The organism is Demequina sp. (assembly GCF_047975725.1).
Taxonomy (GTDB): Bacteria; Actinomycetota; Actinomycetes; order Actinomycetales; family Demequinaceae; genus Demequina.
In genome coordinates this window covers 113,570-226,389 of the sequence record NZ_JBKEED010000021.1, presented here as the reverse complement: position 1 = coordinate 226,389, position 112,820 = coordinate 113,570, and the positions used below count along the sequence as shown (strand labels likewise).

Annotated in this window: 106 protein-coding genes and 4 tRNA genes (2 of these 110 running past the window's edge); 40 read left to right on the top strand and 70 right to left on the bottom strand. The window is 67.6% G+C overall.

Translation table 11 applies throughout. The features are described from left to right. The 10 genes from ACK5NO_RS08410 to ACK5NO_RS08365 all read right to left on the bottom strand — a co-directional run. On the bottom strand, positions 1–1,480 hold the 5' portion of the coding sequence (locus ACK5NO_RS08410) for a hypothetical protein (protein WP_416812216.1). Its footprint begins 134 nt before the window's first position; only the first 1,480 of its 1,614 coding nucleotides appear in the window; the start codon lies at positions 1,478–1,480; its stop codon lies off the left edge, out of view. A gap of 117 nt (positions 1,481–1,597) precedes the next feature. Then, positions 1,598–1,981 carry a 50S ribosomal protein L7/L12 gene (gene rplL, locus ACK5NO_RS08405; RefSeq protein ID WP_416812215.1) on the bottom strand — a complete coding sequence of 128 codons (384 nt, stop codon included), beginning with the start codon at positions 1,979–1,981 and terminating at the stop codon, positions 1,598–1,600. Between the two features lie 60 nt (positions 1,982–2,041). Then, on the bottom strand, positions 2,042–2,563 hold the full coding sequence (gene rplJ, locus ACK5NO_RS08400; RefSeq protein ID WP_416812214.1) for a 50S ribosomal protein L10: 522 nt from the start codon (positions 2,561–2,563) through the stop codon (positions 2,042–2,044). Between the two features lie 307 nt (positions 2,564–2,870). Continuing rightward, a complete protein-coding gene (locus ACK5NO_RS08395) occupies positions 2,871–3,707 on the bottom strand; it encodes a glycosyltransferase (RefSeq protein ID WP_416812213.1) in 837 nt (278 codons plus the stop codon). 179 nt (positions 3,708–3,886) lie between these two features. After that, the gene (gene rplA / locus ACK5NO_RS08390; protein WP_416812212.1) at positions 3,887–4,585 is read right to left on the bottom strand and encodes a 50S ribosomal protein L1; all 699 of its coding nucleotides are present in this window, start codon (positions 4,583–4,585) and stop codon (positions 3,887–3,889) included. 61 nt (positions 4,586–4,646) lie between these two features. Further along, a complete protein-coding gene (gene rplK / locus ACK5NO_RS08385; protein WP_416812211.1) occupies positions 4,647–5,081 on the bottom strand; it encodes a 50S ribosomal protein L11 in 435 nt (144 codons plus the stop codon). A gap of 63 nt (positions 5,082–5,144) precedes the next feature. Beyond that, complete coding sequence (gene nusG, locus ACK5NO_RS08380) at positions 5,145–5,945, bottom strand: transcription termination/antitermination protein NusG (RefSeq protein WP_416812210.1); 801 nt, start codon at positions 5,943–5,945, stop codon at positions 5,145–5,147. Positions 5,946–5,971: 26 nt separating this feature from the next. After that, positions 5,972–6,232: a preprotein translocase subunit SecE gene (gene secE, locus ACK5NO_RS08375; protein ID WP_416812209.1), complete on the bottom strand. Its 261-nt coding sequence runs from the start codon at positions 6,230–6,232 to the stop codon at positions 5,972–5,974. A gap of 55 nt (positions 6,233–6,287) precedes the next feature. Continuing rightward, a tRNA-Trp gene (locus ACK5NO_RS08370) sits at positions 6,288–6,360 on the bottom strand. Positions 6,361–6,610: 250 nt separating this feature from the next. Beyond that, entirely contained in the window at positions 6,611–7,444 is an 834-nt protein-coding gene (locus ACK5NO_RS08365) for a hypothetical protein (protein WP_416812208.1), read from the bottom strand. Positions 7,445–7,697: 253 nt separating this feature from the next. Between ACK5NO_RS08365 and ACK5NO_RS08360 the strand changes: the two genes are divergently transcribed. The 10 genes from ACK5NO_RS08360 to ACK5NO_RS08315 all read left to right on the top strand — a co-directional run bounded on the left by ACK5NO_RS08360 (position 7,698) and on the right by ACK5NO_RS08315 (position 19,110). Next, positions 7,698–8,900, top strand: a complete 1,203-nt coding sequence (locus ACK5NO_RS08360; RefSeq protein WP_416812207.1) for a pyridoxal phosphate-dependent aminotransferase — start codon at positions 7,698–7,700, stop codon at positions 8,898–8,900. Positions 8,901–9,007: 107 nt separating this feature from the next. Next, entirely contained in the window at positions 9,008–9,859 is an 852-nt protein-coding gene (locus tag ACK5NO_RS08355) for an ABC transporter ATP-binding protein (protein WP_416812206.1), read from the top strand. Further along, positions 9,856–10,695 carry an ABC transporter permease gene (locus ACK5NO_RS08350; RefSeq protein ID WP_416812205.1) on the top strand — a complete coding sequence of 280 codons (840 nt, stop codon included), beginning with the start codon at positions 9,856–9,858 and terminating at the stop codon, positions 10,693–10,695. Before ACK5NO_RS08355 ends, ACK5NO_RS08350 begins: the two co-directional genes overlap by 4 nt. An 82-nt stretch (positions 10,696–10,777) precedes the next feature. Then, on the top strand, positions 10,778–11,515 hold the full coding sequence (locus ACK5NO_RS08345) for a hypothetical protein (RefSeq protein ID WP_416812204.1): 738 nt from the start codon (positions 10,778–10,780) through the stop codon (positions 11,513–11,515). A 62-nt stretch (positions 11,516–11,577) separates the two neighbouring features. Continuing rightward, positions 11,578–13,002 carry a sensor histidine kinase gene (locus tag ACK5NO_RS08340; protein WP_416812203.1) on the top strand — a complete coding sequence of 475 codons (1,425 nt, stop codon included), beginning with the start codon at positions 11,578–11,580 and terminating at the stop codon, positions 13,000–13,002. Beyond that, positions 12,999–13,661 (top strand): response regulator transcription factor, encoded by a 663-nt coding sequence (locus ACK5NO_RS08335; RefSeq protein ID WP_416812202.1) that lies wholly within the window; start codon positions 12,999–13,001, stop codon positions 13,659–13,661. The genes ACK5NO_RS08340 and ACK5NO_RS08335 overlap by 4 nt, the downstream gene beginning before the upstream one ends. Positions 13,662–13,718: 57 nt before the next feature. Further along, a complete protein-coding gene (locus tag ACK5NO_RS08330) occupies positions 13,719–14,993 on the top strand; it encodes a sensor histidine kinase (RefSeq protein ID WP_416812201.1) in 1,275 nt (424 codons plus the stop codon). Next, a complete protein-coding gene (locus tag ACK5NO_RS08325; protein WP_416812200.1) occupies positions 14,990–15,676 on the top strand; it encodes a response regulator in 687 nt (228 codons plus the stop codon). Before ACK5NO_RS08330 ends, ACK5NO_RS08325 begins: the two co-directional genes overlap by 4 nt. Positions 15,677–15,822: 146 nt before the next feature. Continuing rightward, on the top strand, positions 15,823–16,566 hold the full coding sequence (locus ACK5NO_RS08320) for an ABC transporter ATP-binding protein (RefSeq protein WP_416812199.1): 744 nt from the start codon (positions 15,823–15,825) through the stop codon (positions 16,564–16,566). A 6-nt stretch (positions 16,567–16,572) separates the two neighbouring features. After that, positions 16,573–19,110 (top strand): ABC transporter permease, encoded by a 2,538-nt coding sequence (locus tag ACK5NO_RS08315; protein ID WP_416812198.1) that lies wholly within the window; start codon positions 16,573–16,575, stop codon positions 19,108–19,110. Between the two features lie 164 nt (positions 19,111–19,274). Here the strand turns inward: ACK5NO_RS08315 and ACK5NO_RS08310 are convergent, their stop codons facing one another. Further along, entirely contained in the window at positions 19,275–20,348 is a 1,074-nt protein-coding gene (locus ACK5NO_RS08310; protein WP_416812197.1) for a UDP-N-acetylmuramate dehydrogenase, read from the bottom strand. 29 nt (positions 20,349–20,377) lie between these two features. Beyond that, positions 20,378–21,808 carry an MFS transporter gene (locus ACK5NO_RS08305; protein ID WP_416812196.1) on the bottom strand — a complete coding sequence of 477 codons (1,431 nt, stop codon included), beginning with the start codon at positions 21,806–21,808 and terminating at the stop codon, positions 20,378–20,380. Between the two features lie 183 nt (positions 21,809–21,991). Between ACK5NO_RS08305 and ACK5NO_RS08300 the strand changes: the two genes are divergently transcribed. Then, entirely contained in the window at positions 21,992–23,032 is a 1,041-nt protein-coding gene (locus ACK5NO_RS08300; protein ID WP_416812195.1) for a LacI family DNA-binding transcriptional regulator, read from the top strand. Positions 23,033–23,050: 18 nt separating this feature from the next. On the opposite strand, the gene ACK5NO_RS08295 is transcribed toward ACK5NO_RS08300, so the two are convergent. The 7 genes from ACK5NO_RS08295 to ACK5NO_RS08265 form a co-directional block, all read right to left on the bottom strand. Further along, complete coding sequence (locus ACK5NO_RS08295; RefSeq protein WP_416812194.1) at positions 23,051–23,482, bottom strand: MaoC family dehydratase; 432 nt, start codon at positions 23,480–23,482, stop codon at positions 23,051–23,053. Beyond that, complete coding sequence (locus ACK5NO_RS08290) at positions 23,479–23,925, bottom strand: FAS1-like dehydratase domain-containing protein (protein ID WP_416812193.1); 447 nt, start codon at positions 23,923–23,925, stop codon at positions 23,479–23,481. Before ACK5NO_RS08290 ends, ACK5NO_RS08295 begins: the two co-directional genes overlap by 4 nt. Positions 23,926–24,051: 126 nt before the next feature. Further along, the gene (locus tag ACK5NO_RS08285) at positions 24,052–25,506 is read right to left on the bottom strand and encodes an NCS2 family permease (RefSeq protein WP_416812192.1); all 1,455 of its coding nucleotides are present in this window, start codon (positions 25,504–25,506) and stop codon (positions 24,052–24,054) included. Positions 25,507–25,689: 183 nt separating this feature from the next. Beyond that, the gene (locus ACK5NO_RS08280; protein WP_416812191.1) at positions 25,690–26,715 is read right to left on the bottom strand and encodes an endonuclease/exonuclease/phosphatase family protein; all 1,026 of its coding nucleotides are present in this window, start codon (positions 26,713–26,715) and stop codon (positions 25,690–25,692) included. 70 nt (positions 26,716–26,785) lie between these two features. Then, complete coding sequence (gene rpmG / locus ACK5NO_RS08275) at positions 26,786–26,950, bottom strand: 50S ribosomal protein L33 (protein ID WP_416812190.1); 165 nt, start codon at positions 26,948–26,950, stop codon at positions 26,786–26,788. Positions 26,951–27,011: 61 nt separating this feature from the next. Continuing rightward, positions 27,012–27,085, bottom strand: a tRNA-Met gene (locus ACK5NO_RS08270). Between the two features lie 53 nt (positions 27,086–27,138). After that, positions 27,139–27,214 (bottom strand) — tRNA-Thr (locus ACK5NO_RS08265). 97 nt (positions 27,215–27,311) lie between these two features. Between ACK5NO_RS08265 and ACK5NO_RS08260 the strand changes: the two genes are divergently transcribed. Both ACK5NO_RS08260 and ACK5NO_RS08255 read left to right on the top strand, forming a co-directional pair. After that, entirely contained in the window at positions 27,312–28,664 is a 1,353-nt protein-coding gene (locus ACK5NO_RS08260; RefSeq protein WP_416812189.1) for a winged helix-turn-helix domain-containing protein, read from the top strand. A 145-nt stretch (positions 28,665–28,809) separates the two neighbouring features. Continuing rightward, complete coding sequence (locus ACK5NO_RS08255) at positions 28,810–30,294, top strand: sugar porter family MFS transporter (protein WP_416812188.1); 1,485 nt, start codon at positions 28,810–28,812, stop codon at positions 30,292–30,294. Between the two features lie 440 nt (positions 30,295–30,734). Here ACK5NO_RS08255 and ACK5NO_RS08250 read toward each other — a convergent pair. Further along, positions 30,735–30,816 (bottom strand) — tRNA-Tyr (locus ACK5NO_RS08250). A gap of 103 nt (positions 30,817–30,919) precedes the next feature. Here ACK5NO_RS08250 and ACK5NO_RS08245 point away from each other — a divergent pair. Together ACK5NO_RS08245 and ACK5NO_RS08240 are read left to right on the top strand one after the other, a co-directional pair. After that, positions 30,920–31,411 carry a YajQ family cyclic di-GMP-binding protein gene (locus tag ACK5NO_RS08245; RefSeq protein ID WP_416812187.1) on the top strand — a complete coding sequence of 164 codons (492 nt, stop codon included), beginning with the start codon at positions 30,920–30,922 and terminating at the stop codon, positions 31,409–31,411. Between the two features lie 2 nt (positions 31,412–31,413). Continuing rightward, positions 31,414–32,202, top strand: coding sequence for a YwiC-like family protein (locus ACK5NO_RS08240; protein WP_416812186.1), 789 nt, complete (start codon positions 31,414–31,416; stop codon positions 32,200–32,202). Between the two features lie 45 nt (positions 32,203–32,247). Here ACK5NO_RS08240 and htpX read toward each other — a convergent pair whose 3' ends face one another. Further along, positions 32,248–33,150 (bottom strand): zinc metalloprotease HtpX, encoded by a 903-nt coding sequence (gene htpX / locus ACK5NO_RS08235; RefSeq protein ID WP_416812185.1) that lies wholly within the window; start codon positions 33,148–33,150, stop codon positions 32,248–32,250. Positions 33,151–33,265: 115 nt separating this feature from the next. Between htpX and fucO the strand changes: the two genes are divergently transcribed. Then, the gene (gene fucO, locus ACK5NO_RS08230; RefSeq protein WP_416812184.1) at positions 33,266–34,417 is read left to right on the top strand and encodes a lactaldehyde reductase; all 1,152 of its coding nucleotides are present in this window, start codon (positions 33,266–33,268) and stop codon (positions 34,415–34,417) included. 110 nt (positions 34,418–34,527) lie between these two features. Here the strand turns inward: fucO and ACK5NO_RS08225 are convergent, their stop codons facing one another. The 3 genes from ACK5NO_RS08225 to ACK5NO_RS08215 form a co-directional block, all read right to left on the bottom strand. Beyond that, entirely contained in the window at positions 34,528–35,913 is a 1,386-nt protein-coding gene (locus tag ACK5NO_RS08225; protein WP_416812183.1) for an FAD-dependent oxidoreductase, read from the bottom strand. Between the two features lie 132 nt (positions 35,914–36,045). Then, positions 36,046–36,681, bottom strand: coding sequence for a DUF4125 family protein (locus ACK5NO_RS08220; protein WP_416812182.1), 636 nt, complete (start codon positions 36,679–36,681; stop codon positions 36,046–36,048). A gap of 19 nt (positions 36,682–36,700) precedes the next feature. Continuing rightward, positions 36,701–38,653 carry a DUF4037 domain-containing protein gene (locus tag ACK5NO_RS08215; RefSeq protein WP_416812181.1) on the bottom strand — a complete coding sequence of 651 codons (1,953 nt, stop codon included), beginning with the start codon at positions 38,651–38,653 and terminating at the stop codon, positions 36,701–36,703. Between the two features lie 255 nt (positions 38,654–38,908). Between ACK5NO_RS08215 and ACK5NO_RS08210 the strand changes: the two genes are divergently transcribed. The 6 genes from ACK5NO_RS08210 (at position 38,909) to rarD (ending at position 47,317) form a co-directional block, all read left to right on the top strand. Further along, positions 38,909–40,699, top strand: a complete 1,791-nt coding sequence (locus tag ACK5NO_RS08210) for a nitrite/sulfite reductase (RefSeq protein WP_416812180.1) — start codon at positions 38,909–38,911, stop codon at positions 40,697–40,699. Next, positions 40,696–41,442 (top strand): phosphoadenylyl-sulfate reductase, encoded by a 747-nt coding sequence (locus ACK5NO_RS08205; protein WP_416812179.1) that lies wholly within the window; start codon positions 40,696–40,698, stop codon positions 41,440–41,442. Before ACK5NO_RS08210 ends, ACK5NO_RS08205 begins: the two co-directional genes overlap by 4 nt. Positions 41,443–41,644: 202 nt before the next feature. Then, a complete protein-coding gene (locus ACK5NO_RS08200) occupies positions 41,645–43,549 on the top strand; it encodes a glycosyltransferase family 2 protein (RefSeq protein ID WP_416812178.1) in 1,905 nt (634 codons plus the stop codon). Then, positions 43,546–44,271 carry an HlyD family efflux transporter periplasmic adaptor subunit gene (locus ACK5NO_RS08195; RefSeq protein WP_416812177.1) on the top strand — a complete coding sequence of 242 codons (726 nt, stop codon included), beginning with the start codon at positions 43,546–43,548 and terminating at the stop codon, positions 44,269–44,271. The genes ACK5NO_RS08200 and ACK5NO_RS08195 overlap by 4 nt, the downstream gene beginning before the upstream one ends. A gap of 1 nt (position 44,272) precedes the next feature. Then, positions 44,273–46,243, top strand: coding sequence for a glycosyl hydrolase (locus tag ACK5NO_RS08190; protein WP_416812176.1), 1,971 nt, complete (start codon positions 44,273–44,275; stop codon positions 46,241–46,243). Positions 46,244–46,378: 135 nt separating this feature from the next. Further along, on the top strand, positions 46,379–47,317 hold the full coding sequence (rarD, locus tag ACK5NO_RS08185; RefSeq protein ID WP_416812175.1) for an EamA family transporter RarD: 939 nt from the start codon (positions 46,379–46,381) through the stop codon (positions 47,315–47,317). Positions 47,318–47,481: 164 nt separating this feature from the next. Here rarD and ACK5NO_RS08180 read toward each other — a convergent pair whose 3' ends face one another. The 17 genes from ACK5NO_RS08180 to ACK5NO_RS08100 all read right to left on the bottom strand — a co-directional run bounded on the left by ACK5NO_RS08180 (position 47,482) and on the right by ACK5NO_RS08100 (position 66,118). Further along, complete coding sequence (locus ACK5NO_RS08180) at positions 47,482–48,141, bottom strand: O-methyltransferase (RefSeq protein ID WP_416812174.1); 660 nt, start codon at positions 48,139–48,141, stop codon at positions 47,482–47,484. 116 nt (positions 48,142–48,257) lie between these two features. Beyond that, positions 48,258–49,265 (bottom strand): polyprenyl synthetase family protein, encoded by a 1,008-nt coding sequence (locus ACK5NO_RS08175; protein ID WP_416812223.1) that lies wholly within the window; start codon positions 49,263–49,265, stop codon positions 48,258–48,260. Further along, positions 49,262–50,836: an NADH-quinone oxidoreductase subunit NuoN gene (nuoN, locus tag ACK5NO_RS08170; RefSeq protein WP_416812173.1), complete on the bottom strand. Its 1,575-nt coding sequence runs from the start codon at positions 50,834–50,836 to the stop codon at positions 49,262–49,264. The genes ACK5NO_RS08175 and nuoN overlap by 4 nt, the downstream gene beginning before the upstream one ends. After that, on the bottom strand, positions 50,836–52,332 hold the full coding sequence (locus tag ACK5NO_RS08165) for an NADH-quinone oxidoreductase subunit M (RefSeq protein WP_416812172.1): 1,497 nt from the start codon (positions 52,330–52,332) through the stop codon (positions 50,836–50,838). Before ACK5NO_RS08165 ends, nuoN begins: the two co-directional genes overlap by 1 nt. A 3-nt stretch (positions 52,333–52,335) precedes the next feature. Beyond that, the gene (gene nuoL / locus ACK5NO_RS08160; protein WP_416812171.1) at positions 52,336–54,216 is read right to left on the bottom strand and encodes an NADH-quinone oxidoreductase subunit L; all 1,881 of its coding nucleotides are present in this window, start codon (positions 54,214–54,216) and stop codon (positions 52,336–52,338) included. Between the two features lie 7 nt (positions 54,217–54,223). Further along, a complete protein-coding gene (nuoK, locus tag ACK5NO_RS08155; RefSeq protein ID WP_416812170.1) occupies positions 54,224–54,523 on the bottom strand; it encodes an NADH-quinone oxidoreductase subunit NuoK in 300 nt (99 codons plus the stop codon). Further along, positions 54,520–55,290: an NADH-quinone oxidoreductase subunit J gene (locus ACK5NO_RS08150; RefSeq protein WP_416812169.1), complete on the bottom strand. Its 771-nt coding sequence runs from the start codon at positions 55,288–55,290 to the stop codon at positions 54,520–54,522. The genes nuoK and ACK5NO_RS08150 overlap by 4 nt, the downstream gene beginning before the upstream one ends. Next, the gene (nuoI, locus tag ACK5NO_RS08145; protein WP_416812168.1) at positions 55,283–55,978 is read right to left on the bottom strand and encodes an NADH-quinone oxidoreductase subunit NuoI; all 696 of its coding nucleotides are present in this window, start codon (positions 55,976–55,978) and stop codon (positions 55,283–55,285) included. The genes ACK5NO_RS08150 and nuoI overlap by 8 nt, the downstream gene beginning before the upstream one ends. Beyond that, positions 55,975–57,336 (bottom strand): NADH-quinone oxidoreductase subunit NuoH, encoded by a 1,362-nt coding sequence (gene nuoH / locus ACK5NO_RS08140; protein ID WP_416812167.1) that lies wholly within the window; start codon positions 57,334–57,336, stop codon positions 55,975–55,977. Before nuoH ends, nuoI begins: the two co-directional genes overlap by 4 nt. Further along, positions 57,336–59,849 (bottom strand): NADH-quinone oxidoreductase subunit G, encoded by a 2,514-nt coding sequence (locus ACK5NO_RS08135; protein ID WP_416812166.1) that lies wholly within the window; start codon positions 59,847–59,849, stop codon positions 57,336–57,338. Before ACK5NO_RS08135 ends, nuoH begins: the two co-directional genes overlap by 1 nt. Continuing rightward, positions 59,846–61,186, bottom strand: coding sequence for an NADH-quinone oxidoreductase subunit NuoF (gene nuoF, locus ACK5NO_RS08130; RefSeq protein WP_416812165.1), 1,341 nt, complete (start codon positions 61,184–61,186; stop codon positions 59,846–59,848). The genes ACK5NO_RS08135 and nuoF overlap by 4 nt, the downstream gene beginning before the upstream one ends. Next, positions 61,183–61,836, bottom strand: coding sequence for an NADH-quinone oxidoreductase subunit NuoE (gene nuoE / locus ACK5NO_RS08125; protein WP_416812164.1), 654 nt, complete (start codon positions 61,834–61,836; stop codon positions 61,183–61,185). The genes nuoF and nuoE overlap by 4 nt, the downstream gene beginning before the upstream one ends. Then, positions 61,833–63,176 (bottom strand): NADH-quinone oxidoreductase subunit D, encoded by a 1,344-nt coding sequence (locus ACK5NO_RS08120; protein ID WP_416812163.1) that lies wholly within the window; start codon positions 63,174–63,176, stop codon positions 61,833–61,835. Before ACK5NO_RS08120 ends, nuoE begins: the two co-directional genes overlap by 4 nt. Beyond that, positions 63,173–63,850 carry an NADH-quinone oxidoreductase subunit C gene (locus tag ACK5NO_RS08115; RefSeq protein WP_416812222.1) on the bottom strand — a complete coding sequence of 226 codons (678 nt, stop codon included), beginning with the start codon at positions 63,848–63,850 and terminating at the stop codon, positions 63,173–63,175. Before ACK5NO_RS08115 ends, ACK5NO_RS08120 begins: the two co-directional genes overlap by 4 nt. A gap of 14 nt (positions 63,851–63,864) precedes the next feature. Next, entirely contained in the window at positions 63,865–64,416 is a 552-nt protein-coding gene (locus tag ACK5NO_RS08110; RefSeq protein WP_416812162.1) for an NADH-quinone oxidoreductase subunit B, read from the bottom strand. A 6-nt stretch (positions 64,417–64,422) separates the two neighbouring features. Continuing rightward, positions 64,423–64,785: an NADH-quinone oxidoreductase subunit A gene (locus tag ACK5NO_RS08105; RefSeq protein ID WP_416812161.1), complete on the bottom strand. Its 363-nt coding sequence runs from the start codon at positions 64,783–64,785 to the stop codon at positions 64,423–64,425. A gap of 49 nt (positions 64,786–64,834) precedes the next feature. After that, positions 64,835–66,118 carry a geranylgeranyl reductase family protein gene (locus ACK5NO_RS08100; protein ID WP_416812160.1) on the bottom strand — a complete coding sequence of 428 codons (1,284 nt, stop codon included), beginning with the start codon at positions 66,116–66,118 and terminating at the stop codon, positions 64,835–64,837. 229 nt (positions 66,119–66,347) lie between these two features. On the opposite strand from ACK5NO_RS08100, the gene ACK5NO_RS08095 reads away from it, so the two are divergent. From ACK5NO_RS08095 to ACK5NO_RS08080, 4 genes are all read left to right on the top strand, one after another. Beyond that, on the top strand, positions 66,348–67,604 hold the full coding sequence (locus tag ACK5NO_RS08095) for an FAD-binding protein (protein ID WP_416812159.1): 1,257 nt from the start codon (positions 66,348–66,350) through the stop codon (positions 67,602–67,604). A 368-nt stretch (positions 67,605–67,972) separates the two neighbouring features. Next, positions 67,973–69,232: an isochorismate synthase gene (locus ACK5NO_RS08090; protein ID WP_416812158.1), complete on the top strand. Its 1,260-nt coding sequence runs from the start codon at positions 67,973–67,975 to the stop codon at positions 69,230–69,232. Positions 69,233–69,320: 88 nt separating this feature from the next. Beyond that, positions 69,321–70,004, top strand: coding sequence for a class I SAM-dependent methyltransferase (locus ACK5NO_RS08085; protein WP_416812157.1), 684 nt, complete (start codon positions 69,321–69,323; stop codon positions 70,002–70,004). 61 nt (positions 70,005–70,065) lie between these two features. Beyond that, a complete protein-coding gene (locus ACK5NO_RS08080; protein ID WP_416812156.1) occupies positions 70,066–71,025 on the top strand; it encodes a zinc-binding dehydrogenase in 960 nt (319 codons plus the stop codon). Positions 71,026–71,070: 45 nt separating this feature from the next. On the opposite strand, the gene menD is transcribed toward ACK5NO_RS08080, so the two are convergent. The 6 genes from menD to ACK5NO_RS08050 all read right to left on the bottom strand — a co-directional run bounded on the left by menD (position 71,071) and on the right by ACK5NO_RS08050 (position 77,071). Further along, positions 71,071–72,759 carry a 2-succinyl-5-enolpyruvyl-6-hydroxy-3-cyclohexene-1-carboxylic-acid synthase gene (gene menD, locus ACK5NO_RS08075; RefSeq protein ID WP_416812155.1) on the bottom strand — a complete coding sequence of 563 codons (1,689 nt, stop codon included), beginning with the start codon at positions 72,757–72,759 and terminating at the stop codon, positions 71,071–71,073. Further along, complete coding sequence (locus tag ACK5NO_RS08070) at positions 72,756–73,646, bottom strand: o-succinylbenzoate synthase (RefSeq protein WP_416812154.1); 891 nt, start codon at positions 73,644–73,646, stop codon at positions 72,756–72,758. The genes menD and ACK5NO_RS08070 overlap by 4 nt, the downstream gene beginning before the upstream one ends. Before the next feature lie 290 nt (positions 73,647–73,936). After that, the gene (locus ACK5NO_RS08065) at positions 73,937–74,557 is read right to left on the bottom strand and encodes a hypothetical protein (protein ID WP_416812153.1); all 621 of its coding nucleotides are present in this window, start codon (positions 74,555–74,557) and stop codon (positions 73,937–73,939) included. Continuing rightward, on the bottom strand, positions 74,554–75,816 hold the full coding sequence (locus ACK5NO_RS08060; RefSeq protein WP_416812152.1) for a hypothetical protein: 1,263 nt from the start codon (positions 75,814–75,816) through the stop codon (positions 74,554–74,556). The genes ACK5NO_RS08065 and ACK5NO_RS08060 overlap by 4 nt, the downstream gene beginning before the upstream one ends. Next, on the bottom strand, positions 75,813–76,460 hold the full coding sequence (locus ACK5NO_RS08055; protein ID WP_416812151.1) for an ABC transporter ATP-binding protein: 648 nt from the start codon (positions 76,458–76,460) through the stop codon (positions 75,813–75,815). Before ACK5NO_RS08055 ends, ACK5NO_RS08060 begins: the two co-directional genes overlap by 4 nt. 110 nt (positions 76,461–76,570) lie before the next feature. Then, on the bottom strand, positions 76,571–77,071 hold the full coding sequence (locus ACK5NO_RS08050; RefSeq protein ID WP_416812150.1) for a hypothetical protein: 501 nt from the start codon (positions 77,069–77,071) through the stop codon (positions 76,571–76,573). A 175-nt stretch (positions 77,072–77,246) separates the two neighbouring features. Here ACK5NO_RS08050 and ACK5NO_RS08045 point away from each other — a divergent pair, with 175 nt between their 5' ends. Next, positions 77,247–78,179, top strand: a complete 933-nt coding sequence (locus tag ACK5NO_RS08045) for a 1,4-dihydroxy-2-naphthoyl-CoA synthase (RefSeq protein WP_416812149.1) — start codon at positions 77,247–77,249, stop codon at positions 78,177–78,179. 108 nt (positions 78,180–78,287) lie between these two features. On the opposite strand, the gene ACK5NO_RS08040 is transcribed toward ACK5NO_RS08045, so the two are convergent. Then, positions 78,288–79,376 carry a DUF3048 domain-containing protein gene (locus tag ACK5NO_RS08040; RefSeq protein ID WP_416812148.1) on the bottom strand — a complete coding sequence of 363 codons (1,089 nt, stop codon included), beginning with the start codon at positions 79,374–79,376 and terminating at the stop codon, positions 78,288–78,290. 36 nt (positions 79,377–79,412) lie between these two features. Between ACK5NO_RS08040 and ACK5NO_RS08035 the strand changes: the two genes are divergently transcribed. The 3 genes from ACK5NO_RS08035 to ACK5NO_RS08025 are packed head-to-tail and all read left to right on the top strand — an operon-like array spanning position 79,413 to position 81,815. Beyond that, positions 79,413–80,444: an AMP-binding enzyme gene (locus ACK5NO_RS08035; RefSeq protein WP_416812147.1), complete on the top strand. Its 1,032-nt coding sequence runs from the start codon at positions 79,413–79,415 to the stop codon at positions 80,442–80,444. Next, entirely contained in the window at positions 80,441–81,340 is a 900-nt protein-coding gene (locus ACK5NO_RS08030; RefSeq protein ID WP_416812146.1) for a 1,4-dihydroxy-2-naphthoate polyprenyltransferase, read from the top strand. The genes ACK5NO_RS08035 and ACK5NO_RS08030 overlap by 4 nt, the downstream gene beginning before the upstream one ends. 52 nt (positions 81,341–81,392) lie before the next feature. Next, positions 81,393–81,815 carry a DUF2510 domain-containing protein gene (locus tag ACK5NO_RS08025; RefSeq protein ID WP_416812145.1) on the top strand — a complete coding sequence of 141 codons (423 nt, stop codon included), beginning with the start codon at positions 81,393–81,395 and terminating at the stop codon, positions 81,813–81,815. Here the strand turns inward: ACK5NO_RS08025 and ACK5NO_RS08020 are convergent. After that, positions 81,812–82,096 carry a hypothetical protein gene (locus ACK5NO_RS08020; protein ID WP_416812144.1) on the bottom strand — a complete coding sequence of 95 codons (285 nt, stop codon included), beginning with the start codon at positions 82,094–82,096 and terminating at the stop codon, positions 81,812–81,814. The two genes, ACK5NO_RS08025 and ACK5NO_RS08020, sit on opposite strands and share 4 nt — an antisense overlap. Before the next feature lie 32 nt (positions 82,097–82,128). Between ACK5NO_RS08020 and ACK5NO_RS08015 the strand changes: the two genes are divergently transcribed. Then, positions 82,129–82,428: a PLD nuclease N-terminal domain-containing protein gene (locus tag ACK5NO_RS08015; RefSeq protein ID WP_416812143.1), complete on the top strand. Its 300-nt coding sequence runs from the start codon at positions 82,129–82,131 to the stop codon at positions 82,426–82,428. A gap of 3 nt (positions 82,429–82,431) precedes the next feature. On the opposite strand, the gene ACK5NO_RS08010 is transcribed toward ACK5NO_RS08015, so the two are convergent. Genes ACK5NO_RS08010 through ACK5NO_RS07975 form a run of 8 tightly spaced genes read right to left on the bottom strand, consistent with a single transcriptional unit; the run spans position 82,432 to position 89,127 of the window. Next, positions 82,432–83,148, bottom strand: coding sequence for a sugar isomerase domain-containing protein (locus tag ACK5NO_RS08010; RefSeq protein ID WP_416812142.1), 717 nt, complete (start codon positions 83,146–83,148; stop codon positions 82,432–82,434). Between the two features lie 35 nt (positions 83,149–83,183). Then, complete coding sequence (locus ACK5NO_RS08005) at positions 83,184–84,320, bottom strand: glycosyltransferase family 4 protein (protein WP_416812141.1); 1,137 nt, start codon at positions 84,318–84,320, stop codon at positions 83,184–83,186. Further along, entirely contained in the window at positions 84,317–85,279 is a 963-nt protein-coding gene (gene ccsB / locus ACK5NO_RS08000) for a c-type cytochrome biogenesis protein CcsB (RefSeq protein ID WP_416812140.1), read from the bottom strand. Before ccsB ends, ACK5NO_RS08005 begins: the two co-directional genes overlap by 4 nt. Then, positions 85,276–86,928, bottom strand: a complete 1,653-nt coding sequence (gene resB / locus ACK5NO_RS07995; protein ID WP_416812139.1) for a cytochrome c biogenesis protein ResB — start codon at positions 86,926–86,928, stop codon at positions 85,276–85,278. The genes ccsB and resB overlap by 4 nt, the downstream gene beginning before the upstream one ends. Beyond that, a complete protein-coding gene (locus tag ACK5NO_RS07990; RefSeq protein ID WP_416812138.1) occupies positions 86,898–87,680 on the bottom strand; it encodes a cytochrome c biogenesis CcdA family protein in 783 nt (260 codons plus the stop codon). The genes resB and ACK5NO_RS07990 overlap by 31 nt, the downstream gene beginning before the upstream one ends. Then, a complete protein-coding gene (locus ACK5NO_RS07985; RefSeq protein WP_416812137.1) occupies positions 87,680–88,252 on the bottom strand; it encodes a redoxin domain-containing protein in 573 nt (190 codons plus the stop codon). The genes ACK5NO_RS07990 and ACK5NO_RS07985 overlap by 1 nt, the downstream gene beginning before the upstream one ends. Next, positions 88,249–88,869: a histidine phosphatase family protein gene (locus tag ACK5NO_RS07980; RefSeq protein WP_416812136.1), complete on the bottom strand. Its 621-nt coding sequence runs from the start codon at positions 88,867–88,869 to the stop codon at positions 88,249–88,251. Before ACK5NO_RS07980 ends, ACK5NO_RS07985 begins: the two co-directional genes overlap by 4 nt. 21 nt (positions 88,870–88,890) lie before the next feature. Next, a complete protein-coding gene (locus ACK5NO_RS07975; RefSeq protein WP_416812135.1) occupies positions 88,891–89,127 on the bottom strand; it encodes a glutaredoxin family protein in 237 nt (78 codons plus the stop codon). A gap of 65 nt (positions 89,128–89,192) precedes the next feature. On the opposite strand from ACK5NO_RS07975, the gene ACK5NO_RS07970 reads away from it, so the two are divergent. The 5 genes from ACK5NO_RS07970 (at position 89,193) to ACK5NO_RS07950 (ending at position 94,023) form a co-directional block, all read left to right on the top strand. Further along, positions 89,193–90,041, top strand: a complete 849-nt coding sequence (locus tag ACK5NO_RS07970) for an HAD family hydrolase (RefSeq protein WP_416812134.1) — start codon at positions 89,193–89,195, stop codon at positions 90,039–90,041. 539 nt (positions 90,042–90,580) lie between these two features. Then, positions 90,581–91,924, top strand: a complete 1,344-nt coding sequence (locus ACK5NO_RS07965; protein ID WP_416812133.1) for a site-specific integrase — start codon at positions 90,581–90,583, stop codon at positions 91,922–91,924. Positions 91,925–92,154: 230 nt separating this feature from the next. Then, positions 92,155–92,382 carry a helix-turn-helix domain-containing protein gene (locus ACK5NO_RS07960; RefSeq protein WP_416812132.1) on the top strand — a complete coding sequence of 76 codons (228 nt, stop codon included), beginning with the start codon at positions 92,155–92,157 and terminating at the stop codon, positions 92,380–92,382. 475 nt (positions 92,383–92,857) lie between these two features. Next, on the top strand, positions 92,858–93,847 hold the full coding sequence (locus tag ACK5NO_RS07955; protein WP_416812131.1) for a hypothetical protein: 990 nt from the start codon (positions 92,858–92,860) through the stop codon (positions 93,845–93,847). Then, positions 93,844–94,023 carry a hypothetical protein gene (locus tag ACK5NO_RS07950; protein ID WP_416812130.1) on the top strand — a complete coding sequence of 60 codons (180 nt, stop codon included), beginning with the start codon at positions 93,844–93,846 and terminating at the stop codon, positions 94,021–94,023. The genes ACK5NO_RS07955 and ACK5NO_RS07950 overlap by 4 nt, the downstream gene beginning before the upstream one ends. 1,256 nt (positions 94,024–95,279) lie before the next feature. Here the strand turns inward: ACK5NO_RS07950 and ACK5NO_RS07945 are convergent. From ACK5NO_RS07945 to ACK5NO_RS07890, 12 genes are all read right to left on the bottom strand, one after another. Then, positions 95,280–95,777 (bottom strand): hypothetical protein, encoded by a 498-nt coding sequence (locus ACK5NO_RS07945; RefSeq protein ID WP_416812129.1) that lies wholly within the window; start codon positions 95,775–95,777, stop codon positions 95,280–95,282. Further along, complete coding sequence (locus ACK5NO_RS07940) at positions 95,774–96,907, bottom strand: hypothetical protein (RefSeq protein WP_416812128.1); 1,134 nt, start codon at positions 96,905–96,907, stop codon at positions 95,774–95,776. Before ACK5NO_RS07940 ends, ACK5NO_RS07945 begins: the two co-directional genes overlap by 4 nt. A 475-nt stretch (positions 96,908–97,382) precedes the next feature. Continuing rightward, positions 97,383–97,964: a recombinase family protein gene (locus ACK5NO_RS07935; protein WP_416812127.1), complete on the bottom strand. Its 582-nt coding sequence runs from the start codon at positions 97,962–97,964 to the stop codon at positions 97,383–97,385. A gap of 77 nt (positions 97,965–98,041) precedes the next feature. Then, positions 98,042–98,440 carry a hypothetical protein gene (locus ACK5NO_RS07930; protein WP_416812126.1) on the bottom strand — a complete coding sequence of 133 codons (399 nt, stop codon included), beginning with the start codon at positions 98,438–98,440 and terminating at the stop codon, positions 98,042–98,044. Between the two features lie 566 nt (positions 98,441–99,006). After that, positions 99,007–100,155 carry an ATP/GTP-binding protein gene (locus ACK5NO_RS07925; RefSeq protein ID WP_416812125.1) on the bottom strand — a complete coding sequence of 383 codons (1,149 nt, stop codon included), beginning with the start codon at positions 100,153–100,155 and terminating at the stop codon, positions 99,007–99,009. A 420-nt stretch (positions 100,156–100,575) separates the two neighbouring features. Beyond that, positions 100,576–103,935, bottom strand: coding sequence for a DEAD/DEAH box helicase family protein (locus tag ACK5NO_RS07920; protein ID WP_416812124.1), 3,360 nt, complete (start codon positions 103,933–103,935; stop codon positions 100,576–100,578). 56 nt (positions 103,936–103,991) lie between these two features. Next, positions 103,992–105,077 (bottom strand): restriction endonuclease subunit S, encoded by a 1,086-nt coding sequence (locus tag ACK5NO_RS07915; RefSeq protein WP_416812123.1) that lies wholly within the window; start codon positions 105,075–105,077, stop codon positions 103,992–103,994. After that, positions 105,074–106,528 carry a type I restriction-modification system subunit M gene (locus tag ACK5NO_RS07910; protein WP_416812122.1) on the bottom strand — a complete coding sequence of 485 codons (1,455 nt, stop codon included), beginning with the start codon at positions 106,526–106,528 and terminating at the stop codon, positions 105,074–105,076. Before ACK5NO_RS07910 ends, ACK5NO_RS07915 begins: the two co-directional genes overlap by 4 nt. A 79-nt stretch (positions 106,529–106,607) precedes the next feature. Then, positions 106,608–107,657 (bottom strand): hypothetical protein, encoded by a 1,050-nt coding sequence (locus ACK5NO_RS07905; RefSeq protein ID WP_416812121.1) that lies wholly within the window; start codon positions 107,655–107,657, stop codon positions 106,608–106,610. A gap of 80 nt (positions 107,658–107,737) precedes the next feature. Continuing rightward, positions 107,738–108,238, bottom strand: a complete 501-nt coding sequence (locus ACK5NO_RS07900; protein ID WP_416812120.1) for a hypothetical protein — start codon at positions 108,236–108,238, stop codon at positions 107,738–107,740. 329 nt (positions 108,239–108,567) lie between these two features. Then, positions 108,568–108,666 carry a 30S ribosomal protein bS22 gene (locus ACK5NO_RS07895; RefSeq protein ID WP_005504750.1) on the bottom strand — a complete coding sequence of 33 codons (99 nt, stop codon included), beginning with the start codon at positions 108,664–108,666 and terminating at the stop codon, positions 108,568–108,570. 67 nt (positions 108,667–108,733) lie between these two features. Further along, on the bottom strand, positions 108,734–108,973 hold the full coding sequence (locus ACK5NO_RS07890; protein ID WP_416812119.1) for a helix-turn-helix domain-containing protein: 240 nt from the start codon (positions 108,971–108,973) through the stop codon (positions 108,734–108,736). 179 nt (positions 108,974–109,152) lie between these two features. Between ACK5NO_RS07890 and ACK5NO_RS07885 the strand changes: the two genes are divergently transcribed. The 4 genes from ACK5NO_RS07885 to ACK5NO_RS07870 all read left to right on the top strand — a co-directional run bounded on the left by ACK5NO_RS07885 (position 109,153) and on the right by ACK5NO_RS07870 (position 111,863). Next, the gene (locus tag ACK5NO_RS07885; RefSeq protein WP_416812118.1) at positions 109,153–110,526 is read left to right on the top strand and encodes a TrkH family potassium uptake protein; all 1,374 of its coding nucleotides are present in this window, start codon (positions 109,153–109,155) and stop codon (positions 110,524–110,526) included. Continuing rightward, complete coding sequence (locus ACK5NO_RS07880; RefSeq protein ID WP_416812117.1) at positions 110,519–111,178, top strand: potassium channel family protein; 660 nt, start codon at positions 110,519–110,521, stop codon at positions 111,176–111,178. The genes ACK5NO_RS07885 and ACK5NO_RS07880 overlap by 8 nt, the downstream gene beginning before the upstream one ends. A 113-nt stretch (positions 111,179–111,291) precedes the next feature. Continuing rightward, positions 111,292–111,495 (top strand): CopG family transcriptional regulator, encoded by a 204-nt coding sequence (locus tag ACK5NO_RS07875; protein WP_416812116.1) that lies wholly within the window; start codon positions 111,292–111,294, stop codon positions 111,493–111,495. After that, on the top strand, positions 111,492–111,863 hold the full coding sequence (locus ACK5NO_RS07870) for a type II toxin-antitoxin system death-on-curing family toxin (protein WP_416812115.1): 372 nt from the start codon (positions 111,492–111,494) through the stop codon (positions 111,861–111,863). The genes ACK5NO_RS07875 and ACK5NO_RS07870 overlap by 4 nt, the downstream gene beginning before the upstream one ends. Positions 111,864–111,935: 72 nt before the next feature. Here ACK5NO_RS07870 and gdhA read toward each other — a convergent pair whose 3' ends face one another. Then, a protein-coding gene (gene gdhA / locus ACK5NO_RS07865; RefSeq protein ID WP_416812114.1) for an NADP-specific glutamate dehydrogenase crosses the window boundary here: on the bottom strand, positions 111,936–112,820 show its 3' portion. The gene runs 465 nt beyond the window's last position; 885 of the gene's 1,350 nt are visible here — the last part of the coding sequence; its start codon lies beyond the right edge, outside the window; its stop codon occupies positions 111,936–111,938.

Sequence of the window (112,820 nt, the reverse complement as noted above, 5' to 3'; positions counted from 1 at the left end):
TGTGCAGGGACAAGCCGAGGTCGGAGGCCTCAGCGGCGAGCCGGGTGAGCGCGACCGACGGCACCTGTCCACCGGGCAGTTCCGCCCACGCGATCACGCTCGTCAAGGGCCGCAGCCACGGCCAGCGTCCCCGATCGCCCTCCACGTAGGCGACGCCCATGGGCGCGAGGCCTCCCGCGCCGCGGGAACTCGGCGACACGACCACTGCGTCCACCCCGTGCACGCCGGCGAAGAGCGTGGCTACCCAGCCCTCGCCCAGTTCCCTGTCGTGGGTTCGATAGGCCCAGCCCCGCGCATCGGCAATCTCGCGGATCTGTAAGGCGATGCCCTCCTGGCGCCGCTGCCACGCAGGCATCAGCCGAGACGCCAGCACGGCCATGACCACGAGTGCCGCGCCAAGCGTGGGTGCGAACCAGCCGTCGAGGGGCCCGGGCTGCGCGCCGGAGGAACCCATGCCGGGCAGGTACGAGGCGCCGACGATGACCAGTAGCACACTGGAGGAGACTCCGAGAAGCATCCGGAAGCGTCGCTGGAGGTCCCGACCAGCCGACCCCGACACCAGCACACCCCCGATGAGTTCCTCCCGCCGACGGGCTGCCCTGGAACCCGCTGGGGGCTGCCCCGCGAGAGCGTCGTAGAGCGCCTGAGCGGCGTCGCCGACGTGTTCGGGGTGCGGGGGTGCGCCCGCGCCGTCGGAACTCACCACGATCCCGGCCTCGACCACGGACACCACCAGTCCGGGCGCATAGTGGTCGTTCAGGACGGAGATGGCACGGCCGTCGAGCGCGGCGATCGCGCTCTCGTGCTCGTGCTCGGCCACGGTCCAAGGATCGATCAGGCCTGGCACCGCGACGGGAACAGTGGCGGGCAGCGTAGCCGCGGCCGGCGGCCTCCCGTACAGAGTGAAGGTGCCCGTGTGCGGCTCGATGCGACGGGCCTCGATGTGGCTCTGGCCGACCACCCGGTACTCGTTTGCGGCGCGCGCCACGATGGTCCGGTCGCCTGCACCACCGGCGCCGCCTGCTCGGTCATGCGACGTCGCATGGACCTCGGCCAGCACGGTGCCGTATCCGGTCGTCGCCCGAGAATAGGCACGCGTGGCCGCGCGGGTGCCCACCTCAGCGTCGGTGACCGCACCGCGCAGGAGCTCATCGGCGAGTGCCACGGCGCCCTCACGGGCGTCGTAGGACAGCCACGAGGGGTCGGTCACTGCGGACATGGGATCCGCGGGATCGACCGCACCGCCGCGGCGCGCGACCCTTCCCACCACGGTCAGTGCGGCTCCTCCGGCCGCGATCACCACGACCAACGCGACCGCGAGCGCGAGCCCCAAGGGTCCCTTGAGCCCCACGGCGAACACCGCGATGAACGCGACCGCACCTGCCCACGCGCCCAGGACCATGCCTGCACCGCTGAGCACCCTCAGCCCCAGTTGACGTGTACGGCCCCGCGACGGCGGCATCGTCTCCACAGCACTCATGGCTGCGAGCGTAGTGGGGCAGCCGGGTGCGGAAGCGCCGCCGCCCCCAGGAACGACGAAGGCCGGGCCCACCCGTGAGGGTGGACCCGGCCTTCAAGCCGAATGCGGCGAGCTAACTTACTTGAGCTCGACGGTGGCGCCGGCAGCCTCGAGCTGCTCCTTGGCCTTCTCAGCGTCTTCCTTCTTGGCGCCCTCGAGGACGACCTTGGGAGCCTCGTCGACCAGAGCCTTGGCCTCACCGAGGCCGAGCGACGTGAGCGCGCGCACCTCCTTGATGACCTGGATCTTCTTGTCGCCAACGGCGGCCAGAACGACGTCGAACGAGTCCTTCTCCTCGACCTCGGCGGCAGCCTCGGCGGCGGGAGCGGCGGCGGCAACGGCGACCGGAGCGGCGGCGGAGACCTCGAAGGTCTCCTCGAACGCCTTCACGAACTCCGACAGCTCGATGAGCGAGAGCTCCTTGAACTGCTCGATGAGCTCTTCGGTGGTGAGCTTAGCCATGATGTGTTTCCTTACTTTTCAGCTGCGTGGAAGCAGGTTGGTGCGATGGGGATCGCGGCCTCAGGCCGCTTCTTCCTGCTTGACACGCAGGGCGTCGACGGCACGCGCAGCCTGAGCGAGCGGTGCCTGGAACAGGTATGCCGCGCCGAACAGCGACGCCTTCATAGCGCCGGCTGCCTTGGCGAGCAGGACCTCACGGGACTCGAGGTCTGCGAGCTTGTTGATCTCCTCAGCGGAGAGAACGTTGCCCTCGAGAACGCCGCCCTTAATGACGAGCTTGTCGTTCTCCTTGGCAAAGCCCTTCAGACCCTTTGCAGCCTCCACCGGGTCACCGGTGACGAATGCAATGGCCGTGGGACCGACGAAGAGGTCATCGAGACCTTCCACACCGGCGTCCTTGGCCGCGAGCGCCGTCAGAGAGTTCTTCGCGACCGTGTAGGTCGCGGCGCCGCGAAGCTTGCCGCGCAGCTCAGCGAGCTGCGGAACCGACAGGCCGCGGTACTCGGTGATCACGACAGCGTTGGAGGCACGGAACTTGTCCGCGAGCTCCTTGACTGCAGCCACCTTGTCTGGCGTCGCCATAGTTGTCCTTCCTTTGGGTGACCGTCAGCGCCTCCTTGCGGAGACGGCCTGCCCCGGACAACGAAAAAGCCCCGCGCAGGCGGGGCTGGGCCGGACGCACTTTCGTGCGGTCCTTCTCAGTTCACCTGCGCTGGCCTCCGCTGTTGCGGGACTTCGGTCGCATCCGGTGAACCGGACCCGACGACCGGCGGTCTTGGGCCCTGCAAGCATACGGGAACGTAGCCACTGTCGCAAACCACCCGCCCCGGTCCCCTCCTTCGCAAGCCAAATGGATCCATTTGACGGGTTGGGGGGCGCCGACTCGCCGTCAAATGGATCCATTTGACGGGAGAGGGGGGCGGGGGCCGCGCACAAAGCGCAGCGCCCCACGCACCCCAATCGTACGAACGTGCCGCGCCGCGAACGCGGGCTTGAGCAGCCAAGCCCAGCCACCCACGGCGCGCGACAGCGCGGCCGATCTGGCGTCGATATCCGCATCGGTACCCCACCGCGAGCCCGAGCTCTCCGTGGGGTGCATGGCCACGATGGCGGGAACCGCATCGGCCCTTAGCCCGGCCCGCAGCATGTCGCCGATGAAGATGTACTCGTCGCCCAAGTACAGCGGCGCCCCCGCGCCAAAGCGCTCGTCGAACCACACGTCGGCGCGGCGGACCTGCTCGACGTCGGCGATCATCTCGTAGGTCGCTGCCTTGCCGCTATTGCGCAACGTGAGCGGCGTGACCTGCGTGGGATACGCCTTGCGTAGCGCGCCGGTCTCGTCGACCGCACGCCCCATCGCGAGCGCCGCGCCACTGTCGCGCAGGTGCGTCAGCGCCTGCCCCAGGCCCTCAAGGTTCACCGTGACGTCGTCATCACAAAACAGCAAGTACCGCCGTCCCGCCTGGCGCAGCGCCTCGTTGCGGCTCTTGGCCACGCCGCGCGAGTGGAGCACGGCCACGCGTGCACCGCCGGCTTCGAGTCGGGCAATCTCCCGGAGCGCCGATGCGCCCAGTTCGCCTTCCGTACCGGGCTCGCCCTCGTGACCCGTCTGAACGACCACGACCTGCTCGGCGCCACCGAGCGCATCGGCGGTGGGGATGCTGGAGAGGCGGTCGGCAAGGCTCGAGTAGCCGATGGTGAGATCGCTGAGGTCTGGCGTGGTCATGGTGGGACCATCATCCCGCACGCGGCTAGACGCGCGTGTCGCGCGGGTATGAAGAAGGCCCGGCCCCCTTGCGGGAGCCGGGCCGGGTGCCTCACGACGGCCGGGTTACGGCGCGTCGAGCGACACGTGCTCTCGGACGCTCAGCACCGGGGTCGCCGGGCCTTGCGCGAGTGCGTCTACTACTTCTCGACCTTGGCGAGCGCGTCCACCGGAATGCCGGGGCCCTGCGTCGCGGAGATCGAGGTCTTGATGATGTAGCGACCCTTCGAAGCCGAGGGCTTCACACGCTGAACCTCGTCGAGGACGGCCTGGAAGTTCTCGAGCAGCTTCTCGTCGCCGAACGACGCCTTGCCCAGCACCGTGTGCAGGTTGGCGTGCTTGTCGACGCGGAACTCGATCTTTCCACCCTTGATGTCGGACACGGCCTTGGCCACATCCATCGTCACGGTGCCCACCTTGGGGTTCGGCATGAGGCCGCGGGGACCGAGCACGCGGCCAAGACGGCCGACCTTGCCCATGAGGTCCGGGGTCGCCACCACTGCGTCGAAGTCCTGGCGGCCGCCGGCCACCTCTTCGATCAGCTCGTCGCCACCGACGATGTCAGCGCCAGCCTCGCGGGCGGCGTCTGCCTTGTCACCATTGGCGAAGACCAGGACCCGAGCGGTCTTGCCGGTGCCGTGAGGCAGGATGACGGTGGAACGAACCGACTGGTCCGCGTGGCGGGGGTCCACACCGAGCTTGAAGACCACATCGATGGTCGAGTCGGTTTTCTTGGAACCCGTCTTCTGCGCGAGGCGGACGGCCTCGAGCGGGGTGTACAGCTGGGTGCGGTCAACGAGCTGAGCCGCATCCTTGTAAGCCTTGGAGCGCTTAGACATCTGCGTATTTTCCTTTCGCAGTCGTGGTGCGGGGCAGCGCGCCCCCTCCCACTGGGTGGATCTAGTTAACGGTGATGCCCATCGAACGCGCGGTGCCGGCGATGATCTTCGCGGCGGCGTCGATGTCATTGGCGTTGAGGTCGGCCATCTTCTGCTCAGCGATCTCACGCACCTGAGCCTCGGTGAGCGAGCCCACCTTGGTGGTGTGAGGAACGCCGGAGCCCTTGGGCACGCCTGCGGCCTTCTTGATCAGCTCTGCGGCCGGCGGGGTCTTCGTGATGAAGGTGAAGGAACGGTCTTCGTAGACCGTGATCTCCACGGGGATCACGTTGCCGCGCTGCGACTCGGTAGCCGCGTTGTAGGCCTTGCAGAACTCCATGATGTTGACGCCGTGCTGACCGAGGGCGGGGCCCACGGGCGGCGCGGGGTTGGCGGCGCCGGCCTGGATCTGGAGCTTGATCAGACCAGCGACCTTCTTCTTCTTCGGTGCTGCCATGATGTGTTCGGGTCCTTGCTGTAGTTCGTGGCGGCGGGTGCCGCCGGAATTGCTGGGGGAAACCTAGATCTTGGTGACCTGGGTGAATCCCAGCTCGACCGGGGTCTCCCGGCCGAAGATGGAAACGAGGACGTGGAGCTTCTGCGATTCCACGCTGATCTCGGAGATGGTGCCGGGCAGAGTCGCGAACGGGCCGTCAACGACCGTGATGGACTCGCCGACCTCGAAGTCGACCTCGACGGTCTGCTTGGGCGCGTCCTTCTCGGGTGCAGCGTCAGCGACGGAGGGCTGCGACGGGGCCAGCATGCTGAACACCTCGTCGACGGTCAGCGGCACGGGCTGCTGGGCGTGGCCCACGAATCCCGTGACACCGGGGGTGTTGCGCACCGTGCCCCACGAGGCATCGGTGAGGTCCATGCGCACCAGCACGTATCCGGGCATCCGCACGCGGGTGACGATCTTGCGCTGGCCGTTCTTGACCTCGGTGACGTCCTCCATGGGGACCTCGACCTGGAAGATGAAGTCCTCCATGTGGAGCGACTCACGGCGGTGCTCGATGGCCTGCTTCACGCGCTTCTCGTGACCCGAGTAGCTGTGGATGACGTACCAGTCGCCTTCCTGCATGCGCAGCTCAAGGCGGAAGTCTTCGGCGGGGTCGCTCGGCGCGTCCTCGATCTCGATGGCCTCTTCCACGGCCGCCTCGAGGGCGTCCTCCGTGGGGTCACCGGGAACCGTGTCGTCGTCGCCCTCGATGAGCGTGTCCTCGGGGGCGTCGCTCAGAACAGCCTCGTCGACCGCGGGCGTGACCTCGTCCGAGAGCTCGTCCAGCTGGTCGCCGACGGCGTCGAGCTTGTCGTCACTCACTGCTCATCACATCCTTTTCGAGGCGGTTACCCGCCAACAAACACCTTGAGGGAGACCCAGTTGAACACCCAGTCGAGCGCGAACACGATGACCATCATCACCGCGACGAATCCCAGAACGATCCAGATGTAGCGGATCAGCTCCTCACGGGTGGGGGTCACCACTCGCTTGAGCTCAGAGATCACCTGACGCACGAACAGCGCGATACGACCGAAGATGTTGCGGCCCTCACGACTCTCGTGCCGCGGGTCCTTCTCTCCGGAGTCCGTCACGGCTGTTTCGCTCACCGGGAAGTCCTTCGCTCATGGGATGTGGGGTCAGGCGCGGATACACCGCGCCCAGCAGGGTAGGAGGGACTCGAACCCCCAACCGTCGGTTTTGGAGACCGATGCGCTACCAATTGCGCCACTACCCTCCGGGAGCGTTGGGACTCCCGTTGGCGACCTGACCGTCTGCACCGAGGCGCAGACCATCATGACGAATGTCAATCGCCGACTCGCAATAGTACGTGGTCGAGCCGCCAAAAGCGAACTCGCCCCCGCAAGGCCACCCGCGCATCGGCCCTGCGAACCATCTCGCAAGCCAACTTGAGGGTGTCATCGCCCCACATGCCGTCGATCCATGTCACACAAGCCGGATCGAGGGCACATCTTGCGAATCCACCCTCATTCTCGCAGGAGTTCGAGCACCGCATCTCCCACGTGAACCGGCTGGGGCCCGGTCAGCTCAGCGGACGCGAACCGCAGCACGGGCATGCCAGCCCGCACCACGAGCCTGTCCCGGCGCCGGTCGCGCTTGAACGACTCGGAGTCGTCATGGAACGCCCGCCCGTCTATCTCCACGACCACGCAGTTCTCGACCACAAGGTCCACGCGCCCCACCCGTGGGATGAACCTCTGCGGATGCACGGCCAGGTCGCGCTCCACACAATCCAGGCGCGCCAGCGTCTCCCCCACGGATTCGGCCCTGCCATCCATGTGCGCCAGCAGCCACTCGCGCCTGGCCTTGGGCGACACCGCAAAGCTGGCGACCTGGTCGGGGCGCACCAACCCCTGGTGGAGAGCGGAGTCGACCGCGACAAGGTGAGAGCGCTGGTCAAGGCACCGCCCCGCCACATCGAGCGCGCGAGGGACCGACTCGACGGGCACCACGCCGGAGGGGGCCTCCCACACGCTGAGGTGGTGCAGGTGCAGGCCGCGAGTGCGCCGCCCGTGGCTGGTGAAGTTGGCACGGACGGCGAGGTGTGGTGCACGCGTGCGGCTCAGGAGGTGCACCCCGTGGTGTGCCAAGGCTGTGACACACGTGAGCGTCGCGCCAAGGTTCACGGCATGAACCACGGCAGGGTCGGCACCTGGCACAGCGAGCACTCCAGCCCGCAGGCGCCGGACTTTGCCGTCCGCGATGGCTCGCTCCAAGGAGGTTCTCCTCACCCCCGCGGCGAGGACCGTCGCGGTTCGCGCCGCCCCGCCTCGCATCGTGATCGCGTCGGTGGGGTCCATGCACCTGACACTGCCCCAGGCTTGGCACCCGCGGGCGGCGAGGCCCGTATCTGTGGACAACCTGGGCTCGGCGACCGCGAGCGTGAGGGTCCATTCGGCCGATGCGCCCTCCCACACGCTCGAATCGCACGGTTCGAGGGTGGTTTCGCGGGATCCGCCCTCGAACGCGCCGCACGATCGTCAGCGAGGAAGGCACGCTCCCCGGGCCACAGTCCCATTCCGCACCTCACCCAAACGTGGAAGAATCGCGCCCGTGACCTCCAAGAACCGAGTCTCTGCCCGTCTGGGCGCCATCGCGCCCTCCGCCACCCTTGCCGTCGACGCCAAGGCCAAGGCCCTCAAGGCCGCCGGCCGCCCGGTGATCGGGTTCGGCGCGGGCGAGCCCGACTTCCCCACGCCGCAGTTCATCGTGGACGCCGCCGTGGAGGCCGCGAAGGACCCCAAGAACCACCGCTACACGCCCGCGGCTGGCCTTCCCGAGCTCAAGCAGGCGATTGCGGCCAAGACCCTGCGCGACTCTGGCTACGAGATCGACCCCGCGACGGTGCTTGTGACCAACGGCGGCAAGCAGGCCGTGTTCCAGGCCTTCGCGTCGATCCTTGACCCGGGCGACGAGGTCATCCTTCCCGCGCCGTACTGGACCACCTACCCCGAGGCCATCGCGCTGGCTGGTGCGAGCACCGTGGAGGTGTTCGCCGGTGCGGACCAGGGCTACCTGGTGACCATCGAGCAGCTCGAGGCCGCGCGCACGGACGCCACCAAGGCGCTGCTGTTCTGCAGCCCGTCGAACCCCACGGGCGCGGTGTACTCCCCCGAGCAGACCAAGGCCATCGGCGAGTGGGCGCTCGAGCACGGCATCTGGGTCATCACCGACGAGATCTACGAGCACCTGCTGTACGACGGCGCGCAGTTCACCCCGATTCTGTCCGTGGTGCCCGACCTCGCCGACACCTGCATTGTGCTCAACGGCGTCGCCAAGACCTACGCGATGACCGGATGGCGTGTGGGCTGGATGGTGGGCCCCCAGGACGTCATCAAGGCCGCCACCAACTTCCAGAGCCACCTCACGAGCAACGTCGCCAACGTCTCGCAGCGCGCGGCCATCGCGGCGCTCGAGGGCGGGCTCGAGGAGGTCGCCCAGATGCGCGAGGCCTTCGACCGCCGCCGCCGCACCATGGTCGACATGCTCACCGCGATCGACGGCTTCCAGGTCCCCGTTCCGCAGGGTGCGTTCTACGCCTACCCCTCGGTCGAGGGCGTGCTGGGTCGCGAGATCCGCGGCAAGGTCGCCGCAACGTCGGCCGATCTCGCGAGCATCATCCTCGACGAGGCCGAGGTCGCCGTGGTTCCCGGCGAAGCCTTTGGCCCCTCGGGCTTTGTGCGCCTGAGCTACGCCCTCGCCGACGACGACCTCGTCGAGGGTGTGGGCCGCATCCAGGCGCTGCTCGCCGAGTAGAGATTGCACAGGGCCGATGCGCGGGCCGGGCACCGTTTGCCCGCCCCGCTCGCGCATCGGCCATCTGGGTGATGCCGGGCGTGCCGCCCGGCGCTAGCCTCAACCCCATGAACCCACCCGCGATCGCCGTCACCGGCCTGCGCAAAACCTACGGCGACAATCACGCCGTCAATGGCCTTGACCTTGAGGTGCGCCGCGGCGAGGTTTTCGCGCTGCTGGGCCCCAACGGCGCCGGCAAGTCCACGACCGTCGAGATCCTCGAGGGATTCAGAAGGCGCACCGCGGGCGACGTCGAGGTTCTGGGCGTCGACCCCGCGCACGCGACCCGCGCGTGGCGCGAGCGGGTGGGGCTCATGCTGCAGAACACCTCGGGACAATCGTTCCTCACGGCACGCGAGACGCTGGTGCACGCGAGCAAGCTCTACCCGTCGCCGCGCGATGTCGACGAGACCCTTGCAGCCGTGGGCCTCACCGCAAAGGCGGACGAGAAGCCTCAGAAGCTGTCGGGAGGCCAGCGGCGCAGACTCGACGTCGCGGTCGCGGTGATCGGCCGGCCGGAGCTGGTGTTCCTCGACGAGCCGACCACGGGGTTCGACCCCGAGGCCAGGCGCCAGTTCTGGGACATGATCAGCGCACTCAAGGACGACGGCACCACCGTTGTCCTCACGACGCACTACCTCGACGAGGCGGAGCGCCTGGCAGACCGCATCGGCATCATCGCCGCAGGTGCACTCGTGGCGCTCGACACCCCGAGCGGCCTGCGCTCGCGCGCCACCACCACGCAGGTGTCATGGCTCGACCACGGCGAACACCGCACCGAAGACACCGCGACTCCCGGCGAGTTCCTGCGCACCCTGCTCGCCGCGCACGACGGCGAGGTGCCCGGGCTTGAGGTGCGCCGCGCCTCTCTCGAAGACGTGTACCTGGACCTCGTGGGGATCTCGGAGGTGGCGGCATGAGCACCCCAGCCCCCGCATCGGCCGTCCGGACGGCTGGACCCTCCTGGTGGAGCATGACGGTCGACCGGCTCAAGGTCGAACTCAAGGAGTTTGTCCGCTCACGTGAGCAGATGATCTTCATCTTCTTCTTCCCCATGATCTTCCTGGTCATGTTCGGGATGATCTTCAACACCGACGACCTGTATGGCACCGGGGTGTCGTTCGGCCAGTACTTCCTCGCGGGCATGATCGCCACGGGCATCATCAACACCGGGTTCCAGTCGCTGGCGATCTCGCTGTCGATCGACCGAGACGAGGACGTCCTCAAGCGCATCCACGCAACGCCGCTGCCGCCCACCGCCTACTTCGCCGGCAAGATCGCGCAGGTGCTCGTGGTGTCCGTGGTGCAGAACGCGTTGCTGATCGCCATGGGTGTGGGGCTGTACGGCGTGGAGATGCCCACCCAGGCGTCCCAGTGGTGGACCTTCACGTGGGTGTTCCTGCTGGGCAACGCTGCCTCGACGGTGCTGGGCATCGCGACCAGCTCGCTGCTGCGCAACGGCAAGGCCGCCTCGGCGATCCTCACTCCCGTGGTGCTCGTGCTGCAGTTCACCTCCGGCGTGTTCGTGGTGTTCACCCAACTGCCCGGCTGGATGCAGGACTTCGCGTCGATCTTCCCGCTCAAGTGGCTTGCGCAGGGCATGCGGTCGGTGTTCCTGCCGGAGCACTTCGAGGCCGCGGAGGCCTCGGGCTCGTGGCAGTTGCCGATGGGTGCGCTCATGCTGACGCTGTGGTTCGTCATTGGCCTGGTCGTGTCCGTGCGGACGTTCCGCTGGCTGCGCCCCGAGGACCGGTAGGAGCGGTGCCGTGCGGTGCCGCTCCCCGCGCGGCGACAGTGCCCTGAGAACGCCCTCAGACGCCGCGCGCCACACTGATGCCATGACCGCACCAAGCATTCGCACCGTCGCTCTTGCTGTCGGATTCCTCGGACTGTCCATGATCGTCGCGGGGGCCGCCACTGCCCTCACCGCCGATGCCCCGGACACCCCCGTCGCCACCGCCGTCACCCTGTCGACCCCCGAGCCGAGCCCGTCCGCGAGCGCCCTTGACGCCGCCGCTGCCGCCACGCCCGTCGAGGTGGACCCCAAGCCCATCGAGTGCTCGGACGAGGGCACGTGCGGCAAGGACAAGGACGCCCAGGCGGCGACCGCATCGACCACCACCGCGGTGGTCTCGGACCGCCCCGCGGCCGCCAAGCCCGCGCAGACCGCCGAGCCCGCGCAGTGCACGCTTCCGGAGCGCCCCGCCAAGCCTGCTGACGACGACTGGGACGCTTGGAAGGAACAACTCCACGCCTGGTATGACGAGGTGCGCGAGGCCGCAGAGGCCTGCGGCCTCGACCGCTCCGACTGGGCTGCCGCCCTAGGGGCCGATGCGTGGAAGGACTTCCGTACGTGCCTCACCGAACGCTCCAATGGCACCTGGGATCGACTCCAGCAGGAAGAGGACGACGACCGCGAGTCCTCGTGGGCTGATGAGCGCGACAACGATGACCCCAAGGTCGCCTCGCGCGAGGATGACGACCGCGACAACAGCAACAACCGTTGGGGTAACGACCACGGCGATGACCGCGGCGACCGCTGGGGTAGCGACAGCCGCGGTGAGCGCGACCGTTGATGGCACCTCGCCACGCGACTGCCGCGCGGTAGCGTGACCCCAGGAGGGTCCCCATCGCACACGTGCTCGCTCGCATCACGCGCCCGGCCCGACGTATGTCGGTCCGGGCGCGGGTTCTTGCGTACCTGGTAGGGCTGACAGGGCTCGCCCTCACGGTTGCCGGTGTCACTGCCTACGCCATCGAGCGCGGCCGGCTCGATGCGACCATCACCGAGGACCTCGCGCTGCGCACCCAGTCGTTTATCGAGCTCGCGTCGGAGCCCGACCCCACCACGGGCCAGGCGTTCGCGTCCTCCGATGACCTCATGCGCGAGGCCATGATCCGCGTGGTGGCTAGCCCCACCGAAAGTGCGGTGGCGCATACCGGCGAGATCGCGCGGTTCGTCCCCTCGAACCCGAATCGGCTGCGGCTTGAGGACGACTCGGCGTTTCTTGCAGAGGCCGCATCCCAAGCGGCCGACGTGGTCAGAGTCCGCTCGGTGCGCACCGACCAAGCCGACTACCGCTACGCGGCCGTGCCCATCGTCGAGCCCGATGGCGACACGGTGGGGGTATTCACCATCGCCACGGACCGCGGCACCCTCATCGACAACTTGCGCGAGACCTTCGAGGTCTACGCGCTGGTCGCCGCACTGTCGTTGCTCATGATCGGCGTGGTCGCATGGACCACCGTGGGACGCATGCTCCGTCCGATCACGGTGCTGCAAGAGAAGGCCCGCCACCTCAGCGAGCACGACCTCGCCGAACGTATCCCCGTCACCGGCCACGACGACCTCGCGCGGCTCACACGCACGGTCAACGGGATGCTCGACCGGCTCGAGCGCGCTTTCGCGGACCAGCGCCAGCTGCTCGACGACGCCTCCCATGAGTTGCGCACGCCGTTGGCCATCATGCGCACCAACCTCGAACTCATCGAGCCGCGCGATCCCGACGAGGTCATGCGCACCCAGCAGATCCTGCTCGACGAGGTGGAGATGATGTCGCGTCTGGTTGACGACCTCGTCACCCTCGCCAAGTCCGACCGCCCCGAGTTTGTGCTGCGCGAGAACGTCGAACTGCGCGACCTCACCGAGCAGACCTTCACCCGAGCAACGGCGCTGGGAGAACGCGACTGGCAGCTCGAATCCGTGGGAGAGGGCACCGTGTGGGTGGACTCGCAGCGCCTCACCCAGGCGTGGTTGCAGCTCGCCGCCAATGCCGTGAAGTTCTCCGAGCCGGGCTCCATGGTCGCGCTCGGCACGGCCCTCGTCGGCGATGACGTTCACCTGTGGGTGCGCGACGAAGGCATCGGCATCTCGGCAGAGGACCAGGGACACGTCCTCGAACGCTTCAACCGCGTCGACCCCGAGGCTGAAGGCGCGGGCCTTGGTCTTCCCATCGCCTCCGCGATCGCGGGAGCACATGGGGGTCGCCTGGCCATCGATTCCACGGTGGGCAAGGGCTCAGCCTTTGCCCTGATCGTCCCCCGGAACGGAGATGCCTCATGATTCGCTTGCTGTTAGTCGAGGATGAGGACCGGCTGGTCGAGTCACTCACCCAGGGACTGCGCACCACCGACATCGAGGTGGTGAGCGCTCGCACAGGCCGCGAGGGCCTGCGGATGGCGCTTGAGGACGACTTCGACATCATGGTCCTCGACATTGGCCTGCCCGACCAAGAGGGTTTCACCGTGCTGCGCAAACTGCGCGCCAACGGCTCGGACCTGCCGGTCATCATTCTGACCGCGAGGACCAGCGCCGAGGACACCGTGCGCGGTCTCGAACGCGGCGCCGACGACTACATGGCCAAGCCGTTTTCGTTCGCCGAGTTGGTCGCGCGCATCCGACTGCGCGCCCGCGCCCCGCAGGACGGCACGTCCGCGGAGGTCCCCACCATCGAGGTCGGTCGCTGCGAGCTCGACCCGCTCACGAGGACACTCACGTGCGGCGGACTCGACATCCCGCTCAGCCCGCGGGAGTTTCAGCTCGCTCAGCTGCTCATGCAACGCAGGGGCGACGTGGTCACTCGCGCAGAGGCGCTCCACGAGGTGTGGGGCGGCGCCGCTAAGGACAACGTGCTCGACGTCTACATCCGCTACCTGCGCACGCACCTGGGCTCCGACGCCATCGAGACTGTCAGGGGCGTCGGTTACCGGTTCGTCGGCTGAGCCATCGCCCGCATGGCCGATGCGGGGGTCAAGCGGGCGGGCATACGCTGTGGTCCCATGGACTTCAAGCCCCGCTGGAACGACCTGCTGATCGCTGCGGGCCTTGGCATGCTGGGGCTGCTGTGGGCGATCTCGCTCGAGGACACCGGCCTGCTCGCGCCGTCCCGCGACATGGACGGGTGGGGCTACCTACTACTCGTGGCGGGCGTCGTGCCGCTGATCTGGCGGCTGCGTTTTCCCCGGGCAGTCGTGTGGGCGACCACACTGATCTGGGTACTGTCGGTCGGAGTCGGCTACGAGGCCGGCCCCTCCATGCTCGCGGTCTTTGTCGCGATCTACGGCCTGGGCTCGTATCTGCCGCAGTGGACCGCGCTCCGACACCTCGCAGTACTGCTGGGCCTCATGATGGCGTGGACCGCTGCGGGTATCGCCACGCTCGATTCGGTGCCGTGGTCCGCGCTCATCGCGGTGCCCATCTGCGCCGTGCTTCCGTTCGCACTCGGCGTGGCAGACAAGCGCCGCCGCCAACGGGTCACCGAACTCGAAGTGGCGAGCGTGCGGCGCGAACAGGCGGGCTTCGAGGCGGCAGCCGACGCGGTCCGCGCCGAGCGCGCTCGGATCGCACGCGAACTCCACGACGTGGTCGCCCACGAGATCACCGTGATGACGTTGCAGGCGGAAGGCGCTCGGCGAGGCCTCGCCGGCCGCGAGCCCGAGCTCCAAGAGACCCTCGGCACCATCGCGCAGTCGGGACGCAAGGGTCTCGAAGAGATGCAGCGCATGATCGGGGTGTTGCGAGCCTCGGAAAAGGAGGCCGCGGAGCGGGCGGACGTCGATCGAGCCTTGGCTTCGGGCGCCTCCCCGGCCCTCGCATCGGCCCTCGATGGGCTGTCGCCCATGCCCTCGCTGGCGGCCCTGCCCTCGCTTGTGCGTCACGTCCAGGATTCCGGCCTGCCCGTGACGCTTGAGATTTCGGGCTCGTCGCACGTGCCCGCTGGCGTCGAGGTCAGCGCCTACCGGATCGTGCAAGAGGCGCTCACCAATGCCCTCAAGCATGCGGGCAACGGCGCGAGCGCCGAGGTGCTCGTCAAGCGCACGGCCGATGCGGTGCACATCACCGTCGTTGACGATGGGCGCGGTGCCTCCGAGTCCGCGCGTCTGCCTGGTGGGCACGGGCTCGCTGGCATGGCTGAACGTGTTCAGGCACTCGGCGGAGCGCTGTCGCATGGGCCGCGCAGAGGCGGGGGTTTCCAGGTCCACGCCGTGCTGCCTTCGAACGACGACCAGGTCACCGGCGCATCGGCGCCACAAGCTGAGGGAGTGAATTCGTGATCCGAGTAGGGCTGATCGATGATCAGGCGATGGTCAGGGTAGGTCTGAAGATGATTCTCGACGCCGAGCCGGATATCGAAATCGTCGCCGAAGCCTCCGATGGAGCCCACGCCGTTGAACTGGTGCGGGAGCACTCGCCCGACGTGGTCCTCATGGACATTCGCATGCCCGGCATGGACGGGCTCGCCGCAACAGCGCAGGTGCTTGAGTCCAGCCCCGACGCCCATGTGGTCATCCTCACGACGTTCGACGACGACGAGTACGTGTACGAGGCCCTGCGGGTGGGCGCGTCCGGGTTCCTCCTGAAGAGCGCCGACGGCGACACCCTTGTCAACGCCGTGCGGGTGGTGGCGTCGGGAGAGGCCCTGCTCGCACCCGAGGTCACGCGGCGCGTCATCGAGCGCTTCGCTTCCCATCCGGCCGAATCGCCCGGCACCCTGGACGAGAACGGCAAGCACGTACCGCCCCCCGAGGCGATCGGCGACCTGTCCGACCGCGAGGTCGAGGTGCTCCGCCTGCTCGCCCGCGGCATGTCCAACCAGGAAATCGCCAAGGAACTGTGGGTGTCCTCGACGACCGTCAAGACCCACGTGAGCCATATTCTCACCAAGCTCGGCGTGCGCGACCGTGTACAAGCGGTGGTGGAGGCGTACGAGTCGGGGATTGTGCGCCCCGGACACTGACGCAGCGCGCGGACGCTGAGGGACGACCCCCGGGGGTCATCCCTGAGAACGAGCCGTGCGAACCGTCCCGAGGAGGGATTCACGTGCCCTCCCGGCAATTGGCACACTAGACCCGACCCCGGCCACCCATGACGAAAGGGCCCGCCATGACCACCACCGCAGCTGCCGCGCTCGCCGCCACCATGCGAGACGGCTACAAGGACTACGGACACGGAGAGGCCGCGGTGCGCGCGCTCGACGGCATCAACGTCGACATCGCCCGCAGCGAGTTCACCGCAATCATGGGCCCGTCCGGTTCCGGAAAGTCCACGCTGTTGCACACCCTCGCGGGCCTCGACCGCCTCACGGCGGGATCGTCGACCATCGCCGAGACCACCATCACCACGCTGAGCGAGGCGCAGATCACCGACGTCCGTCGCCGTTACATCGGCTTCGTGTTCCAGTCGTTCAACCTGATCCCCTCACTCACCGCCCGAGAGAACATCACCCTGCCGCTCGACATCGCGGGCACCAAGGTGGACAAGGCGTGGTTCGACGAGATCATCGGGATTCTCGGGCTCGGCGACCGCCTCACCCACCTACCCGCCGAACTGTCGGGTGGCCAGCAGCAGCGTGTGGCCGTCGCCCGCGCGCTGGTGTCGCGACCCGAGATCATCTTTGCCGACGAGCCGTCCGGCAACCTCGACTCCCGCTCGGGCGCCGAGCTGCTGACGTTCATGCGCCGCGCGGTCAAGGAGTTCAAGCAGACCATCGTGATGGTCACCCACGACCCGACCGCAGCCTCCTACGCCGACCGCATTCTGTTCCTCGAGGACGGCAAGATTGTCGACGAGATGCGCGAGCCCACGGCGGACCGCGTGCTCGACCGCATGAAGAAGATGGGGCACTAGGCCGCCATGTTCCGGCTCGCACTCAAGTCCGTCAAGCACAGCCCCAAGCGGCTGATCCTTACCGCGATTGCGGTAGCCCTCGGCGTGTCACTCGTGGCCGCCTCACACACCTTCACCAACGCGCTGTCGTCCGGATTCTCGGGGCTGTTCTCCGAGATCTACTCGGGCACCGACGTGATCGTCGAAGAAGACCCAGCCGCCGCGGAACCCTCGGAGGACCCCTTCGAGGCCACGCAGGGCGTCTTCACCGCTGCCGATGTTGACGCCGTGGCGACGGTCGACGGGGTGCAGACCGCGCTCGGCGGGGTCCAGGCCAACGGAGCGGTCCTTGGACCGGACACCGGAGAAGAGACCACCGACCCATTCGGAGGCGGCGGAGCGCCCAGCCAGATCTTCAACTGGTCGGGCATCCCTGAGATCGACCAGTCGACACTCGTCGACGGGCGCGGCCCCGAATCCGACGGCGAGATCGTGCTCGACGTCGACTCTGTTCCTCGCCTCGGTTACGCGATGGGCGACACCGTGCGCATCGCGACCGATGCGGGCGTGAGCGAGTTCGAGCTCGTGGGCACCGTGAGGTTTGGCGAGTCCAACAGCCTGCAGGGCGCCACGCTCGCTTATCTCACGGATGCCGACGTCCACACCCTCGCGGACGACCCCAACTACCAGGGCATCGGCGTGCTGCTGAGCGACGGCGCGGACGCTGACGCAGTCGTGGCCGACATCCAGGACGTGCTCCCCGAGGGCACCCGTGCCATCACCGGTGAGGACAAGGCCGCGGAGGAAACCGAGGCTCTCGACGAGGTCCTGAACTACGTCGACATCTTCGCCATCACCTTTGCCCTGATCTCGCTGTTCGTGGGCGCGTACATCATCGTCAACACCTTCCGCATCATCGTCACCCAGCGCACCCGCGAGTTTGGGCTCATGCGTGCGATCGGCGTCACCGGTCGCCAGATCCGGTCGATGATCCTGCTCGAGGCCGTCGTGGTCGCGATTCTCGCTTCCACCCTGGGCATCGTCGGCGGGTACCTGCTTGCCCTCGCGGCGGCGGGACTGGTGGGGCTGTTCGTCGGCGACATCTTTGGCGCCATGACCCTGCCGCTGGACGCGATCTTGTGGTCCTACGGCCTGGGCACGCTCGTGACCCTCGTGTCCGCGCTGCTACCCGCTCTGCATGCCTCGCGCATCTCGCCCATGGAGGCGCTGCGCGAGTCCGCCACGGGCGGGAAGAAGCCCCTGACCCTGCGCAATATCGTCGGCGGCGTCCTCGCGATCCTGGGAGCGGGGCTCGTCACCTTCGGCCTCTACGGCGGCTTCGAGCGCCCCTACATCTGGGTGGGCGCGGGTGCCGCGATCCTCGTGATCGGCGTGACGCTGCTGGCTGCGCAGGTGCTCGTCCCCATGGCGTTCGGCCTGCGCGGGCTGCTGACCCGCATGTTCAAGGTGGATGGCAAGCTCGCCGCCAACAACATCCGACGTGAGCCTCGTCGCAGCGCCAACACCGCTGCCGCGCTCATGATCGGCGTGATGCTCCTTGCACTCGTCGCCACCTTCACCGAGTCCCTCAAGACCGTGGTCTCGGCGCAGTTCCAGGCGACCAGCGCCGACTTCTTTGTTCTGTCGAGCCAGGGAGAGCTCCCTGCCGGCGCGATCGCCACGATCGAGGGAGTCGACGGCGTGGAGCTCGTCACGAGCCTGGGCGTCGGTGAAGTGACCTATGACGGCGTTCGCCAGTCGCTCGCCGTGGTCGACGCGGACACCATCGGGCAGGCGTTCACCTTCGAGTCGACGCCGCCGGTTGACCAGTTGGGCGATGGCGTCTTCATCGCGCCTCCCATCCAGGACCTGGGTGTCGAGGTGGGAGATGACATCACGCTCGAGGGACCCGACGGCACCGTGACCGTCGAGGTCACGGGAACCCTCGCCAACGCTGACCAGTCGAACTTTGTGGTCGACTGGCCCACCGGCGAGGAGCTGCTCGGCGAGATTCCGGTATTCCAGTCGATGATCCTCCTGGAGGACGGCGTGGACGTCGACGAGGCACAGACGACCATCCAAGACGCGCTGTCGGAGGAGTATCCGCTGGTGTTCCTCCAGCAGCCGAGCGAACTCGAGCAGTTCGCCAACCAGTTCATTGACCTCTTGCTCGGCGTGATCTCGGCCTTGCTTGCGAGCGCCCTGGTGATCGCGATCCTTGGCGTAGCGAACACGTTGCTGCTGTCCGTCACAGAACGCACCCGGGAGATTGGCCTGCTGCGCGCCGTCGGCATGAAGCGCTCGTCGGTGTGGCGCATGATCACCGTCGAGTCGATGGTCATGGCCGTCTTTGGCACCATCCTGGGCATGATCCTTGGCGTCTCACTCGGGACGGCACTGGTACTCGCTCTGGCGGACTTCGGGTTCGACGGCGCGACGGTGCCGTGGGGCTGGCTGGTGGTCTACACCGTGTTGGCCGCGATCGCCGGCGTTATCGCGGCGGTATGGCCCGCGTGGCGCGCTTCGCGCCTGGACATCCTCAAGGCGATCGCCACGGACGGGTAACCCCCTTCCCGTCACCCGCACCTTCCCCGTTCTTTCCGTCAAATGGATCCATTTGACGGAAAGAACGGGGCTTCAGGCCCGTCAAATGGATCCATTTTCATCGTGAGAGGGCGGCAGCGCCGCCCCACACGAGAAAATGGATCCATTTGGTGTTTCGGAGGGGGCTAGAGAGTGAGGCCCACGAGCACGGGTTCGGGGACCAACTCCACGCCGAACGCGCTGTGGACCCCGTCGCGCACGGCACGCGCCAACTCGGCCACGTCAGCCGCCGCCGCGGTGCCGCGGTTCGTCAGGGCCAGGGTGTGCTTGGTCGACAGGCCGGCAGGCGCATCGGCGCTCACGGCGAAGCCGCGGGCAAAGCCCGCACGCTCGATGAGCCAGGCCGCCGAGGTCTTGACCTGGCCGTCCTCGGCGCCAAAGCGGGGGGCATCCTCGGGCAGAGTGGCCGCAGCCGATGCGCTCAGGATCGGGTTGGTGAAGAACGAGCCGGCGCTCCACGTGTCGTGGTCGGCGGCATCGAGCACCATGCCCTTGCTCGCACGCACGTCGATGACGGCCTGTCGCACGTCGCCCAACGGCAGCCGCGCGCCCTCCTCCACGTCAAGCGCCTTTGCAAGCTGCGCGTAGCGGATGGGCGCCGACAGGGTGCCGTGGCGCATCTGCAGCGTCACGTCGAGCACCACGTAGCGCGGGGTGGGCCGCCACTCACCAGCGTCGGGCGCCGCTGCGCGCATCGAACGCTTGAGCAGCGAGTCTCGGTAGCCAAAGCCGCAATCCACGCGCGCGAGCGAACGCACCCGACTCTCGAGCCGGTCCCACACCCGCACCAGCGCGAGCACGTCCGCGATCTCGGCGCCATAGGCCCCGACGTTCTGCACTGGCGTGGCGCCGGTCGAGCCGGGGATGCCGCTGAGGGCTTCGATGCCCACCCAGCCGTCCTCGCACGCACGCGCGACGACGTCGTCCCACGGGGTTCCCGCGGTGATCGTCACCGACACTCCCCCGCACGCACCGTCGTCCTGGACGTAGATGTCGCGGCGGCGGTCGCGCACCACCACCCCGTCGAACGGGTCGTCAGAGGCGAGCACGTTGGAGCCGCCACCGAGCACCAGCAGGGGGCTGCCTGCGGCGTCGGCATCCTTGATGGCGTCGATAAAGTCGCGTTCGCCAGAGGTGTCGACCAGGCTGCGGACCGGGCCGCCGACTCGCAGGGTGGTGAGATCGGACAGTCGGGTCATGGAACCAGGGTAGCCAGCCGCGGGGGGTGTCACCTGTCGCCCGAGGCGCCGTCGGGTACGTCGATGTCCTTGGGCACGTCGACGTCCTCGGGCGCTACCGGAGCCACGCCCGTGGCGACAGCGGCCGCATCGGCGACAGCGGCCGCATCGGCGACAGGCGCATCGGCCGTCGGGGCCTCTTTGCTCTCCAGCGACAGGCGTCCCGAGCCCACCAGGCGTTCGGCCGCCCGGCGGCTGCCTCGCAGGCGCCCGTCCTTGCGCACCGCGCGTGCCAACGCAAACGACGTGGTCGACGCCACCAGGATGACGAGGAAGGCGAACTGCAGCGAGATCACGTCGCCGAGATTGCCGATCAACGGCGGTACCACGAAGCCCGCCACCGTCGAGAAGGTCGCCACGGCAGCCACGCGCGCCGCGGCACCACGGGGCTCGTCCGCAGCCGCGGAGAAGGCGATGGGTACACCGAGTGCGGCGCCCATGCCCCACAGCGCGGCGGCCACGGGCACGAGCCAGAACACGGGGGTGAAGGCGAACGTCAGCAGGCCCAGCGCCGCGCACACCGCGCCAGCGCGCAGCGACACCACGCGACCGAGCCTCGCAAGGATGGGAGCGCCGAACCAGCGCACCGAGACCATGGCGACCACGAAGGTCCAGTACATCAGGGTGCCCATCGCCTCGGGCCGATCAAAGTCGTCGACCACGGCAATCGACATCCACTGCGCCGCGGTCATCTCCGTCATGGACGCGCAGAAGACGATCACGCCAATCAGCAGCACGCGCCGCTCCGAATAGGCCTCGCGTGCCGTGGCGAAGGGCCCGCCCAGCTGGGCCGATGCGGCGGCTGGGTCCGGCATACCGTCCAGCGCCGCGAAGGGCACCGCTACCAGCCGCACCACCGTCAGCACCAATCCCATGCCGAGGAAGTGCCACACGGGCGCGACGTCGAGGTAGGACATCAGCGCGCCGACGGCAAGCGAGATGGCCATGCCCACGGAGAACGTCGCGTGGAACTGCGGCATCACCGCGCGTCCCATCTGGCGCTCGACAATGGCGGCCTCGGCGTTCATCGCCACGTTGGTGAACGCGATCGAGAAGCTCATGAAGAACTGACCCACCGCGAACATGGGAATGCTGCCTGCGACGGTCGACCCGGCGACGAGCGCGAGGGCGGCCATGAAGCTGAGGTTGGACCACCACAGCAGCGCCCGAGTGCCGAACTTGGCGGCCGACCATCCGGTGACGAGCAGCCCCGCGAGGGCACCAAGGGAGCCGATCACCACGAGGTTGGCGAGCCCGGCGACGCTCACGTCGAGGGCATCGCGGATCGACGGATAGCGCGAGAAGACGGTGCCGAGCATCGCTCCCAGCAAGGCAAAGAGCCCGAGCACACCCCAGCGCGCAGAGCGGATCCGGGCTGGAGTGGGCGTTGCTGTGGGCGCAGGGCCAATTCTGAAAGGCATGATTCCGTTCCTGTCGCGCTGCGTGTGTGCGACGCGGCTCGGTGCGCGCCCCGGCCGTCGGCACGCTCCCACACCGGCAGGACGGCACAGGCGGGCTCATGCGCCCCCCATTGTGCGGCTACGCTGTGGCTAGCGTCAAAGGGACCCCAGAGGAGCACTGTGGCTGCGAAGCGACGACCAACCATGGCGGATGTTGCCGCGCGCGCAAGCGTCTCCTTGTCCACCGTGTCCCTGGCGTATTCGGGAGCGGGACCCATCTCTCCCGAGATGAAGGCCCGCGTGGAGAAGGCCGCGGCCGACCTCGGCTATGCCGGCCCCTCGGCCCAGGCCCGGGCACTGCGTTCGGGCCGCTCCCACGTGGTGGGGGTGCTCATCCACGACTCGTTCACGCTCGCCTTCCGCGCGCCCCACGTGCTCAACGTCATGGACGGTCTGATCTCGGCGCTGGGCGATATGGGTCTAGGCGCACTGCTCATCCCCACTCCGCGCGACGCGGACGACGACAGGTCCCTGCTCGCCACCGCGCCGATGGACGCCGCCGTGTTGCTGCGCGTGCGCGACCACGACGACCCGGCCATCGAGCTGCTCAACAAGAGGTCGCTGCCGTTCGTCGTCATGGACGCCGAGGCCCCCGCGGGAGCAGGCCAGGTATCGATCGACGACACCACCGCGACGGTCCAGCTCATCGAGCACCTGCGCGAGCTTGGCCACGAGCGGATCGGCACCATCACCCTCCCCCACGCCCCTGGCGGCGCGACGGGTCTGCGCCCGCGTGACTACATGCCCAAGTCGGCCTGGTCGCCCATGCACCACCGCCTGGAAGCCTTCCGCGTCGCTGGCGTCGAGCCGTGCGTCGTGGTCGAGGCGCGCGAGTCCATGCTGGCCGAGGGCATCGCGGCGGGCCACCTCGCGCTCGGTCACGAATCCCAGCCCACCGCCTTGGTGGCGCAGTCCGACGCTCTCGCGGCGGGTGCGGTGGTGGCGGCCCGTGAACTGGGCCTGTCCGTGCCACACGACGTTTCGATCACCGGCTTCGACGGCATCGACCTGCCGTGGCTCGCGCCACTTGAACTCACCACGGTGGTGCAGGACGGCGTCGCCAAGGGTGCCGCGCTCGCCTCAGAGGTGGGCGAACTGCTGCGCGGCGAGACCCCGTCGCAGATCTCGATGCCGCTCGAGGTGCGTGTCGGATCGTCGACGGCCCCGGTGCGAGCGAACGACTAAGTCACGCGCACCGCGACGTCAGTCGCAGTCGACGACGGCCTGGGCCTTGCCCAGCACCTTGGTCTCGCCGTGCGTGACGGTCAGGTCGACGCGTGCCGTGCGCTGTTCTTCATCCAAAGCGCCGATGCGCGCCGTCACCTTGACGACCGCCTCACCTGGGTTCGGCACGGGGATGGGCCGCGTGAAGCGCACCTGGTAGTCGGACACGTTGCCCGCGCCCGCCCACTCCTCCACGACGGACGCGGCGGCGCCCATGGTGAGCATGCCGTGAGCGATGACGCCCGGCAGGCCCACGGACTCGGCGACCACGTCGTTGTAGTGGATGGGGTTGAAGTCCCCCGAGGCACCCGCGTAGCGCACCAGGCTGTCGCGCGTGAAGGCAATGTCTCGCTCGGCCACGACCTGGCCCACGTCAAGCCCGGAAAAGCTGGGGCTCGTCGACTCGATCATGCTGCCTCCCTCACCGCAAGCGTGCTGGTGACCGTGCTGACGGGGGCGCCGTCCGCATCAGTCAGTTCTGCACGGGTGGTCACCATCGAAATCCCGGCGCGCTGCGTGATGGACTCGATGTGGACCGTGGTCGTGATGACGTCCCCGGCCACGAGGGGTCGCACATGCGTGAAGCGCTCCTCGGCGTGCACCACCATGGAGAAATCGACGCCCACCTCCGGGTCGGTGACCACGTGGAACTCGGCGCGCTGGGCGATCACCACGGCGAACGTCGTGGGGGCCACGAGGTCCTGGAAGCCCTCGGCCTGCGCGACCGCGACATCGCGGTGGGCGCCCGACCAGGCGTCGACGGCATCGGCGAATTCGCGGATCTTGACCCGCGTCACCTCGTAGGGCTCGAACGGGCCGTAACTGCGGCCTACTGCTTCAGGATTCACTGGCACGGAGCCAGCCTAGCGAAACGTGCATCGGCCATCGAGGCAGGGCCGATGCGCGAGCTGGGCCCCGTACGCAGCACTGCGCCCCCGGCCACAGGGGCCGGGGGCGCAGTGGAACGCTCAGGGCTAGGGTCAGCCCACGGCACCCAGGATGGGGCCGAGCACGAAGTACAGGACGAACGCACCTGCGGCGCCCCACATGAGCGGATGCACCTTGCGCGCGCCACCGGTGACGATCTGCAGCACGACGAACGAGATGAAGCCCGCGCCGATACCGACGGAGATCGAGTAGCCGAACGGCATGAGGATGAAGGTGAGGAACGCGGGGATCGCGATCCGGTAGTCCTTCCAGTCAATGCCTGCCACCTGCGACACCATGAGGAATCCGACCACCACGAGCACGGGCGTCGCGGCCTCGAAGGGCACGAGCTCGTACAGCGGCGTCAGGAAGGTGGACAGCAGGAACGCAATACCGGTCACCACCGGGGCGAGACCCGTGCGCGCGCCGTCGCCCACACCGGCGGCGGACTCGATGTAGGAGGTGTTCGAGGACACCGATCCCAGACCACCGGCGGCGGCACCGATCGAGTCGACCAGCAGGATCTGCTGCGAGCGAGGCGGGTTGCCTTCCTTGTCGTTGAGGCCGGCCTCGGCACCCACGGCGGTCATGGTGCCCATGGTGTCGAAGAAGTCGGTGATCAGCAGCGAGAAGATCAGCAGCAGTGCGGTGAGGACGCCGAGCGAGGAGAATCCACCGAACAGGTCGACCTGGCCGATCAGTGAGAAGTCAGGGGCCGACACGACGCTGTCGCCCACGGTGGGCACCATGTTCGCCCAGCCATTGGGGTTCTCTGCGCTCGCCTGGCCCAACGGTGCGACGGCCTCGATGATGACCGCGATCACCGTCGACACGGCAATCGAGATGAGCAGCGCGCCGCGCACCTTCTTGACCATGAGGATGATGGCGGTGAACAGGCCGATCACAAACACGACCATGGGCCACGTCGAAATGTAACCGCCGTGACCGAACTGCGTGATGGTGCCCGCACCGGTGGACACGATGCCCGCGTCCACCAGGCCGATGAAGGCGAGGAACAGTCCGATACCGACCGCGATGGCCTGCTTGAGGAACATCGGCACGGCGGCGAAGACTGCCTTGCGGAAGCCGCTGAGCACGAGGACGGTGATGATGATGCCCTCGATCACCACGAAGCCCATGGCCTCGGGCCAGGACATTCCGGCGCGCGACGCGATCGAGTAGGCGAGGAACGCGTTGATGCCCAGGCCCGCCGCCATGGCGAGCGGGAAGCGGGCCCACACACCCATCAGGATCGACAGCAGACCGGCGATCAGTGCGGTCGCGGCAGCGATCATCCCGATGTTCGGTTCGGTGCCACCGCCCAGGTAGTTGCCCTGGCCGTCGACGACATAGCCGAGGATCAGCGGGTTGAGGACGACGATGTACGCCATCGTGAAGAAGGTGGTGAGGCCACCACGAATCTCACGGCCAAACGTGGATCCGCGAGAAGTGATCTCGAAGTAGTTGTCGATCTTGGCAACAAGACCGGTGCGCGCGGGCGCGGACATGAGTGTCTCCTCAGTAACTTGATGGGTGCTGAGTTCCCAATGATGAAAAGGTGCGCGCGTCCGGGCGCGCGGCGTGTGAACGCGCGCCAAGCGTACCGCCCCGCGAGGAGGACTCCGGACACGGCCGTCCGCTTGGGGCACTCGTCCCTGGTAGGGCCGATGCGCTGGCTGGCTGCCGCTCGGTCAGCGGGTCGCGTAGGTGACGACGAGAGCGCGGTGGTCGGCGCCTGAGATGGCGTGCGTCTGGTAGCCCGTCGCGACCAGTGCGGTGTCCCGGACGAGTGCGTGGTCAATAGCCACGAGCGGGACCGGCGTGCGCCCCTGCGGGAACGTCATCGCGATGCCAGCGCCGGCCTGGTCGGCCGCATCTTCATAGCCCAGCGCCACGATGTCGCGGAAGGCGCGGTGATCCCTGGTGGTGTTGAAGTCACCTGCCACGAGCACGGCACCATCCAGGTCCGCGAGGTACCCGGTGAGGCTCGCCATGCTCGAGTCCCACGAGGAGTGGTCGACGGGACCAGGCGCGGCCGGGTGGACGGCGAGCACCGTCACCGACTGGCCCTCCACGTCGACACCCGCCTGGACGGCGCGCGACACGTACGGAGCCGCCGCAGGGTCGTCGGTGAAGCCCGCGAGGCTCCCGGCATCGGTGAGGGCCGTGCGCGACCACAGGCCCGTGCCCGTCACTCCCGGTTCGGGGGCCAGTTGCGCGTGAGGGAGAACGTCGTCGAGCCCCGCCTCCGCGAGCGCGGCGACCGCCTCAGGAGTCAGTTCCTGTGCCACCAAGACATCGACCTCGTGGGTGGCGATGAGGTCCACCACCTGGTCGGGATCGGCGCCGCCATAGGTCATGTTGACCGAGGCCACGGTCAGGACAGGCTCGCCGGCGGAGGGCGCCGCGACGAACAGCGGCGCGAGCCAGGCGATGCCGAGAGCAGCGAGCGCCGCGCTCGCCGCCGCCAGGCTCCACGACCGCACGAGTGCACCCACGAGCAACGGCACCACGCATGCGGCCGTCATCCATGGCATGAGCGCCACCAGGATGGCGAGCGGTCCGGCCTCCCAGCCTGTGACGCGAGCGAACGCGGGCACAGCGAGAGCCGCGAACGCCACCCAGCCGCACACGACGGCGGTGCGTTGCCAGGCCGAACGGCGCGACTGTGTCGTGGCGGCGGAAGGTGCGTGCGCATCGGCCCGACTGTTGCCCATGCCGAGAGTCTTGCATGCGAAAGGCCCGCCACCTCCATGCGGAGGGGCGGGCCTTGCGGATCAGGTCAGATCAGCGCGTCTCACGGTGCGCGGTGTGCTTGCCGCACTTCCGGCAGAACTTCGAGAGCTCGACGCGGTCAGGGTTGTTGCGACGGTTCTTGCGGGTGATGTAGTTGCGGTCCTTGCACTCGGTGCATGCCAGAGTGATCTTGGGACGAATGTCGTTCTTGGCCACGGTTGCTCCCAGCCTTGTGGTGACGCGCAAAGCGCGTATTCCAGGCGGATCGCCTGGAGCGTAGCGAGGGCGGGACTCGAACCCGCGACCCCACGATTATGAGTCGTGTGCTCTAACCACCTGAGCTACCCCGCCGCGAGAATGGAACCGCCGCCGACCTCTTGACGAGGACGACGGCGAGCCATCCTTGGAGCCCCGACAGGGACTCGAACCCTGGACCTTTTCCTTACCATGGAAACGCTCTGCCGACTGAGCTATCGGGGCCAGCCGGACAAGAGTACATGGACCGGGGCCTGGTTGTGAAATCGGCTCCTGACGACGCTGCGCGGCGGTGTCGGAGGCTGCCTCTAGTGTGAGGCGTGTGACCACTTCTTTGGGCACTTCGCTCAGTGCCGCGCAGGCCCGTCGCATCTTCCTGAACGCCCAGGGGCTTGCCCGCCGACGGCCGTCGCGCCGGGTGCGGGAGCGCGACTTCGCCTCCTATCTGGAGTTTCAGGGGGTGCTGCAGCTCGACACCGTCAACGTGCTGGCCCGCGCGCACTATCTGCCGATGTTCTCGCGGTTTGGGGCGTACGCGACCGCCGACCTCGACCAGTTCTTGTGGGGCGCGCCCGACGGACACTCGGCACACGCCTTCGAGCATTGGGGACACGAGGCGTCCGTGATGCCGCTCGACGTGCTGCCCCTCATGCACCACCGCATGGTCGCGCGGACCACCTGGCGCGACCACCGCGAGGCCTGGCTCGCGAGCGAGCGTCCTGGACTGGTGGACGAGGTGCGCGCGTGGGTCGAGCAGTCGGGCCCCGTGGTGGGCGCGGATGTCGAGCACCTCGCCCCACGGGAGGGACCCAAGGGTCCGTGGTGGGACCGCAGCCACACCAAGACCGCGCTCGAACTGCTGTTTCTGACCGGTACCGTGGGCGCCTCGCGAGGCAAGCACTTTGCGCGCACCTACGACTCGACCGTACGCGCGTGGCGGACGGTGGCGGCGGACTTTGGAGACGGCTCAGGTGAGCCACATCCGTGGGCGTTGCCCGCTGCCGCTGCGCGACAGGCGCTGTTCGATCGCGCGCTGTCGGCGTGCGGGATCAGCACGCCCAAGGACTTGTGCGATCACTTCCGCCTGCCCTACCAGGTGGGTTCCCGCGGCATGACCGAAGGTGGGGCTCGGGCGTGGGCCGAGTCGGCGGTCGAGCGCGGCCTGGCTCAGTGGGTGGAGGTCGAGGGCTGGACCGAACCGGCCTTGCTGGCGACCGCCGAGCCCTCCCCAGAGGCGCCCTGGCGGCGGGTGGCCGCCGATCCTGGCCGGGCCACCGCATCGGCCCTGCTGAGCCCATTCGACCCCGTGTGCTGGTTCCGCCCGCGACTCAAGCGCATGTTCGGGATGGACTACCGCATCGAGATCTACACGCCCCAGCCCAAGCGCGTGTACGGCTACTACTGCCTGCCGCTGCTGGTGGGGGACCAGATTCCTGCGCGCTTTGACCTCAAGGCGGACCGGAAGGCGGGCACGCTGCTGGTGCAGTCATCGTGGCGTGAGCCCACCACTGCGCCGGGTGCGCGGCGGCTGAGCGACGAGCGCATCGCCGCGACGGCCCTCACCGAGCTCGAGGCGATGGCCCAGTGGCTCGGCCTGCCGCGCATCCACGTGGCCCCCGTCGGCGACCTGGCGCCCGCTCTCACCGCTCTGGCCGGGCACACCCTCCCGCGTTAGCGTCACTCGGACCCAAATTCCCTGCTCGGGAAGCGAAACCGGTCGTGCGCCGTTACGGTGACCAGTATCCGTCCTTTGCGGCGTGTGGGCCGTTGCGCTGACGCAACGGGCACCCGTAGCGAGGCTCACGGCAGGGGAGGCCACCATGTCCACCGCACCATCCGACTCGGCACCGCAGGCGGGTTCTCGACTGAACGGGCGGGTCATCGCGATCAGCCTGGGAGCCGCCCTCGGTGGCTTCCTGTTCGGTTTTGACTCCTCGGTCATCAACGGCGCGGTCGACGCCATCCAAGGGGAGTGGGAACTCTCCGACGCCTTTACCGGTTTTGCCGTCGCCTCGGCGCTGCTGGGCTGCGCGCTCGGCGCATGGTTCGCCGGGTCGGTTGCCAACAAATACGGCCGCATTCGCGTGATGGTGCTCGCCTCTGGACTGTTCTTGGCTTCCGCAGTGGGATCCGGCCTCGCGTTCGGCATCTGGGACCTGGTCGCGTGGCGCTTCCTCGGCGGTCTGGCCGTCGGTGCGGCCTCCGTGATCGCCCCTGCGTACATCGCGGAGGTCTCGCCCTCAAAGTTCCGCGGGCGCCTGGGCTCGCTCCAGCAGCTCGCGATCGTGACGGGCATCTTCACCGCGATCCTGACGGGCCAACTGTTCGCAGGTGCCGCAGGCGGCGCGGACAACGAACTGTGGCTCGGGCTCGATGCCTGGCGCTGGATGTTCATGGCCGAGGCGATCCCCGCGGTCATCTACGGTTTCGCCGCCCTACGGCTACCCGAATCGCCGCGTTACCTGGTCTCCAAGCACCGCACCGACGAGGCCGCTGAAGTGCTCCGCCTGTTCACCGGCGTCCAGGACGTGGACGGCACCATTGACGAGATCCGCGAGAGCGTGGGCGAGGACGAGCGCCGCTCCCTTGGCGACCTGCGCGGGCACGCCTTTGGCCTCAAGCCGATCGTATGGACCGGCATCCTGCTGTCCGTGTTCCAGCAGTTCGTCGGCATCAACGTGATCTTCTATTACTCGACCACACTGTGGAAGTCGGTGGGCTTCGACGAGGACCAGGCCTTCCTGACCTCGACCATCACCTCGATCACCAACATCGTGGTGACCATCGTGGCGATCTTGCTTGTGGACCGCATTGGGCGCCGCCTGTTGCTGCTCATCGGTTCGGCAGGAATGACCCTGTCCCTGGGCATCATGGCCATCGCGTTCACTCAGGCGATCACGGACGCCAAGGGAGACGTCACGGACTTCGCGGGCAGCTGGGGCACCATCGCGGTCGTGGGCGCGAACGCGTTCGTCGTGTTCTTTGGCGCCACCTGGGGTCCCGTGGTGTGGGTGCTGCTCGGCGAGATGTTCCCCAACAAGATCCGCGCCTCTGCGCTCGCGGTGGCCGCCGCCGCTCAGTGGCTCGCCAACTGGCTGATCACCGTGTCGTTCCCGCAGTTCGCGTCCATTGGGCTGACCTTCGCGTACGGCTTCTACGCCTCGATGGCGCTGCTGTCGCTGATCTTCGTGTACTTCCGAGTGCCCGAGACCAAGGGCATGGAGCTCGAGGAGATGAGCGCTGACGTGTCCGTCAAGCGCGGCAAGTTCGTGCGCTCGACGGCCGGCGTGGCGGACGTCGGATAGAAGGCTCAGGCGGGAGCGGGGCCGACTCCCCCACCTCCCCCGTCCCGGACGCCACCTCCCCCGTCTTAGCGCGCTAGCAGGACGTGGTGGTCGGTTTCCGGCGGTCGCGTGCATCCTGCGAGGCACTGGCGTCCACTCGCGCTCAGCCCGGCCGATGCGCGGACTAAGTCACCAGCGGCCGCACCCCTCGGGCGCGGTGCCCCGGGGTGGGCTCGGATCGTGAGTCGCGTGACGACCACCGCTCGGGGTGAGGCGAGAACGCGGCTCAGCCGGCGCATCGGCCCGGTGCAGCCCGGTATGGACCTGAGTGCCTTCCAGGACGCACGGCACCCTCCATAACCGACCACCACGTCCTCGTGGGGCGCTAAGGCAGGGAGAGGCGGGCGGGTGGGGCGCGACCGCCGGGAACGACAAAGGCCCGACCGGAGTCGGGCCTTGCGTGGCAGGTGAGGGATTCGAACCCCCGAAGTCAGTGACGGCTGATTTACAGTCAGCTCCCTTTGGCCGCTCGGGCAACCTGCCAGTGCGCCTTGATCCGCGAAGAACTCGGCGCGCATGGAAGGATAGCAACAGAAACGGCCTCGACGCGAACCGGCGTCGCTCGCACCGATGAACAGGAGTACTCATGGCATCCGACAGCAGCTTTGATGTGGTCAGCAAGGTAGACCGTCAGGAAGTCGACAACGCGCTCAACCAGGCGTCCAAGGAGATCCAGCAGCGCTACGACTTTAAGGGCGTGGGCGCCTCGATCGAGTGGTCGGGCGAGTCGATCGTCATGAAGGCCAACTCCGAGGAGCGCGTGCTCGCAGTGCTCGACGTGTTCCAGACCAAGGTCATCAAGCGCGGCATCTCGCTCAAGGCGATCGACCAGGGCGAGCCGCAGCAGTCGGGCAAGGAGTTCCGCCTGGGCGCCTCGATCAAGGAGGGCATCGCGCAGGACGTCGCGAAGAAGCTCACCAAGTTGCTGCGCGACGAGGGCCCCAAGTCCGTCAAGGCCCAGATCCAGGGCGACGAGCTGCGGGTGTCCTCCAAGAGCCGTGACGACCTCCAGGAGGCCATCGCGCTACTCAAGGGCGCCGACGTCGACACCGCCCTCCAGTTCGTCAACTACCGCTGACCGTGGCCTCCGTCGCACCACGCGGCGGAGCCACCGCGGACCGACCCCGGACCGCCCGCGCCCGCTCACGCTCGCGCTCCCTCCGCTCATGGATCCCACCCCAGCACGGGGTGTGGGCCATGCTGCTGCTGCCCTACCTCGCCGGACTGAGGTACGGGCTCGACTGGCTGCAAGTGCCGCTACTCCTGGGCTGGCTCACCGGCTGGCTTATGTCGCACCACGCGCTGTTGTGGGTCAAGACGGGCCGCTGGGCACGCGTCAAGCACCAGGTGCTCACCTACGGGGCGATCAGCGCGGCATGCCTGCTGCCGGTGTTGGCCCTGCGCCCCACGCTCATCTGGTTCGCCCCTGCCTTCGCGGTGTTCATCGCCGTCAACGCGGCCTATAGCAAGTGGGGCAACGAGCGCTCGATGCTCAACGGCCTGGCCTCGGTCACGATGGCCTCGATGATGGCCATGATCGTCCCGGTGACGGCCCACGAGCCGTGGACCGAGGGCATCACGGTCGCAGCAGTGACGTGGCTGTACCTCGCGGGCACCGTCTTTCACGTGAAGGCCATGATCCGCGAGTACGGGTCGAGCCGCCAGCGCACGATCTCGACCGGGTATCACGTGGCGGCGCTGGCCGCGGCGACGCTCATGAGTGCGTGGCTCGCGATCCCGTTCGCGCTCATGCTCGTGCGCACCATCGTGTTGCCCCGCCGCGAGCGCATGAAGGCCCCGGTCATCGGCATGGTCGAGGTGGTACTCACCCTGCTCCTGCTCGGCTTCCTGCTGACGCTGCCCCTCTAGCCGGGCGCGCGGCGCGCGCCTCCCAGCGACCCGAGGTTCGTCGGCCTAGAAGTGCTGGCCGTTGCGACGGGCCATCTCCTCGAGACGGCCGATGCGCTCGTCCATAGGCGGGTGCGTCGCGAACAACTTGGCCATGCCAGCGCCGCTGAAGGGGTTGGCGATCATCATGTGGGAGACGGTCTCCAGCTTGGGATCCTGCGGCAAGGGGCGCGCGGCGGTGCCGCGCTCGAGCTTGCGCAGCGCGCTGGCCAGGGCGAGCGGATCGCCCGTGAGCGAGGCGCCGTCCTCGTCCGCGTCGTATTCGCGGGTGCGAGAGATGGCCATGCGGATGAGGCTCGCGGCGATGGGAGCGAGCAGCATCATGGCGAGCATCGCGAAGGGCCCGAACGGGTTATCGCGGTTGTTGCCCCCGCCGCCAAAGAAGAACAGCATCTGGGCAACCGCCGTGATCATTCCGGCGAAGGCCGCCGCGACGGAACCAATGAGGATGTCGCGGTTGTACACGTGCATGAGCTCGTGGCCGAGCACGCCGCGCAGTTCGCGCTCGTCGAGCAGGCGCAGGATCCCCTCGGTGCAGCACACGGCGGCATTTTGCGGGTTGCGGCCCGTCGCAAAGGCGTTGGGCGCCTCTGTGGGCGACACGTACAGCTGCGGCATGGGCTGGTTCGCCTCGGCGGACAACTGGCGGACGATCCGATACATCGCCGGCTGCTCGACCTCCGTCACGGGGCGCGCATGCATGGCACGGATCGCGAGCTTGTCCGAGTTCCAGTACCCATAGAAGGTGCCGAACAAGCCGAACGCGGCGAACATCCAGATGTACTGGCCGTTGCCCACGAACGATCCGATGCCCAAGAGCACCACCCACAGGATGATGAACAGACCACCGGTCTTCAGACCATTGAAATAGCGCTTTCCCACGAGACCTCCGGAGCCATTCTTGCGCATGGGAAACGGTCGGTCGCGCAGGTCAGTTCCCCAGCGGGACGTTGGGCACAGGCGGAGCGCTCGACACGGTGGTCGAATAGAAGTTGAAACGTCTCAACCACGCGAAGGAGCAATGATGACGTACCGCATGATCTGGAACCAGACCGCCCACTTCGGAGCCGGAAGCATCAGCGTGATCCCCGGTGAGATCACCAAGCGCGGCTTCACCAAGGCCCTCGTCGTGACCGACCCCGTGCTGCTCGAGACCGGCGTCGCCGCGCGTGTGACCGACCTGCTCGACAAGGCCGGCATCGCCTACGAGGTCTTCTCTGACGTGTTGCCCAACCCGCCCATCGAGAACGTCCAGGCTGGCGTCGCCGCCTTCAAGGCCTCGGGCGCCGATGTGCTGCTCGCCATCGGCGGCGGCTCACCCCAGGACACCTCCAAGGCCGTGGGCATCATCGTCGCCAACCCCGAGTTCGCCGACGTGCGCTCGCTCGAGGGCGCCGCCGACACCCCGAACCGCGCCGTGCCGATCATCGCGGTGCCCACCACGGCCGGCACCGCCTCCGAGACCACCATCAACTACGTCATCACCGACGTCGAGCGTCAGCGTAAGTTCGTGTGCGCCGACCCGCACGACATCCCGATCCTCGCGGTCGTGGACTCGGAGATGATGGCCACCGCCCCGCGCTCACTCAAGGTTGCCACCGGCCTGGACGCCCTCACGCACGCCATCGAGGGCTACACCACCGCAGGCGCATGGGAGCTGTCCGACCTGTTCCACCTCAAGGCCATCCAGGTGATCGCCTCTTCGCTCGCGGCAGCGGCCGACGGCGACGCCGAGGCGGCCGACCGCATGGCACTGGGCCAGTACGTGGCCGGCATGGGCTACTCCAACGTCGGGCTGGGCCTGGTCCACGGCATGGCCCATCCGCTGGGCGCCTTCTACTCCGCACCTCACGGCGTGGCCAACGGCGTGCTCCTCGCTCCGCTCATGGCGTTCAACGCCCAGAACTCGGGTGAGAAGTACCGCGACATCGCCGCCGCCTTCGGGGTGGCCGACGCCCACACCATGCCGCTCGACGAGGCCCGCACCGCGGCCGTGGAGGCCGTCGCTCAGCTCACCCGCGACCTGGGCAACCCCACGACCATCACCGCCATCGGCGCCAAGGAAGAGGACCTCCCGGCACTCGCGCAGGCCGCGTTCGACGACGTGTGCTCGGGCGGCAACCCGCGCAGCGCCACCGTCGAGGAGATCGAGGCGCTCTACCGCTCCCTTCTGTAACGGCCGGTAGGGCCGATGCGCACGCCAGCACGCGCATCGGCCCACCGTCCGTAGGACGCACGAAGGCCGGCGCCGGGAATGCTCCCGGCGCCGGCCTTCGTCGTGTCTGGTTAGGCCTGCTCGCGCACGCGACCCAATGCGATGTCGGTCATCTCCTCGCGGGGGACCACCTTGATGCGCTCGCGTCCGTCGGCCTCGCCCAGGGCGCGCTCGTGGGCGTCGAGCAGCTCCCAGTCGTGCCACTGCACCACGGGCACGTCGCGCGAACGCAGCAGACGCAGCAGGTTGTCGGGGCTGAGCTGCTCGGCACCGGCCGTCGTCTCGGCGTACAGGCGCGGGGCGTCCTCGACGATCTTCGCGATGGTCTCCTGAGCGTCGGACTTGGTGTGGCCGATGAGGCCCACGGGTCCGCGCTTGATCCAGCCGGTCGTGTAGAAGCCGGGGACGTGGTTGCCGCCGTCAACAACGCGGCCCGCCTCGTTGGCGATGGTGCCCTTCGAGTGGTCGAACGGCACACCCTCGATCTCGGTGCCGTAGTAGCCCACCGCGCGGTACACGGCCTGTACCGGGTAGTCGATGAACTCGCCCGTGCCCTTGACGGTGCCGTCGCCCTGAAGCGCGGTGCGCTCCATGCGCACACCCACGACCTTGCCGTCCTCGCCCAGCACCTCGTGGGGGCTCTGGAGGAAGTGCAGGTGGATGCGGCGCGAGGCGGTGCCGGGCTCCTTGAGCGCGTAGTCCGTCAGCGTCTTGACGACCTGCTTCTGCTGCTTGTTGTTCTCCGCGATCTCCATCGAGGCCTCGTCGAACTCGTAGTCGGTCTCGGGGTAGACGACGACGTCGACGTCGGGGACGTGGCCGAGCTCACGCAGTTCGAGCGGGGAGAACTTCACCTGCGCGGGGCCGCGACGGCCAAACACGTGAACGTCGGTGACGGGCGACTGCGAAAGGCCCTCGAGGACGTTGTCGGGAATCTCGGTGACAGCAATGTCCTTGGGGTGCTTGGCGAGCACTCGCGCGACGTCGAGCGCGACATTTCCCACGCCAAAGATCGCGATCTCCTTGGCGTTCAGCGGCCACGTGCGGGGCACGTCGGGGTGGCCGTCAAACCAGCTCACGAAGTCCGCGGCACCGTACGAACCCTCAAGTTCGATACCAGGGATGTTGAGGTCGGAGTCCTTGAAGGCGCCGGTCGCGAAGATGACCGCGTCGTAGTGCTCACGCAGGTCCTCAAGGGTGAGGTCGGTGCCAATGTTGACATTCGCCAGGAGGCGAATGTCGCCGCGGCCAAGAACATTGGCGAGCGCGACAATAATCTGCTTAATACGCGGGTGGTCAGGGGCCACGCCGTAACGCACCAGGCCGAACGGCGCAGGAAGACGCTCAATGATGTCGATCGACACATTCAGGTCGGTCTTGGACAGGATATCGGCAGCGTAAGTGCCGGCCGGCCCGGCGCCAATGATGGCGACGCGCAACGGTCGTTCGGTGGTCACAGAAGTCTCACTTCGTCGGTGGGAGGCGGCGCGCACGGCCCGCCCGAGCGCAACGGCACCAGAGTATAGACACACGATTCGGGCGAGAAAAAGACCCGCTTTCGGGGAGAGCGCCTCCCGCGGCCTCGTGGGTCAGCCCGCCTGGGCGGCCTCCGCATCGGCCAATCCGTCGAAGCCCGACAGTCTCACGGTGAGCGTGACAGTGAGCTCGGTGAGGTTCTCGCCGCGCGCGGCCACGTGGTCGATCAGGCGCGCATATCCGGCCATCGTGCGCTCCGAGTAGGTGGACAGTTCGCCGCGCAGGTACGTCTCGAACGAGGTGTCTGCGAGGGTGTCCTGGGACGTGCGCAGGGTGCGCATCCCCGCACCCAAAAGCGGATACCGCGCGTGGAAGTCGCCCGCCCACTGCACCTGCTGGGCAATCACCCGCTCCTGCAGCGCGGCCCGCTCAGCGGTGAGGGCTGGCAGATGAGGCTCGAGGTCGCGCGCAAAGCGCTCGGGCTCGGTCGAGGCCATCATCCGCGCGTACTTCTCGGTCAGCAGGTTGCGCCCCGTGGCGTCTGCGTCGTCGAGGTCGCGGGCGTACGACCCGAGCAGGTCCAGCGGCCAGGTGAGGAACTGGCTCAGGCGCTGGGCGCGGAAGGTGGGCCAGTTGTCCTGGCACGCGGCGCGGCCGCCCTCGTTGTCGACGCGGTCGAACTGGGCGAACTCGTGCTTGACGATCGCCTCTGCGGCGTCGAGCCGCGCGGCCAACTCTTGGGTGTCCATGGCGTGCCTCCTGGGTTCGCTACTGCTGCCTGAGCCACGCGTCGCCGATGCGCGCACTCAGCTCAGGCCGATGATGTTCGAGGAATCCCGAGCTCTGCTCCGACAGCCCTTGCGCGCGCAACTCGTCGGCCACCGCGCCACACACGGCCTCGATGCGGTCGGCAAGCGCCTGTGCGGCTGGCCCCGCACCCTTGCCACCTTCACCAAAGGGCTCGCCTCCCAGGCAGGCGGCCGATGCGACACGCATCACCGCGGTCAACTCGCCATGGACCTGGGGAAGGCGCGCTAGGGGCTTGGCGGCGAGCCGTCGCAGAGCCGCGAATTGCCACTTGTAGTAGGGAAGATAGCCCGCCACGGCGGGGCGATTGAGCAGGAAGACGGCCGAGGCCGCGGCGCGCACGAACTCCCCGACTGCGAGGAAAGCGGCTTCGCCGTCACCGCGCTCGAGCATGCGCGGCACGTTGTACTGGCCTGCCTGAGCCATCATGCCCAGCCGCCGGGACAGGTGAGTCAGACGCACGTCCTCGGGCATGCGCTGGAACGAACCCCGGGCACCACCGAAGGCCCCGAGCGGGTCCGCGAACACCTCGCCGTTGGTGGCGGCGGCGAGCGTGGGCTCGTCCAGTGCGAGCCACAGGTGAGGTTGATCGGCGCGAGGCGCACGCGGCATGCCGGTGATCGAGGTGAAGAACTCGCCCACCTCGAACACCCCGTGACGGCGCTGACCGTGGGCCGCGAGCGCAGGACGCGCGCCCGGTGCACCTGCGAGAAGTTGCTCGTAGTCGCGCTGGAGGGCCTCGCCGACCTCCGCATGGTCCTGGGCGGTCAGCCACAGGCACAGGCCTACGCCAAAGTCGTGATCCGCACTGAGCGCATCGTCAAAGCCGTAGGCCTCTGAGCCGTGCCCCACGAGCCCGGCCGCGATCCTGGCGACGTGTTCCGGATAGCGCTCGGCGAGCATCGGCCGTACCTGTTGCTCCCACAGGTGCCTCGCGAGCACCAGACCAGGGACGTGCGGCTCCCGCGCCACCCCCGCTACCCTCGCTCCTCCTCGAACTGCGAACCGCTCGGCACCGCGACGCGCCGGTGCATCGGCATCCGAGGCCGCCTGCGCCTGCGTGTCGGCCGCAGGCCGGTTCGCAGTTCGAGCGGCGGCGCGGGCCACCTCGAGGTTGTCGGCCGTGATGCGGTACGCCTCGGACCCCTCGCCGTAGGCGCGACCCACGACAGCGAGCGCTCCCTCGAGCGCGGCCACCGCATCGGCCACCCGCCCGCGTGCCAACAGCACCTCGGCATACGCGACCTGCGCCGCGGCCGCGTGCGGGTCGTCGTCGGATCCGGCGGCGGCAAAGATCGTGACGGCACGTTCGGCGTGCATTTCTTGCGCATCCGCGTCGCCGGCCATCGACGCCGTGGTCGCGAGGTTGACGTGAGTCATGGCGATGTCGATGTCGCGCTCGGGGTCCACGGACGCACGCTCGAGGACTGCGATCGCGGCACGTTGCTCAGCGAGCGCCGCGGCGTACTCGCCCGCGTCGGCCAGCGCGAGCGAGAGATTGTTGTGCAGCGCGGCCCGCCGACGGTCTGCGGGATCCCACAACGCCTCACCCACGGCGAGCGCACGAGCGTAAGTGGCCCGCGCATCGGCCGTGCGACCGGCTGCCCGCTGCGCGGTGGCGACGTTGATGAGCGTGGTGGCCTCGGCCTCGCTGCCCGCCAAGCCCAGTTGGGCGATCAGGGCGAGCGCCGCATCGGCCGATTCGAGGGCGTGGTCGTGCTCGGAGATGGAGCGGTGAAAGCCCGCCGCCTCGTTGTGAAGCGTCAGTAGAGCCGGCGCGTCGCCGGCGGCCTGAGCGCGAGCGATGGCGTCCGTCAGCACCGCCCGCACGGCATCCGGACCGGCGCCGTCGGCCTGCAAGCGATCCAGATGCGACAGCACCTGGGCGACGTCCACACGGGCATGCGCATCCATACAACCTCCTCGACCTGCTGACGCCAGCCTATGGACCCACTCTTCCCATGACGTGGGCCGTATGGCACACTTGCCGGGTGGCCCACCAGCAGATTTCGCGCGCATCCGTGATGTGCTGTGTCTGCTGTGCCATGTGTCTGTCGGCCTGACCGCCCGCGGATACGTCCCACGTAGCCCCTGGGCGCTCGGCCACCGAGCGCGAACCAGCAGCGCTTGACTGGCCGAGAGCCCTCCAGAAATGTCGAGGAGACCTCGGTGACCGACACCGATGCCACCACTGCGGCCGATGCGCGCACTCCCCAGGAGATCGCCGAGGCCGAGGAGCGCCGCCGCCACCGCGAAGAGGCGCGCCTGATCCGCACCCGCGAGGCAGCCCAGCGCAAGAACACCGCGTCCAAGGACGGCCAGTGGGCGGCGGGCGACCGCACGCCGCTGAACCCCAACGAGGAGATGAAGGCCGCAGGTGACCCGCTCGAGGTGCGCGGGCGCATCGAGAACCTCTACTCGAAGTGGGGCTTCTGGTCGATCCCTCCCGGCGACCTGCGCGGCCGCTTTCGTTGGTGGGGCTTGTACACGCAGCGCCGCCAGGGCATCGACGGCGGCAAGACCGCGATCCTCGAGCCGCACCAGCTCGACGACGAGTACTTCATGCTGCGCGTGCGCTCCGACGGCGGCCAGTTGTCCGTGGAGCAGGCGCGCACCATTGGCGAGATCTCCACGGAGTTCGCCCGCGAGACCGCCGACGTGTCCGACCGCCAGAACATTCAGCTCCACTGGATCCGCGTCGAGGACGTTCCCGAGATCTTCCGCCGCATCGAGGCCGTGGGCCTGCACTCCACCGAGGCCTGCGGCGACGTGCCGCGCGTGATCCTCGCCTCGCCGCTGGCGGGCGTGTCCGAGGACGAGCTCATTGACCCCACGCCCCAGATGCGCGACATCATCGAGCGCTACATTGGCGACCCCGAGTTCTCGAACCTGCCGCGCAAGTTCAAGACCGCCTTCACCGGGCAGCCCATCCCCGACATCCTGCACGAAGTCCAGGACGTCGCGTTCTGCGCCGTCGAGCACCCCGAACTCGGAGTCGGCTACGACCTGTGGGTGGGCGGCGGCCTGTCCGTCAACCCGATGCTGGGTGTCCGCCTGGGAGTGTTCGTCAAGCCGGAGATCGCGCACGAGGTATGGAAGGGCGTCATCAGCATCTTCCGCGACCACGGCTACCGCCGCCTGCGCACGCGTGCCCGCCTCAAGTTCGTGGTGAAGGCTTGGGGAGCCGAGAAGTTCCTCCAGGTGCTGCAGGACGACTACCTGGGATACGAGCTTCCCAAGGGCCCCGCGCCCAAGATTGGCAAGCCCGGCGACCGTGGCGACCACGTGGGCATCCACCGTCAAAAGGACGGCAACTTCTACGTGGGCGTCGCCCCCATCGCCGGCCGCGTCTCGGGGACCAAGATCCAGCAGATCGCGGACATCGCTGAGGCCGCGGGTTCTGACCGTATTCGCCTCACGCCACTGCAGAAGATCGTGATCCTGGACGTGCCTGAGGACAAGGTCAACGATGTGGTCAACGGCCTGCGCGCTCTTGAGCTCGAGAGCGAGCCCGGCGAGTTCCACCGCAACGTCATGGCCTGCACCGGCATCGAGTACTGCAAGCTCGCGATCGTGGAGACCAAGCAGACCGCCCGCGAGGTGGTCAAGGTGCTCGACGAGAAGTTCCCCACGCTGGACTCCCCCATCACGGTGCACGTCAACGGCTGCCCCAACTCGTGCGCCCGCGTGCAGGTGGCGGACATTGGCTTCAAGGGCCAGTTGGTGCTCGACGAGGACTCCGGCGAGCAGGTTCCCGGCTTCCAGGTGCACCTGGGTGGACGCCTGGGCCGCGGCGAGGACAACGACTTTGGTCGCAAGATCCGCGCCCACAAGGTCACGGAGAAGGGCATGCCCGAGTACGTCGCGCGCGTGACCACCAACTACCTCGAGGACCGCACCAGCCCCGACGAGACCTTCGCCGACTGGGCCTTCCGTGCGGAGGAGGCGCTGATCCGATGACGCTCCCTTCCTTGCCGGCGTTGCCAGGCAGTTTCGCGCTGACGGCGCTGAACCCGTCCGAGTGGAACGCCGAGACCTGCGCGCAGGTCAACGGCCTGCTCGAGTCGGCGTCGGCGGCTCACGTGGCGGACTGGGCCGTCGCGACCTTCGGCAAGCGACTGGGAGTCGCGTCGTCGATGCAGGACACGATCCTGCCGCACCTGTTCGGGACCCGTCTCGAGGGCGTCGACGTACTATTCCTCGAGACCGGCTACCACTTCCCGGAGACGGTCGCCACGCGGGACGAGGCCGCAGCGGCCTTCCCCATCACCATCGTCGACGTCACCCCGCGCCAGAGCGTCGCGGAGCAGGATGCCGAGTTTGGCGCGGAGCTGTTCGCTCGCGATCCCAACCTGTGCTGCTTTATGCGCAAGGTCGATCCGCTCGCCCGAGCCCTCCAGGGCTACGACGCGTGGGTGACCGGCGCACGCAGGGTGGACGCGGTGACGCGCTCCGAGATGCCGGTGGTCAGTTGGGACGCCAAGCACGGCCTGGTCAAGATCAACCCGCTGGCACTGTGGGACGACGACGATGTGGAGCGCTACCAGGTGCAACACGACCTCCCCCGCAACCCGCTGGTCGCCCAGGGCTACCCGAGCATCGGCTGTGCACCGTGCACGCGCAAGGTGCTGCCTGGCGAGGACGCACGTGCCGGTCGCTGGTCTGGCCAGGGCAAGACGGAGTGCGGCATCCACACCTCCTGAGCCCGGTCACAGGCTCGCTGGGCGTCATCTGACGTTCAGACGAGCCTCTCAGACAACTCTGGACAACTCAGACACTCGTTCGTACTCTGGCGCTTGAGAGCCCTCCGGGGCTCGACGCACGCAGGGCGCTCCCGCGCCACCGCCGACGCCGTCGATCCGTCATTGACCGACCAAGGATTTGTCAGCGTCCGGAGGTGCCCTCATGAGCACGCACGTCTCCCCTGATCGCGAACCGGCCGGCGGCCAGTCGCCGGTCATGATCCTGTTGGTGCTCGTCAGCACCATCGGCATCCTCGTGTACTCCGCGTTCCTGCTCAACCCCGACAACCGAGGCGACCTGCTGCCGTGGCTCATGGTCATCGCCGCGGAGTCGGTACTCGTGTTCCACGCGCTGCTGGCGATGTGGACCATCCTCAGTGGAGGCCAGAACCCCCGTGACTTCGCCTACTACCGCGCTCGCGACGCGCTATTTGGGCGGGCGCGCCAAGGCGAGCGCCACACCTGGCCCATGCAGATCGACGACCGCCGCGTGGAAGTCGACGTGTTCATTACCGTCTACGGCGAGGACGTGGACGTGATCCGCACCACCGCCACGGCCGCACTCGCAATGCACGGCCGCCACCGGGTGTGGATTCTCGACGACGGCAAGTCCGACGAGGTGCGGGACATGGCCGCCGAGCTTGGCGCGCGCTACGTGCGCAGGCTCAGCTCTGGCGGCGCGAAGGCTGGCAACGTCAACCACGCGCTCACGCTCGCCAAGGGCGACTACTTCGCGATCTTCGACGCCGACTTTGTCCCCGACCCCACCTTCTTGCTTGAAACCGTGCCGTTCATGGTGGACCCCAAGGTCGCGTTCGTGCAGACGCCCCAGACCTACTCGAACCTGCACACGACGGTCGCGCGCGGCGCGGCCTACATGCAGGCGGTGTTCTACCGCTTTATTCAGCCGGGACGCAACCGCTTCAACGCGGCGTTCTGCGTGGGCACCAACGTGTTGTTCCGCCGTGCCGCGGTCGACGATGTGGGCGGTATCAACACCGACTCCAAGTCCGAGGACGTGTGGACGTCGCTGCGGCTGCACGAACGCGGCTGGAAGTCCGTGTTCATCCCGACCGTGCTCGCAGTGGGCGAGGCACCCGAGACCATCGAGGCGTACTCCAAGCAGCAGCTCCGATGGGCAACCGGCGGCTTCGAGATCCTCATGACCGCCAACCCGCTGGTCAACCGCAAGCTCACCACCGACCAGCGCATCCAGTACTTCGTGACGGCGTCGTTCTACCTCACGGGCATCTGCCCGCTGCTCCTGCTGCTCGTCCCACCGCTCGAGATCTACTTCGACCTGCGGCCCATGAACCTGTCCATCACCGTGCTCACCTGGGTGATCTACTACGCGGGCTTCTATCTGATGCAGATTGTGCTGGCCTGGTACACACTCGGGTCCTTCCGGTGGGAGACGCTGACGCTCGCCTCCGTCAGTTTCCCCATCTACGCCAAGGCGTTCCTCAACGCCTTCACCGGCAAGGACGTGGGCTGGCAGTCAACGGGAACGGCCCGCGGCCGCTCCCCCTACAACTTCATCGTTCCCCAGATCTTGTTCTTCGAGTTCCTGCTGCTGACGAGCGCCGTGGCGATCTGGCGCGACGTCGACAACGGGGTGTTCACCCTCGCAACCGCGTGGAATGTCACCAACACGGTCATCATGGGCGCGTTCATCAACGCGGCCAGGCGAGAGGCGCGGGCGCTGCGCAAGGGACGGCCGCTATCGCCGCCGCCCGCTCCCCTTGCTGAGCCGCCGCTGGCACCACGCACCGTAGTCGCTCGGCCCGCGGCATCGAGCCCACCGGCGTCACCGGTGTCACCCGCCCTGCCCGCTGGCCCTGCGACCACCACTGACCCTGCGACCACGACCGACCCCTGGCTCACCCCGCCAGTACGGGAGCCAGCACTGGTAGGCACGGCAACCGGCGCATCGGCCCTTCCATGGGAGCCCGTGCTCGCCACCACCGATCCCCGGGGCGACGGCCCCGGCACCGTCACCAGGCGCTCGCTGCGCGGCGACGAACCCCACCGGCAAGAACCCACCGACCGAGACGAGGTGTCGTCATGACTTGGGGAAACCGATTCAAGCTGCTGCTCGGGATGCTCGTGGTCCTCCTGATCGTGGCCGGCTCCACGCTCATCTTCAATCAGCGCCAGACCCAGGTGCTCAGCACCTCCGCAACCATCGCATCCCAAGAGGCGGCGGTGGGCTCCGACTACGGCGGCATCATCACCGAGTCCTATGTCCAGGCGGGCGACCAGGTGGTCGAGGGCCAGCGCATGTACGTCATCGAGAGCCTTCAGTTGCTGCGGGACCTCGAGCTCGGTGCCGTGTCCGCCGACCTCGCCCAGGTACGCGAGGACGGCACCTACGTGGTGCGCGCCAACGCGAGTGGCACCGTCGCCGACGGGCCCGCAACGGACGGCACCTACGTGGGCACCGGAGACGTGCTGGCGACCATCAACCGTGAGGGTTCGCTGTTCGCCGAGGCCGAGTTCATCCTCACCGCCCGCGACTTTGGGCGCATCGAGGACGGCGCCACTGTCGAACTGCGCCTTCCCGACCAGACCACCCTCACCGGCAACGTGAGCGACATCACCGTCGAGACCATCGACGGCTCCGCGCACGTGACCGCGCGGGTCGACTCGGTCGAGTTGGTCGAGGGCGACTCCAACAACCTGGTCAAGCCGGGGACGCCGCTCGATGCCACGCTCGAACTGCGTGACGACGGCCCTCTCGCGGGGGTGAATGACGCCGTCACGGACTTCGCGACCAAGATTGGATTGTGACATGAAGGCCACCTTGACCGCCCTGTCCGGAGCCTTCGCGCTCGCCTTGATCGCCGGGTGCGACGACGACCCCGCGGCTCCCGCGGCCGCAGCGGGCTCGACGCCCACCGTCAGCACTGCACCCGCCGACGTGGGGCTGCTCCCCGAGCGCGGCGGGGAGGTGCCGACCATGCGCTTGGCCGAGGACGTGACCCCGCCCACCAACCGCTGGTACTCGTCGTTGGTCTTCGGCGAAGGCTCCCTGCCCGTGTTCCCCAAGCCGTTGTCCGTGCGGCCCATCGACGGCGGCTTCTCGATGGGCCTGACCGTGCCCACCGCATCGGCCGATGCGATTCTCGCCCCCGCGATGGATGACGTCACGGTCACGATCGCGGGAGCGAGCGGTCTGGGCGAGGTCGTGGCGGCCGATCCTGTGGGCGCGTCCCTGTCCTGGGGCGAGGCGTCGCTCGAGCTCGCACAAGGCTGGCCGGTCGCGGGCGTGAGCGCCGCGGGCGCGGTCGACGTGTCTCTGTCTGTGCCCTTCACGGAAGCGGAAGACGGCGTGTGGACCGCGAGCGTGGGCTCGTCCGTCTACGGCGCCGTGGTCCACTCAGGCACGTTCGACGGCTCCACTGCCGCGTTGGAGGCCGGCGGCTCGCTGCAACTGTTCGCCGTCCCCGAGGACGGCAACGCCGTGGACTTTGCCCAGGCGCTCGGCGAAGTCGCGTCCGCTCGCACCTGGGAGGGCACGGTCACGGCCGATGCGGCGGTCACCTCGGTGGGCTACGGCACCTCGACGGTCGTCACCATGCCCACAGCGCGCGCAGAGGCGGCGGGGCTCACCTGCGACCTGGGCACCTACGCCACGATCGATGGCGAGTTCGCCGTGTGCGCGAGCGACACGGTGCAGTGGAGCGTGCCACTCGTCTCGCCTGCGGGCACCCTCGACGTGTCAGCGCTCAGCGACAGCGAGACGGAAGCGGTGCGCGAGGCCTTGCTTCTCGAGGCCGCCTCGCTCGAGCCGCTGCCCGCGGACACCTACTTTGGCGGCAAGGCGCTGTACCGGATCGCCAATTTGCTGCTCGTGGCCGAGGCGCTCGGCGAGGACGCCACCGCAGCATCGCTTCAGGACACCCTTGCCACTGAACTGAAGATGTGGGGCGACCCGGAGCGTTGCGAGAACGAAGATGCGCGGTGTTTCACCTACGACCCCGTCATCAAGGGCGTCGCAGGCCACACCCCCTCGTTTGGTTCAGAAGAGTTCAACGACCACCACTTCCACTACGGCTACCTCCTGTACGCCGCGGCCATCGCGGGCGAGCGCGATCCGGCCCTCGCCGACGAGATCGGGCCGGTGTTCGACCTGGTCGCGCTCGACATCGCGGGGCGGGGAGACACTGCACTGCCGCCTATCCGGGTGTTCGACCCGGTCGCCGGGCACTCGTGGGCGTCGGGCTACGTGCCCTTCGCGGACGGCAACAACCAAGAGTCCAGCTCCGAGGCCGTTTCCGCATGGAACGGCGTGGCACTGTGGGCGGCGGTGCGGGCGGACGAGGCACTCGAGCAGCGCGCGACCTGGCTCCTGTCGGCCGAGGCCGATGCGGCCGCGCGGCTGTGGCTCGCGCCCGACCTCACCGACTTCCCCGAATACGAGCACTCGATCGTCGCCCTCGAGTGGGGCGCCAAGCGTGACTATGCAACCTGGTTCTCACCCGAGCCGGCCGCCATGCTCGGTATCGAGTTGATCCCCGTGCCCCCGATGGCCGCCGCCACCCTGGGCGCGGTGCCCGCCGATCAGATTGTGGGCTCTGTGGCCGAGGCAGCCCCCGACGGCTACGACGTGCAGTTTGGCGACTACCTGCTCATGTACCTGGCCCTCGCCGGCGACAACCAGCGCGCCCAGGCGTGGGAGGCCGCGCAGTCGCTGCCTGACGACGTCATCGACGACGGCAACTCGCGCGCCTACATGCTCGCGTGGATCGCGGGAGCGTGACCGCTGCTCACTCACCGTCGCCACGCCCGGGGGGGGCCACGCTCCAGGTGCCAGCCCATACGGAGCTGGCACCTGGATGCGAGGGCCACTGACGCATCGGCCCTGTGCTCGGGGCCCGTCTGACACACTGCGATGGTGAGCGAATCCCTGAGCCGATCGGGGCTCGCCTTTGGCGCCGGTGCGTACCTGATCTGGGGAACCTTCCCGCTGCTGATGGCCGCGCTCAAGCCCGCAGGCGCCCTCGAGATCACCGCGCATCGTGCCGTGTGGTCCGTGCTCGTGTGCCTGGTGCTGGTCGCAGTGGCGCGCTCGTGGAGCCGGCTGCGCTCAGCGCTGAGTTCGCCGCGCACGCTCGCTACCTTGGCGGTGGCCGCGGGGTTTGTCGCCGTCAACTGGCTCATCTACGTCTACGCGACCGTCACCGACCACGTGAACTCCGCGGCGCTGGGCTACTACATCAACCCGCTGTTCACCGTGGCCCTTGGCGTGATCTTCCTGGGAGAACGCCTGCGGCGGCTGCAGGTGGTCGCGATCGCCATCGCTCTGGCGGCCGTCGTGGTGATCGGGCTCGGGCTCGGGGAGTTCCCGTGGATTGCGGTGGCGCTCGCGACGACGTTCGGGATCTACGGGCTGCTCAAGAAGCGCGTGGGCGGCTCCGTCGATGCCCTCACCGGGCTCACGGTGGAGACCATCGTGCTCGCGCCGGTCGCGCTCGTGGGCCTGTGGTGGATTCACGACACCGGGCGGCAGACCTTTCTCTCACGCGGGTCTGAAGGGCTCGGGGTCGGGCACGACCTGCTGCTGATGTCCACCGGCATCTTCACGGCCGGCGCCTTGCTGCTGTTCGCGGCCGGCGCGCGCCGCCTGCCGCTGTACGTCACTGGCCTGCTGCAGTACATCGCGCCCACGCTCATGTTCATCCTTGCCGTGTGGCACTTTGGAGAGCCGATGCCGTGGTCGCGTTGGGTGGGCTTCGCTCTGGTGTGGGTGGCTCTTGTGGTGCTGACGGCGGACGGTTGGCGCTCACGAGTGCGCCGCGGCGAGGCCAGGGTCCAGCCGGCGGAGCCGGTCTAGTCCGCCGCTCCCCCTCCCCCTCCCCCTCCCCCGTGCCCTCCCGTCAAATGGATCCATTTGCTGCAGAAACACGGCCAACCTCACGCGCAAATGGATCCATTTGGTGCAGGAACACGGCCAACCTCGCGCGCAAATGGATCCATTTGACTTGTGAAGCGGCGGGGTCAGTCGAGGACGGTCGCGATGAGCATCCCGTCGTAGCCCTTGGAGCCCACGGTCTGGATGACGGTAGCCTCCACGCGCGGGTCACGACCCACCCGCTCAAGCACGGCGCGCGAGCCGCGCACGCGGTCGTCTGAGGAGTCGGCGTCCGCGAGGGCGCCACCACGCACCACGTTGTCCACGATCACGAGGCCTCCGGGGCGCATCCGGGTCATCGCGGCCTCGTAGTACGCAGAGTTGCTGGGCTTGTCCGCATCGATGAAGGCGAGGTCGAACTCGTCGTCGTCGGCCAACGTGTGCAGCAGATCGCGGGCGAGTCCCACCCGGATAGCCACCTGGTGGCCCACGCCCGCGGCATCGAGGTTCGCGCGAGCAACCTGCGCGTGGTGATCCGATAATTCGAAGGTCACGACCTGGCCGTCGTCCGGAAGCGCGCGGGCGAGGCACAGCGTCGAGTACCCGCCGAGCGTGCCGAACTCCACCACACGGCGCGCGCGCACCGAGCGGGCGAGGACGCTCAGCAAGCGCCCCTGGGCCCGGCTGACCGCGATGTCGGGCAGGCCACCCTCGCGTTGTGCGGCGAGCGTGCGCTCCCCATCGGGATCCTCGCCGAGCACCGCGCGCTCGATGTAGTCGTCGACCTCATGCCAGCGGGAGCCCATGGGTGACACCCTAGCCGGACGCGCATCGGCCCTCCTCACAAGCCAAATGGATCCATTTGGCGGAAGGAGGGAGCCCGTTCACGAACCAAATGGATCCATTTGATGGGAAGCGGGGGTTAGGCGGCGCGGGCCACCAGGGCGTCAGCGAAGGTCATCAGCGCGTCGCGCACCTGGCCCTCGGGCAGGCCGTCGACCGCGTCCTTGGCGCGCAGCGCCCAGTCCTGGGCCAACCGGCTGGTCTCGTCGACCACCTCGTGGGCGGACAGCCGCGCCACGACATCGGCGAGCACCGCATCGTCGCTGAGGTCGCCGTCGATGTCGGTCAGCAGACTCACATCGGCGTCAGTGCCCACGCCGTCGGCAATGCGCTTGCGCAACAACAGCACAGGCATGGTGGGAACGCCCTCACGCAGGTCGGTGCCGGGCGTCTTGCCGGTGGTCGCGGCGTCCGAGCGCACGTCGATGACGTCGTCAGCCAGTTGGAAGGCCACGCCCGCCAGTTCGCCGTACTCGGTCACCATGCGCACGTCGCGCGGGTGGCAGCCCGCGAACATCGCGCCAAAGCGCGCCGACGTCGCAATGAGTGACCCGGTCTTATCAGCGAGCACCTGAAGGTAGTGCTCGATGTGGTCGTCGCCCTCGGCAGGGCCCACGGTCTCGTGAAGTTGACCAAGGCACAGCCGCTCGAAGGTCTGCGCCTGGATGCGCACGGCCTCGGGACCAAGTCCCGCCACCACGCGCGACGCACGCGCGAACAGCAAGTCACCCGTGAGGATCGCGACGGAGTTGCCCCACACCTCGTGCGCGGACGGCGCCCCACGACGGGTGGGAGCGGAGTCCATGACGTCGTCGTGGTAGAGCGTCGCGAGGTGGGTGAGCTCGGCGACGACCGCCGCCTCGACTACCTCGGGCCGTGCCCCGTCCCCCAGCTGCGCGGTCAGCAGCGTGAGCATGGGCCGCAGCCGCTTGCCACCAGCATCGACCAGGTGCCGCGAGGACTCTTGCGCGAGCGTGTCCGACTGCGCCACGGCATCGCGAAGCCGCTCCTCAACTATCGCGAGGCGAGGAGTGATCGCGGCGTCCAGGGCGTCGGACCCGAGCGGGAACTGGGGCACAGAGATCAGCCTGCGGAGACCAAGAACTGCGCGGCGTCGGTGAAGACGTCGAGCGCGCCCGCAGGCAGGATTCCGAGGACGAGCACCGCAGCAGCACAGATCATGATGACCAGCCTAGCGAGCGGGCCGTCCTCGACCTCAACGGCATTCTCGACGCCCTCAGGAACATCCGTGAGGAACATCAGCACGACCAGGCGCACGTAGAAGAACGCGGCCACTGCCGAGGCGATCACCGCGATCACGACCAGCACCCAGCCCCCACCGGCGACGGCAGCGGCGAACACCGTGAACTTGCCGATGAAGCCCGCGGTCAGCGGGATACCCGCGAAGGACAGCAGAAACAGGCTCATCGCGCCCGCGAGCAGGGGCGAACGCTTGCCCAGCCCCGCCCACTGGCCCAGGCGCACGGCTTCGGCACCCACGGCGCCGTCCTCGGTGCGCTCACGCACCTGGGACACCACGGCGAAGGCACCGATGGTCGCCAGGCCGTAGGCGAGCAGGTAGAACGGCAGCGCGGCCAGGGCCTCGCCGGTGAAGCCGGCGAAGGCCACCAGGATGAAGCCCGCGTGGGCGACCGACGAGTAGGCCAGCATGCGCTTGACGTTGGTCTGCACGAGTGCGAGCACCGTGCCCAGCGCCATCGAGGCGATGGCGACGGCCCAGAACAGCCAGCTGATCTGCCACTCGAGCGGGTCGAGAGACGTGTAGACGATGCGCACGAGCGCGGCCGTGGCCGCTGCCTTGGTCGCGGCGCCCATGAAGGCCGTCACGGGGGTGGGGGCGCCCTGGTAGGCGTCCGGCACCCACGAGTGGAACGGCACAGCGCCGATCTTGAACAGCAGACCGACGAGCAACAGGACCACACCGACCAGCAGGATGCCGTCGTAGCGGCCCGAGGCAACAATCCCGTCGCGTACACCGTCGAAGGACGTGGAGCCCGTGGCGCCGTAGACCAGCGCCACACCGAAGATGTACAGCGCGGACGAGAATGCTCCCAGCAGGAAGTACTTGAGGGCGCCCTCGTGCGACATGAGCCTGCGACGACGGGCCAGCGCGACCATGATGTACAGCGCGAGCGAGAACACCTCGAGGGCCACGAACAAGAACACATAGTCGGTCACGGCCGTGAACAGCATCATGCCGCCCACCGCGAACAGCAGCAGCGGGAAGACCTCGGTGACCTCGAGCCCGCGGCGGCGCGCGAGGGTCTCCTCGATCGACCCGGGCGAGGTCGAGCCCAGCGGGGTGAAGGCCCCCTCGCCTGCGCGGGTGCGCGAGGCGAAGAGGATCAGGCCCAGCAGGCCGAACACGAGCAGCATTGCCTGCCATGCGAGCGACTGGCGGTCCACCGTGAGCATGCCCTCGGCGACGATCGTGCCGGCACCCTCCAGGGCTACCCACTGCACGACCGCGGTGCCGAGCGCCACGGCCAGCGTGACCAGTCCGAACACCAGTTGGACGCTGCGACGCGTCGACGGGCGACGCACAAACGCCTCGATGAGCACGCCGACAGCGCCGGCGCCGAGCACGATCAGGATGGGCGCGAGCGGCGCCCAGGCGATCTCGGGGGTCTCGAACATCAGGCGCCGGCCTCCTCGATGGCGACGGTCGCGACCACGTCAGCGGCCGGGTCGCTCAGGTACTCGATGGCGATGCCGGGGGCGAAGCCCAGCAGCAGCATCAGGGCGATCAGGGGTCCCACCACCAGGCGCTCGCGCAGCGTGAGCTCGCGCATCTGGGCGCGGTCCTCGCGCACCGGTCCGGTGAAGACCCGCTTGTAGGTGAGCAGAATGTACAGGGCGGCGAGCACCCCAGAGACGGCGGAGATGATCACGGCGACGGCGGCCACGGGGAACGCGCCCACGAAGACCATGATCTCCGACACGAACGGTGACAGTCCGGGCAGCGACAGCGAGGACAGGCCCACCACGAGGAACACTCCCGCGAACACGGGCACCACCCGCTGGAGGCCTCCGTAGGCCTCGACGTCTGCGGTGCCGGTCCGTGCCACGAGGAAGCCCACGAGCAGGAACAGCGCGCCCGTCGACAGTCCGTGGTTGAACATGTACAGCGCCGCGCCCTCGACCGAGGTCTGCTGGAAGGCGAAGATGCCCAGGATCATCACACCGAAGTGGCTCACCGAGGTGAAGGCCACCAGACGCATCATGTCGCGCTGGCCAATGGCGAGCAGCGCACCGTAGATGACGGAGATGACGGCGAAGACGATGATGCCAGGAGCGGCCCACCGTGCGGCGTCGGGGAACAGCACCAGGCACAGCGTGAGCATGCCGAACGTGCCGATCTTGTCGAGCACCGCCACGAGCAGCGCGGTGGTGCCGGGACGGGCAGTCTCCGCGACATCGGGCAGCCACGTGTGCACGGGCACCATGGGCGCCTTGATGGCGAAGGCCAAGAAGAAGGCCACGAACATCAGACGCTCCTGCGTGACCGTAAGGTCGAGCGCACCGGCGAGGTTGTCCGTGAGGAAGGCCTGCTCGCCACCGGGGCCTGCGAAGTACAGCGCCACGACGGCCACGAGCATGATCAGTCCGCCCGCAAGCGAGAACAGCAGGAACTTCACCGCGGCGTAGCGGCGCTGCACGCCACCAAAGCGACCGATGAGGAAGTACAGCGGGATCAGCATCGCCTCGAACATGACGTAGAACAGGAACACGTCGCGGGCGGCGAAGATCCCGACCATGAAGCTCAGGCTCACGAGGATCAGCGCGAGGTAGTCGCGCCGCGCCTTGTCGTCCTTGTCTTCACGCCACCCGGCGAGGATCGCCAGCGGGGTGAGGATGACGGACAGGGCGATGAGCAGCAGGCCGATGCCGTTGATGCCAAGCGCCCAGCTCGCCCCGATCTGGGGAATCCAGGCATACGTCTCAGAGAACTGGAAGGCTCCAGCGTCGCCCTTGTCGAACTGAAGCGCCATCACGACGAACAGCACGAACTCGACGACGGTGACGCCCAGGGCGATCTCCCTGGCCCGCGAGCGAGCGGAGGCGGGCAGCGCCCACAGCACTGCCGCACCCACTGCCGGGAGAGCGACCAGAATGGTCAGGAACGGGAACACGGCTTACAGACCCCCCACCACGATGACGACGGCAAGAATGACAAGACCCACGAGCATGGTTGCGGCGTAGGAGCGGACCTGGCCGCTTTGCAGGCGCCTGGACGCCTCGCCGAGACCCGCCCATCCACGTGCCTGAGCGTTGACGGCACCGTCGACGACGGCGGCGTCCACGTACACGAGCGTGCGGGTGAGGTGCTGTCCGGGCCGCTGGAACACTGCCCGGTTGACGGAGTCCTGGAAGAAGTCGTTGCGCGCCGTGATGGTCGCAAGCGACCCGGTCGGGGCGGGAACGGGAACCTCGGCGCGACCGTACTTGAGCCACGCGAACCCTGCACCGAGCGCAACCAGAATCAGGGTGGTCGCGATGATCACCGGGATGGGCAACACGGGGTCGTGGTGCTCGGCGTGGCCGGTGACCGGCTCAAGCCAGTGAGCGAACCGGTCGCCGGTGGCGAGGAACAGACCCAGGAAGGCCGATCCCACCGCGAGGATGATCATGGGCACCGTCATCAGAGCGGGGCTCTCATGCGGGTGGACGTCGTCCTCCCACCGCGCCTTGCCGTGGAAGGTCATGAAGAACAGGCGCGACATGTAGAAGGCCGTGAGGCCCGCACCGATGAGCGCGGCGCCGCCGAAGACCCAGGGCTGCCAGCCTTCGCCCACGAACGCGGCCTCGATGATCTTGTCCTTGGAGAAGTAGCCCGAGAACGGCGGCACACCGAGGATCGCGAGCCAGCCAAGGCCGAACGTGATCCAGGTGACCACCATCGCGCCCTTGAGCGCGCCGTAGCGGCGCATGTCGACCCTGTCGTTCATGGCGTGCATGACGGAGCCGGCGCCCAGGAACATGCCGGCCTTGAAGAAGCCGTGCGTGACCAGGTGGAAGATCGCGAAGGCGTAGCCGATGGGGCCCAGCCCGGCGGCCAGCATCATGTAGCCAATCTGCGACATCGTCGAGGCGGCAAGCGCCTTCTTGATGTCGTCCTTGGCCATACCGATGAACGCACCGAGCAGGAGCGTGAACGCACCGACGGCGGCGACCACCACCTGAGCGTCAGGCGCCCCCTCGAAGATGGGCGCGGAACGCACGATCAGGTAGACACCCGCAGTCACCATGGTGGCCGCGTGGATCAGCGCGGACACGGGGGTCGGGCCCGCCATCGCGTCCCCCAGCCAGGACTGCAGCGGGAACTGCGCGGACTTTCCACACGCCGCGAGCAGCAAGGCGAGGGCGGCAGCCGTAAGCGTCGCGGTCGAGGCCGTCGAGGCCTGCTCGGAAATGGTCGCGAAGTCGAGCGCCCCGAAGGCGGAGAACATCAGACCCATCGCCACGATCAGGCCAATATCGCCGATGCGGTTGACCACGAACGCTTTGTTCGCGGCGGTCGCGTACTCGGGCTTGTGGTTCCAGAAACCGATCAGCAGGTACGAGGCAAGACCCACACCCTCCCAGCCCACGAACAGCAAGAGGTAGGAGTCGGCGAGCACGAGCAGCAGCATCGCGGCGATAAACAGGTTGAGGTAGGCGAAGAACCGGCGACGGTTCTCGTCGTGCTCCATGTAGGCCACGGAGTACACATGGATCAGCGTGCCCACGAACGTGATGAGCAACACGAAAGTGATTGACAGCGGGTCGGCAAGCAGGCCCACGTTCACGTCGAGTTCCCCACCCGGGATGAAGGTCCACAGGGTCTGAGAGAAGGCGCGCTCCTCGGCCGGCAGGCCAAGCATCGTCACCATGGTGGCGAATCCCACCAGGAAGGCACCACCAGAGGCGGCGACGCCTACCCAGTGGCCCCACGCATCGGCCCTGCGTCCCAAGAGCAAGAGCGCAGCGGCACTCACCAATGGCAGGGCGATGGCGAGCCAGATCAATGACTGCATGGGTGGGCTATCCCTTCAGCTCGGCGGGCTCGTCGAGCGAAATGGTCTGGCGGGCACGGAACACCGCGATGATGATCGCGAGACCCACCACCACCTCGGCAGCAGCGACCACCATGACGAAGAACGCCATGACCTGGCCGTCAAGCTGACCGTGCAGACGTGAGAAGGCGACAAGCGTGAGGTTGGCGGCGTTGAGCATGAGCTCGACGCCCATGAAGGCGACGATCGCGTTGCGCCGCAGCAGCACCGCGGCGGCGCCAATGGCGAACAGCAGCGCGGCCAGGATCACGAAGTTGATGGGGTTCACTTGCCCTCCTCCTCGCGGCCGGCCTGCGGGTTCTGACGGTCCTCGGGGTTCGAGGTGTTCTCGAGCCTGGCCCGGAACTCGGTGCCGTCCGAGGTTTGCTCGCGTGCCTCCAGCACACGCGACACCGAGTGACCGATGGGCTGGCCGTCGGGGTCGAGCGCAGGGATGTCCAGGCCGTTGTGACGGGCGTAGACACCGGGCATGGGCTTGTTGACGGGGTCCGCCCCGGCGAGCACGCGCGCGGCGTGAACCTCGGCCTGAGTGCGGCGCGGCAACAGGCGCGGCGAGTGCGTCATCACAAGGGCGCCCACGGCGGCGGTGATGAGCAGCGCGCCCAGCACCTCCATCACGAGCACGTACTTGGAGAACAGCACCAAGGCGATGGGCTCGGGGTCTCCGATGGGTAGCTCGACGGGCGGCTCGATCGTGACGCGACCGATGACCGACACCAACAGGAACCCGAGACCGCCAGCGGTGAACAACGCAATCCAGCGCTGACCCTTGATGGTCTCCTTGAGGTCCTCGCGCTGGTCGACGCCCACGAGCATGAGCACGAACAGGAAGAGCATCATGACCGCGCCGGTGTAGACGACGATCTGCACGACACCGAGGAACGGTGCACCCAGTCCCACGTAGGCGGCGGCGAGTCCCACCATGACGCACACGATCGACATCGCGATGTGGACGGCCTTGCGGGCGAACAGCAACGACAGCGCGGGGATGACCGTCAGGACTGCGACCGTCCAAAACAGCACGGGGCTAACCACGAGCGGCCTCCTGCTTGCTGGGCTCGGCGTTCTCCGGCAGCGTCGGGTCGTCGGGCCGATGCGCACGCACCCAGTCCGTCTGTTCCTGCACCACTTGGGTCACGTCGCCCTTGTAGTAGTCGTCGTCCACGGTGCCGGGCACCATGGGGTGCGGCGCGGCCAGCATTCCGTCCGCCATGGGGGCGAGCAGATCCTGCTTTTCGTAGATGAGGCCCTCGCGGGTGGGGCCAGCGAGTTCGTACTCGTTGGTCATCGTGAGGGCACGCGTGGGGCACGCCTCGATGCACAGTCCGCAGAAGATGCACCGCAGATAGTTGATCTGGTAGACGCGGCCGTAGCGTTCACCGGGCGAGAACTGCGCGTCCTCGGTGTTCGAGTCGGCCTCGACGTAGATCGCGTCCGCGGGGCAGGCCCAGGCACACAGTTCACAGCCAATGCACTTTTCGAGCCCGTCCGCGTAGCGATTGAGCTGGTGACGGCCGTGGTAGCGCGGCATGGCCGGGGTCTTCTTGCTCGGGTACTGCTCGGTGACGGTGGGACGGAAGAAGTTCCGCATCGTCACGCCAAAGCCAGCAACCGGCGCGAGGGCCTTGGCCACGGGACCGTATTCGGGGAAGTTGGACACAAAGCGCTCGGTCTCGCCGTCGCGCTCGCGGTTCACCTTCCAGACGTCGTCGCGCTCGCTCATGCGGGCTCTCCTTCCGGATCGGCGGCGCCGGAGCGTGCCTCGACGGTCCTACCGGACCGGGGCGACGCGGGCAGTGTCTGGTGGGGCAGCGGCGGCACGGGGTAGCCGCCGGCAAAGGCATCGAGCTCTTCTGGCTCCGGTTCCTTCTCGGGCTCGGGTTCGCCCTTAATGAAGCTGATGACGGAGATGGTCAGCAGGATCGCGACCAGACCGGCAACGGCGTCGTAGACGTCGAGGTCACGGCCCCACGCGTCGAACGCCTGGCGACCGACCGAGTAGAACACGAGCCAGCCAAGGCCCACGGGGATGAGGACCTTCCAGCCGAACTTCATGAACTGGTCGTAGCGGAAGCGCAGCAGCGAGCCGCGAATCCACACGAACACGAACATGAGCAGCCAGATCTTCGCGATCAGCCAGATGGGCGGGAAGATGCCCGAGTTGAGGAACTCGGCTCCCGGCCACGATGCGGGCCACGGCGCATGCCACCCGCCCATGAACAGGGTGGCCGCCACGGCGGACACGTTGATCATGTTCATGTACTCGGCGAGGAAGAACCACGCGAACTTCATGGACGAGTACTCCGTCATGAAGCCTGCGACCAGCTCACCTTCTGCCTCGGGCAGGTCGAAGGGCAGGCGGTTCGTTTCGCCCACCATCGAGATCACGTACAGCACGAACGCGGGGAACAGCGGCCAGATCCACCACCGGTCGGTCTGGGCCTCGACGATTCCCGAGGTCGACATGGTGCCCGACAGCAGGAACACGGTCACGAGCGACAGGCCCATGGCGAGCTCGTACGAGATCACCTGTGCCGTCGAACGGATCGCACCCATGAGGGGGTAGGTCGAGCCGGAGGCCCAACCGCCGAGCACGATGCCGTACACACCCAGCGCCGCGCAGGCGAGGATGAACAGCACGGCCACGGGGAAGTCCGTGAGCTGCAACGGGGTGTAGATGTCCGTGCCCGGGATGTGCGTCACCGGGCCAAAGGGGATCACGGAGAAGATCAGGAAGGCGCAGAACACCGAAATCGCGGGCGCGATGATGTACAGCACCTTGTCAGCGGCCCGGACGGTGATGTCCTCCTTGAACAGGAGCTTCATCGCGTCCATGACGGACTGCAACAGACCGAAGGGGCCGTGGCGGTTGGGGCCGGGACGCTCCTGCAGTCGGCCGATCACGCGGCGCTCGAACCACACCGCGAACAGCACGGACAGCAGCAGGAACACCAGGATCAGCAGCGCCTTGACGATGACGAGCCACAGCGGGTCGTTGGCGAGCGCCTCGGTGACCGTGAGGTCCGCCGGGTCGACCGCGACGTCCGTGACGTCGCCGCGCAGCAGGGACAAGGCCACCATCAGATGCCACCCTTCACAGCAACACGCGAGCCCGGCTCGACGCCCAGTTCATGCGCCACCCACGAGCCAGGAGACTTGGCGGGGACCCACACCACGTCGTCCACCATGTCCGCCGTCTCGACGACGGGCAGCTCGATGGTGCCGCCGCGGGTACCCATGACCGTCAGCACGCCATCCTTGACGCCGATGCGCTCGGCAGTCGCAGGGGACACGCGGGCCACCGCCGTACGGCCGGTGCCTGCGAGGTACGGCTCGCCGTCCTGCAGCGCACCCTCGTCCACGAGGAGGTGCCACGAGGCCAGCAGCAACTGCGAGCCCTCGGACTTGGCGGCCTTCGAGGCCTTGACCGAGGGGGCCTTGACGCGCTGAGCCTTGGGCGCGGCGCCCAGGCCGGCCAGCTGCTCGTTGACGTCAGCCACGGTGCCGACCTTGAGGTCGACGCCCAGCTCGCGGGCCAAGAAGTCGAGCGCACGGTGGTCGCTGATCGCGTCCGAACGGATCGCGGTGGCGAAGCCGCGCAGGCGACCCTCCCAGTTCACGAACGTGCCAGGCTTCTCCGACACCGGCGCGACGGGCAGCACCACGTCCGCCAGTTCCGAGATCTCGGTGCGGCGCACCTCGAGCGAGAGCACAAAGTCCACGCCCGCCACGGCGGCGCGCACATCAGCGGTGAGGTCCGATGCGGTCACACCGCCGATCACGAGCGCCGACAGTTCTCCTGCCGCGCCAGCGGCGATGATCTGTTCGGCGTTGCGACCAGCCTGATCGGGCAAGGAGTCAACGCCCCACGCCTGAGCGAGCGCGTCCCGTGCGGCCTCGGAGCCAGCGTCGCGTCCACCGGGCAGCAGGCCAGGCAGCGCGCCGGCCTCCACCGCGCCGCGCTCACCCGCACGACGCGGGATCCACGCGAGCCGAGCACCCGTGCGCTTGGCCAGGCGCAGCGCCTCAGCGTACGCACCCGGGGTGGTGGCGAGTCGCTCGCCCAGGACAACGACAGCGCCCTCCTGTGCCAGCGCATCGGCCGTGTCCGTGCCCGCCTTGATGGCGGCCATCGCCGCTGCCTCGCCGCCGGGAGCGGTAGCGATCAGGCGAGCGTCGAGCTTTTCGACTCCGCGCGAGCGGAAGGGAGCCACGGTGATGACCTGCTGACGACCCACCGACTTGCGCAGGCGCAGGAAGACCACGCCGCCCTCGTCCTCGGGCTCAAAGCCCACGAGGAGCACCGTCGGCGCCTTCTCGAGGTCGGCGAAGGTCACACCCAGACCGGTGCCAGCCACGGCCGCGCCAAGGAAGGACTGCTCCTCATCCGAGGCGGCCCGGGTACGGACGTCAACGTCGTTGGTGCCCAGCGCCACGCGAGCGAACTTCTGGTACGCGTAGGCGTCCTCGAGCGTCACGCGACCGCCAGGCAGCACACCCACGCCCTTGGCCTTCTTGTCCGCGGCAGTGCCGGTGCGCCCAGCGGCAGCCCGCAGGCCCTGCGCGGCGCGAGCCAGCGCATCGGGCCACGAGGCCTCGTGCAGCACGCCGTCCTCGCCACGCACGAGCGGGCGGGTCAGGCGGTCGGAGAGGTTCTGCCACGAGAACGCGAAGCGGTCCTTGTCGGTGATCCACTCTTCGTTGACCACCGGGTCGTTGTCCGCGAGGCGACGCAGGATCTTGCCGCGACGGTGATCCGTGCGGATCGCCGCGCCGGAGGAGTCGTGCTCCGAGATTCCGGGGCTCGACACCAGATCAAACGGGCGCGAACGGAAGCGGTAGGCGGCACTCGTCAAGGCGCCCACGGGGCAAATCTGCACCGTGTTGCCCGAGAAGTACGAGGAGAAGGCCTTGCCCGACTCGTCCTCGGCGGCGACGCCGATGGGCTCGTAGCCGTCGAAGTTCAGCACGTCCTCATCGAAGGTGCCGATCTGCTGCATGGCGCCACGGTTCTGCAGGTCAATGAACGCGTCGCCCGCGATCTCCTTGGAGAAGCGGGTGCAGCGCTGGCACAGCACGCAACGCTCACGGTCCAGCAGAATCTCGGAGCTCAGCGCGAGGGGCTTCTCGAAGACCCGCTTGACGTCGATGAAGCGCGACTCGGGACGGCCGTGGCTCATCGCCTGGTTCTGCAGGGGGCACTCGCCACCCTTGTCGCACACAGGGCAGTCCAGCGGGTGATTGATCAGCAGCAGCTCCATCACACCCTCTTGCGCCTTCTTGGCGGTGTCGGAGGTGTGCTGGGTGTTGACGATCATCCCGTCGGTGGCCTCGATGGAGCACGAGGCCTGCGGCTTGGGGAACGGACGGACATTGCCCTCACGGTCCGGCGCGGCGACGTCCACGAGGCACTGGCGGCAAGCGCCGGCAGGCTTCAGCAGCGGGTGGTCGCAGAAGCGGGGGATGTCGATGCCCACCTCTTCGGCGGCGCGAATGATCAGCGTGCCCTTGGGAACCGTGACCTCGTTGCCGTCGATGGTGACGGTGATGGTCGCGACGGCCTCGGTCGTGGCCTTATCCGCGGTCGAGGTCATGCGTGCGCCTCCTCGGTCGCGTGGGTGCGGGCGTGCTCGGCGTCCTCGTAGTCGAACAGCGCCGACGCGGAGTGATCGAACGGGCAACGGCCCTCGCTCACGTGCTGCTCGTACTCCTCGCGGAAGAGCTTCACGGAACTGGTGATACAGCTGGTGGCGCCATCGCCGAGCGCGCAGAATGCGCGGCCGAGGATGGACTCACAGGTGTCGAGCAGCTGCTGGATGTCGGCGTCGACGCCGTGGCCCTCCTCGATGCGATCAAGGATCTGGGCCAGCCAGAAGGTGCCCTCACGGCACGGCGTGCACTTGCCGCACGACTCGTGCTTGTAGAACTCGGTCCAGCGGGCGACGGCGCGCACCACGCAGGTGGTCTCGTCGAAAATCTGCAGGGCACGCGTGCCCAGCATCGAGCCCGCCGCGCCCACCGACTCGTAGTCGAGCGGGGTGTCCAAGTGGTCCTGCGTGAACAGCGGAGTCGAGGAGCCACCGGGGGTCCAGAACTTCAGTTCCTTGCCGCCACGCATGCCGCCGGCCATGTCGATCAGTTCGCGCAAGGTGATGCCCAGCGGAGCCTCGTACTGGCCGGGGCGCTCGACGTGGCCGGACAGCGAGAAGATGCCCATGCCCTTCGAGCGCTCGGTGCCCATGGACGTGAACCACTCGACGCCGCGGTCAATAATCGACGGCACCGACGAGATGGACTCGACGTTGTTGACCACGGTGGGGCGGGCGTACAGGCCCTCGACGGCGGGGAACGGGGGCTTGAGTCGCGGTTGACCGCGACGGCCCTCGAGCGAGTCCAGCAGCGCGGTCTCTTCACCACAGATGTAGGCGCCCGCTCCCGCGTGCACCGTCACATCCAGGTCGTAGCCAGAGCCGTGGATGTTCTTGCCCAGGTGGCCGGCCTCGTAGGCCTCGCGCACGGCCTGCAGCAGGCGGCGGTACACGTGGACCACCTCTCCGCGCAGGTAGATGAAGGCGTGGTTGCAACCGATGGCGTAGGACGTGATCGCCACGCCCTCGACCAGCAGGTGCGGTGCCGACAGCATGGTCGGGATGTCCTTGCAGGTGCCCGGCTCGGACTCATCGGCGTTCACCACCAGGTAGCGGGGCTTGCCGTCGTCCGGGGGCAAGAAGCCCCACTTCATGCCGGTGGGGAAGCCAGCGCCACCACGGCCGCGCAGACCGGAGTCCTTGACTGCCTGGATGATGTCCGTGGGCGCCATGCCAAGGGCCTTCTTGAGCGCGCCATAGCCACCGGCGTTCTCGTAGGTGCCCAACTTCCACGACTGCTCAGCGTCCCAGGTGGCCGTCAGCACGGGGGTCAGCTCAGTCACTTCGACTCCTCCCAACCCTGCTCGCGCGCGACCTTGAGGCCAGCGACGGATGCCTCTCCGATCCCCTGGTCCTCGTCGGCACGTCCGTCCTCGAAGCCCGCGAGCACGCGCGAGACCTCCTTGAAGGAGGCGACCGTGCTGGGCCCACGGGTGGGCTTGACGTCGCGTCCCTCGAGAATGTCGTCGATCACGCGCAGCGCGCGGTCCGGCGTCATGTTGTCGAAGAACTCCCAGTTGACCATCATCACGGGCGCGTAGTCGCAGCCCGCGTTGCACTCGAGACGCTCGAGGGTGATCTTGCCGTCAGCGGTGGTCTCGTCGTGGCCCACGCCGCAGCGCTCGGACACCTGTCGCCAGATCTCGTCGCCACCCATGACTGCGCACAGGGTGTTGGTACACACGCCCACCTGGTACTCGCCGTTGGGACGGCGCTTGTACTGGGTGTAGAACGTCGCGACAGCGCTGACCTCGGCGCTCGTCAGGCCCACCTGCTGCGCGCAGAACGCGATGCCGTCGGGGCTGACGAAGCCATCCACCGACTGCACCAAGTGCAGCAGCGGCAGCAGGGCGGAACGCTTGACCGGGTACCGGCCCAGCACATCGGCCGCATCCTGCTCGAGCTGAGCGAGGGTGTCTGCGTCGTAAGTCATCGGTCCACGCCTCCGAGCACCATGTCGATCGACGCGATGGCGACCACGACATCGGCGACCTGGCCGCCTTCGCACATGATCCCCAGCGCCTGCAAGTTGTTGAATCCGGGGTCGCGGAAGTGCGCGCGCCACGGCTTAGTGCCGCCGTCGGACACCAAGTGCACGCCGAGCAGACCCTTGGGGCCCTCGATGGCCTGGTACACCTGTCCGGCGGGCACCGAGAAGCCCTCGGTCACCAGCTTGAAGTGGTGGATCAGGGCCTCCATGGACTCGCCCATGATGTGGCGAATGTGGTCCAGCGAGTTGCCCTGACCGTCGGGGCCCAGCGCGAGCTGCGCGGGCCACGCGATCTTCTTGTCGGCGACCATGACGGGGCCGTCACCGAGCTTCTCGAGACGGTCGGCGCACTGCTCGACAATCTTGAGCGACTCGTAGCACTCCTCCATACGCAGCACCATGCGGTCCCACGCGTCCTGGCCCATCGAGGTGGGCACCTGGAAGTCATAGGTCTCGTAGCCGCAGTACGGCTCGGCCTTGCGCAGGTCGTAGGGCAGACCGGTCGCGCGCAGGATCGGTCCCGTGATGCCCAGCGCCATGCACGCGGAGATGTTGAGCTGCGCGACGCCCTTGAGGCGCAACTGCAGGATGGGGTTCTTCATCTGCAGAGCCACCAGCTCATCGAGCTTGGCCTTGACCTTGGGGATCATCGCGCGGATCATCTCGACGCCGCCCTCAGGCAGGCCCTGCGAGACGCCGCCAGGGCGAATGTAGGCGTTGTTGGTGCGCAGTCCGGAGATCGCCTCGATGACGCGGAAGGTCTCTTCACGCGCCACGAAGGCGGTCGTCATGATGGTCGTGGCACCCAGCTCGTTACCGCCGGTGCCCACCGCCACCAGGTGCGAGCCAATACGGGTGAGTTCCGCCATGAGCACGCGCAACGCCGAGGCGCGCTCGGGGATGTCGTCGGTGATGCCCAGCAACTTCTCGATGCCCAAGCAGTAGACGAGCTCCTGGCTCATCGACGCGACGTAGTCCATGCGGGTACAGAACGTGACGCCCTGCGTCCACGTCCGGTACTCCATGTTCTTCTCGATACCGGTGTGCAGATAGCCGATGCCCGCACGGGTCTCCGTGACGGTCTCACCTTCGATTTCGAGCATCACGCGCAGCACGCCGTGGGTAGACGGGTGCTGGGGGCCCATGTTGACGACGATGCGCTGCTGGCCAAGGCGCTTGGCCTCTTCGACCACCTCGGACCAGTCGCCGCCGTAGACGGTGTACTCGGGTGCGTCGGGGTCCTCGACGAAGGCGCCCGTCGCGTGCGCGGCCTGCGTGCTCATCGGTACTGCCTCCGCTCATCGGGCGAGGGAATCTCTGCGCCCTTGTACTCGACGGGGATGCCGCCGAGCGGGTAATCCTTGCGCTGCGGGTGGCCTACCCAGTCGTCGGGCATCTCGATGCGCGCGAGCGACGGGTGACCCTCAAACACGATCCCGAAGAAGTCCCAGGTCTCGCGCTCGTGCCAGTTGTTCATCGGGTACACCGAGGTGACCGACGGGATGCGGGCGTCGCCATCGGCGACCGCGACCTCAACGCGCAGACGTCGGTTGTGCGTGATCGACTGCAGCGGATACACCGCGTGCAGCTCGCGGCCGGTGTCGGCCGGGTAGTGCACGCCGGAGACTCCCAGGCACATCTCGAACCGCAGGTCCTGGTCGTCGCGCAGGTGACGCACCACAGCGAGCAGGTGGTCGCGGTGAATGTTGAGGGTCAACTCGCCTCGGTCAACCACCACGGACTCGATGGCCTCGGCAGCATCGTCCCCGAGCAACTCGGTGAGGATGTCCACCACGCCGTCGAACCACTCGCCGTACGGGCGCTCGGAAGCGCCGGGCATCTGGACGCGGTTGACGAACCGGTCAAAGCCAGAGGTGTCACCCTTGGCACCGAACAGGCCTTCGCGCACGTTGATGAGCGTGAGCGGCTCGCGTCCCTGAGGAGCAGCCGCCTGCATCTGAGTGTCGTCGCTCAACGCAGCAGGCCCTTCTGGTCGGAGGTCGGGGTGGCCTCAAGCGCGGCGCGCTCGGCGGCCGCAGCGATCTCGCGGCGGTTGTTGCCCATGGGGCGGCTACGCACCTGGTCCTGGAGCTCAAGCAACGCGTTGATGAGCATCTCGGGGCGAGGCGGGCAGCCCGGCAGGTAGATGTCCACGGGGACCACGTGGTCCACACCCTGGACAATCGCGTAGTTGTTGAACATGCCGCCCGAGGAGGCGCACACGCCCATCGCGAGCACCCACTTGGGCTCAGCCATCTGGTCGTAGACCTGGCGGACGATCGGCGCCATCTTGTTGGACACACGTCCGGCCACGATCATCATGTCGGCCTGGCGCGGCGAGCCACGGAAGACCTCGGAGCCAAAGCGAGCGATGTCGAAGCGCGGGGTACCCGTCGCCATCATCTCGATCGCACAGCACGCGAGGCCGAACGTTGCCGGCCACAGTGAACCCGCGCGGGCCCAGCCCACGAAGCTCTCCACCGAGCCGAGCATGAACGGAGGTGCACTCTCTTCAATACCCATGTCTGATCAGTCCCACTCGAATCCGCCGCGGCGCCACTCGTACACGAAAGGAATCGTGATGAGGGCGAGGAAGGTCATGGTCGCGATAAGCCCGAACCAGCCCAGCGCATCGTGCGCGACGGCCCAGGGGTACAGGAACACAACCTCAATGTCGAAGATGATGAAGGTCATCGCCACCAGGTAGTACTTGATGGGGATGCGGCCGCCGCCGACGGCGCCAGGAGTCGGCTGCAGGCCGGACTCGTACTTGTCCACCTTCGCGGAGTTGTCACGCTTCGGTCCGCCCACAAGGGAACTGACCACTAGGCCGGCGATGGCCATGCCCGCGGCGATGACCACCATCACCACGATCGGCACGTACGGATTCACTCGCTTGCTCCCCTGCTGTCCTTCTGGTTGATCGCCACCGATGTGCGCGTCATGCCGCTGGGGCAATCCGGGTCAGGGCGGCCATGAGCTTGTCGGCCCAATCACCGCCGCGCGGTTCGTAGACGTCTGCCAAGAGTTTATGCGTGAATTGCATGACCAATGGCCTAGGCAGTCCATAGCGGGTGCATGCCTTCATGACCGCGGGACGCGAAATCAGGTGGGCGAACACGCGACCCAGGGAGTAATACCCGCCAAGGTCTTCCTTCATGCGCGTCGCATAGGCCGCGAGCGCGGCCTCCTTGGCCTCGTCGGTGCTCGCCTCACGCCACGCCACGGCCTGCTCGGTCGCGCGACGTGCAGCCTGCATCGCATATGCGATGCCCTCGCCGTTGAACGGGTTCACCATGCCGCCCGAGTCGCCAATGAGCATCATGCCTGGCACATAGTGGGGCTGGCGGTTGAAAGCCATGGGAATAGCTGCGCCTTGAACCTTGGACACGGGCGCATCGGCGTCAAAACCCCAGCCCTCGGTGCCGTTGCGTACCCAACCATCGAACAGCGCGCGGTGGTCGAGCTTGGACGGGCTGCCGTTGGGGCTGAGCGTGCCGAGGCCCACGTTCGCGGTGCCGTCACCCAGCGGGAAGATCCAGCCGTAGCCGGGCAGCAAATCGGACTTCTCCGCCTCGCCGCTCCAGATCGTGAGGTGGCCCTCCATCCACTCTTCGTCGTGGCGGGGGGTTGCGAAGTAGGTGCGCACGGCCACGCCCATGGGGCGGTTCTCCATGCGCTCAAGACCAAGGCCGAGCGCGATGCGGGCACTCACGCCGTCCGCAGAAATGACGAGCGGCGCCGTGTAGGTGATCTCGTCACCCACCTTGCGGCCCTTCTCATCGGTCTGGCGGGCGGTCACGCCGGTGACGCGGCCGGTGCGCTCGTCACGCACGGCGCCTGTCACGAACCAACCCTCGCGCACGTCCGCGCCAGCGGCACGCGCGTGCTGCGCGAGCGCGTGGTCGAAGCTCGCGCGGGGCAGCGATAGACCGTAGTTGGGGAAGGAGTCCTGCTCGTTCCACGGGAACTCAATGCGGTGGCCGCCGCCGACCATGCGTAGACCCCAGTTGGGAATCCAGCCCTCGTCCCGGGGAGTAGGCAGACCGATCATCTGCAACTCCCGCACCGCGCGAGGCGTCAAGCCGTCGCCGCACACTTTTTCACGTGGGAAGTAGGACTTCTCCAACGCGATGACGTCGAAGCCCTCGGCAGCAAGGTAGCGAGCGGCCGCGGAGCCGCCCGGGCCAGCGCCCACGACGATCACATCCGCTGTGTTTTTCACGCCAATAGCCTACGTGCTGTGAGGGGGTGCACTGGACCGAAAAACCACCTCTCCCCGCACAATAAAGGCAAGCATTGCGTTGCGTATTTCGGAATCGGCGGGGCCGCGGGCAATTTGCCTCGGCCTGCTCGGCTGAGGTGACCCTCACGTGCCTCGTCGGGCCTGGTGCGGCCCGGATGTGGACATGACTTGCCTCCGGTGCAGGGCTGTGCGGCTCTAGGCTCGACCCATGAGCATCGGATCCACCTGGGCAGGCACGCACGACTTCACCGCCTCCGCCCTCATCGAAGCCACGTCCATCTCGCAGGTGCAAGACGCCGTCGCGCACACTCGTGGACAGGTGCGTGCGCTCGGGACCCGGCACAGCTTCAACGACATCGCGGACAGCCCCGGCACCCTCATCACCGTGACGGGTATCGACGCCAATCCCGTGCTCGACGAGGAGTCGGCCACGGTGACCGTCGGCGCAGGCATCCGCTACGGCGAACTCGCCACGTGGCTCGAGGCGCGCGGCTGGGCACTGCACAACATGGGATCGCTGCCGCACATCTCTGTGGGCGGCGCTGTCGCGACCGGCACTCACGGTTCTGGCGTGACCAACGGCTGTCTGTCGGCGGCCGTTGCAGCGCTCGAATATGTCGATGCCCAGGGCGAACTGCGCTCGGTGAGCCGAGGTGACGAGGGCTGGGAAGGACTGGTCGTGGGGCTCGGCGCCTACGGGATCGTGGTGCGGCTGTCCCTCGACATTCAGCCCAGTTACCTGGTGCGTCAGGACGTCTACCGTGGTCTGCCCTGGCAGGCACTGCTCGACGATCTCACCGGGATCATGGCGTCCGCCTACTCAGTGAGCGCGTTCACCACCTGGGCAGAGGACGCCGTGCAACAGGTGTGGCGTAAGTCGCGCATCGGTGCGGGCCCGGAGCCCATGCCCGACTGGCTGGGCGCACGCGTCGAGCGCCCCGACGAGTCCGGCCTGGTGGGCGTCGACCCGTCGAACCTCACCGCGAAGGCCGGCGTGCGAGGCGCGTGGCTCGACCGCTTGCCTCACTTCCGCCTGGATTCCAAGCCGTCCAACGGCGAGGAGATCCAGACCGAGTACTTCGTGGACCTCGCCGACGGCCCCGACGCCTTGCGCGCCGTGCGCGAGCTCGCCGCCGACATCGCGCCCCACCTGTTCATCACCGAACTGCGCACCGTCGCCAGCGACAATCTGTGGCTCTCGGGCGCGTATGAGCGCGACACCCTTGCCATTCACTTCACGTGGCGCAAGCGGCCCGCCGCTGTCGCCGACCTCACGCCGCGCATCGAGGCCGCCCTCGCACCGTTCGGCGCGCGCCCGCACTGGGGAAAGGTGCACTCGATGACGGCGGATGCTGTCGCCGCAGCTGTCCCCCGCCTCGCAGACGCGCGGGCGCAGTTCGAGGCGCTCGACCCTGAGGGCCGGTTCGCGAACGACCACCTGCGCACGTTGGCCCTCCGCGCCTAACCCCCCTCCCCCTTCGAGGCAACTCATGTCCTCAAATCGGCCCCCTACGCGCAAACGAGGCAACTGATGCTCACTGCGCGCCACCCACAGGGCGCGAGCGCCGCGTCGCACCACCTGGCTCCGGCGCTGCGTCGCAGCACCTGGCTCCGGCCCAGCGCGCAACCGAGCCGCTCAGCAGGGCTCCGTGAACATCAGTTGCCTCGTTGAGGCTCGAGGCGCGGCTCCGTGAGCACCACTTGCCTCGTTGAGGCTCGCAGCGCGGATCCGTGAGCACCACTTGCCTCGAACGAGGGAGGGGACAGGCGGGGAGGTAGGGGAGTGCGAGGGATCGGCACCGCGCGTGTCCACGCCCGACGTAGGCTTGCCCGGTGAGCGTGCAAGCTGCGACCCCGGGGCCGCTGACCGTCCGAACCGTGTCCATCGACCCCCCAGAGGACCTGCTGGCACTGCTGCCTCAACCAGGCATCTCGTGGGTGCGACGGGGCGAGGGCATGATCGCCTGGGGCGAAGTCGCTCGCTTCGACGGCAGCGGCGCCGGCCGCATCGACCAGGCCGACGCCTGGTGGCGCATGGTGTCCCGTCACGCCGTGGTGCGCGACGACGTCCAGCGCGCGGGCACGGGCCTCATAGCATTCGGCAGTTTCGCGTTTGCGGACTCCTCGCCTTCGGGCGGCGCCCTGATCGTCCCCCGCTACGTGGTGGGCGTGCGCGGCCCCGAGGCCTGGCTCACTGTCATCTCGGAGGACGGCCGCACTGGTCTGCCGAGCCTCGCGGACCTGACCGCGAGCGCCACCGCTGTGCCGCCCTTGCCGCCCGTGACCATCGCCCCGGGCGATGAGCACGCGTGGAGCGCGGCGGTCGCCGCCGCCGTCGCCCGCATCAGCGCCGGCGAACTCGACAAGGTCGTCGTCGCCCGAGCGGTCGAGGCTACGGCCGATGCGCCAGTCGACGTCCGCTCGATCCTCGCCCCCCTCGCTCGGGACTACCCCAGTTGCTGGACTTTTCATGTCGACGGCCTGGTGGGTGCGACGCCCGAGTTGCTCGCCAGGGTGGACCACGGCCTGGTCACGTCCCGCGTGCTCGCGGGCACCATTCGCCCCACGGGCGACGAGGTCGCTGATCTCGCGCACGCCGCCGCGCTCGCGCGATCGTCCAAGGATCGTGAGGAACACGAGTACGCGGTGCGCTCGGTGACCCAGGTGCTGGAGACGCACTGCGGCTCGGTGAACGTTCCCGAGGAACCCTCAGTGCTGCACCTGCCCAACGTGATGCACCTGGCGACCGACGTCACGGGCGTGCTGAGCCACAACGCGAGCGCACTCGAACTCATCCGCGAACTCCACCCGAGCGCCGCCGTGTGTGGTACGCCCACGCTGACCGCCGCCCGAGTCATCGACGAGCTCGAGGGCCTGGACCGTGCGCGTTACGCCGGCCCGGTGGGCTGGATCAACGCTGCGGGTGACGGCGAGTGGTGCATCGGGTTGCGCTCGGCGGAGCTCTCCTCGGAGGACCCCACCCGGCTCAGACTCTTTGCTGGCTGCGGGATTGTCGCAGCCAGTGAGCCGTCCGCCGAGTGGGCCGAGTCTGAGGCCAAACTCGAGCCGATGCGCCGGGCGCTGACGCTCTAGCCTCGCCCACACCTCCCACCCGCGCCGCATTCCTGGCAAAGTGGGCCTGACAGCCTCCGCATGAAGGCTGCCACCCCGGGAGGCGATCATGATGCACGCACACACTCACGATCACGACACGGCCCACGGGCACGCGCACAGCTCCGCCGAGCCGATGCGCGACTTCAGCCGCTCCTCGTGGGAGGAGCGCTATCAGTCTCGCCCTGCGGTGTGGTCGGGCCAGCCGAATCAGCCGCTGGTGGACGAGATCGAACACATCACCGAGCCGGGCACCGCTCTTGAGGTGGGCTGTGGGGAGGGGGCCGATGCGGTGTGGCTCGCCGGGCAAGGGTGGCTGGTCACCGCGGTGGATCTGTCTCGCACGGCGCTCGCACGCGCGACGGCCCACGCCGACGAGGCGGGCGTGGCCCAGCACATCACCTTCACCGACACCGACCTCACCGCACTGCTCACCGCAGGCGAGACGTGGAACCTCGTGACGTCGCTGTACACCCACCCTGAGCAGGGTGGGCGCTGGTTGGTCGAGACTCTTGCCCCCGCTGTCGCCCCCGGCGGCATGTTGCTCGTCGTGGGCCATCACCCCACCGATCCTCACGCGGCGGACCACCCGGACCTGCGCGACGCAGCCTTCGACGCCGCGGACGTTGCCGATGCACTTTCGCGTGACGAGTGGGAGGTCTCCGCGACCGTCCGCGAGCGCACGACCCGCACGGCCGATGGGCACGAGCGCCTGTGGCGCGATGCCGTGCTCGCGGCCAGGCGCCACAGCTGAGAGGTACGTGGGGCCCAAAGGTCCCATGCGCATCGGCCATGCCGCCGCTACCGTCCGGAACATGAGCGAGACCACCTGGGCCTACCGCCTGAGCGCCCCCTACCGATTCGAGCGTGTGGAGATTCCCGTGCCCTCGACCGTCGCCGAGGGTGAACTGGTCGTGGACCTCACGGCCGGGGCAGTGTGTGGCTCCGACCTGCCGTTCGCGAAGGGTGCGCTCATTCCTGCCGGCGGTCCCGGCCAGCCGGGCCGGCCCATGCACGAGGTCGTGGGCGTGGTGCGCGCCAGCGCCCACCCCGACTTTGTCGCGGGCGACCGGGTCGTGGGCTGGGCGTCCAACTGGGACGCGCTGTGCGGAGTGTTCGTCACCCACGGCGACCAGGTGTCGAAGGTGCGCATGGACACCTCGGACGCGCTCGCGACCGTCGCGCAGTCCGTCGCCTGCCTGTTCACGGTATTCGACCGCTTGGGACCGCTCGACGGCCGCTCGGTGGGCATCATCGGCGTGGGGCCGTTTGGGCTCATGACCGCGATCCTCGCCAAGCACCTGGGTGCGGGCCGGATCGTGGGCGTGGACCCCCTGGACCGTGTCGCGGACGCCGAGGGGCTGCCGTTCGACGACCTGATCGCCAAGAACTCGCGCATCTGGGCACAGGACATCGCCGACGAGGACCGGCCTGACATCGTCATCGAGATGGTCGGCCACCAGGCCTCCACCGTGGCCGATGCGATGAACGCCGTGGCCAAGCACGGCACCGTGGTGGCCTTCGGGGTTCCGGACGACGATTGGTACGCACTACCTATGCGTAGCTTCTTCCGCCGCAACGGCACGCTCGTCACCGGTGTGACGTGCCATCACCGCGCGATGCTCGAGAAGGCTCAGGATTACCTGATCGACAACCCGTGGTTTGCCGAGCGGATCGTCACTGATGTGGTCCCGATCGACCAGGTTGAGGCGGCCTTCGCGGCGGCCTGCCAGCCCAAGCCTGGCCAGCGCAAGGTCGTGCTCTCTGTCCCGTAGGCTCTCCCCACCCCACCCCCGATGAGCCAAATGGATCCATTTGGCTCATGAGCGGAGTTTGGCCTCGACCACCTCAAGCGCTGTGACGGGGGCCGCGAGCGCCTTGGCGAGCGCATCGGCGTTGGTGACGCGGGTGTGGCGCACGCCGTAGCCGGCGCACAGCGCACCGAGGTCCGCTCCGTGGGGCGTCGTGAAGACGCGCTCGACGTTGCGGGCGTCGCCCCCCGCATGCTCGAGTGAGGCGAAGATGGTTCCGCCGCCGTCGTTGACCACGACGATCCGCAAGCGCGGTCGCGCCTCACGGGGCCCAATCAGCAGCCCGCCCACGTCGTGCAAGAAGGTCACGTCGCCCATGACTGCGAGCACGGGGCGCGCACACGCGAGCGCGACTCCCACCGCCGTCGACACGGTGCCGTCGATCCCCGCAAGACCGCGGTTGGCGATGAGCACCGGCTCCGCACCGGGCTGCCACGCGGGTGCCACCGCGTCGAGGGCACGAATGGGTCCGGACGAACCGATCACCGCCACCGCGCCCGGCGTCAACGACGCGACCAGTGCCCGCGCCACCGCCCGCGGACCCCATGACTCGCCATCTGGCTCCACCAGCGCGGCGGCCTGGTGCCACCGCGCGAGCCACGCGGAGTCCCCCAGGTCCAATTGTCCGTCCGATCGATTGACCCAACTGCCAGGCACGTCGCGCACAATCCGATCCGCGTGGCGGGGCGCCTCGCGCCAGCGTGCGCCATGGCCGGCCACGAAGAGCGCCGGCGCCCGGGCGATCAACTGCTGCACGGGCCTGCTCAGCGTGGGCCGCCCAATCACGACCACCTGATGGATCTGGTCGGCGAGCGCGCGGCCTTCATCGATGCGCAGCAGGTCAAGATAGCCGGGCACGCAGGCCGGCCCCGAACGTGCCCCCGACGTGGGCTCCGCAAGCAGCGGCCAGCCGTGGGCCTCGGCCACCTCACGCGCCACATCCGTCGCACCGTCGCCCGCGATCACGATGCCGCGCTCGACGGCCGGCAGAGGCGCCTGAGCGGGAGTCGCCGCTCCGATCAGCCCAGGCGTCACCGCAGCCATCCCCGCCGAGGGAGTCAGCTCGAGATGCGGCGGGTCGAGCCACAGCCCCCCGTCGGCGCCCAGCGGATCGCGGAACTCCAAGTCCAGATGCACCGGACCAGGGGTCCCCGTCATGTCGTCGCGCGCGGGATCACCCAGCGAGATCGCGACCGCGCGGTACGCCAGGGCCGCCGCCCGCCCGGGCGCCTCGCCCTCGGAAGGAGCAGCCGCATCGGCGCTCCACCGCACAAAGGTGCCGAAGATACCCACCTGGTCCGTGGTCTGGTTGGCGCCTACGCCTCGCAGTTCGCCGGGCCGGTCAGCGGTGAGCAGCAGCAGCGGCACGCCCGCGTGGTGCGCCTCCATCACCGCGGGGAGCAGGTTGCCCACGGCCGTGCCGGACGTGGTGATCACGGCGACCGGCCGAGGTGCTCCCGTGACCGCACGACCCCGTGCGAGCCCCAGCGCGAGGAAGGCTGCGGCGCGTTCGTCGATGCGCACGTGCAGGTTCACTCGCGGCGCGCCTAGCGGCGGGCTGTCGCCACCCGCGTCCGCGAGCGCGTGGGCGAGCGGGCCCGACCGCGAGCCCGGGCACAGCACAAAGTCCTCGACTCCCCTGGCCACCAGCGCCACGATCATCTCGCGCGCAAACACCGCGGACGGGTGGGCGGTCACGCCATCACCTCCAGCACAGCAGGGCCGATGCGCCCCTCAGCGGGCACCAGCGTGTGGGCGACCGTATCGGTCGCCAGCAGCGCGCCGGTGCCCAGTCCGCACGCGAGCGGCTCGACGGGCAGGCCACACGCGAGCGCGACTCCCGCCGCGAGCCCGACCGACGACTCGAGCGCGCTCGAGACCACGATGGGGCGCGGGTACACCTGGTCGGCGATCTCAAGGCAGCGGCGCACGCCCCCGAGCGGCTGGGTCTTGAGGATGATGATGTCGGCGGCCTCTGCCTCGAGCACAGCGCGGGGGTCGCCGGGGATGCGAATGGCCTCGTCCGCGGCGATCGGGGTGTCGATCCGGTGGCGCAGCTGCGCGAGCTCGTCGACGGTTTCGCACGGCTGCTCGACGTACTGCAGGCCGGTCAAGCCGCCGCTGCGGGCGGCGCGCTCCAAGGCGTCGATCGCGCGCACCGCCTGGTCCACGTCCCAGCCGCCATTGACGTCGATCCGTAGCGTGCCTTGTGGGCCCAGAGCGTCGGCCACGGCCTCGACGCGCGCGATGTCGTCTGCAAGCTCGGCCCCGCCTGCGACCTTGACCTTGGCGGTGGTCGCACCCCCCGCCGTCGCATAGGCGCGCGCCCGCTCTGGCCCCACTTGAGGGACGATGCTGTTGACGGCCACGCTGTCGCGCACCGGCTGGGGCCACTGCCCTCGGGCGGCCTCCATGGCGGCGGCCCACCAGCGGCTCGCGCGCGGGGCGTCGTAATCCGCGAAGGGGCTGTACTCACCCCAGTGCTCGACACCGTGCTCGTCGGTGGTGCGCATCAGCACACCGGTGCGTCGCGTGAGGCCCCTAAAGACGGTGCGGAGCTCGACGGTGAAGGGCCTGAACTCCATGGTCACAGCCTAGTTCGGGTGGGATGGCGCTGTGGGCCAGCCGGCGCATCGGCTCCGCCCCGCTCCGCCCGGCAACGCCCCGCTCCGCTCCGCCCGACTGGTTGAACCAACTCGGGCCGCGAAACCCCGCAGGGGCCTACCGCATCGGCCCTCCCACCCGCGTGTCGGAGACCACAGTGGTTCACACTGTCGGGGAAAAAAGGCGAGCGCAACGGCCCCGGGAGCACCCGAACGCGCCCCCAACTCACCATCACGCTCCGGGTGCCACCGCTTCCACGAGGGCGTGGCCGTCACGCAGTGGTCAGCCCACGCCGCCGCGCCACGTACCACGCACCCGCCAAAGCAACCGCGAAGCCCACGACGTACAGTTGCCAGGTCACGTGATCGTTCTCGCGCACCATGGCCCACCATGCGGGAGTCTGCTCCGAGCCTCCGAGTTGTAGGCTCGCAACGAGGTACGCGAGCGGCACAGTCCAGGACAACGCGGGGCCCCACGCTAAAGCCGATGCGGTCGCGAGCGCGAAGAACAGCCCCGCGTTGCGAATCATGGCAACGACGTTGACGGGATCCGTCAACATCACGACATTCTGCGGACGCAACGAAGCTCCAACGAGCCCGGAAGCGGCGACGACGCAAGCAAGACCCATGACGAGCGCCAACGCCCACGCGGCTCGCGCGACCGCCAGACGCAGCCGCTCCGCCACAGGGACATGGGGGCCGACGAGCCCGATCGACGCCCCGAAGCCAGCGAGCGCCGCTGCCAGGAGAGGCGAAGGAATGGGCAGGATCGATACAGTGATGCGCTCCACAGCGCCGCCGTGATCGAGAATCGCCCACGCCATTGACACCCCGACGATCAGGCTTGCCGCACCGATGCGGTGCACCCGAGTCCACACCAGCAAAGCCCTCAACGGACTCCATCCAGATCGCACCGCGAGTGAGCGTCAATGATCGCGGACACATCGGCAGGCTCAAGTACCTCATCCACATCAAAGAAACGCTGCTGCAACTCGGCTTCATCGACACCCGCGATGGAAGCCCACGTGTAGGCCAGTGCCTCAAGTTCAATCCAGAAGGCATCAGGCGGAGGAACGCTGCCTGACAGGGCGTTGCACCACGTCGGCGTCAGGATGTCCAGAATGACGTCGACATCGTGCACTTGGTCGCTGTCAACTCCGAGCGGGCCGAAAGACCGAATGGTCGTACCGTTGGCAAGGTCCACGCGCCGACTGCGCTCGACCGCGCTGTCCGGCACCAAGTCGTCATACCCAGATTCCTTCGCGGCACGGGCGAGTCGCGACAGACTCGCCTCCGTGGCGTCGACGAACTCCCGATGCTCGGGGAAGTAGCAGACAACCACAGTCGAGTATCGACACTCGTCAGCGCGTGCATCGCTGGCGATGAGCGGTGGGCCCGGAACGAATGCTGGCGACGCGATGCCCACCGCGGCGACCACGGCGATCGCACCAACTGAACGCACTGAAGGAGCGACGAGCCCTGACCTCACCTGCGGTCGCTGGATGACGAGTAGCGCCGTAGCGCCACCCACGAGCGCGATTTGCCACCAGAGGTGGACAGGGTTCCATACGACGCCGACCTGGGTGACGGAGGCCCCTGTATCGCCCAGGAAGGTGAACCCCGGGGACCCGGAACGAACGTTGGTGAGAAGCCCGCCCGCCAGGAGCATCGCCGCACCCGCCACGGCTCCGGCGAGGAGGACGGGGACGTGGCGGCCGATCCACGAGCCCAAAGCAGTGGCGAACATGATCGTCACCGCTTGCGCACTGAGCGCCAGAAGAAGCGGTTGCCACCCCTCCCGGGGTTGCAGGACCCCGCCCGCGACAAGCGCTCCCATCACCACGATGACATGCGCCGCCATGGCCGGTCCCGCTGTCCACGCCGCGCGCCACAAATAGTCTCGCGAGCCGACCTCAGGTGGGAGGGCCAGATGTCGGTTGCCTGCAGCAGTGGCGCGCGCCGCATCGGTGGCAGCGCCTGCCGCGACAAGCGGCCACAGGATCCACAGGCCGAGCGCCATCCATCTCACGGTCCATACGTCTTCGCCAAGGTACTCAGCGCCTCGAGAGGCAGCAACGGCACCATCGAGCCCGAGTACTACGAGCGAAATCCACGGGCCGGTCAGTGTCGAGAGCGCGTACCGGAACCTCATGACTGCGCGCCCTGCATCAGCGCAGAGAACGAGCGCTCAAGGGGGCTCGCTCCCGGTGCACTCGGGCGATCGAGAGCCTCAAGCTCGGGAACTGTACCGTCGAATACCACCGCGCCGTCCGACAAGACCACGACTCGATCCGCCAGTCCGCGGACATCCTCGACGAGGTGCGTCGAGACGAGGACCGAGGCTCGAACCGCCATCCTCGCGAGCACATCCCTCAGCGACGCCCGCTGCAACGGATCCAGCCCGGCCGTTGGCTCATCGAGAAGTACCACATCGGGCCGATGGACGATCGCCTGAGCAATGCCGAGTCGTCGTTGCATGCCCCCTGAAAGGGTCCGCACGCGGTCGCGCGATCGCTCGGCCAACCCGACCTCCTCAAGCGCGACTCTCACGGCAACAGGTCGTGCGGCGCGAGGAACGCCATGGACCCAAGCCGCGTGCTCGACGTAGTCCGCACACCTCGCGTGCATAGGCAACGCCAATTGTTGCGGCAGTTGGCCAACGCGCGTTCCACGTCGGCGAACCACAACTCCTTCCGGCGGTCGCTGCATCCCGCCGAGGATTCCTAGCAACGTCGATTTCCCGGCCCCGTTTGGGCCCACCAGGCAGGTGACACCAGCGGTGAGCGCCAGATCCATCGGACCCAGGGTGAAGCCCGATCGGTAACGGACTGCTACACGGTGGAGGCCGAGTGGGGAGGCATCGTCGATGCCTCCCCACTCGGTCGACTCATAGGTCTTTGTCACCGCTAGTACTTGTTACCGTCGGTGTACGCCCAGCCGCCGTGCTGGTCGGTTCGCCACGGAATGTCAAGCGACACACGTACTGCGGCCCGCGCGTAGTCGGCTGCGGCGGTGAGGCCCGTCGTCGCCTTCTTGTTCACGTAGGCGCTGCTGTTCGTGTGGGACGTGGTGGTGGAGGCGTAGTAGTAATACGCCTGTGTGCAGTCGAGAAGGTCGCCGCTCACGCAAGCACCAGCATTCACCCAGGTCTCAAGGCCCATGTAGACCTTGTGGTTGTCGGAATCGTTGAGCCTCTGGTAGCCCGAGAGTCGGGATCTCGTCCCATCACTTCCGGTGGAGACCTTCCAGTCCCCGTAGCCGTATCCGGTGCTACCGTAGCCGACCACCGTGAGCGGCTTGGATTTACTGTTGATGTACTCGGTGGCCTGTGCAATGCCGGCTCCGAAACCGGCCAGTCCGATCGCCATTGCAGCGACCGCCACTCCTCGGAGAAGCGTGTTCTTCACGCCCCCCCTTTCTCGTGTCGAGTGCGGCCATCTCGCACGGATGAACCGGGCACCCTCGCCCGTGTCGCGAACCTAGCGTGTCAAGAACAACGCCGTCAAGAATAGGAAGGCCGATGTGGCGCGAGCCTGACACGGGGTTTCCCGCGCGCCGCCGCGTCGGCCTACCCTGGCACCCATGAGCGAGATCCCCGCCCCGGTGTCCGACACGTTCGACCCTCAGCAGTGGCGTGCCATCGACGGCTTCCCCGACGGCGACATCACGTACCACCGTTGGGTCACCCGCGATGGCGACGGCGAACGCGACTTGCCCGCCGTGCGGATCGCCTTCAACCGCCCAGAGGTGCGCAACGCCTTCCGGCCCCAAACCGTCGACGAGTTGTACCGCGCCCTCGACCACGCCCGCATGACCGCTGACGTCGCGGCCGTGATCCTCACCGGCAACGGCCCGGCACCCAAGGACGGCGTGTGGGCGTTCTGCTCGGGCGGCGACCAGCGCATCCGCGGGCGCGACGGCTACCTCTACGAGGGCACCGCGTCCGATGCACCTGCCCACGGTGGTCGCCTGCACATCCTCGAGGTGCAGCGTCTGATGCGCACCATGCCCAAGGTGACCATCGCCGCGGTCAACGGCTGGGCAGCGGGTGGCGGGCACAGCCTCCATGTGGTCGCCGACCTGTCGATCGCCTCGCTCGAGCATGCACGTTTCAAGCAGACCGATGCGAATGTGGGCTCGTTCGACGCGGGCTATGGCTCGGCGCTGCTGGCCCGCCAGGTGGGCGACAAGCGTGCGCGCGAGATCTTCTTCCTGGCGCGCGAATACTCGGCGGCCGATGCGGAGCGCTGGGGCGCCGTCAACGAGGCCGTTCCGCATGAGCGGCTCGAGGAGACCGCCCTGGACTACGCGCGCACTATCGCGACCAAGTCGCCGCAGGCGATCCGCATGCTCAAGTACGCGTTCAACCTCGCTGACGACGGGCTGGCCGGCCAGCAGGTGTTCGCCGGCGAGGCCACCCGGATGGCCTACATGACCGACGAGGCCCAGGAGGGTCGCGACGCGTTCCTGGAGCGCCGCGACCCGGACTGGACTAAGTACCCGTACGCCTTCTAAGGCGCCGATGCGGGGGGTCAGCGGACCTGAGTGCCTGCCAAGATGCACCGCACCCCCGAAAACCGACCACCACGTCCTGCTGCCGCGCTCAGGCGGGGAGGGGTGGGTTTACGAGATCTCGACCGAGCCCTTGCCCGCGCCGCCGGACTCGGGGACCAACTCAACCCAGGTCTTGCCGGGCATGAAGGTCACGGGCTCACCGTCGGTCGTGGTGAACACGAACGGGTCGAACTGTCCGGCCTTGGACCAGTTGATCGGGATGTAGCGGTTGCCGGAGACCGCCCAGCCAGTGCCCGAATCGCGCACCACGATGGTCTCGGGCACCGAGCCGCCGCCAGCGCCGCGGCCCGTCTCCTGGAGCTTGGTCCACAGAATCACAATGTTGGTGGTCGACAGCTGAGTGCCGTCGTCAGTCACATGCGGCGAACCGCCCTCGTAGCGCATCCACTCGCTCGCGTCGGAGTCCCAGCGCCATTCCGGCTGCATCTGGGGCGAGATGTTCATGTCGACCGTCGTGGCGGTCTCGCCGTCGGCGACGATGGTCGAGTCCTGTGCGGGGTACGCGTACTCCCACTGCTGATCGGGAGCGTCGGCGTCGGTCTGGGCAAAGAAGTCGGCGGTGCGTCCGTGCAGGTTGTGCGGCGCGGCCTTGTCGGACGTGCGGTAGAAGCCGTAGTCGCCGGTGTCCTGCGCGATCACTTCCTGGCCCGTCGACGTGGTGCCGGAGATGAAGCGGCTCTGCGCGCCGGAGAAGATCAGCGGACCGCCGAACGAGCCCATGATGTTCTTGTCCATGGGACGCATCGAGCGGATGGGCCCCACGGTCTCAGGAACGTCCGAATGGAAGATCGCCACGAAGCGCGAGATCCCGTACTCGACCTGCTCTTCGAACACCACGTCCGCGTGCTGCAAGTTGGACTGCGGCCGTGCGGCAGACGAGTTCTCGATCTTGATCGACAGCGCGGGGCGCGCCAGGTCCGCCTCGTTCGCGCCGGTCGCGTCTTCACCGGTCAGCGGCCACACCACCTCGGGCCGCGGGTCCTCCGGCGCTGCGGGAGCGCTGGTGCGCTCGGCCGACGGGGCGATCGACAGCGTGGTGGCGGGGTCGGACTCGACAGCGGTGCTCGCACAGGCGCTGAGCGCAAGGGCGGCGGCGACGGCGAGTGCTGACCAAGGCGCAAGGCGCTGGGTTCTCATGCCGGTCATTGTAGGCCGCGCTCTACGCTGGTGGTCATGCACTTTGCCCGACTTGTCGACGGCGGCGCCACAGCAGTGGAGGCCGCTCTCAGCGGCCGCGCCGCCGGCATCGCCGCACCGACGTCTGGCTCCACGGGCACACCGAGGGAGGTGCTGCTCGACACGGACGCTATGACTGCCTCCGCCGACGCCACGCTGGCCCGCCTTGGCGGCCCTGGTCACTGGCTGCTCGCCATGCCCACGCAGCGCATCGCGGGCGCGATGGTCCTCGCGAGGGCTCGGCGGGCCGATGCGTCCGTCACCCCTATCGGCAACGGCACCTTCACGCCTGGCTCCTTCGCCGAGGCGGTCGCCCGCATGCCTGCGGGGCGCCGCTACGTCTCGCTCGTGCCCACGCAGGTGCGCCGCCTGCTCGCCGATTCGCAGGGGTCCGATGCGCTTGCCACCTTTGACTCCGTGCTCGTCGGCGGCGCCCCTCCCGGCATGACCTTGCCGGGCAACGCCGTCGAGACCTATGGCATGACGGAGACCTGTGGCGGCTGCGTGTACGACGGGGTGCCGCTTGAGGGCGTGAGCCTGTCCACCGCCAACGAAGCGGGGCGCATCATGGTCGCGGGCCCCACGCTCGCACGCGGCTATGCGGACGGGGACAACTCCGCCTTCGTGAGCGTCGACGGGACACGCTGGCTACGCACCAACGACCTGGGCCGCTGGGATGGTGCTCGGCTGGCGGTCCACGGGCGCGCGGACGACGTCATTATCTCCGGCGGCGTCAACATCCATCCCGCCGCCGTCGAGCGCGCCGTGCTCGCGCTGCCCGGCATCGCCGATGCGGTGGTCGTCGGGGTGCCCGACGCACAGTGGGGTGAGGCGGTCACCGCGCTCGTCGTCACGACCGCCAACGCCGATGACGCCCAAGCCGCCGTGCGCGGTGCTGACGGCCTCGAGCGTTACCAACGCCCGCGCATCGTCCATGTGGTGGATGCCGTTCCCCGCACCGAGGCTGGCAAAATCGATCGCAGCGCCGCGCGGGCGATCGCCGTCCACGCCGCACAGGAGGCCCCATGACACCCACGACCGCGTCCGACTGGGTCGCAGGCGCGCGTCCGCGCACCCTGTGGACCGCCATCACTCCGGTGGCGGTGGGATCCGCGAGCGCCGAGGCGCTCGACGCTTTCGACATCCGCGCGGCGTTGCTGGCCGCGCTGGTCGCAGTCGCGCTGCAGGTGGGCTCCAACTACGCCAACGACTATTCGGACGGCGTGCGTGGCACGGATGTGGACAGGATTGGCCCGGACCGGCTGGTGGCGACCGGCAAGGCGGCACCCTCTGCAGTGAAGACCGCGGCCGTGCTGAGTTTTGCGCTGGGCGCCCTTGCGGGGGTGTTCCTCGTGGTCATGACGAGCACCTACTGGCTGCTCGCGATCGGCGCGCTTGCGATCGCGGCGGCGTGGACCTACACGGGTTCGAGCCGGCCGTACGGGTATGACGGCTGGGGTGAGGTCTCGGTCTTCGTGTTCTTTGGGCTGTTCGCGACGCTCGGCACCATGTACGTGCAGGCGGCCACCATCACCTGGTGGGCCGTCGTGGCGGCCACCGGCGTGGGCCTGTACGCCGTCGCGATGCTCATGGTCAACAACATCCGCGACCTCGACACGGACCTCTTGGCAGGTAAGCGCACGCTCGCCGTGAAGCTCGGCTCCGCGCAGGTGCGCAAGCTGTTCGCCGCCGTCGTGACGCTGCCCGTGCTGTGCTCGCTCGTGGTGTCGTTTGCTTACCCGTGGGCGCTGCTGTCAACCGTGGTCGCGCTGCCGAGCCTGTACTTTGCCATCGCGGTGCGCCTTGACGGCGCCGTGCGCGAGAAGGCCGGGGTTGCGGCGGGCACGCTCAAGACCGTCTTCGCGGGCCTGTCCGCCACGGGATTGGTCTACGGGCTCCTGCTCGCCTTCGGCATCGCGATCTGACACCCGTGCTCGACACCTCGCCCCCGTGGGGATGCCTGGCTACGATGCCCGCATGAGCGCGACGCCCGGTGTCCCCGCCCCTGCCACCCCGCCTCCGGCCGGGTGGTACCCCCAGCCCGACGGCTCCCAGCGCTATTGGGATGGGCAGGCGTGGACGGACCACGTGGCGCCCGGCAGCGCTCCGGTGGCTCCTCCCGCCCGCCCGCGCTACGAGGGCATCAGGTGGTGCGGCGTCACGTGGGGTCGCAGCGGCCGGCCCACCCCACCGCGGATCGCGGGCGGGATCTTCGCGGTCGTCGCAGCGATCCACATCTTTGCCGCAACAGTGACCTTGTGGGCGACCACGACGTCGATCATCAGTTGGATGCTCGCGATCAACGCGGTGGTCTTCACGCTGGGGACCCTCGCGTGGTTTATCGAGGCCCATTTCGCCGCGCGGGTCGCTCGCGAGCAGGAGCCCCTCAACACTCGCTAGGAACGCGGGTGGTCCTCACGCTGCGGGTCGGTGGCGGACTCGACCTCTAGGTCCTCTTCGGCGTCCGCCTCACGCATCGAACGCTGCGAACGGTCCATCAGGCCAGCCATCTGCTCCTGCGCAGCTGCACGGAGTCCCGGCAGCGCCAGGTACGAGATGAGCCACGCGAGCAGCAGCGAGGCGAGGATCGAGATGATGTCGAACCAGCCCACCGCCGCGAGCGCCAGCATCACCGCCACAAAGATGCCGGTACGCGCGGCCCAGTAGGCGAAAACCTTCATGGCTCAAGCGTACGTGCGGCTAGAGTGGCTCCATGCCCAGAGCACTGCTGTTCGTGGCCTATCTCGCGGTGACGGTCTACTGCATTGCGGATGCCGTCCAGCACCCCCAAGAGCAGCCCTACGGATTGCCCCGCTGGGCGTGGGTGTTGATCATCCTGCTGTTCCCCTACCTGGGCGCAGGAGTGTGGCTGTTCCTCAAGTTCGGCGGCGCGGGCCAGGGCAACCGTCGTGAACAGCCCGGCCCGATCGCACCGGACGACGACCCCGAGTACCTCACGTGGTTGCGGGAGCAGGAGCGCAGGCGCCGCCAAGAGGGCGGCAACTACCCCTAGGCCCTAGGAGCCGTTGGCTGCGTCTCCCACCGCGAGAGCGCTCGAGACCCACAGGTCGGGCGCCCACCCGCGGATGGCGGCGAGCTCGATCGCCTGCGCCACGACCGCGTTGAGCAGCGCCGCTCCCACCACCGTCGACGTGGGCCCCAGGCGGGTGCCCGCCGCCTGCACCTCCACCGCGGCATCGCCGGGGACCCCGTGGTTGTCGAGCACGATGTCCGCGACCTCGTGCAGGCTCGGGTTGCCGGTCTTGCGGGCCAGCGGCGATGTCGCGTGTCCCACGGAGGTCACCGCAATCACCGTGAGCCCGCGCGAGCGCGCCTCTTGAGCAATCTCCACCGATACCGCGTTGCCACCCGAGTTGGAGGCCACGATCAGCACGTCCCCGGCCTCCACCCCGTGGTCGTCGAGCAGCGCCGCCGCAAGCCCCGACATGCGCTCCAGTTGGGTGGCCAGCGTCGACGAGCCGTGCAGCATGAGCCCCTCGAACAGCAGCGGGCGCACGCTCTTGAGACCCCCCGCCCGGTAGAACAACTCCTCGGCGAGCATGTGCGAGTGCCCCGAGCCAAAGGTGTGAACCGTGCGGCCGGCCACCAGCGCATCGGCAATGACGCCCGCCGCCCGGTCCATGGCTCCGGCCTCCGCCGTGGCGGCCTGCGCGAGCATGGCCTGGACAGTGTCGAGGTAGCGCGAACCGGCAGTGGCAGAGGCATCAGGCATGCGACTCAGCCTAGCGAGATCGCAGCCGTGACCCTTCAGGCTCCGTACAGCTCCATGATCTGCTCGCCCACGACCGTGACGTCGAACTGGCGCACCCGCTGCGTCTGGTGTTCATGCAGCTCGGCACGCAGGGCCGGGTCTCGGATAAGCCGGTCGAGTGAGGCGGTGAAGGCCGCGATGTCGATCGCGTCCACGCTGACCTCGGGGCGGTCGCCCAGCACGGCAAGGTAGCCGGGGTTCGCGCCGCCCAGCACCACGCCCGCGCCCGAGGCCATCGCCTCGATGAGCACGATGCCAAAGCTCTCGCCGCCGGTCGCGGGAAACACCGCGATGTCGGCCGCGGAAAGGTAGCCGGGCTTGTCTTCCTCGGATACGAAGCCATCGAACGTGACGATCTCGGCGAGCCCGGCCTGAGCAACCTGCTGTTCGAGCCGTTCGCGCAGGGGACCCTTGCCCGCGAGCCGCACGTCGAGACGCGCGCGCACCTCGGGTGCAAGCCCCGCGATCGCCTGCACGAGTTCGACGGCGCCCTTGCGCTCCACCAGTCGGCCAAGGACCACCAGTCGCAGCCGGTCGTCGGCGCGTGGCGCGGGGGTGGCCGCCGCGTAGGCCTCGAGGTCCACCGCGCCAGGGATGAAGGGTGCTTCAATCCCCAGCGCCTCACCCGCGAACTCACCCGCGGCAGGTGACAGCCCGCAGAAGGCGTCGAACTTGGCCAGGTTGCGCCGCTGCACGCGACCCAACACGCGGGTGCCGATCTCGCTCACGCGGCCGTTCGGCAGAATCAGGAAGGTGCCGACAATGCGAACCGTGCGGGCCTGCACGCGGCGGGCCTCGTCCACGATTCGCCCCGCGAACAGCGGCGAATGGGGCATCTGCACGTGGATCACGTCGTAGCGTTCGCGGTCGAGGAAGTCGCGCAGCGCGGCCCGCGAGGTGGGCAGCGGGATCCGAAGCGTGTTGCCGTTGAACGCGACGGCGGTGTTACGCGCGAGCGAGTGGACCGTCACGTCGGTGCGGGTCGCGTCAGAGCACACGTAGTGCACCTCGTGCCCCTGGCGCGTGAAGTGCGCACCGAGAGTGAGCACGTACTGCTGCACCCCGTCGGGCCGGTCGATGCTGTCATCCAGCACGAACGCAATCTTCATCGGGGCGCGGGAGGGCTCGCTCATGCGTAGGTGTGCATCCCCTGGAAGTACACGTTCACGACGGTGAAGTTCATGATGAGCGCCACGAAGCCGATCAGCGCGAGCACGGCGCTGCGCCGGCCGGCCCAACCCTGGGTGGTACGGGCGTGGAGGTAGGCCGCGTAGATCACCCAGATGACGAAGGACCACACCTCCTTGGGGTCCCAACCCCAGTAGCGGCCCCACGAGTGCTCGGCCCACACGGCGCCGGCCATCACGGTGAAGGTCCACAACACAAAGCCCACGGCGTGCAGGCGGAACGCGAGCGCCTCAAGCTTGGCGGGGCTCGGCGTGGCCTCAAGCCAGCGCAAGCGCTGGAGCCAGTCGGTGCCCCCGTCGCGGTAGTCGCGCATGAGTTGCAGCACGGTCGCGACGGCGCCCACGATCAGCACGCCCGTGGCGATGATCGCGATCGACACGTGCACCACGAGCCAGAAGCTCTGCAGGGCGGGACGCAGCCCAGTCGAGGCCTCGTACAGCACCGTCATGGCGATGCCGAGTGCGATGGTCGAGAAGCCGGTCACGCCCGGCACAAGGTAGGCAACGTCGCGCTTGCGCTGCACGAGCAGTAGCACCACGGTCGCCACAAACGTGCCGGTAATCGTGTACTCGTACATGGTCGACCACGGCGCGTGCCCGGCCTCGACGCCGCGGGCCACGACGCCCACGCCGTTGAGCACCGCACCCACGAGAGTCGTCGACGCCGCGATGCCCGCGGCGCGGGAACGCACGCGCACCTGGGGCTCTTGCCCGGCCGATGCGCGCGCAGGCTTGGCGTCGCCCGTCGCTTGGGTGCCGGCCGCCACGGCAGCACGCGCCTTGGCGCGGGCGGCCACCTTCGCATCGGCCACTTGGGCGACGTGAATCGACGAGGCAACCATGGCGATCGCGTACAGCGCGACCGCGCCCCACAGCGCAAGCCAGCTCAAATACTGGGCCGTCATGCGTCCTCCCTACGTGTGACCGTCCCCGTGGCGGCCTCAAGGGCGAGATCGCGCTGCTCGGTGGCATCCACCTCGTGCGCGCTGGCCCAGGCCGCCGCGGTGACCACTGTAGTCGCGCCGTCCGACTGAGGACTGCTCGTGGCGGTCAGCCACACGCGCCTGCGGGGCGCGAACAGGCTCATGGCCAGTCCGGTGAGGGCCGTGATGGCTGCGGCGAGTAGCCACGGCAGCGACGGGTCGCGGCGCAGGTCGAAGGCGGCGAAGCGGGGCAACTCCTCGAAGGTGATGGCGCCCAGCCCATCGGGCAGCTCGACAGTGTCGCCGATCTCGAGCATCATCACGAGCGGCAGGTCGTCGTCACCGCGCACGGGGCTCAACTGCGACTGGTCGAGCTCGTAGACGTTCTGCGGCACGCCCGCATCGAGACCAAGGTCGCCGGTGTAGGCCTGGAGTACCACCAGCGGATTGGTGGGCGCCGGATGTAGCGACACGGCCGTGTCGCCGTCGATGTACGCGGTCGGCAGCAGCGTGCCGGTGAAGCCCAGCTGCTCACCCTCGGTGACGTCGGGCACCTTGATGACGCCCGTCGAGGTGTACACGGAATCCTGGGGCAAGAAGGGCACCGCGCCTTGGAACGCGATCTGTCCCGCCGAGTCCGTGACCGTGAACACGGGCGCGTACCCGTTGCCTTGCAGGTAGATCTTGGCGCCGGCCACCTGTATGGGGCGGTTCACCTGTGCCTGGACCTCACGCGGCTCTTGGCCGGGCTCGGTGAGTGTCGCAAACGCGGTGAACTCGGTGGGCAGACCGCTCAGGTCAAACTGCGCGTCGAAGCTGTTGAGGGTCAGCGTCCACGGCTCCAACTGCTCCTCACTGAACAGGGGGCCCGATTCGTACGAGTCGTAGCCAGCGACGGCGTTGACGAACGTGTCGCCCTCAACGATCAGCGCCTGGCCGCGATACGTCAGCAGCGAGCCAGCCGCGACGGCCAGCAGGATCGCCACCAGCGAGACGTGGAACAGCAGGTTGCCTGCCTCGCGCACGTGCCCGCGGTGCGCGGACAACGCGAGCACGGGCTCGCCGCCATCGGCCGCTGGCCGCTCGTCGATGCGCACGCGGTAGCCCGTGAGCCAGCGCCACGCAGCCGGGCCGCTGCCGGCGAGCGTCGAGCGAGCGTCCTCGAGCGCATCGGCCGGGCTGCGATCGGTGCTCGCGGTGACGGGCTCGTAGCGGTCGAGCCGCGACGGCGCGGCCGGGACCTCTTCGCGCAGCTCGCGCCAGTACACCAGGCAACGCGGAACGATGCAGCCAATGAGCGAGGCGAACAGCAGCAGGTAGATCGCGGTGAACCACGCCGAGCCAAAGACGTCCAGGAAGCCAAGCCGGTCCAGCAACGGACCCCAGAACGGGTACTCGTCAATGAAGCCCTGGGTGTTGGAGGCGTCTTGAGGCCACTGCGGCAGCACCGAGCCGGGAACGGACGCGAGCGCGAGCAACAGCAGCAGGATCAGCGCCACGCGCATGGACGTGACCTGGCGCCACATCCACCGCAGCCAACCCTTGAGGCCCAGCCGCGGCACCTGCGCGTAGGCGTAGTTGTCGATCTTCATGCGGGCCATCACACGGCCACCCAGAACGAGTCGATCCACCCTTGGAGCTCGTTGGTCAGCGCGGTCCACAGGCCGGTCACCAGGAGCATGCCGAGCACCACGAGCATGACGCCGCCAGCGATCTGCAGCGTGCGGCGGTGGCGGCGCAGCCAGGCGAGTACGGGCTTGGAGCGCTCGAACCACAGCGCGAACCCGAGGAACGGTAGGCCCAGTCCCAGGCAATAGGCGACAGCGAGCACCACGCCGCGCCCCACGGTGCCTTCGTTAAGACCCAGCGTCAGCACGGCGGCCAGCGTGGGGCCCATGCAGGGGGCCCAGCCCAGCCCGAACGTGACACCGAGCAGCGGCGCACCGGCCAGGCCGGCCTTGGGGCTCAGGTGCAGCCTGCGCTCGTTCTGCAGGAACGGCATCGCACCCATGAACGCAAGTCCCAGCAGGATGATCAGCACGCCGAGCACCCTGGTGACGATGTCGAGTTGCTCGCGGTACTGCGCGCTCGCGGTGGTCAGCACGATGCTCATCGTGATGAACACGGCGGAAAATCCCAGGACGAACAGCAGCACGCCCAGCACCAGGCGCGGGCGCGTGGCCGTCTTGCCCGTGCCCGATGCGCCGGTACCGGCCATGCCGGACACGTAGCCCAGGTAGCCGGGCACCAGGGGCACCACGCACGGGGACACGAAGCTCACGAGCCCTGCCAGCAGCGCGACAGGGATCGCCGCAAGCATCGAGCCGGACAGCACCTGCGAGGCGAAGTCGGAGCCCAGCCCCGACGCGAGCGCGCCAGACATCAGTCGCTGGCCTTGCCTGCTGCGACATCCACCAACGCGGTGAGCGTCGACGGCTCCACACGCCCCACGACGCGAGCAGCCACCCGGCCCTCGGTGTCGAGAATCAGCGAGGTGGGCACCGCGTTGATCGACACCAGGCCCTGGAGCTGAGCGGTGGCCTTGCCATCCGCATCGTCGATGCTGGGGTAACCCACGTCGAAGGTGCGTTCAAAAGCCTGCGCGGTCGCCGCATCGTCCCTGCTGTTGACGCCCAGCAGCTGGACATCGTCGCGCGCGTCGAGGGCGACCAGGTCGGGGGCCTCCGCGCGGCACGGCGGGCACGAGGCGTACCAGGTATTGATCACGACGGCCTGGCCGCGGAAGTCCGCCACGTCCACGGGGTCGCCGCCAAAGTCGACTCCGGTGAGGTCCACCGGCTCGTCACGCTCGTCCGGCGCCCACTCCGTCACGGTCCCGTCGCCGCTGACATAGCCGGGAGACTGAGCCGCCTGGCCAGGGGCGCAGCCCGCGAGCCACAGCACCACCGCGATCAGCACCGCGGCCAGCACCACCAGCCGCGCGCTGCGTTTCATCGGGGAGCCTCGATATGCGCCGCGGGCTCGCGGTAGGACATCGACACGGGCTCGCCGTCCTTGAACTCGAAGCTCGTGAGCGAGGCCAGGCCGCATTCGCGCGAGCGCGGGTCGTGCAGGAACCTGCGGTTCTCGTAGGACCGCCGTGCCACCCAGATGGGCAGCTGGTGGCTCACCATCACGGTGTCCGAGTCAGGGTTGGCCTGGGCGGCGTCGCGAATCGCGGCCCACATGCGCTCGCGCTGCTCCGTGTAGGGCTCTCCCCACGACGGGCGGAACGGGTTGCGCAGCATCCACCAGTTGCGGGGGTGAATGAAGTCCTTCGCGCCCGACTGCAGCACTGTGCCCTCGTAGGCGTTCTCCGCCTCGATGATCCGCTCCTCGGTCACGATGTCCAGGCCATACGCCTGCGCGATCGGCGCGGCGGTCTGCTGCGCGCGCAGCAGCGGCGACGCGATCACCCGGCCCACCGGGACCTCCCTGGCGACCAGATCGTCGGCGACGGCCTGCGCCATGGCCTGACCCGCATCGGACAGGCGAAACTCCGGCAGGCGACCGTAGAGGACCTTGTTCGGGTTGTGAACATGGCCGTGGCGAAGCAAGTGGACCGAGGACATGGCGTCTATTGTCGCCCAGGCTCACGCGAGGGCGGAACGGAGCCTGTCAGGGTCAATGCGCCAGAAGCCGACCACCTGGTCGTCGACGATCACGACGGGCACCTCTTCGGCAAAGCGCTCTACGAGTCGCGGATGCGAATCGACGTCGACCTCACGCCAGTCGACCCCCTGCTGGGAGCACACGTCCGCGACCACGACCCGCGCATCGACGCACAGATCGCACCCCTGGCGGGTGATGAGGCTGACGCGGGCTGGCACGGCTCACAGCCTACGTTCATCTGAGAGGTTTACAGGGCGCGTCGCGTGGTCGGTAGGCTTGAAGGGTGACTGACGCCGGCCCCGGCGGTGACGCTGTGCGTCTCGCGGCCTTTTTCGACGTGGATAACACGATCGTGCGCGGAGCCTCGGCGTATCACATTGCCCGCGGCCTGCATCAGCGTGGTTACCTGCGCAAACGCGACATCATGCGGTTTGGTTGGGAACAGGCAAAGTACACGCTGTTTGGCGAGTCCAAGGAACAGATCGACGACCTGCGCCGCGAGGGCCTTGGCATCATCAAGGGCTGGTCGGCCGCCGAGATGAACGCGGTGGGCGAAGAGGTCTACGACGAGGTCCTCGGTATGCGCATCTTCCCCGGCACCAAGGCGATCATCGACGAGCACCGCGCCCAAGGCCACGAAGTGTGGCTCGTGACGGCCTCCCCCATCGAGGTGGGCCGCGTCATCGCCCGCCGGCTCGGGGTGACCGGTGCGCTCGGCACTGTCGCTGAGCAGGAGGGCGGGTACTACACGGGACGCCTCGTGGGCGACATGCTTCACCGCGAGGCCAAGGCGGCCGCGGTGCGGCGGTTGGCGACCGAGCGCGGACTCGACCTGTCGCGGTCCTTCGCCTACGGCGACTCGACCAACGACGGGCCCATGCTCCAGGCCGTGGGCAACCCGTGCGCGATCAACCCCGACGTGCGACTGCGCAAGCAGGCCGCCGCCGCCGGCTGGCCCATCCGCGAGTTCCGCAAGCGCCGCAAGTCCGGCCGGCGCGGGGTCGTGAAGGCCTCGATCGCCGGCACCGTGTGGGCCGCGCTGGCCGTGGTGCGCGGAGTGCGGGGCGCGCTGCGCTCGGTGTGGCGCCGGTCGGGGTCTGCGCGCTCCGACGAGCAGGCCCGCGACCTCTAGCCTCGCTCCTCTCCCCGTTTTTCCGTCAAATGGATCCATTTGGTTCGTGACGGCGGCGTGAGCCCCAGTCAAATGGATCCATTTGGCTTGTGAGGAGGGCGGGCCTTCCCAGCAAATGGATCCATTTGGCTTGTGAAGGTCGTGTGCAGGCGGAGGGCCGATGCGCTGGCTGGCTTCTCGCCCCAGGCACGACAACGCCCGCGCCACCATCAGGTGACACGGGCGTGTGCGTGCGTGTGGCCGGGACGTGCCCGGCGAGACGCTACTTCTTGTTGCGGCGCTGGTGGCGCGTCTTGCGAAGGAGCTTGCGGTGCTCGTCCCGACTACGCCGCAACATGGGTCTCTACCAGGGGCATCACTCATCGGCACCAGAAGCGGCCTGCCGCCCCGATTGCACAGACGTGCATAGATCTGCACCTGCCTGAACGCCGAATTTCACGTCAATCGCACAGCGGGGTGGCTCCCTGGACAGGCACGCCGCGCCTGCCACGGTGAGCAACACCGCGGCCCAGAGAGCCGCCCAACCGAGAGCGAGAGACATGGCAACCGCCAGGAAGAGCAAGAGGCAGAAGACTCACAACTACCCCGAGGACCGCCGATCGTGGGGGTCGGTCCGCCCGTCGGGCCGTACCGCGTTCCAGGCCTCGTACACGGGACCGGATCGCGACCGCCACAAGGGCCCGCACACGTTCAGCTCGAAGGCGGCGGCTGGCGCGTGGCTCCTGCAGGAGAAGGCGCTGATTGAGGCCGGCACGTGGACTCCCCCCACGGTCCGCGCTATCGAGAAGGCACTCGCCGAGCAGAGGGAGGCGCGCGTGACCCTCGAGGGCTACGGTCGCGACTGGGTCGCCACCCACCCGCTTCACGACTCGACGCGCAGGCTCTACCTCTATGTGCTCGAGCGTCACGTCTTCCCGGCCCTCGGACACCTCCCGCTGACGCACATCGATCCGATCCACGTGCGAGAGTGGTACGCCAACGCGAAGCAGGCAGGCACAGCAGCACGACCGCTTGAGCAGGCATACAGCACCCTGAGGTCGCTGATGTCGACCGCGGTGAAGGAGCGCCTGATCTCCTCAAACCCGTGCACCCTCACGCGGGTGATCAAGCCCGCGTCCAAGAAGGCCGGCGCGATCCTCACGGCAGCGGAACTTGATGCGGCCGGCGACGCGATGTGCACCGTCGACGACGATGATGCGCTGCGCGCCGCGGGACGCAACAAGCTCGCGCGCGCCGCTGCGCGCGGTATCAACCACCCGGAGTGGCGCGCGCTGATCCTTCTGAGCGGCTGGTGCGCGCTCCGGACGGAGGAGCTGCAGGCGCTGCAGAGGAGGCATCTCGATCTGCGGAACGGGGTCGTGCACGTCGAGCAGGCGGCCTACTACCTCCGGCCTGACCACAACGAGGGAACCGAGGGAGAGTGGCGCATCGGACCCGTCAAGGGCGAGGGCGAACGCACGGTCACCATTCCGCCGCATATCCTGCCGGCCCTGCGTCAGCACATCGACAACTACTGCAAGGCCGACCCCGAGGCGTGGGTGTTCCTTCCGCAGCGAGAGCTCGCGGCTCACCTCAAGTCAAAGCTCCGGCACAAGTCCACCGACAAGCCCGGCGCGGCGACACCGCCGCTTAAGCTGCTCAGTTCGTCTACAGTGCACGGCGCTTGGAAGCGCGCACTTGCGATGGTCGGCGCACCTGACATTCCGTTCCATCACCTGCGGCACACCGGGGCCTCTCTCGCCTCACGCGCCGGCGCGACCACAGCCGAAGTCATGGCGAGGCTTGGCCACTCGACCCCTCGAACGGCGATGATCTACCAGCACTCGACCGTCAAGCGCCAGGAGACCATCGCGGGCGGCCTCTCGGAGCTTCCGCGCGACTAGACGAGCCGACAGGCACGCAGTCAGCCAGGGGCCAGTCGAGCAGGCGGGCCCCTGGCGACGCTGGACGACGCACCCGCGACACGCCGACGACGGATTCTTCTACGGGCGACCGGCGGCTCAAAGCACCTGATGAACGATGACCCTACTACACTTTCGCGAAAGTCATCCCTGGTAGATGGCGACTAGGGTCCCTCGAATCGGGTCTCCCTGATGCAAGACTTGGACTCACCATGAAGAGCAACGCACGCCGAACCAACCGGCCCACCACGCCCACCAACCGCAAGAACCTCCTGACGATCAAGCAGACCGCGGAGTACGTCGGGTACAGCGAGCGCACCGTATACAACCTGATCAACTCGGGCTACCTGCCCGCGTACAAGGTCCGGGGCGTGACGGGTATCAGGATTCGCCACGAGGACGCCGAGGGGCTCCTCGTGCCCTTCCGCGCCGCCGCCTAACTAAGCGGCCGCACCGCAGGGTGCGCCGCGCCAACCGCTTCCGAAAGGAGCCAACCGACCTCGTCGAGACACCGCGTCTCACCCAACAGCCACGCACGAAGCGGAGCAGGCCGGCAACGCCGCCAACCTCGCAAGCGCAGCGCGTGCGCGGTCCCGCCAACCAGCGCGTCGGGGCCGCTCCCCCCTCCAAGCACGACCTGTGCCGAATAGGTCACGCGCCAAGTCGCTCGGTACCTGCCGAACCTGCGCCACCGCCCGGCGATCGCGAGCGGCAGCAACCATCACGCCCCAGGCGCACGGAGCCCGTGCGCCTCATTCCGCACGCCCAATTCACCCGAAAGGAAGCCGAATTGCTCAGCCCCCGACCGATCACGCTGGCGACGCCGGCCTACCCGGCGCTTGCACTGCTCCACCTTCTCGCTCAAGGAGTAGCTCGACTCTCCGGTAACCAGATCCACAGCTGGGCAGTAGCCGTATGAGCCTCGCACAGGTCCTCTGGATTGCCGCGCGCACCAAGCTGCTCCAGCGACTTCTCGCGATGTCTGCGGTGATGCTGCGCCTCCGCCCCGGCCACAGCAAGACCTGCGGTGTCGCGCCGCAGCCGGGTCGCCAGGTCAGCCTCGACAGGGACGACATCCGCGCGTTCTACTCGGGACGCGCCCGGTGCAACGCCTACAACCTCTGTCCACGATGCTGCCGCGGCAAGCTGCGAGCCCTGCGGCGCGAGATCACCACCCTCTTCAAGGACTGCCTGACTCTCAAGCGGGACACCATGATGGTCTCCTTGTCGCTCGGCTTTCCCCCGAACACCTCGCTGGCCACGCGGTGGGACCTTCTGCAGGCCGTGCTCGAATCTCTGAGTGACGACAAGTCGGTGCGCAACGCCCGCAAGGCGGTCGGGAAGGAACGCGGATACCTCAAGGTCACGCATCTCCTTCATGGTGATCTCGGATGGCACGCGCACGTACACCTCATCTACATCCTGAACCGCACCATCACCGATGAGGAGGCTGCGCGCCTCGAAACGGCCGAGAGCCTCGCCTGGCAGCGCCTTGCCAAGAGCAAGGGCTGCATCGGCTATCCGCCCGCGCAGCGCCACCGGCTAGTCGATCGCACCGAGAAGGATGCCGCAGCGACAGCCCGCTACCTCACCAAGGCTCTCGAGGAGATCGAGTTCGGCGACGCGCATGTGGAGAAGGACAGATTCGCGTGCGCGGCTGACCGGGGAAATCGCTCTGCATGGCAGCTCATCGCGAGCGCAGCGCTTGCTGGCGACGTTGCTGCGGAAGCGCCGATTCGCGAGTGGAGCGCCGTCGTCAGCAACCCGCGAACCCACAACATGTTCCTCCGGCCTACGACGCTCATGGAGAGGCTCCACGCGGCGGCGAGCGCCGAGCGGAACTCCCGACGCAGAGCCCTGCGAATCGCGAAAGAGTTCGACCACAACGAAGGGATGGCGGCGTGAACGCGCAACAGCCTTCTGACCCGAGCCCGTTCGAGTTCGTCGACTTCACCGGCCTCGCGCGGCGGCCGTTCACGCAGGCATTCCTCGAGGACCTGGTCCGAAGCGGCACGGAGTGGGAGGAGGTGAGCAAGTTCTGCGACCGCTACGCGATCCCGATTCGCAGGCGCTCCGTCTGAGTGGCAGCGTCAACGTGCTGCACCGCACCAAGCGGGGCGTCTCACAGAGTCGTTCACGCGACGAAAGAAACGCAACGTCCCTGCCGCGCCAGGTCGGGCCATGCGCCGACGCGCCATTGGGCACACGCCGGCGGGGGCCTACCTGTGCGAGAGGTATGGGATCTCCGAGTAGAGGATCTCGGGCTTTGGAGCCAACGCTTCTGCGGGCCGCCGATACAGGCTCTCGATCGCCCTTCCGTCTGAAGGCCCCCCACCCGGACCGATCCGCACATGCCTGATCGCCGACTCCCGCATAGTGGATGCGCCAGCGACGCGCTGGTCGACTCGAACATACGGGACTAGTCGACCCCCGGACGCTCGCAAGAGAGGTGCTTGATCGCGGAAGCCGCTCGTGACGAATCGTACTTCGCGCTCGGCTGCGAATGCAGGGTGCTTGACCATGAGCATCACGTGGACTAGCGCGAACTCCTGCACGGTCGAAAGCGAGTACGGATTCACTGTCCCGGTGCGCACCTGCGACGGCATCCACTGCAGCGCAAACTCGACCGCCTCCCGCATCCTCGCGACCTGGACAACGGGGTCGTAGACCACGCCCACCCAAGATGCCCAGGTCGAAGCTCCGTTCGCTCTGCACCCCTGATTGCCGGCGTATCCAACCTGGTGTCAAGCCCAATCGCATAGCCCGCTCCGCCGGCGTAGTGGGCCCACTGATTGAGTAAGTCACCATCCTCAGACGCACTAATGACGAATACCCGCTCTAGCGCGCGCTGGGGGAGCCCCTCCACCAGGAAGTCCATGGCAGCCACTTGGGAACGGCTGAGGTTGTCCTTGTTGCATGCGTGCCACACGTCTTCAAGCAGAGAAGCGCCATAGTGAACCTCGGAACGATCGTTCATTGCATACGGCGCGCTAGCCCAGAGTTCATGGCGCTCGAGAATCCCTGCGAGACCAGTCGCATCGGTGTAGTGCCAGACAGTTGCGGGCGCTGACCGCATCGCCGAGGGCGGCATCATTGACGTCGTCTCGTTGCGCACGAACTGCCAGTCGCCTACCTGCATGCCGCATAGCATCCCACTCCTCAAGCGGGCCATGCCCACGCGCCCGCCTACTGCCACAGGTCACGTTCACGGAGTTCGCACCTCGGACCGCACCGAATCGACCGCGGTCGGATCTTGCCTGCCGAAGCGATCAAGCGTCGCGGGCATCCAGGTCTCGAACCTCGAGCGTCTCTGCCCCGGGACCGCGTACGGGCTGACCTAAGGAGTTGGCAGGCCCGGACGCTCGCCTTTGGACTCGAGTCCATTCTTGGCCGCGAAGAATGCGAGCTGCTTGGCCTTGCGCTCAATCGCGCTGCTCCCAAACGGGCGAAGATCAACGTACGCGTGTCCGGGAGGTAGATCGCCCTCAGTAGCGCCGCGCTCCGAATCGTCAACCACACGCGCGCTCACGGTCGCTGTGGGACCGACCGGATTGTCAGGTGTATGTACGTCCCCCACCGAGACAGCCGCGCTGCCGGCGGTCCTGAAACCCAGGACATCACCGTAGTGGCGAGTTGCCTCGGCGGCACTCACGATTGACTCGCGCGAACACGACAGTTGCTTGCCGTCGTTGCGCTTGGGCTTGAACGCTGAACTCGAGATCACGCCGTCCTGGACCCAGTCCGGGTGGACCTGACGCCACAGGCGCTCGTCCACGTTGTCAACCTCAAACTCGCCCTCGACAAGAGCAGGCCACTCAACGTCACTGCCACTCACGCGGAGTCCCTTCTCGAGACAAAGAAGTCCGCGACGACGTCGACATCCGTGCTCTCTAGCTCCACAGCGTGATCAGTCGCTACCTCGAAGTAGTCAGCTCGGATCAGTGGGGTCCCCTCAAGAACCGCGGTCCACACGTCTGTCGCTGTGATCCACTGGGCCTGAATGCTTCCGTCCTCGAGCGGAAACAGTTTCGGGATCGCCATTCCGCGTGACACGCAACTCGCGACCAGATCTCGGGCCAACTCGATCGCAACCACATCCGGCGCGAGTCCATCCCCGTCCAACCAACCATCGTCAAGCGTCCACAATTCGAGGAGCCGCCCTGTCGTGGCGGAGTCATCTTGCGCCAGGAAGACCTCGACCGATCCGATGTCGTCGATCGCACTGATGCGATTGTCCGCCGAAACCGTGTAGTCGCAGTCCAATCGAACGTAGGCAGCCGACTCCTGGCTGTCCATCACAGCCACAAAGTCGTCGGTCAATGCATCATTGCTGTACTCCGCGTAGATCGTTACGCCATTGAGCTGCTTGAACTCAACCTTGCGCGATGTTCGGTAGACGCCTGTGATCTGGCCGACAACGATCCCGCTATCTTGGAAATCCTGCGCGTGAACAGCCGCTAGAAAGCGTCGCCGCACTTCCTTCGTGTATTTCGGCCTATGCCCTGGCTCGCCCGCGCTCGAAAACTCGATCCCCTCGTTCGGGCGCAACGTCTTCCCCAAGCCAAGGAAGAGACGCGCGAGCTCGGGTGGGAAATCCGCGGGAAGTCGGTTCTCCTCGACGATAGCCCAGAAGGCCCCATCGACGATGTCCTGTGCGTGGTCAAGAACCGTGACTGGCTCGAAGTCTAGTGTCGCCTCAGATACCGACGGTCGCGCGAGCACGGGCACCTTACTGCCGGGCTCAAAACTGACCAAGTCCAGCGAAACAGCTTGCGCGAAGCCCTTCGGCACGCGCTTCCGATCGGGATGTTGCCGCAGCCAGAGGTACTTCGCTGTCTCAAGAACGATTTTCTCGTAGTTGACGAGTTCGGTGAGGCTTCCGAGAGGGAAGCCTGGGCCCTCAAACCGACCGCCTGTGAGGCGCAAGCGGTTTGCCGACTCGCGGCTCGGCTCCTCCTCGGACATGGCCAGATCCTATCACAGCAGGTATTCACTCGTGTTGAGCCACCGTTGGAGGTCCAACTCGCACTCCGGCATCTTCGCAGTACCGCTGACACGCGTGGCGGCAAACCTCGGTATCGGCAACGACGGCCCCGAGCTCACCCCTACACCTGCGCGGATTGCGCCAAATAGGTCGAACCTGCCCGGCCGCAGGCGCACAGATCCCTTGTCGGCCGGGTTCGCGGTCATCGCGCGCGCTCCGAGGCTGCCTTGTGTTCGGGTGGTTCGCGTGAGACCCGCGGTCTCGCGCTGATCGCCGGCGGCGCTCCGCAACACATCCCGGCAATCGAAGGCACCACGTCCGCAAGCCGTTCGACGAACGAACACATCGCGAGGGCTGCGCCCGCCAGCGTACGAGCGGTGTCCGAAAGGGCCGTCCGCTGGTGTGTCCGCTGAGGGGAGGCCATCCGGACGCGCGCGCCGGCCCGGACGCCGACCCCTAGCCGCTGACGACCGCTGCCTTGTCGATCTCGCGGTAAACGGTCGCGCGCCCGACACCAAACAACTCGGCTATCTCCGCAATGGAGTGCCCTCCCGCGCGATGGAGTTGCACGAGGTGCGCAGCCTGCCGTCGGCTGAGCTTCGGGGCCTTTCCCTTGAGCCTGCCGCGCGCTTTCGCCACCGCCAGGCCTTCCCGCGTCCTACTGCGGACCAAGTCGGCCTCGAACTCCGCGATCATCGATAGTGCGCTGAAGAGAAGCCGGCCCACCGGATCTTGGGGATCATGGACAGAGCCCCCGATCGACAGCGCCACGCCCCGGCGAGTCAACTCGTCCACGATGTCTCGCGCGTCCGGCACACTCCTTGCAAGACGGTCCAGCTTGGTGACCACCAACACGTCGCCGGGCCGACACGCCGCGACGGCCTCACGCAACCCAGGCCGGTCGTGGTTGGTTCCCGTGAGGCCATCGTCGGTATAGATCCGATCGGGCTCGACTCCGAGCTTGGCGAGTTGGGAAGCCTGCGCTTCAAGACCATATGCCTGGGCAGTTGTAGACACGCGCGCGTAGCCGACCTTCATACGACGAATTCTGCTCGGCCGGTCTGACAGCGACTCGGCGTGGCGATGCAGCGCTTCCGTGTCAGCACGCGGCGCTACTAGTTGCCGTTCAGTTCGGCTTCGTACTCGGCGGCCGATGCCATGAGCTCCGACTCAGTGACGTAGTCGTCCCATGACCTCAGATACGGACGGTCATAGTCGTCGCCGTTAGTGCAGAGCACGTCGTCATGCCAGTCGTAATTCATCGTCACGTCATACGAGCAGACCCACGCACCCTCGTCGGCCAGAGCCTCCGCCACAGCCTCATCAAAGAGCGCGTCGATCTCTGCTTGCGACGGAGCTTCGTAGTCCTCGACGGGTTCGCGCACTGGCGGCTCGTTCGCCGCCATCTGCATGGCCTCCTCGGATGGGCCGAATGAGCAGCCCCCGACGCCAAGTGCGATTCCGGATGCGAGTGCCGTTCCGGCAACTCGCCCCACCCCAGTCTTCAATGTCATGGCGACAAGTTAGCGATTCAGGTACTCAGCGCGACAGTAGGCACCGGTTCCAAACCCCAACCTCGCGCGGCGACGCCCCGAGGACTGCACGAGTCGACTTGCAGTGGATCTGCACGGCGGCGAGCGTCATGCGATTGGACCACGCGCCCCGCACTCGAAGGCGTGCGGCGCGGGCCGTCCAGGTTCCGTGGAGACGCGTGCACTGGCGGCCGACATTGCCCACTAGGGCGTACCGAGCTCCGATGGGCCAGGCTCTTCCCATACTCGCGCGTACTCTTCCGATACCTCTGGCCAGACGAGGCTGACGCCACTTGCGACCGAAGTGACGCGTTCCGCATCGGCCTCTCTCAGCACGAAGCTGTGGGTGATGAGCCTCCCGCTTCGGTCAGTGCGACCGAGCGGATCGGGGAATCGAAGAGCTACCGCGTCACCGACCCGTCGGAAGACCTCAGGGTCGTTCCCCACGCCTGCGAATACAGTTTCAAGGACAACGAGTGGATCGCTCGCGCCGCTGCTCCGGAGGAATCGAAAGCCCCAGTCTCGACCGCGGGTGGCCCACAGCAGAATCACTTCTTGCTCCGCAGGAGCACCTTCGCGCCCTCGCCGTCGTCCAAGTCGATGCGCATCTGCGTGAGCGCACCACTGAGCCCGTCGTGCTTCGAACGAGCGTCATGGTTCATAGCCTTGACCTTGTCTCCGCCCGCTTGGGCAACTGCGGCGATGAGGTCAGGAGGGATGAAGCGAACAAAGGGACCCACCCTGGGAATCTTTGCCCCGAGGCGAATCAGGGCGGCGGCGATGGGTCCGGCGTTCTCGGCCAGGTGGTCACTCACTCGACGGGGGAGATCCAGCGCACTCGCCCAGCGCGCGTGACGCTCGAACGGAAGCATGGACGCCAGGGGGATCATGAGGTCCACTCCGACACGGCGCTTGACGTCAATCTCACCTGGTTCGAACTGCGCTGACGACAGCAGCAGGAAGTCTTCTCCGATGGACAACGCCTGGCTTCCCTCGATGAAGCCTGTGATGACCTCGCGAAGCTCGTTGAGCTCACCTGCTGCCTTCAAGACAAGGAGATCGCGGAACCCGTAGACGTCCATCTCGGGCAGCAGATCGGCCTTGGACAGCGCCATCACCCATATCCGGGGGAACACCACGAGCGGCTTGCCGTCGGGGAGGAGGTCGTCCTTCAAGGACAACAGGCCATTCTTCAAGTTGCCTAGTAGCGATTTCAGATACCGCTCTTCCTCGCCCTTGTTATCGAGCAGGCGCTGTCCGTCGACGAACACCAACGCGACGTCTGAGCCGAGTAGCGCGCGGAATGTGTCAACACGACGCCGGGCTTCCTCTTCGCCGCTCACGCCCTGTTCGAACCACTCGCCCGGGTAGTCATGCCATCGGAGCTCGGCGGAATCGAAACTGCGCGCGGCGCTGCGTTGCGCATTCTGCCCATCCTTCAGCTTGAGCGTGAAGCCATAGGACGTCGCCGCGAAGCGCGTTGCCTCGGGTACGCGCGCCTGGTCCCTCATTCCGAGGTAGTTCCTGTGGAGCAGGTTCCCTTGGCCAATGTCCGATGCGACGACGTTAAGCATGGCGTGATCGGAGAAACCCGGCTCCTGAGCCGCACCGTAGAAGGACGAGACCAAGACGGTCTTGCCACTCCCGCTCTCGCCAAAGACCGCGATGTGCTGCTCAAGAACCCGCCGCTTTGCCATGACGAGAACCTACCGGTCAGCACCGCTGCGGGCCACAAGCCCCGGGCATTACGTGCCCGCACTCCTGCTGCCAGCCAAGCCAGGTGGCACCAGTTCCGTTCAACGAAACGGAAGGGACATCGGCGTCGGCCTCGCGGCGTGCGGGCACTACCGATCGGTCCAATCTCGGACGATGCGCACCATCAGAGCAAGCCCGTTTCGTTGGCTCACCAATCGGAGCAGATCGTGCGGGAGTTGATGCAAAACTGGCCACTCTCACGGCTAGGGACCCTCCCACATGTCTGCCTTGATTCGCCTGTCGACCGGTGCCGTCCGTGCCGACACCGGTCGCGCGGCCACATGCGCTCGCAGTTAGTTGTCACCGGCAGCGACGGACCCGGGGACAGCGACAAGCGAACGGCCCGAATCGACCACGAGCCGCTACGCGACCTCGGCAGGCACCGCCGTCCGGCGAATGTGGTGCAGCGTCTCCACGATGATGTCCACATCAGCCTCTGGGAAGAGGACGTCTGGCCCCATCGGCGCGTGGTCCGTGTAGGGCGACTCAAACAGTCGCGCGGGCTCCATCACCCCATTCTTCGTGAGCTCGTCGACGATGAGGTTCACGAACCGGATCTGGTCGGCCGACAGCCGGGTGCTGTCGAGGTACGACTCGAAGGCTTCCATCGCAGCGAGACGGTCCAGGCCGACAAGGTTGCGCACGAAGAGACCTAGGCCGCCAGCGCGCTCGACCGCAGAGTCGATATCGACATCGTGACCACCCGACGCGATGAGCATCCGCTTGAGTTCGTCGAGGTCGCTCTCAGTGAGTTGCCGGTTGCGGCGCAGGCGCTCGAGAGCAATGTTGTCGAGGTGCTGGCGCAGGTACGTCTCGGCCTTCGCGCGGAAGCGCTCGAAACTGATACCCGGGGTCACGGCCGGCAGCATGACCTCCGTCGCCTCACCGAGGGTGTCCTCGAAGTCGGTGTAGACGGGGTTGCGGGAGGTCTTCTCGATGAACCGCACCAGGCTGCGCAGCTTGCGACGGGCCTGCTCGAGCATCGGCAGCGTCACGTCGATCCACCACTCGTCGCCGGCAACTGACTCAAGGAGGACTGCCTGCTCGGCCACGGACGGGATCGCGGTCTTGCCCAGGAGGGACGATGCGATGGCTTGGACGGTCTCGCGGACCTTCTCCGCGGCGACCGCGTCGCTCTCCAGCTGAGCGAGCTGGCGGCGCAGGATGAGCAGGTCGAATCGCTTGGCCTGCTCGTCGTCGTCGCGTACCTGCGACGGCAGGCCCGCAAGCGTTGTCAGCGCATCGGAGTCCTCGGGGGTGAGCGTCGCCCATGCGTCAGCCTCGGAGTAGATCTCCACGGCCTTGCGGTGGGGGCGGACGACAAAGTTGTCCAAGTTCATGCCCGCCACGACCTCGTGCAGCGTCTCGACTGTCGAGGCACGAAGGTCGGACTCAGAGTCCTTCAGCGCGCTCACGAGACCCACGCGGGCCTCGAATAGCCGCTGGCTGAGCGATTTCTGGATCTGACCCTGGGAGCCGGGCAGGTCCTGGCTGAAGTACTCGAGATTGCTGCAGAAGTCGAAGACCAGGAAGTCGCTCTTGTCCTCGCCGGGACCGAACAGGTCGGGGCTGAGCCGGGTGCCGCGGCCGATCATCTGCCAGAACTTCGACTTCGAGCGCACCATCTTGAAGAACACGAGGTTGACCACCTCGGGTACATCGATGCCCGTGTCGAGCATGTCGACACTGATCGCGATGTGCGGTGCCTTGTCGGGGATGGAGAAATCGTCGATCAGCGACTGGGCGTACGGGGTTCCGTGGGTGATGACGCGGGCGAAGTGGCCCGCATATTCGGGATAGGCGAGGTCGAACCGCTTCTGGATGAACTCGGCGTGCTTCTGGCTCTTGGCGAAGACGATGGTCTTGCCCAGCCGGTCACCCCCGGCGACCTTGTAGCCCTGCACCATGAGGGTCTCGAGGACCTTGTCAACCGTGTCCTCGTTGAAGAGGAACCTGTTGAGCTCCTCCGCTCCGACCTCGTCGGGCGGGCCATCCTCACCCCAGTCAAGCTCGTCCCACTGGTCCTTCTCGTCCTCCGACAGCTCGGTGTACTGGATTCCCGACCGCATGAACTTCGTGCCAACGCTGACGCCTCGGGGCGGAACGAGGTAGCCCTCCGAGACCGCCTCCTCGAGCGAGTAGTTGTCGGTCGGGACACCGTCCTCGAGGTGGAAAAGTCGGTACGTGTTGTGGTCGACCTCGTCCTTCGGCGTCGCTGTCAGGCCGACGAGCATGGCATCGAAGTAGTCGAAGATCGCCCCGTACTTCGCATATACGGACCTGTGGGCCTCGTCGATCACGATCAGGTCGAAATAGCCCGGCCCGAAGCGACGAGCGCCGTCATCGACCTCATTGATAAGGTTCATCATCGTCGGGTACGTCGACACGTAGACGCGGCCCTCGATCGCCTTCTCCGTCACCAGGTTCACAGTCGTCGATCCCGACAGGTGCTCCTTGAATGCGTGCGCGGACTGGTTCACCAGCGCGGTGCGGTCCGCCAGGAACAGGACACGCTTGACCCAGTTCGTCTTCTGCAGCAGATCGATCAGCGCGATCGTCGTCCGGGTCTTGCCCGACCCGGTCGCCATCACCAGCAGTGCCTGACGCTGCTTGCGGTCGAACACATCCGCCACGGACTTGATCGCACGCACCTGATACGGACGCCCAGCGACGTCCGTGGACACCTCAGCCGACGACAGCGCCAAGCGCGTGTGGCGGCGCTGGATCATCAACTCCAGTTCGTCCGCCGTGTAGAACCCCTGCGTTTCGCGGGGCGGGTAACCGCCGGCATCGTCCCAGATCCGGTGCTCGTACCCGTTGGTGTAGAAGATCACGGGCCGGCGACCAAACTTGGCCTCTAGACAGTCGGCATAGAGCTTGGCCTGCTGCTGGCCAACTTCGGGCGACTTCGAGGTGCGCTTGGCCTCCACCACCGCGAGCGGCAACCCGTCCGCGCCCCACAGCACGTAGTCGACGAAGCCCTTGCCCTCATTGTTGGGCATCCCCGTGATCTCGTACTCGCGGTCGCGCTCCTGATCGAGAGGCCAGCCCGCCTCATGGAGCAGCAGGTCGATGAACAGGTCCCGCGTGGTCGCTTCGTCGTAGTCACGAGTGTCCGGAGCGACTGCCTTCTGCGCCTGTGCGATCTGCTCCTGCAGACGGGAGATCTCCGCCTCACGCGCGGCGAGCTTCTCATCCTTCTCGGACAGTTCGCGTGCGTGAGCCTCGTCCTGTGCCTTGAACTTCTCGGCTAGCCGCGCCAGCTCTTCGCGAGACAGCGGGGCGGCCCTGGCGGCAAGCGCAGGATCGAACTGCGCCTGCAGCGGGACGATGCCAGGCTTGGGCGAGTGGTGATACGAAACCCACACCACCACGTTGAACAGCTCACGCAACACCGCGCGGGCGACGTCTGGACGTACCGCACGGTTCTCGTGAACCGCGGCATTGCCCGCCTTGCGGATCAACGTCAGCTTCTGGACGATGCCCAGGGGCACCCGACGCTTGAACCCGGCATCGCCGATCTTCGCCGCCAGATCATCTCGGTACGGCACAGGCAATGCCAGCACGTCGTAGAGGTACTCGACCAGTTCCTCAACGACGCGCCTGCTGTAGAAACACGCCGAACGAGGATCTGAAGCGAGGTACGACTCCGCCCGCGCACAATCCCCATGCACCGACGGCAACGTCTGCTGGACAAAGTCAAAGTTCCCCACGGCCGCCATTCTGTCGTATTGCCGTTGGCGCTAGTCGGAGACGCTCCTGCTGCGCGAAAGTTTCGCTAAAGCTCGCCGCGAAACGCGCGCGCTTGGAGTGAGGTGAAGAGTTCGTCGTCACGCTCAACTGCCGTCATCACTTGGTCGCGTCGCCGATGCAATTCGACAGTGCGTCGCGCAAATTCTCGCTGTCGGTCGAGAGGTGGCAGCGGGACTTGCAGTTCGCGCCCATACTGCTTCGCATTGATATTGGGCTGCGCAACAACCTTCTGGCGAGCAGAGACCCAACTCGAGTAGGCGGATGTCCTAGTGAACCCGAACAGGAAGTCGGGGTCGATGAGCTCTGGATCGGGGCGAAACCGAATGAGGTAGCCCGCGAATACAGCCGGGCCATCAGCGGAGCGATATCGATACGTCTTGCCAACGGTCGCTCCCGAGCGCGCGAATAGAACGTCGCCATCCTCGAGGCGATACTGGGCCCACTGGCGAGGTTCCCCACCCGGGGCGCGAACATCGTCGTTCAACCGACCATTCTCTGCGATGTCGGTGATTCGAAGGTAGCGTGGCAGCGCCGCGTCAGGTTCTGTGCCCGGCACGCCGGCACCGTACTCGCCAGCGACGATGCACACCGCTTCGAGGGATGTCGTCGGCCAGTCCTGGCGGCCAAACATGTCGTGGAAGATCGCCTGGGCGAGGTCGTCGAGGTGGGCGAGGACTTGGCGGCGCTTGGCGCGCAATGCGTCGGCCTTGTCGAGGATCGCCGCGATCCTTTGTTGCTCCGATAGCGACGGCACGTCGATCGCGAGCCGATACACGTCGTCCCGGTTCAGTCCGGGAATCGCGGCGGACTTGTTCATCGTCTCCATGCGGAGAGAACGGAGCATCCAGTACGACCATCGGAGGTCGATGTCCGGGCGCTGAGCCTTCACGTAGTACGCGGTGTCGATCGGCCATGCCGGTCCGTCGATCCACGTGACGCTGCCGATGCTGCCCTTGCGTCCCACCACAATCGTCGGCGAGCCGGTGATCCCAACGTCGTGGCCTCCGACAACACCGCCAGAGCCGACAACCGGGATGTCTCCACCGGAACGATCGGACGCCTTGAGTGCCTTGCCATACGCGAGCTCGAGTACCTCTCCGACGAGCGTCACGAGAGCATTGCCTTGAGTTCGGCGAGCCCAGTTGCGATCTCAGTTTCGAGCTTCTCGATGTCGTTGATAATGTCGATTGGCGCGCGGTGTGCGATCTCGTCGTGGACGATTTCCTTGTAGCGGTTGAGTGAGAGGTCGTAGCCCTGGGCGGCGATGTCAGCCTTGGGGACCATGAACGACTGCTCCGTGCGGGCACGGTCAGCCTCTGCGTCGCGGTTGTTCCATCGTGCGAGCACATCGGGCAGGTCGTTGGCGTCGACGGGGTTGCGCTTGTCGTCGAGCGAGTAGCCGTCGGCTTGGACGTCGTAGAACCAGACGCTGTCGGTGCCGCCAGAGTTCGTCTTAGTAAAGAACAGGATCGCGGTCGACACTCCCGCGTACGGGCGGAAGACGCCAGAAGGGAGCTTCACGACAGCGTCAAGTTTCTGGTCCTCGACGAGCGCCTTGCGCAGTGCCTTGTGTGCAGTGGAGGAGCCGAAAAGGACTCCGTCAGGGACGATCACTGCGGCGCGGCCGCCCGGCTTGAGGAGCTTGAGGAACAGCGCCAGGAACAGCAGCTCGGTCTTCTTGGTCTTGACGATGCGCTGCAGGTCCTTCGCAGTGGACTCATAGTCCAGCGATCCGGCGAAGGGCGGGTTGGCGAGGATCAGCGTGTACTTGTCAGCGTCCGCGGCCGCCCCTTCGGACAGGGAGTCGCGGTAACGGATGTCGGGTGCTTCGACGCCATGCAGGAGCATGTTCATCGAGCCAATTCGCAGCATCGTCGAGTCAAAGTCGTAGCCGTGGAACATCGACCTGTGGAAGTGCGTGCGCTGTCTCGCATCGAGCAAAGCACCAGCGTGGGCGTCGCGAACGTACTCGCTGGCGGCGACGAGGAAGCCGGCGGTTCCGCAGGCAGGATCGCAGATCTCGTCCGCCGGTGTCGGCGCGGTCATCTTGACCATCAGCTCGATGATGTGACGAGGCGTGCGGAACTGGCCATTGACGCCAGCCGAGGCAATCTTGGACAGCAGGTACTCGTAGAGGTCGCCGTTGGTGTCGCGGTCGCCCATGGGGACCTCGTCGAGCATGTCGACGACCTTGGATAGCAGCGCCGGAGTGGGGATCGTGAAGCGTGCGTCCTTCATGTGCTCGCTGTAGGTGGTGCCGTCGCCAAGTCCGCGCAGTTGAGGGAAGACTTCGTCGGCGACGGTCTTGTGCATCACCTCGGGCGAGGCGTTCTTGAGCTGGCTCCATCGCAGATGCGCCTGGCCGGGCAAGAACACCGGGTTCTCGACTTCGCCGCGGGTGACGCGGGCCTTCTTCTCGGCCAACGTCTGGTTGTCGTCCAAGCGGCGGATGAACAGCAGGTAGGTGATCTGCTCGATCACCTCCAGCGGGTTGCTGATGCCTCCCGACCAGAAGGCGTCCCAGACGCGGTCGATCTTGCTCTTGAGTTCCCCAGTGATCACCTTCGCGATTCTAGTCGCCGACTACATGGGACTCTTCCGAGCCATCGGGCGCGCTGGCGAGCCGGTAGGTCGGAGTCGCCTACGAATCCCCCCGCACATCGGGCCAGGGGTGAGCCACACCACCTGGATAGTGGCGGATCGCATCGAGGTGGAGCGCCATCGCGCGCCTGGCGCGCACGACCATGTGGTCAGAACTCGCAGCACCACGCACGTCCACTGCGCCACGCTCCTCGAGCACTTGGACGATCCGCTTGAGCGTCCTCGTCGTCAGGCCCGTCAACGCCTCGAGTTGGACCATCGAGACGCTCGGTAGCCCGATGGCGATGTCGAGGACGCACTGCTGGTTACAAGTGAGTTCGCGACTCCTTGTCCGGGCAGAGCCGCCAGCGCGAGCGACCTCGCCCGCCGCGCTCTCGACAAAGAACCCTGCTGCATGGGCCGCGTGAGCGACGGCCCTGAAGTAGACAGCGAGGGCCTCGTCCACCCGCGCCTCGCTCGGCACTCCACCCCCTGCGACGGCGGTCTCGATCGTCTCCCACGCACCGGGAGCCGAGTGCAGCGCCCACGACACGGGAGGGAAGCGCAGGTCGAAGCAAGCGCCGGCCCGCGCGAGCACGACAAGGCCGATATGACGAGCCACTATTGCTGTGCGCGGGTCTGACGGCACGACGGCGGCAACGCACATCGTCGCGATGGCAGCCTGCACGAGCGCGGGTGCGCGGGATTCGTCGAGGCACTGAGCGATGTCATCGGTCAGCACCGTGGACGCACGCAGCGAAGCCGCGTCTCGTAGGCCCGAGTCCTGGCCGCGCAGGACACTCGACACTACGACGGCGTTGTCATCACTCCAGCGACCGTGGTGCCGCACGGTGAGCCCAAGCATCGCCTGGAGCGTCCCAGCCGCGGCCGTCGCGGCGTCGCCCATATCCAGCGCGTAGTCACGGCGCGTGAACGCCTCACGCATGCGACGTTCGTTCACCGAGCCGAACGCGAGAGTCGCAGATGCAGCCGCCTCGCGCTTTGCGATGGCCCACGTCCCAGCGTTGGTGAGGAGCGCTCGATGGACGCCATCCAAGTAGCCAATCGATCGTGACGCATCGGCAAGTGCAGCGAGGGTCGCAGCACTCATCTCCACAGGCACCTGCGACGGCAGTACGAACGTTGGCGCGGCCGTCTGACCCCGCGGCGCACCGTAGGCATCCACGTCGGCTACCCGAGGTTGCGCTCAAGCGCGAGCCTGCCACCCAGCACATACCTGTTCTTGACGATGGTGACGGTATTCGTGCTCAGCTCAAGGCCATCTGCTGCCGCGACCACGGAGAGGCGACCGGCGAGTACCTCCTCGATGGCGTAGGCGATCGCCTCGCGGGATCTGCGGCGCTCGTCGCTCTGTCGCTGCAGTCCGATGATCGCCTGCCTGCCGCCGGCGAGGAACACACCCAGCTCGAGGGCCGAAGGCGGGTCTCCGGCCGCCACGCGCGATGCCGGCGCTCCGGCAAGAACCTCAAGGATCGCCGCCACCTTGACGTTGCCGCGAAGTGCCTGGTCACGCGTGGGCTTGACGCGACCTGCGAGGAGGCGCGCATCGGCCTCGCGGGCAGCCACAGCATCGGCTGCTCGGGACATTGCCGCCTCGGCAACGGACTCACCATCCACGGCAACCGGCCTTTCGGCCGCCCGGGCCATCCACATCGAACTCAGCGTTCCCATCCCACACCTCCGTCGGGCCACGGCTCGACCGAGGAGCCGCGGGGCACCATGCCCGCGCGGAGAGTAGCCACGCGACCCGAAGCAGTTCAGCAACCTGCATGCCACGCGCGACGGCCCACCCGCAGCACCGCGCGTGGCCTCGCGCAGCACCTTCATGGCGCGCCGCGGCGGACACGCAAAACGCCCCCTGCATCCCGCTTGAGCGGGAGAGGGGGCGTTTCATGCTCGCCTCCGCGAGCACCCAGGGCTAGGTTGACACTGACCTGAATCGCACGCGAATGGCACGAGCCATTCGCCAAACATTCAGGTCAGAAGCAAAACCCCTGGTATTACTTCTTGTTGCGGCGCTGGTGGCGCGTCTTGCGAAGGAGCTTGCGGTGCTTCTTCTTCGACATGCGCTTGCGACGCTTCTTGATGACGGATCCCACGGAACCTACCTCAGATAGATGACGGTGCTACGGCGTCCAGTGCGCGCTGGACGCGACAGACAGCGACCTAGCCTACCGTGCCGGAGCGGCGCTCGTCATCTTCAGCGGTAAGGCCGCCGTTGAGCTCGGCCTGTTCCATGAAGGTCTGGACTGCCGCTGCGGGCACGCGGAAGGAGCGCCCAAAGCGCACAGCAGGCATGTCGCCCGCGTGAACCCAGCGGTACACCGTCATGCGGGACACGCGCAGCATCTGCGCCACCTCGGCGACAGTGAGGAACGTGGTGCGCGACGCGCCGTTGTCAGCCATGCGGTGTCCTGTTCTCCCTCAGATAGCGATCGGCACAGGTATCGGCCGTTCGCTGACTTAACTGTAGTGGCAGGTGTGACAGTTGTGAAGTGTGGGAAACCTGCCGATGATGGGATTATGCGGGGGTAACCCGTCTTGCCGCGGCCTGTCCGGCCCGGCCGCGGAGGATGAGGAGTCGGATGGACACGCTGCGCCAGGTGCGCGCCGCCGTAGGCGACTGGATCGACCAGTCGGTGCTCCGTTCTCCCGCACGCCTAGCACTGGGCAGCTTCGCGCTCGTCATCCTGCTGTTCACCGGCCTGCTCTCACTGCCCGCCGCTACCGCCGACGGCCATCGCGCGCCGTTCATCGACGCGCTCTTCACCGCTACCTCAGCGGTGTGCGTCACGGGGCTCACCACCGTCGATACCGGCACGTATTGGTCCCCCTTTGGCCTCGCGATCATCGCGACCGCGATCAAGGTGGGTGGCCTGGGGATCATGACTCTGGCCTCCCTCGCGGGCCTGGCGATCACGCGCCGCTTGGGACTCACTCAGCGCCTGCTGGCGGCCGGTGAGGCCCGTGCGGCAGGGCTAGGCGACCTGCGCTCGCTCCTGCGGACCGTCGTGGTCGTGTCGTTCTCGGTCGAGATCGTCATCGCACTGATCCTGTTCCCGCGCTTTCTGACACTCGACTACGGCCTGGGACGCTCGGCTGGCTACGCGGCCTTCTACGCGGTCTCGGCCTTCAACAACGCGGGGTTCACCCCCGATCCCATCGGGCTGTACCCCTACGCCGGCGACTTCTGGATGCTCGTGCCTATCGCCCTGGGCGTGTTCATCGGCGCCTTGGGCTACCCCGTCTACCTCAACATGGTGCGCGGCTGGCGGCGGCCCCGACAGTGGTCGCTGCACACCAAGCTCACGCTGATCATGGTGAGCATCCTCGGGTTCATCTCCGCAGCGTTCCTCGCGGTGTTCGAATGGTCCAACCCCGACACGCTCGGCGATCACTCGACCGCCCAGACCATCGGCAACATCTTCTTCCAGTCCATCAACCAGCGCTCGGGCGGCTTCGCGTCCTTCGACATTGGCAAGGCGCGCGAACAGACGTGGCTGCTTGAGGACGTGCTGATGTTCATCGGAGGCGGCTCGGGATCGACCGCGGGCGGTATCCGCGTGACTACCCTCGCGGTGCTTCTCCTGGCGATCTGGGCCGAGGCACGCGGTAGGCGAGACATCGAGGCGTTCGGCAAGCGCATCGGCACTGAAGTGCTGCGTGGCGCCGTCGCGATCACCCTCATCTCGCTCTCGATCGTGATCGTGTGCACGGGCGTGTTCATGGCGCAGACCAACATCCCACTGGACCGCTCGCTGTACGAGGTGGTCTCCGCCTACGCGACGTGTGGACTGTCCACCGGCATCACTGGTTCGCTGCCCTCCGACGCCAAGGTCACGCTCATTGTCGCGATGTACCTGGGCCGCGTGGGCTCGCTCACGATCGCTGCCGCGCTAGCGTTGAACAAGCAGCGGCGTGCGATCCGCTACCCGTCAGAAAGGCCCCTCATTGGCTAGCAACACCGCCTCCGGCGTGCTCGTGATCGGTCTCGGGCGCTTTGGCTCCGCCTTGGCCAACTCCCTCGACGGCATGGACCAAGAGGTCCTCGCCATCGAGCGCGACCCCATGCTGGTGGAGCGCTACTCCAAGTTCTTCCCCGTCGTTGAGGCCGATGCGGCAGACCCTCTCGCTCTCGAGCAGGCTGGCGTACATGACTTCTCCGCAGCCGTGGTCGGCGTTGGCACGTCGCTTGAGGCCTCGGTGCTCATCACCGGAAACCTGGTCGACTTTGGCATGCAGGAGATTTGGGCGAAGGCCATCTCCGAGGAGCACGCCAAGATCCTGCGGCGCATCGGCGCCCACCACGTGGTGCTGCCCGAGTCCGATGCGGGTTATCGCGTCGCTCACCAGGTGGGTGGCCGCATGCTCGACTACATCGAGATCGACGAGTCCTTCTCGATCATCAAGATGCGCCCGCCCAAGGAGACCCACAACTTCTCCCTGGCAGACCTCCAGTTGCGCGACAAGTACGGCGTCCAGGTGATCGGCGTCATGTCCCCCGACGGCGAGTTCGAGTACGGCCGCAAGGACACCGTGGTGCACCCGGACGACATCCTCGTGATCGGTGGCGACGAGGACCTCGTCATGAGGTTCGCCAACCGCCCGTAGCGCCTTCCGGGCGCACCCTTCCCCGCCCGCCCCTTCACGATAAAAATGGATCCATTTGACGGGGCAGGGGGATCGGGCGAGGGGATTCGGTATCAGGTTGATACCATCGAGAGATGGCAATGACCTTGAGGCTGGACGAGGAGCAAGACCGGGTGCTGACTGCGTTGGCCAAGAGCCAGGGCATTAGCAAGCAAGAGGCAACCCTGCGCGCCATCGAAGAGGCCGCGCAGCGACAGCTACACGAGAGCCAGGTCGCAGCGTCGTCGTCCAGAATGCGTGAGCGCTACGCGGACCTGATCGACCGGCTAGGAGAGTGACGCGCTACCTCACCCTCGAAGATCTCCTGGCCCTCGCATTGGACCTCGGGGTAGGGCCGGTTCGAGACCTGGGCCTGCTCTCCGCAGCCGCCCAGCGCCCGGCCACGTCTCTGTACGGACGTGACGCGTACGACACGCTCAACGCGAAGGCCGGAGCCCTCCTCGAGTCAATCGTGAGCAACCACGCCCTCGTCGATGGCAATAAGCGTCTGGGGTGGCTCGCACTCGCCGTGTTTTTCGACATCAACGACGTCGACCTCGACGTCGACGAGTTCGTTGCCGAAGCCGTCGTCATGGATGTCGCGTCGGGCAGCCTGCGGATGCCGGAGCCCATCGCCCGTATCGAGCACCTGCGAGCGAACTCATAGCCCACCCCCGCCCCGCCCCTTCACGGTGAAAATGGATCCATTTGACGGGAGGGGCGGGGGTGCGGGTGGGGTTTAGACGACCCCGAAGGCGACCATCGCATCGGCCACACGGGTGAAGCCAGCGATGTTGGCGCCCGCGACGTAGTTGCCGGGCGCGCCGTACTCCTCGGCGGTGCCCAGGCAGCGGTCGTGGATGTCCTTCATGATGATGCGCAGGCGCTCTTCGGTGTACGCGAAGTTCCACGAATCGCGCGAAGCGTTCTGCTGCATTTCCAGTGCGCTGGTCGCCACGCCGCCGGCGTTCGCGGCCTTGCCAGGTGCGAACAGCAGGCCCGCCTCTTCGAAGGCACGCACGGCCTCGGGGGTGCAGGGCATGTTCGCGCCCTCGGCCACGACCACGCAGCCGTTGCGGATGAGCGACGCGGCATCCGCGCCGGTCAGCTCGTTCTGCGTGGCGCACGGCAGCGCCACGTCACAGGGCACGTCCCAGATGGAGCCGCCGTCGATAAAGCGCGCGCCGTCGACACGTTCAGTCGCGTAGTCCGCGATCCGGGCCCGGCGGTTCAGCTTGATGTCCTTGACCAGGTTCAGGTCGATACCGTTCTCGTCGACCACGTAGCCACCCGAGTCGGACATGGCAATCACGGTGCCGCCCAACTGCGCGACCTTCTCCGCAGCGAAGATCGCGACGTTGCCCGATCCCGACACCACCACGCGCATCCCGTCGAGCTTGCGGCCCTTGGCGGCGAGCATCTGCTCCACAAAGAACACCGTGCCGTAGCCGGTGGCCTCGGTGCGCACCTGCGAGCCGCCCCAGGTGAGGCCCTTGCCGGTGAGGACGCCGGACTCGTAGCGGTTGGTGATGCGCTTGTACTGGCCAAACATGAAGCCGATCTCGCGCCCACCCACACCGATGTCACCCGCAGGCACGTCGGTGTACTCGCCAATGTGCCGGTA

What these genes read in the sequence shown, in the direction of transcription:
- ACK5NO_RS08245 (WP_416812187.1), top strand. Translation starts at nt 30,920, where the DNA reads ATGGCATCCGACAGCAGCTTTGATGTGGTCAGCAAGGTAGACCGTCAG.
- ACK5NO_RS07980 (WP_416812136.1), bottom strand. Translation starts at nt 88,869, where the DNA reads ATGTCCTCGGTCCACTTGCTTCGCCACGGCCATGTTCACAACCCGAAC.
- ACK5NO_RS08020 (WP_416812144.1), bottom strand. Translation starts at nt 82,096, where the DNA reads ATGAAGGTTTTCGCCTACTGGGCCGCGCGTACCGGCATCTTTGTGGCG.
- ACK5NO_RS08350 (WP_416812205.1), top strand. Translation starts at nt 9,856, where the DNA reads ATGAGCACCCCAGCCCCCGCATCGGCCGTCCGGACGGCTGGACCCTCC.
- ACK5NO_RS07985 (WP_416812137.1), bottom strand. Translation starts at nt 88,252, where the DNA reads ATGAAACGCAGCGCGCGGCTGGTGGTGCTGGCCGCGGTGCTGATCGCG.
- ACK5NO_RS08335 (WP_416812202.1), top strand. Translation starts at nt 12,999, where the DNA reads ATGATTCGCTTGCTGTTAGTCGAGGATGAGGACCGGCTGGTCGAGTCA.
- nuoH (WP_416812167.1), bottom strand. Translation starts at nt 57,336, where the DNA reads ATGGTGGCCTTGTCCCTGCTGCGCGGCGACGTCACGGACGTCGCGGTC.
- ACK5NO_RS07890 (WP_416812119.1), bottom strand. Translation starts at nt 108,973, where the DNA reads ATGGCTGACAACGGCGCGTCGCGCACCACGTTCCTCACTGTCGCCGAG.
- ACK5NO_RS08010 (WP_416812142.1), bottom strand. Translation starts at nt 83,148, where the DNA reads ATGCCTGATGCCTCTGCCACTGCCGGTTCGCGCTACCTCGACACTGTC.
- ACK5NO_RS08280 (WP_416812191.1), bottom strand. Translation starts at nt 26,715, where the DNA reads ATGGGCAACAGTCGGGCCGATGCGCACGCACCTTCCGCCGCCACGACA.
- nuoN (WP_416812173.1), bottom strand. Translation starts at nt 50,836, where the DNA reads ATGTTCGAGACCCCCGAGATCGCCTGGGCGCCGCTCGCGCCCATCCTG.
- ACK5NO_RS07955 (WP_416812131.1), top strand. Translation starts at nt 92,858, where the DNA reads ATGAGCCTCGCACAGGTCCTCTGGATTGCCGCGCGCACCAAGCTGCTC.
- ACK5NO_RS08345 (WP_416812204.1), top strand. Translation starts at nt 10,778, where the DNA reads ATGACCGCACCAAGCATTCGCACCGTCGCTCTTGCTGTCGGATTCCTC.
- ACK5NO_RS08060 (WP_416812152.1), bottom strand. Translation starts at nt 75,816, where the DNA reads ATGAGGTTCCGGTACGCGCTCTCGACACTGACCGGCCCGTGGATTTCG.
- ACK5NO_RS08320 (WP_416812199.1), top strand. Translation starts at nt 15,823, where the DNA reads ATGACCACCACCGCAGCTGCCGCGCTCGCCGCCACCATGCGAGACGGC.
- ACK5NO_RS07940 (WP_416812128.1), bottom strand. Translation starts at nt 96,907, where the DNA reads ATGTCCGAGGAGGAGCCGAGCCGCGAGTCGGCAAACCGCTTGCGCCTC.
- ACK5NO_RS08355 (WP_416812206.1), top strand. Translation starts at nt 9,008, where the DNA reads ATGAACCCACCCGCGATCGCCGTCACCGGCCTGCGCAAAACCTACGGC.
- nuoL (WP_416812171.1), bottom strand. Translation starts at nt 54,216, where the DNA reads ATGCAGTCATTGATCTGGCTCGCCATCGCCCTGCCATTGGTGAGTGCC.
- rplJ (WP_416812214.1), bottom strand. Translation starts at nt 2,563, where the DNA reads ATGGCGACGCCAGACAAGGTGGCTGCAGTCAAGGAGCTCGCGGACAAG.
- nuoE (WP_416812164.1), bottom strand. Translation starts at nt 61,836, where the DNA reads ATGACTTACGACGCAGACACCCTCGCTCAGCTCGAGCAGGATGCGGCC.
- ACK5NO_RS08195 (WP_416812177.1), top strand. Translation starts at nt 43,546, where the DNA reads ATGACTTGGGGAAACCGATTCAAGCTGCTGCTCGGGATGCTCGTGGTC.
- ACK5NO_RS07960 (WP_416812132.1), top strand. Translation starts at nt 92,155, where the DNA reads ATGAAGAGCAACGCACGCCGAACCAACCGGCCCACCACGCCCACCAAC.
- ACK5NO_RS08030 (WP_416812146.1), top strand. Translation starts at nt 80,441, where the DNA reads ATGACACCCACGACCGCGTCCGACTGGGTCGCAGGCGCGCGTCCGCGC.
- ACK5NO_RS08115 (WP_416812222.1), bottom strand. Translation starts at nt 63,850, where the DNA reads ATGCAGGCGGCTGCTCCTCAGGGACGCGAGCCGCTCACGCTCATCAAC.
- ACK5NO_RS08035 (WP_416812147.1), top strand. Translation starts at nt 79,413, where the DNA reads ATGCACTTTGCCCGACTTGTCGACGGCGGCGCCACAGCAGTGGAGGCC.
- ACK5NO_RS08315 (WP_416812198.1), top strand. Translation starts at nt 16,573, where the DNA reads ATGTTCCGGCTCGCACTCAAGTCCGTCAAGCACAGCCCCAAGCGGCTG.
- ACK5NO_RS08045 (WP_416812149.1), top strand. Translation starts at nt 77,247, where the DNA reads ATGAGCGAGATCCCCGCCCCGGTGTCCGACACGTTCGACCCTCAGCAG.
- ACK5NO_RS08025 (WP_416812145.1), top strand. Translation starts at nt 81,393, where the DNA reads ATGAGCGCGACGCCCGGTGTCCCCGCCCCTGCCACCCCGCCTCCGGCC.
- ccsB (WP_416812140.1), bottom strand. Translation starts at nt 85,279, where the DNA reads ATGACGGCCCAGTATTTGAGCTGGCTTGCGCTGTGGGGCGCGGTCGCG.
- rplL (WP_416812215.1), bottom strand. Translation starts at nt 1,981, where the DNA reads ATGGCTAAGCTCACCACCGAAGAGCTCATCGAGCAGTTCAAGGAGCTC.
- ACK5NO_RS08190 (WP_416812176.1), top strand. Translation starts at nt 44,273, where the DNA reads ATGAAGGCCACCTTGACCGCCCTGTCCGGAGCCTTCGCGCTCGCCTTG.
- ACK5NO_RS08300 (WP_416812195.1), top strand. Translation starts at nt 21,992, where the DNA reads ATGGCGGATGTTGCCGCGCGCGCAAGCGTCTCCTTGTCCACCGTGTCC.
- ACK5NO_RS08255 (WP_416812188.1), top strand. Translation starts at nt 28,810, where the DNA reads ATGTCCACCGCACCATCCGACTCGGCACCGCAGGCGGGTTCTCGACTG.
- ACK5NO_RS08200 (WP_416812178.1), top strand. Translation starts at nt 41,645, where the DNA reads ATGAGCACGCACGTCTCCCCTGATCGCGAACCGGCCGGCGGCCAGTCG.
- rplK (WP_416812211.1), bottom strand. Translation starts at nt 5,081, where the DNA reads ATGGCAGCACCGAAGAAGAAGAAGGTCGCTGGTCTGATCAAGCTCCAG.
- ACK5NO_RS08135 (WP_416812166.1), bottom strand. Translation starts at nt 59,849, where the DNA reads ATGACCTCGACCGCGGATAAGGCCACGACCGAGGCCGTCGCGACCATC.
- ACK5NO_RS08095 (WP_416812159.1), top strand. Translation starts at nt 66,348, where the DNA reads ATGAGCATCGGATCCACCTGGGCAGGCACGCACGACTTCACCGCCTCC.
- ACK5NO_RS08085 (WP_416812157.1), top strand. Translation starts at nt 69,321, where the DNA reads ATGATGCACGCACACACTCACGATCACGACACGGCCCACGGGCACGCG.
- ACK5NO_RS07900 (WP_416812120.1), bottom strand. Translation starts at nt 108,238, where the DNA reads ATGGGAACGCTGAGTTCGATGTGGATGGCCCGGGCGGCCGAAAGGCCG.
- ACK5NO_RS08005 (WP_416812141.1), bottom strand. Translation starts at nt 84,320, where the DNA reads ATGAGCGAGCCCTCCCGCGCCCCGATGAAGATTGCGTTCGTGCTGGAT.
- ACK5NO_RS08180 (WP_416812174.1), bottom strand. Translation starts at nt 48,141, where the DNA reads ATGGGCTCCCGCTGGCATGAGGTCGACGACTACATCGAGCGCGCGGTG.
- ACK5NO_RS07930 (WP_416812126.1), bottom strand. Translation starts at nt 98,440, where the DNA reads ATGACATTGAAGACTGGGGTGGGGCGAGTTGCCGGAACGGCACTCGCA.
- ACK5NO_RS07920 (WP_416812124.1), bottom strand. Translation starts at nt 103,935, where the DNA reads ATGGCGGCCGTGGGGAACTTTGACTTTGTCCAGCAGACGTTGCCGTCG.
- ACK5NO_RS08305 (WP_416812196.1), bottom strand. Translation starts at nt 21,808, where the DNA reads ATGCCTTTCAGAATTGGCCCTGCGCCCACAGCAACGCCCACTCCAGCC.
- ACK5NO_RS08365 (WP_416812208.1), bottom strand. Translation starts at nt 7,444, where the DNA reads ATGGACCCCACCGACGCGATCACGATGCGAGGCGGGGCGGCGCGAACC.
- ACK5NO_RS07935 (WP_416812127.1), bottom strand. Translation starts at nt 97,964, where the DNA reads ATGAAGGTCGGCTACGCGCGCGTGTCTACAACTGCCCAGGCATATGGT.
- ACK5NO_RS08330 (WP_416812201.1), top strand. Translation starts at nt 13,719, where the DNA reads ATGGACTTCAAGCCCCGCTGGAACGACCTGCTGATCGCTGCGGGCCTT.
- ACK5NO_RS08040 (WP_416812148.1), bottom strand. Translation starts at nt 79,376, where the DNA reads ATGAGAACCCAGCGCCTTGCGCCTTGGTCAGCACTCGCCGTCGCCGCC.
- fucO (WP_416812184.1), top strand. Translation starts at nt 33,266, where the DNA reads ATGACGTACCGCATGATCTGGAACCAGACCGCCCACTTCGGAGCCGGA.
- ACK5NO_RS07965 (WP_416812133.1), top strand. Translation starts at nt 90,581, where the DNA reads ATGGCAACCGCCAGGAAGAGCAAGAGGCAGAAGACTCACAACTACCCC.
- ACK5NO_RS07885 (WP_416812118.1), top strand. Translation starts at nt 109,153, where the DNA reads ATGGACACGCTGCGCCAGGTGCGCGCCGCCGTAGGCGACTGGATCGAC.
- ACK5NO_RS07875 (WP_416812116.1), top strand. Translation starts at nt 111,292, where the DNA reads ATGGCAATGACCTTGAGGCTGGACGAGGAGCAAGACCGGGTGCTGACT.
- htpX (WP_416812185.1), bottom strand. Translation starts at nt 33,150, where the DNA reads ATGCGCAAGAATGGCTCCGGAGGTCTCGTGGGAAAGCGCTATTTCAAT.
- ACK5NO_RS08310 (WP_416812197.1), bottom strand. Translation starts at nt 20,348, where the DNA reads ATGACCCGACTGTCCGATCTCACCACCCTGCGAGTCGGCGGCCCGGTC.
- ACK5NO_RS08395 (WP_416812213.1), bottom strand. Translation starts at nt 3,707, where the DNA reads ATGACCACGCCAGACCTCAGCGATCTCACCATCGGCTACTCGAGCCTT.
- ACK5NO_RS08205 (WP_416812179.1), top strand. Translation starts at nt 40,696, where the DNA reads ATGACGCTCCCTTCCTTGCCGGCGTTGCCAGGCAGTTTCGCGCTGACG.
- ACK5NO_RS08220 (WP_416812182.1), bottom strand. Translation starts at nt 36,681, where the DNA reads ATGGACACCCAAGAGTTGGCCGCGCGGCTCGACGCCGCAGAGGCGATC.
- rplA (WP_416812212.1), bottom strand. Translation starts at nt 4,585, where the DNA reads ATGTCTAAGCGCTCCAAGGCTTACAAGGATGCGGCTCAGCTCGTTGAC.
- ACK5NO_RS08295 (WP_416812194.1), bottom strand. Translation starts at nt 23,482, where the DNA reads ATGATCGAGTCGACGAGCCCCAGCTTTTCCGGGCTTGACGTGGGCCAG.
- ACK5NO_RS08015 (WP_416812143.1), top strand. Translation starts at nt 82,129, where the DNA reads ATGCCCAGAGCACTGCTGTTCGTGGCCTATCTCGCGGTGACGGTCTAC.
- ACK5NO_RS08285 (WP_416812192.1), bottom strand. Translation starts at nt 25,506, where the DNA reads ATGTCCGCGCCCGCGCGCACCGGTCTTGTTGCCAAGATCGACAACTAC.
- ACK5NO_RS08080 (WP_416812156.1), top strand. Translation starts at nt 70,066, where the DNA reads ATGAGCGAGACCACCTGGGCCTACCGCCTGAGCGCCCCCTACCGATTC.
- ACK5NO_RS08070 (WP_416812154.1), bottom strand. Translation starts at nt 73,646, where the DNA reads ATGGAGTTCAGGCCCTTCACCGTCGAGCTCCGCACCGTCTTTAGGGGC.
- ACK5NO_RS07925 (WP_416812125.1), bottom strand. Translation starts at nt 100,155, where the DNA reads ATGGCAAAGCGGCGGGTTCTTGAGCAGCACATCGCGGTCTTTGGCGAG.
- ACK5NO_RS08120 (WP_416812163.1), bottom strand. Translation starts at nt 63,176, where the DNA reads ATGAGCACGCAGGCCGCGCACGCGACGGGCGCCTTCGTCGAGGACCCC.
- ACK5NO_RS08055 (WP_416812151.1), bottom strand. Translation starts at nt 76,460, where the DNA reads ATGGATCTGGCGCTCACCGCTGGTGTCACCTGCCTGGTGGGCCCAAAC.
- ACK5NO_RS08110 (WP_416812162.1), bottom strand. Translation starts at nt 64,416, where the DNA reads ATGGGTATTGAAGAGAGTGCACCTCCGTTCATGCTCGGCTCGGTGGAG.
- ACK5NO_RS07905 (WP_416812121.1), bottom strand. Translation starts at nt 107,657, where the DNA reads ATGAGTGCTGCGACCCTCGCTGCACTTGCCGATGCGTCACGATCGATT.
- ACK5NO_RS08215 (WP_416812181.1), bottom strand. Translation starts at nt 38,653, where the DNA reads ATGGATGCGCATGCCCGTGTGGACGTCGCCCAGGTGCTGTCGCATCTG.
- ACK5NO_RS07990 (WP_416812138.1), bottom strand. Translation starts at nt 87,680, where the DNA reads ATGTCTGGCGCGCTCGCGTCGGGGCTGGGCTCCGACTTCGCCTCGCAG.
- nuoI (WP_416812168.1), bottom strand. Translation starts at nt 55,978, where the DNA reads ATGAGCGAGCGCGACGACGTCTGGAAGGTGAACCGCGAGCGCGACGGC.